Annotated in this window: 129 protein-coding genes and 2 tRNA genes (1 of these 131 cut by a window edge); 40 read left to right on the top strand and 91 right to left on the bottom strand. The window is 63.2% G+C overall.

Features of this window, described 5'->3' with window-relative positions; translation table 11 throughout:
• Positions 1-488: the 3' portion of a thymidine kinase gene (locus IEY49_RS00830; RefSeq protein ID WP_189003625.1), read on the top strand. Its footprint begins 121 nt before the window's first position; the window shows 488 of its 609 coding nt (coding positions 122-609); its start codon lies off the left edge, out of view; it ends in the stop codon at positions 486-488.
• On the opposite strand, the gene IEY49_RS00825 is transcribed toward IEY49_RS00830, so the two are convergent.
• From IEY49_RS00825 to ppgK, 3 genes are all read right to left on the bottom strand, one after another.
• Positions 465-1,673 (bottom strand): amidohydrolase family protein, encoded by a 1,209-nt coding sequence (locus IEY49_RS00825; RefSeq protein ID WP_229780561.1) that lies wholly within the window; start codon positions 1,671-1,673, stop codon positions 465-467. The genes IEY49_RS00830 and IEY49_RS00825 overlap by 24 nt on opposite strands.
• Before the next feature lie 62 nt (positions 1,674-1,735).
• Positions 1,736-2,470 carry a sporulation protein gene (locus tag IEY49_RS00820; RefSeq protein ID WP_189003621.1) on the bottom strand — a complete coding sequence of 245 codons (735 nt, stop codon included), beginning with the start codon at positions 2,468-2,470 and terminating at the stop codon, positions 1,736-1,738.
• A gap of 49 nt (positions 2,471-2,519) precedes the next feature.
• Positions 2,520-3,377, bottom strand: a complete 858-nt coding sequence (gene ppgK / locus IEY49_RS00815; protein ID WP_189003620.1) for a polyphosphate--glucose phosphotransferase — start codon at positions 3,375-3,377, stop codon at positions 2,520-2,522.
• Between the two features lie 85 nt (positions 3,378-3,462).
• On the opposite strand from ppgK, the gene IEY49_RS00810 reads away from it, so the two are divergent.
• Positions 3,463-4,080, top strand: a complete 618-nt coding sequence (locus IEY49_RS00810; protein WP_189003618.1) for a TetR/AcrR family transcriptional regulator — start codon at positions 3,463-3,465, stop codon at positions 4,078-4,080.
• Positions 4,081-4,210: 130 nt separating this feature from the next.
• Positions 4,211-5,716, top strand: a complete 1,506-nt coding sequence (locus IEY49_RS00805) for a 2-phosphoglycerate kinase (RefSeq protein WP_189004191.1) — start codon at positions 4,211-4,213, stop codon at positions 5,714-5,716.
• Between the two features lie 133 nt (positions 5,717-5,849).
• On the opposite strand, the gene pdxH is transcribed toward IEY49_RS00805, so the two are convergent.
• Positions 5,850-6,494: a pyridoxamine 5'-phosphate oxidase gene (gene pdxH, locus IEY49_RS00800; RefSeq protein ID WP_189003616.1), complete on the bottom strand. Its 645-nt coding sequence runs from the start codon at positions 6,492-6,494 to the stop codon at positions 5,850-5,852.
• A 1,950-nt stretch (positions 6,495-8,444) separates the two neighbouring features.
• On the opposite strand from pdxH, the gene IEY49_RS00795 reads away from it, so the two are divergent.
• The 3 genes from IEY49_RS00795 (at position 8,445) to IEY49_RS00785 (ending at position 9,498) form a co-directional block, all read left to right on the top strand.
• Positions 8,445-8,714 (top strand): hypothetical protein, encoded by a 270-nt coding sequence (locus IEY49_RS00795; protein WP_189003614.1) that lies wholly within the window; start codon positions 8,445-8,447, stop codon positions 8,712-8,714.
• A gap of 23 nt (positions 8,715-8,737) precedes the next feature.
• Entirely contained in the window at positions 8,738-8,944 is a 207-nt protein-coding gene (locus tag IEY49_RS00790) for a hypothetical protein (RefSeq protein ID WP_229780560.1), read from the top strand.
• Positions 8,945-9,237: 293 nt separating this feature from the next.
• Positions 9,238-9,498 carry a hypothetical protein gene (locus IEY49_RS00785; protein WP_189003611.1) on the top strand — a complete coding sequence of 87 codons (261 nt, stop codon included), beginning with the start codon at positions 9,238-9,240 and terminating at the stop codon, positions 9,496-9,498.
• Positions 9,499-9,704: 206 nt separating this feature from the next.
• Here the strand turns inward: IEY49_RS00785 and IEY49_RS00780 are convergent, their stop codons facing one another.
• Positions 9,705-9,956 (bottom strand): hypothetical protein, encoded by a 252-nt coding sequence (locus tag IEY49_RS00780; protein ID WP_189003609.1) that lies wholly within the window; start codon positions 9,954-9,956, stop codon positions 9,705-9,707.
• A 176-nt stretch (positions 9,957-10,132) separates the two neighbouring features.
• Between IEY49_RS00780 and IEY49_RS00775 the strand changes: the two genes are divergently transcribed.
• Positions 10,133-10,573 carry a hypothetical protein gene (locus IEY49_RS00775; RefSeq protein WP_189003607.1) on the top strand — a complete coding sequence of 147 codons (441 nt, stop codon included), beginning with the start codon at positions 10,133-10,135 and terminating at the stop codon, positions 10,571-10,573.
• Between the two features lie 100 nt (positions 10,574-10,673).
• Here IEY49_RS00775 and IEY49_RS00770 read toward each other — a convergent pair whose 3' ends face one another.
• The 5 genes from IEY49_RS00770 to IEY49_RS00750 form a co-directional block, all read right to left on the bottom strand.
• Positions 10,674-11,078, bottom strand: coding sequence for a hypothetical protein (locus IEY49_RS00770; protein ID WP_189003606.1), 405 nt, complete (start codon positions 11,076-11,078; stop codon positions 10,674-10,676).
• 237 nt (positions 11,079-11,315) lie between these two features.
• Positions 11,316-12,032: a PulJ/GspJ family protein gene (locus tag IEY49_RS00765; protein WP_189003604.1), complete on the bottom strand. Its 717-nt coding sequence runs from the start codon at positions 12,030-12,032 to the stop codon at positions 11,316-11,318.
• Complete coding sequence (locus IEY49_RS00760) at positions 12,029-12,400, bottom strand: PulJ/GspJ family protein (protein ID WP_189003602.1); 372 nt, start codon at positions 12,398-12,400, stop codon at positions 12,029-12,031. Before IEY49_RS00760 ends, IEY49_RS00765 begins: the two co-directional genes overlap by 4 nt.
• Entirely contained in the window at positions 12,397-12,843 is a 447-nt protein-coding gene (locus IEY49_RS00755; RefSeq protein WP_189003600.1) for a type IV pilin protein, read from the bottom strand. The genes IEY49_RS00760 and IEY49_RS00755 overlap by 4 nt, the downstream gene beginning before the upstream one ends.
• Positions 12,840-14,603, bottom strand: coding sequence for a hypothetical protein (locus tag IEY49_RS00750; protein WP_189003599.1), 1,764 nt, complete (start codon positions 14,601-14,603; stop codon positions 12,840-12,842). Before IEY49_RS00750 ends, IEY49_RS00755 begins: the two co-directional genes overlap by 4 nt.
• A 378-nt stretch (positions 14,604-14,981) precedes the next feature.
• Here IEY49_RS00750 and IEY49_RS00745 point away from each other — a divergent pair, with 378 nt between their 5' ends.
• Positions 14,982-15,182: a hypothetical protein gene (locus IEY49_RS00745; RefSeq protein WP_189003597.1), complete on the top strand. Its 201-nt coding sequence runs from the start codon at positions 14,982-14,984 to the stop codon at positions 15,180-15,182.
• A gap of 43 nt (positions 15,183-15,225) precedes the next feature.
• Here IEY49_RS00745 and IEY49_RS21315 read toward each other — a convergent pair whose 3' ends face one another.
• The 6 genes from IEY49_RS21315 to IEY49_RS00715 all read right to left on the bottom strand — a co-directional run bounded on the left by IEY49_RS21315 (position 15,226) and on the right by IEY49_RS00715 (position 18,854).
• A complete protein-coding gene (locus IEY49_RS21315) occupies positions 15,226-15,624 on the bottom strand; it encodes a prepilin-type N-terminal cleavage/methylation domain-containing protein (RefSeq protein ID WP_229780559.1) in 399 nt (132 codons plus the stop codon).
• Positions 15,625-15,911: 287 nt separating this feature from the next.
• A complete protein-coding gene (locus IEY49_RS21310; RefSeq protein WP_229780558.1) occupies positions 15,912-16,310 on the bottom strand; it encodes a prepilin-type N-terminal cleavage/methylation domain-containing protein in 399 nt (132 codons plus the stop codon).
• A 641-nt stretch (positions 16,311-16,951) separates the two neighbouring features.
• The gene (locus tag IEY49_RS00730; RefSeq protein ID WP_189003595.1) at positions 16,952-17,656 is read right to left on the bottom strand and encodes a M23 family metallopeptidase; all 705 of its coding nucleotides are present in this window, start codon (positions 17,654-17,656) and stop codon (positions 16,952-16,954) included.
• A gap of 18 nt (positions 17,657-17,674) precedes the next feature.
• A complete protein-coding gene (locus IEY49_RS00725; protein WP_189003593.1) occupies positions 17,675-18,016 on the bottom strand; it encodes a hypothetical protein in 342 nt (113 codons plus the stop codon).
• The gene (locus IEY49_RS00720) at positions 18,013-18,435 is read right to left on the bottom strand and encodes a hypothetical protein (protein WP_189003592.1); all 423 of its coding nucleotides are present in this window, start codon (positions 18,433-18,435) and stop codon (positions 18,013-18,015) included. Before IEY49_RS00720 ends, IEY49_RS00725 begins: the two co-directional genes overlap by 4 nt.
• Positions 18,432-18,854, bottom strand: a complete 423-nt coding sequence (locus tag IEY49_RS00715; RefSeq protein ID WP_189003590.1) for a hypothetical protein — start codon at positions 18,852-18,854, stop codon at positions 18,432-18,434. The genes IEY49_RS00720 and IEY49_RS00715 overlap by 4 nt, the downstream gene beginning before the upstream one ends.
• A gap of 146 nt (positions 18,855-19,000) precedes the next feature.
• Here IEY49_RS00715 and IEY49_RS00710 point away from each other — a divergent pair, with 146 nt between their 5' ends.
• Positions 19,001-19,186 (top strand): hypothetical protein, encoded by a 186-nt coding sequence (locus IEY49_RS00710; protein WP_189003588.1) that lies wholly within the window; start codon positions 19,001-19,003, stop codon positions 19,184-19,186.
• Positions 19,187-19,311: 125 nt separating this feature from the next.
• On the opposite strand, the gene IEY49_RS00705 is transcribed toward IEY49_RS00710, so the two are convergent.
• Positions 19,312-20,709: a hypothetical protein gene (locus tag IEY49_RS00705; RefSeq protein ID WP_189003586.1), complete on the bottom strand. Its 1,398-nt coding sequence runs from the start codon at positions 20,707-20,709 to the stop codon at positions 19,312-19,314.
• Positions 20,710-20,876: 167 nt separating this feature from the next.
• Here IEY49_RS00705 and IEY49_RS00700 point away from each other — a divergent pair, with 167 nt between their 5' ends.
• The gene (locus IEY49_RS00700) at positions 20,877-21,869 is read left to right on the top strand and encodes an IS630 family transposase (protein WP_189004189.1); all 993 of its coding nucleotides are present in this window, start codon (positions 20,877-20,879) and stop codon (positions 21,867-21,869) included.
• A gap of 581 nt (positions 21,870-22,450) precedes the next feature.
• Here the strand turns inward: IEY49_RS00700 and IEY49_RS00695 are convergent.
• The 22 genes from IEY49_RS00695 to IEY49_RS00590 form a co-directional block, all read right to left on the bottom strand.
• Positions 22,451-22,723 (bottom strand): hypothetical protein, encoded by a 273-nt coding sequence (locus IEY49_RS00695; protein WP_189003584.1) that lies wholly within the window; start codon positions 22,721-22,723, stop codon positions 22,451-22,453.
• Between the two features lie 2 nt (positions 22,724-22,725).
• Positions 22,726-23,763 (bottom strand): hypothetical protein, encoded by a 1,038-nt coding sequence (locus tag IEY49_RS00690; protein ID WP_189003582.1) that lies wholly within the window; start codon positions 23,761-23,763, stop codon positions 22,726-22,728.
• The gene (locus tag IEY49_RS00685) at positions 23,750-24,850 is read right to left on the bottom strand and encodes a hypothetical protein (protein ID WP_189003580.1); all 1,101 of its coding nucleotides are present in this window, start codon (positions 24,848-24,850) and stop codon (positions 23,750-23,752) included. Before IEY49_RS00685 ends, IEY49_RS00690 begins: the two co-directional genes overlap by 14 nt.
• 2 nt (positions 24,851-24,852) lie before the next feature.
• The gene (locus tag IEY49_RS00680) at positions 24,853-26,496 is read right to left on the bottom strand and encodes a hypothetical protein (RefSeq protein ID WP_189003579.1); all 1,644 of its coding nucleotides are present in this window, start codon (positions 26,494-26,496) and stop codon (positions 24,853-24,855) included.
• A gap of 8 nt (positions 26,497-26,504) precedes the next feature.
• Positions 26,505-26,768: a hypothetical protein gene (locus IEY49_RS00675; RefSeq protein WP_189003577.1), complete on the bottom strand. Its 264-nt coding sequence runs from the start codon at positions 26,766-26,768 to the stop codon at positions 26,505-26,507.
• Positions 26,765-27,517, bottom strand: a complete 753-nt coding sequence (locus IEY49_RS00670) for a hypothetical protein (protein ID WP_189003575.1) — start codon at positions 27,515-27,517, stop codon at positions 26,765-26,767. Before IEY49_RS00670 ends, IEY49_RS00675 begins: the two co-directional genes overlap by 4 nt.
• Before the next feature lie 8 nt (positions 27,518-27,525).
• Complete coding sequence (locus IEY49_RS00665) at positions 27,526-29,160, bottom strand: hypothetical protein (RefSeq protein WP_189003574.1); 1,635 nt, start codon at positions 29,158-29,160, stop codon at positions 27,526-27,528.
• 8 nt (positions 29,161-29,168) lie between these two features.
• Entirely contained in the window at positions 29,169-35,975 is a 6,807-nt protein-coding gene (locus IEY49_RS00660) for a phage tail tape measure protein (RefSeq protein ID WP_189003572.1), read from the bottom strand.
• Positions 35,976-36,268: 293 nt separating this feature from the next.
• The gene (locus tag IEY49_RS00655; RefSeq protein ID WP_189003570.1) at positions 36,269-36,661 is read right to left on the bottom strand and encodes a DUF2511 domain-containing protein; all 393 of its coding nucleotides are present in this window, start codon (positions 36,659-36,661) and stop codon (positions 36,269-36,271) included.
• Between the two features lie 133 nt (positions 36,662-36,794).
• The gene (locus tag IEY49_RS00650) at positions 36,795-37,217 is read right to left on the bottom strand and encodes an META domain-containing protein (protein WP_189003569.1); all 423 of its coding nucleotides are present in this window, start codon (positions 37,215-37,217) and stop codon (positions 36,795-36,797) included.
• A gap of 66 nt (positions 37,218-37,283) precedes the next feature.
• A complete protein-coding gene (locus IEY49_RS00645; RefSeq protein WP_189003567.1) occupies positions 37,284-37,724 on the bottom strand; it encodes a hypothetical protein in 441 nt (146 codons plus the stop codon).
• 71 nt (positions 37,725-37,795) lie between these two features.
• Positions 37,796-38,113, bottom strand: coding sequence for a hypothetical protein (locus IEY49_RS00640; protein WP_189003565.1), 318 nt, complete (start codon positions 38,111-38,113; stop codon positions 37,796-37,798).
• Entirely contained in the window at positions 38,110-38,340 is a 231-nt protein-coding gene (locus IEY49_RS00635) for a hypothetical protein (RefSeq protein WP_189003563.1), read from the bottom strand. The genes IEY49_RS00640 and IEY49_RS00635 overlap by 4 nt, the downstream gene beginning before the upstream one ends.
• A gap of 2 nt (positions 38,341-38,342) precedes the next feature.
• Positions 38,343-38,876: a hypothetical protein gene (locus tag IEY49_RS00630; protein ID WP_189003561.1), complete on the bottom strand. Its 534-nt coding sequence runs from the start codon at positions 38,874-38,876 to the stop codon at positions 38,343-38,345.
• 81 nt (positions 38,877-38,957) lie between these two features.
• Positions 38,958-39,215 carry a hypothetical protein gene (locus IEY49_RS00625; protein WP_189003559.1) on the bottom strand — a complete coding sequence of 86 codons (258 nt, stop codon included), beginning with the start codon at positions 39,213-39,215 and terminating at the stop codon, positions 38,958-38,960.
• Between the two features lie 25 nt (positions 39,216-39,240).
• Positions 39,241-39,645, bottom strand: coding sequence for a hypothetical protein (locus IEY49_RS00620; protein ID WP_189003557.1), 405 nt, complete (start codon positions 39,643-39,645; stop codon positions 39,241-39,243).
• Positions 39,642-40,070, bottom strand: coding sequence for a hypothetical protein (locus tag IEY49_RS00615; protein WP_189003555.1), 429 nt, complete (start codon positions 40,068-40,070; stop codon positions 39,642-39,644). The genes IEY49_RS00620 and IEY49_RS00615 overlap by 4 nt, the downstream gene beginning before the upstream one ends.
• Positions 40,036-40,467: a hypothetical protein gene (locus IEY49_RS00610; protein WP_189003553.1), complete on the bottom strand. Its 432-nt coding sequence runs from the start codon at positions 40,465-40,467 to the stop codon at positions 40,036-40,038. Before IEY49_RS00610 ends, IEY49_RS00615 begins: the two co-directional genes overlap by 35 nt.
• Positions 40,464-40,883, bottom strand: a complete 420-nt coding sequence (locus tag IEY49_RS00605) for a hypothetical protein (protein WP_189003551.1) — start codon at positions 40,881-40,883, stop codon at positions 40,464-40,466. The genes IEY49_RS00610 and IEY49_RS00605 overlap by 4 nt, the downstream gene beginning before the upstream one ends.
• Positions 40,884-40,886: 3 nt before the next feature.
• Entirely contained in the window at positions 40,887-41,264 is a 378-nt protein-coding gene (locus IEY49_RS00600; RefSeq protein ID WP_189003549.1) for a hypothetical protein, read from the bottom strand.
• 70 nt (positions 41,265-41,334) lie between these two features.
• The gene (locus IEY49_RS00595) at positions 41,335-42,426 is read right to left on the bottom strand and encodes a phage major capsid protein (RefSeq protein WP_189003547.1); all 1,092 of its coding nucleotides are present in this window, start codon (positions 42,424-42,426) and stop codon (positions 41,335-41,337) included.
• A 68-nt stretch (positions 42,427-42,494) separates the two neighbouring features.
• On the bottom strand, positions 42,495-42,848 hold the full coding sequence (locus tag IEY49_RS00590) for a hypothetical protein (RefSeq protein WP_189003545.1): 354 nt from the start codon (positions 42,846-42,848) through the stop codon (positions 42,495-42,497).
• Positions 42,849-43,042: 194 nt separating this feature from the next.
• Here IEY49_RS00590 and IEY49_RS00585 point away from each other — a divergent pair, with 194 nt between their 5' ends.
• Positions 43,043-43,654 carry an SMI1/KNR4 family protein gene (locus IEY49_RS00585; protein WP_229780557.1) on the top strand — a complete coding sequence of 204 codons (612 nt, stop codon included), beginning with the start codon at positions 43,043-43,045 and terminating at the stop codon, positions 43,652-43,654.
• Positions 43,655-43,679: 25 nt separating this feature from the next.
• Here IEY49_RS00585 and IEY49_RS00580 read toward each other — a convergent pair whose 3' ends face one another.
• Genes IEY49_RS00580 through IEY49_RS00565 form a run of 4 tightly spaced genes read right to left on the bottom strand, consistent with a single transcriptional unit; the run spans position 43,680 to position 48,154 of the window.
• Entirely contained in the window at positions 43,680-45,011 is a 1,332-nt protein-coding gene (locus tag IEY49_RS00580) for a hypothetical protein (RefSeq protein WP_189003542.1), read from the bottom strand.
• Positions 45,008-46,411, bottom strand: coding sequence for a hypothetical protein (locus tag IEY49_RS00575; protein WP_189003540.1), 1,404 nt, complete (start codon positions 46,409-46,411; stop codon positions 45,008-45,010). The genes IEY49_RS00580 and IEY49_RS00575 overlap by 4 nt, the downstream gene beginning before the upstream one ends.
• Positions 46,408-47,778: a terminase large subunit domain-containing protein gene (locus tag IEY49_RS00570; protein ID WP_189004188.1), complete on the bottom strand. Its 1,371-nt coding sequence runs from the start codon at positions 47,776-47,778 to the stop codon at positions 46,408-46,410. Before IEY49_RS00570 ends, IEY49_RS00575 begins: the two co-directional genes overlap by 4 nt.
• The gene (locus tag IEY49_RS00565) at positions 47,762-48,154 is read right to left on the bottom strand and encodes a hypothetical protein (protein ID WP_189003538.1); all 393 of its coding nucleotides are present in this window, start codon (positions 48,152-48,154) and stop codon (positions 47,762-47,764) included. Before IEY49_RS00565 ends, IEY49_RS00570 begins: the two co-directional genes overlap by 17 nt.
• A gap of 27 nt (positions 48,155-48,181) precedes the next feature.
• Here IEY49_RS00565 and IEY49_RS00560 point away from each other — a divergent pair, with 27 nt between their 5' ends.
• The 4 genes from IEY49_RS00560 to IEY49_RS00545 all read left to right on the top strand — a co-directional run bounded on the left by IEY49_RS00560 (position 48,182) and on the right by IEY49_RS00545 (position 51,446).
• Complete coding sequence (locus tag IEY49_RS00560; RefSeq protein WP_189003536.1) at positions 48,182-48,655, top strand: hypothetical protein; 474 nt, start codon at positions 48,182-48,184, stop codon at positions 48,653-48,655.
• 160 nt (positions 48,656-48,815) lie between these two features.
• Positions 48,816-49,931: a WD40 repeat domain-containing protein gene (locus IEY49_RS00555; RefSeq protein WP_189003534.1), complete on the top strand. Its 1,116-nt coding sequence runs from the start codon at positions 48,816-48,818 to the stop codon at positions 49,929-49,931.
• Positions 49,932-50,115: 184 nt separating this feature from the next.
• A complete protein-coding gene (locus IEY49_RS00550) occupies positions 50,116-50,457 on the top strand; it encodes a hypothetical protein (protein ID WP_189003533.1) in 342 nt (113 codons plus the stop codon).
• Between the two features lie 743 nt (positions 50,458-51,200).
• Entirely contained in the window at positions 51,201-51,446 is a 246-nt protein-coding gene (locus IEY49_RS00545; RefSeq protein WP_189003531.1) for a hypothetical protein, read from the top strand.
• Positions 51,447-51,757: 311 nt separating this feature from the next.
• Here the strand turns inward: IEY49_RS00545 and IEY49_RS00540 are convergent, their stop codons facing one another.
• The 5 genes from IEY49_RS00540 to IEY49_RS00520 all read right to left on the bottom strand — a co-directional run bounded on the left by IEY49_RS00540 (position 51,758) and on the right by IEY49_RS00520 (position 55,015).
• Positions 51,758-52,027 carry a hypothetical protein gene (locus IEY49_RS00540; protein ID WP_189003529.1) on the bottom strand — a complete coding sequence of 90 codons (270 nt, stop codon included), beginning with the start codon at positions 52,025-52,027 and terminating at the stop codon, positions 51,758-51,760.
• 274 nt (positions 52,028-52,301) lie between these two features.
• Positions 52,302-52,874 (bottom strand): DUF3592 domain-containing protein, encoded by a 573-nt coding sequence (locus IEY49_RS00535; RefSeq protein ID WP_189003527.1) that lies wholly within the window; start codon positions 52,872-52,874, stop codon positions 52,302-52,304.
• Positions 52,875-53,178: 304 nt separating this feature from the next.
• Positions 53,179-53,922, bottom strand: a complete 744-nt coding sequence (locus IEY49_RS00530) for a hypothetical protein (protein ID WP_189003526.1) — start codon at positions 53,920-53,922, stop codon at positions 53,179-53,181.
• 77 nt (positions 53,923-53,999) lie between these two features.
• A complete protein-coding gene (locus tag IEY49_RS00525; RefSeq protein ID WP_189003524.1) occupies positions 54,000-54,413 on the bottom strand; it encodes a hypothetical protein in 414 nt (137 codons plus the stop codon).
• Between the two features lie 356 nt (positions 54,414-54,769).
• Positions 54,770-55,015, bottom strand: coding sequence for a RusA family crossover junction endodeoxyribonuclease (locus IEY49_RS00520; RefSeq protein WP_189003522.1), 246 nt, complete (start codon positions 55,013-55,015; stop codon positions 54,770-54,772).
• Between the two features lie 199 nt (positions 55,016-55,214).
• On the opposite strand from IEY49_RS00520, the gene IEY49_RS00515 reads away from it, so the two are divergent.
• The 3 genes from IEY49_RS00515 (at position 55,215) to IEY49_RS00505 (ending at position 56,110) form a co-directional block, all read left to right on the top strand.
• Positions 55,215-55,556 (top strand): hypothetical protein, encoded by a 342-nt coding sequence (locus tag IEY49_RS00515; RefSeq protein ID WP_189003520.1) that lies wholly within the window; start codon positions 55,215-55,217, stop codon positions 55,554-55,556.
• Between the two features lie 155 nt (positions 55,557-55,711).
• Entirely contained in the window at positions 55,712-55,882 is a 171-nt protein-coding gene (locus tag IEY49_RS00510) for a hypothetical protein (RefSeq protein ID WP_189003518.1), read from the top strand.
• Positions 55,883-55,939: 57 nt separating this feature from the next.
• Positions 55,940-56,110 carry a hypothetical protein gene (locus IEY49_RS00505; RefSeq protein WP_189003517.1) on the top strand — a complete coding sequence of 57 codons (171 nt, stop codon included), beginning with the start codon at positions 55,940-55,942 and terminating at the stop codon, positions 56,108-56,110.
• Positions 56,111-56,231: 121 nt separating this feature from the next.
• Here the strand turns inward: IEY49_RS00505 and IEY49_RS21650 are convergent, their stop codons facing one another.
• Positions 56,232-56,363, bottom strand: a complete 132-nt coding sequence (locus IEY49_RS21650) for a hypothetical protein (protein WP_268239000.1) — start codon at positions 56,361-56,363, stop codon at positions 56,232-56,234.
• Between the two features lie 95 nt (positions 56,364-56,458).
• Here IEY49_RS21650 and IEY49_RS00500 point away from each other — a divergent pair, with 95 nt between their 5' ends.
• The 5 genes from IEY49_RS00500 (at position 56,459) to IEY49_RS00480 (ending at position 60,113) form a co-directional block, all read left to right on the top strand.
• A complete protein-coding gene (locus tag IEY49_RS00500; protein ID WP_189003515.1) occupies positions 56,459-56,701 on the top strand; it encodes a hypothetical protein in 243 nt (80 codons plus the stop codon).
• A gap of 375 nt (positions 56,702-57,076) precedes the next feature.
• The gene (locus tag IEY49_RS00495; protein ID WP_189003513.1) at positions 57,077-57,298 is read left to right on the top strand and encodes a hypothetical protein; all 222 of its coding nucleotides are present in this window, start codon (positions 57,077-57,079) and stop codon (positions 57,296-57,298) included.
• A gap of 672 nt (positions 57,299-57,970) precedes the next feature.
• Entirely contained in the window at positions 57,971-58,489 is a 519-nt protein-coding gene (locus tag IEY49_RS00490; protein WP_189003511.1) for an ankyrin repeat domain-containing protein, read from the top strand.
• An 869-nt stretch (positions 58,490-59,358) separates the two neighbouring features.
• Positions 59,359-59,685 (top strand): hypothetical protein, encoded by a 327-nt coding sequence (locus IEY49_RS00485; protein ID WP_189003510.1) that lies wholly within the window; start codon positions 59,359-59,361, stop codon positions 59,683-59,685.
• A 77-nt stretch (positions 59,686-59,762) separates the two neighbouring features.
• On the top strand, positions 59,763-60,113 hold the full coding sequence (locus IEY49_RS00480) for a hypothetical protein (RefSeq protein ID WP_189003508.1): 351 nt from the start codon (positions 59,763-59,765) through the stop codon (positions 60,111-60,113).
• A 497-nt stretch (positions 60,114-60,610) separates the two neighbouring features.
• Here IEY49_RS00480 and IEY49_RS00475 read toward each other — a convergent pair whose 3' ends face one another.
• Positions 60,611-61,180: a hypothetical protein gene (locus IEY49_RS00475; RefSeq protein ID WP_189003506.1), complete on the bottom strand. Its 570-nt coding sequence runs from the start codon at positions 61,178-61,180 to the stop codon at positions 60,611-60,613.
• A gap of 230 nt (positions 61,181-61,410) precedes the next feature.
• Between IEY49_RS00475 and IEY49_RS00470 the strand changes: the two genes are divergently transcribed.
• Positions 61,411-62,427, top strand: coding sequence for a GGDEF domain-containing protein (locus tag IEY49_RS00470; protein WP_189003504.1), 1,017 nt, complete (start codon positions 61,411-61,413; stop codon positions 62,425-62,427).
• Between the two features lie 47 nt (positions 62,428-62,474).
• Here IEY49_RS00470 and IEY49_RS00465 read toward each other — a convergent pair whose 3' ends face one another.
• From IEY49_RS00465 to IEY49_RS00455, 3 genes are read right to left on the bottom strand one after another with little or no spacing between them, the layout of a single operon-like run.
• Entirely contained in the window at positions 62,475-62,780 is a 306-nt protein-coding gene (locus tag IEY49_RS00465) for a hypothetical protein (protein WP_189003502.1), read from the bottom strand.
• Positions 62,777-63,394: a RusA family crossover junction endodeoxyribonuclease gene (locus tag IEY49_RS00460; protein WP_189003500.1), complete on the bottom strand. Its 618-nt coding sequence runs from the start codon at positions 63,392-63,394 to the stop codon at positions 62,777-62,779. Before IEY49_RS00460 ends, IEY49_RS00465 begins: the two co-directional genes overlap by 4 nt.
• Positions 63,391-63,657, bottom strand: coding sequence for a hypothetical protein (locus IEY49_RS00455; RefSeq protein ID WP_189003498.1), 267 nt, complete (start codon positions 63,655-63,657; stop codon positions 63,391-63,393). The genes IEY49_RS00460 and IEY49_RS00455 overlap by 4 nt, the downstream gene beginning before the upstream one ends.
• 77 nt (positions 63,658-63,734) lie before the next feature.
• On the opposite strand from IEY49_RS00455, the gene IEY49_RS00450 reads away from it, so the two are divergent.
• The 3 genes from IEY49_RS00450 to IEY49_RS00440 all read left to right on the top strand — a co-directional run bounded on the left by IEY49_RS00450 (position 63,735) and on the right by IEY49_RS00440 (position 65,354).
• The gene (locus IEY49_RS00450; protein ID WP_189003497.1) at positions 63,735-63,992 is read left to right on the top strand and encodes a hypothetical protein; all 258 of its coding nucleotides are present in this window, start codon (positions 63,735-63,737) and stop codon (positions 63,990-63,992) included.
• A gap of 206 nt (positions 63,993-64,198) precedes the next feature.
• Entirely contained in the window at positions 64,199-64,453 is a 255-nt protein-coding gene (locus IEY49_RS00445) for a hypothetical protein (RefSeq protein WP_189003495.1), read from the top strand.
• Positions 64,454-64,895: 442 nt separating this feature from the next.
• The gene (locus tag IEY49_RS00440; protein WP_189003493.1) at positions 64,896-65,354 is read left to right on the top strand and encodes a GNAT family N-acetyltransferase; all 459 of its coding nucleotides are present in this window, start codon (positions 64,896-64,898) and stop codon (positions 65,352-65,354) included.
• Positions 65,355-65,362: 8 nt separating this feature from the next.
• On the opposite strand, the gene IEY49_RS00435 is transcribed toward IEY49_RS00440, so the two are convergent.
• Together IEY49_RS00435 and IEY49_RS00430 are read right to left on the bottom strand one after the other, a co-directional pair.
• Entirely contained in the window at positions 65,363-66,193 is an 831-nt protein-coding gene (locus tag IEY49_RS00435) for a hypothetical protein (RefSeq protein ID WP_189003491.1), read from the bottom strand.
• On the bottom strand, positions 66,190-66,651 hold the full coding sequence (locus IEY49_RS00430; RefSeq protein ID WP_189003490.1) for an HNH endonuclease: 462 nt from the start codon (positions 66,649-66,651) through the stop codon (positions 66,190-66,192). The genes IEY49_RS00435 and IEY49_RS00430 overlap by 4 nt, the downstream gene beginning before the upstream one ends.
• Positions 66,652-66,741: 90 nt before the next feature.
• Here IEY49_RS00430 and IEY49_RS00425 point away from each other — a divergent pair, with 90 nt between their 5' ends.
• Complete coding sequence (locus tag IEY49_RS00425) at positions 66,742-67,371, top strand: hypothetical protein (protein ID WP_189003483.1); 630 nt, start codon at positions 66,742-66,744, stop codon at positions 67,369-67,371.
• Positions 67,372-67,417: 46 nt separating this feature from the next.
• Here IEY49_RS00425 and IEY49_RS00420 read toward each other — a convergent pair whose 3' ends face one another.
• The 12 genes from IEY49_RS00420 to IEY49_RS00370 all read right to left on the bottom strand — a co-directional run bounded on the left by IEY49_RS00420 (position 67,418) and on the right by IEY49_RS00370 (position 74,243).
• The gene (locus IEY49_RS00420) at positions 67,418-67,972 is read right to left on the bottom strand and encodes a nucleoside triphosphate pyrophosphohydrolase family protein (protein ID WP_189003481.1); all 555 of its coding nucleotides are present in this window, start codon (positions 67,970-67,972) and stop codon (positions 67,418-67,420) included.
• Positions 67,972-68,601 (bottom strand): hypothetical protein, encoded by a 630-nt coding sequence (locus IEY49_RS00415; protein WP_189003479.1) that lies wholly within the window; start codon positions 68,599-68,601, stop codon positions 67,972-67,974. The genes IEY49_RS00420 and IEY49_RS00415 overlap by 1 nt, the downstream gene beginning before the upstream one ends.
• 10 nt (positions 68,602-68,611) lie before the next feature.
• A complete protein-coding gene (locus tag IEY49_RS00410; RefSeq protein ID WP_189003477.1) occupies positions 68,612-69,943 on the bottom strand; it encodes a replicative DNA helicase in 1,332 nt (443 codons plus the stop codon).
• Complete coding sequence (locus IEY49_RS00405; protein WP_189003471.1) at positions 69,940-70,995, bottom strand: helix-turn-helix domain-containing protein; 1,056 nt, start codon at positions 70,993-70,995, stop codon at positions 69,940-69,942. The genes IEY49_RS00410 and IEY49_RS00405 overlap by 4 nt, the downstream gene beginning before the upstream one ends.
• Entirely contained in the window at positions 70,992-71,354 is a 363-nt protein-coding gene (locus tag IEY49_RS00400) for a hypothetical protein (RefSeq protein ID WP_189003469.1), read from the bottom strand. The genes IEY49_RS00405 and IEY49_RS00400 overlap by 4 nt, the downstream gene beginning before the upstream one ends.
• Positions 71,355-72,515 (bottom strand): hypothetical protein, encoded by a 1,161-nt coding sequence (locus IEY49_RS00395; RefSeq protein ID WP_189003468.1) that lies wholly within the window; start codon positions 72,513-72,515, stop codon positions 71,355-71,357. It lies immediately after the preceding gene.
• 160 nt (positions 72,516-72,675) lie between these two features.
• Positions 72,676-72,918, bottom strand: a complete 243-nt coding sequence (locus tag IEY49_RS00390) for a hypothetical protein (protein WP_189003466.1) — start codon at positions 72,916-72,918, stop codon at positions 72,676-72,678.
• Positions 72,915-73,046 carry a hypothetical protein gene (locus IEY49_RS21645; RefSeq protein ID WP_268238999.1) on the bottom strand — a complete coding sequence of 44 codons (132 nt, stop codon included), beginning with the start codon at positions 73,044-73,046 and terminating at the stop codon, positions 72,915-72,917. The genes IEY49_RS00390 and IEY49_RS21645 overlap by 4 nt, the downstream gene beginning before the upstream one ends.
• A complete protein-coding gene (locus IEY49_RS00385) occupies positions 73,043-73,282 on the bottom strand; it encodes a hypothetical protein (protein ID WP_189003464.1) in 240 nt (79 codons plus the stop codon). Before IEY49_RS00385 ends, IEY49_RS21645 begins: the two co-directional genes overlap by 4 nt.
• A complete protein-coding gene (locus IEY49_RS00380) occupies positions 73,279-73,707 on the bottom strand; it encodes a hypothetical protein (RefSeq protein WP_189003462.1) in 429 nt (142 codons plus the stop codon). Before IEY49_RS00380 ends, IEY49_RS00385 begins: the two co-directional genes overlap by 4 nt.
• Before the next feature lie 63 nt (positions 73,708-73,770).
• Positions 73,771-74,013, bottom strand: a complete 243-nt coding sequence (locus IEY49_RS00375) for a helix-turn-helix domain-containing protein (RefSeq protein WP_189003460.1) — start codon at positions 74,011-74,013, stop codon at positions 73,771-73,773.
• Complete coding sequence (locus IEY49_RS00370) at positions 74,010-74,243, bottom strand: helix-turn-helix transcriptional regulator (RefSeq protein ID WP_189003458.1); 234 nt, start codon at positions 74,241-74,243, stop codon at positions 74,010-74,012. Before IEY49_RS00370 ends, IEY49_RS00375 begins: the two co-directional genes overlap by 4 nt.
• Positions 74,244-74,615: 372 nt before the next feature.
• On the opposite strand from IEY49_RS00370, the gene IEY49_RS00365 reads away from it, so the two are divergent.
• The 4 genes from IEY49_RS00365 (at position 74,616) to IEY49_RS00350 (ending at position 77,350) form a co-directional block, all read left to right on the top strand.
• Complete coding sequence (locus IEY49_RS00365; RefSeq protein ID WP_189003456.1) at positions 74,616-75,056, top strand: S24 family peptidase; 441 nt, start codon at positions 74,616-74,618, stop codon at positions 75,054-75,056.
• Between the two features lie 15 nt (positions 75,057-75,071).
• The gene (locus IEY49_RS00360; protein ID WP_229780586.1) at positions 75,072-75,533 is read left to right on the top strand and encodes a S24 family peptidase; all 462 of its coding nucleotides are present in this window, start codon (positions 75,072-75,074) and stop codon (positions 75,531-75,533) included.
• Between the two features lie 17 nt (positions 75,534-75,550).
• Positions 75,551-76,765: a tyrosine-type recombinase/integrase gene (locus IEY49_RS00355; RefSeq protein WP_189003452.1), complete on the top strand. Its 1,215-nt coding sequence runs from the start codon at positions 75,551-75,553 to the stop codon at positions 76,763-76,765.
• 432 nt (positions 76,766-77,197) lie between these two features.
• Positions 77,198-77,350 (top strand): hypothetical protein, encoded by a 153-nt coding sequence (locus IEY49_RS00350; RefSeq protein WP_189004241.1) that lies wholly within the window; start codon positions 77,198-77,200, stop codon positions 77,348-77,350.
• Positions 77,351-77,440: 90 nt separating this feature from the next.
• Here IEY49_RS00350 and IEY49_RS00345 read toward each other — a convergent pair whose 3' ends face one another.
• From IEY49_RS00345 to IEY49_RS00260, 17 genes are all read right to left on the bottom strand, one after another.
• The gene (locus tag IEY49_RS00345; RefSeq protein ID WP_189003451.1) at positions 77,441-78,052 is read right to left on the bottom strand and encodes a toast rack family protein; all 612 of its coding nucleotides are present in this window, start codon (positions 78,050-78,052) and stop codon (positions 77,441-77,443) included.
• Between the two features lie 686 nt (positions 78,053-78,738).
• Positions 78,739-79,917, bottom strand: coding sequence for a pyridoxal phosphate-dependent aminotransferase (locus tag IEY49_RS00335; protein WP_189003447.1), 1,179 nt, complete (start codon positions 79,915-79,917; stop codon positions 78,739-78,741).
• A 281-nt stretch (positions 79,918-80,198) separates the two neighbouring features.
• The gene (locus tag IEY49_RS00330) at positions 80,199-81,179 is read right to left on the bottom strand and encodes a succinylglutamate desuccinylase/aspartoacylase family protein (protein WP_189003445.1); all 981 of its coding nucleotides are present in this window, start codon (positions 81,177-81,179) and stop codon (positions 80,199-80,201) included.
• A gap of 4 nt (positions 81,180-81,183) precedes the next feature.
• Entirely contained in the window at positions 81,184-82,581 is a 1,398-nt protein-coding gene (locus tag IEY49_RS00325; protein WP_229780556.1) for a dipeptidase, read from the bottom strand.
• Complete coding sequence (locus tag IEY49_RS00320; protein WP_189003442.1) at positions 82,581-83,345, bottom strand: SDR family NAD(P)-dependent oxidoreductase; 765 nt, start codon at positions 83,343-83,345, stop codon at positions 82,581-82,583. Before IEY49_RS00320 ends, IEY49_RS00325 begins: the two co-directional genes overlap by 1 nt.
• 52 nt (positions 83,346-83,397) lie before the next feature.
• Positions 83,398-84,774 carry an amidase gene (locus IEY49_RS00315; protein WP_189003441.1) on the bottom strand — a complete coding sequence of 459 codons (1,377 nt, stop codon included), beginning with the start codon at positions 84,772-84,774 and terminating at the stop codon, positions 83,398-83,400.
• A 210-nt stretch (positions 84,775-84,984) separates the two neighbouring features.
• Complete coding sequence (locus IEY49_RS00310; protein WP_189003440.1) at positions 84,985-85,740, bottom strand: SDR family oxidoreductase; 756 nt, start codon at positions 85,738-85,740, stop codon at positions 84,985-84,987.
• Positions 85,737-87,263, bottom strand: coding sequence for a carboxypeptidase M32 (locus IEY49_RS00305; protein ID WP_189003439.1), 1,527 nt, complete (start codon positions 87,261-87,263; stop codon positions 85,737-85,739). The genes IEY49_RS00310 and IEY49_RS00305 overlap by 4 nt, the downstream gene beginning before the upstream one ends.
• A gap of 1 nt (position 87,264) precedes the next feature.
• Complete coding sequence (locus tag IEY49_RS00300) at positions 87,265-87,894, bottom strand: RraA family protein (RefSeq protein ID WP_189003438.1); 630 nt, start codon at positions 87,892-87,894, stop codon at positions 87,265-87,267.
• Entirely contained in the window at positions 87,891-88,922 is a 1,032-nt protein-coding gene (locus IEY49_RS00295; RefSeq protein WP_189003437.1) for a ketopantoate reductase family protein, read from the bottom strand. The genes IEY49_RS00300 and IEY49_RS00295 overlap by 4 nt, the downstream gene beginning before the upstream one ends.
• Entirely contained in the window at positions 88,919-89,653 is a 735-nt protein-coding gene (locus IEY49_RS00290; protein ID WP_189003436.1) for a creatininase family protein, read from the bottom strand. The genes IEY49_RS00295 and IEY49_RS00290 overlap by 4 nt, the downstream gene beginning before the upstream one ends.
• A complete protein-coding gene (locus IEY49_RS00285) occupies positions 89,619-90,653 on the bottom strand; it encodes a GntR family transcriptional regulator (RefSeq protein ID WP_229780555.1) in 1,035 nt (344 codons plus the stop codon). Before IEY49_RS00285 ends, IEY49_RS00290 begins: the two co-directional genes overlap by 35 nt.
• On the bottom strand, positions 90,653-91,690 hold the full coding sequence (locus tag IEY49_RS00280) for an ABC transporter ATP-binding protein (RefSeq protein ID WP_189003435.1): 1,038 nt from the start codon (positions 91,688-91,690) through the stop codon (positions 90,653-90,655). The genes IEY49_RS00285 and IEY49_RS00280 overlap by 1 nt, the downstream gene beginning before the upstream one ends.
• Positions 91,687-92,688, bottom strand: coding sequence for an ABC transporter ATP-binding protein (locus IEY49_RS00275; protein ID WP_189003434.1), 1,002 nt, complete (start codon positions 92,686-92,688; stop codon positions 91,687-91,689). Before IEY49_RS00275 ends, IEY49_RS00280 begins: the two co-directional genes overlap by 4 nt.
• Entirely contained in the window at positions 92,685-93,530 is an 846-nt protein-coding gene (locus IEY49_RS00270; protein WP_189004184.1) for an ABC transporter permease, read from the bottom strand. The genes IEY49_RS00275 and IEY49_RS00270 overlap by 4 nt, the downstream gene beginning before the upstream one ends.
• Before the next feature lie 43 nt (positions 93,531-93,573).
• The gene (locus tag IEY49_RS00265) at positions 93,574-94,512 is read right to left on the bottom strand and encodes an ABC transporter permease (protein WP_189003433.1); all 939 of its coding nucleotides are present in this window, start codon (positions 94,510-94,512) and stop codon (positions 93,574-93,576) included.
• Between the two features lie 66 nt (positions 94,513-94,578).
• Positions 94,579-96,021 (bottom strand): ABC transporter substrate-binding protein, encoded by a 1,443-nt coding sequence (locus IEY49_RS00260; protein WP_229780554.1) that lies wholly within the window; start codon positions 96,019-96,021, stop codon positions 94,579-94,581.
• Positions 96,022-96,298: 277 nt separating this feature from the next.
• On the opposite strand from IEY49_RS00260, the gene IEY49_RS00255 reads away from it, so the two are divergent.
• The 4 genes from IEY49_RS00255 to IEY49_RS00240 all read left to right on the top strand — a co-directional run bounded on the left by IEY49_RS00255 (position 96,299) and on the right by IEY49_RS00240 (position 99,364).
• Positions 96,299-97,120 (top strand): SDR family NAD(P)-dependent oxidoreductase, encoded by an 822-nt coding sequence (locus IEY49_RS00255; RefSeq protein ID WP_189003431.1) that lies wholly within the window; start codon positions 96,299-96,301, stop codon positions 97,118-97,120.
• A 642-nt stretch (positions 97,121-97,762) separates the two neighbouring features.
• A complete protein-coding gene (locus tag IEY49_RS00250; RefSeq protein WP_229780553.1) occupies positions 97,763-97,975 on the top strand; it encodes an AbrB/MazE/SpoVT family DNA-binding domain-containing protein in 213 nt (70 codons plus the stop codon).
• Positions 97,972-98,367 (top strand): type II toxin-antitoxin system VapC family toxin, encoded by a 396-nt coding sequence (locus tag IEY49_RS00245; RefSeq protein ID WP_189003429.1) that lies wholly within the window; start codon positions 97,972-97,974, stop codon positions 98,365-98,367. Before IEY49_RS00250 ends, IEY49_RS00245 begins: the two co-directional genes overlap by 4 nt.
• A gap of 4 nt (positions 98,368-98,371) precedes the next feature.
• Positions 98,372-99,364, top strand: coding sequence for a tyrosine-type recombinase/integrase (locus tag IEY49_RS00240; RefSeq protein WP_189003428.1), 993 nt, complete (start codon positions 98,372-98,374; stop codon positions 99,362-99,364).
• Positions 99,365-99,553: 189 nt separating this feature from the next.
• On the opposite strand, the gene IEY49_RS00235 is transcribed toward IEY49_RS00240, so the two are convergent.
• Positions 99,554-100,582, bottom strand: coding sequence for a phosphotransferase enzyme family protein (locus IEY49_RS00235; RefSeq protein WP_189003427.1), 1,029 nt, complete (start codon positions 100,580-100,582; stop codon positions 99,554-99,556).
• 220 nt (positions 100,583-100,802) lie between these two features.
• On the opposite strand from IEY49_RS00235, the gene IEY49_RS00230 reads away from it, so the two are divergent.
• Positions 100,803-101,198 carry a cupin domain-containing protein gene (locus IEY49_RS00230; RefSeq protein WP_189003426.1) on the top strand — a complete coding sequence of 132 codons (396 nt, stop codon included), beginning with the start codon at positions 100,803-100,805 and terminating at the stop codon, positions 101,196-101,198.
• Between the two features lie 45 nt (positions 101,199-101,243).
• Here IEY49_RS00230 and IEY49_RS00225 read toward each other — a convergent pair whose 3' ends face one another.
• The 3 genes from IEY49_RS00225 to IEY49_RS00215 form a co-directional block, all read right to left on the bottom strand.
• Entirely contained in the window at positions 101,244-102,185 is a 942-nt protein-coding gene (locus IEY49_RS00225) for a hypothetical protein (RefSeq protein ID WP_189003425.1), read from the bottom strand.
• 432 nt (positions 102,186-102,617) lie between these two features.
• A tRNA-Val gene (locus IEY49_RS00220) sits at positions 102,618-102,692 on the bottom strand.
• A 14-nt stretch (positions 102,693-102,706) separates the two neighbouring features.
• Positions 102,707-102,780, bottom strand: a tRNA-Cys gene (locus IEY49_RS00215).
• A gap of 135 nt (positions 102,781-102,915) precedes the next feature.
• On the opposite strand from IEY49_RS00215, the gene IEY49_RS00210 reads away from it, so the two are divergent.
• Positions 102,916-103,782 (top strand): glycerophosphodiester phosphodiesterase family protein, encoded by an 867-nt coding sequence (locus IEY49_RS00210; RefSeq protein ID WP_189003424.1) that lies wholly within the window; start codon positions 102,916-102,918, stop codon positions 103,780-103,782.
• Positions 103,783-103,806: 24 nt separating this feature from the next.
• Here the strand turns inward: IEY49_RS00210 and IEY49_RS00205 are convergent, their stop codons facing one another.
• Positions 103,807-104,523: an esterase/lipase family protein gene (locus tag IEY49_RS00205; RefSeq protein WP_189003423.1), complete on the bottom strand. Its 717-nt coding sequence runs from the start codon at positions 104,521-104,523 to the stop codon at positions 103,807-103,809.
• Between the two features lie 277 nt (positions 104,524-104,800).
• On the opposite strand from IEY49_RS00205, the gene IEY49_RS00200 reads away from it, so the two are divergent.
• Positions 104,801-105,658 carry a DsbA family protein gene (locus tag IEY49_RS00200; RefSeq protein WP_189003422.1) on the top strand — a complete coding sequence of 286 codons (858 nt, stop codon included), beginning with the start codon at positions 104,801-104,803 and terminating at the stop codon, positions 105,656-105,658.
• A 158-nt stretch (positions 105,659-105,816) separates the two neighbouring features.
• Here the strand turns inward: IEY49_RS00200 and thrS are convergent, their stop codons facing one another.
• Both thrS and IEY49_RS00190 read right to left on the bottom strand, forming a co-directional pair.
• Positions 105,817-107,766 (bottom strand): threonine--tRNA ligase, encoded by a 1,950-nt coding sequence (gene thrS, locus IEY49_RS00195; protein ID WP_189003421.1) that lies wholly within the window; start codon positions 107,764-107,766, stop codon positions 105,817-105,819.
• Between the two features lie 312 nt (positions 107,767-108,078).
• Positions 108,079-108,480 (bottom strand): DUF805 domain-containing protein, encoded by a 402-nt coding sequence (locus IEY49_RS00190; protein WP_189003420.1) that lies wholly within the window; start codon positions 108,478-108,480, stop codon positions 108,079-108,081.
• 99 nt (positions 108,481-108,579) lie between these two features.
• Here IEY49_RS00190 and IEY49_RS00185 point away from each other — a divergent pair.
• Positions 108,580-109,552 (top strand): metallophosphoesterase (locus tag IEY49_RS00185; RefSeq protein ID WP_189003418.1); only part of this gene is annotated, 973 nt, incomplete at its 3' end.

Genomic DNA, 109,552 nt, shown 5'->3' with positions numbered 1-109,552 from the left:
AGGTGTTCAAACCTGCCGTGGACGACCGCTACCACGAGTCAGCGGTGGCCAGCCACACCGGGCGCACCGTCGGGGCCCTGGCGGTCGGCGATGTGGCCGACATTCGGGCTCACCTGAGCGGTGAAGGCCCGCTGCTGCAGGCATCCGCAGAGATGCCGGACGTGATCGGAATTGACGAGATTCAGTTTTTCGGGTCGGAACTGGTGCCTCTGGCCTTGGAGCTGGCCGACGCCGGTGTACGGGTTATTCTGGCCGGACTGGATCTGGACTTCCGCGCCGAGCCATTTGGCTGCATGCCCGATCTGCTGGCCCGCGCCGAGAGTGTCGAGAAGCTCACCGCCATCTGTACCCAATGTGGGGCCCCGGCCACCCGGTCGCAGCGCCTGATCAGTGGGAGGCCGGCCCGCTTCGACGATCCGGTCGTGCTGGTCGGCGCGCAGGAAAGTTATGAGGCCCGCTGCCGGCTACACCACGTTGTGATTCACTGACGCTAAGACCTGACCGGCGGCCCAGCGATACTCCTCGCGCCAGACCTCACCCCGCCGGATAAAAGGCATGGTTGTGCCCAGGACGCGGTGTCCGCCCTTGACCGCTGCCCGCACCAGGACGCGGGGGTCCAGGCCCGGATACAACGTGCGGGCAAAGGCCACGTCGTCGCGCACGTCCAGGGTCTCCCCGCTGGCGACCGAGTCGGTGCCCAGGGCAATTTCGACCCCCGCAGCCGCGAACGCCGCCCATGGGAACACGCCGCATTCCAGATGATGGTTGCTGCGCGGGCAGGTCACGACTGCGCAGCCGGCGCGGGCCACCCGGGCGATATCGTCCGCGGTCACGTTGGCCATGTGAATCAGGGTGGGCCGGGCACCAAGTACTCCCAGTTCATCGAGGTAGCGCACCGGGGTCAGGTCCGGTTCGGGGTCACGGCCGATAATGTCCGCGAAGGTGGCAGGGTACAGGCTGGGCATGCGGTTTTCCCACAGGGGACCGCCCCCGGTGCGGAACAGTTCCGGTTCACTGGGATGTTCCGCCACATGGATCTGCAGCGGCAGGCCCTCACCAGCCGCGTACTCGGCCAGGAGCCTCATCAGACGGTGGCTGACGGTATAGGGCGTGTGCGGCGAGACGCCGACCCGGGGGCCCCCGGGACGTTCCTTGGCCCGCCAGGCCTCGATCTGGGTACGGGCAGCGCGGAAGACCTCGTCGGCCCGCTCGGACTGGGGGCTCAGCACCTCGAAATACAGCACCCCTGGCAGGTCCTCACGCGCCAGCAGGGTGTCCATCACCTCGGGCGACCAGACGATGTCGCCCACCGCACCGGTACCCAGCCGCGAGAGGGTGTCTGCGCCAGCCACAGCGGCACCAAGCCCCCTATGCTGGCGCCCGGCAATCACCACCTCTGGAATCCACTGGAAATAGGGCAGCGCCTGGAACGCATAGGCGCTCATATCCAGGTGGGTGTGGGCATTGACCGGGGGCGGGGCAATGACGCCCCCGACCAGTTCCTCGCGGGCGTGCGGATAGGCGTGGCGCAGCGCTCCCGGGTCTCCGGTGGCTGCCACGGTGTCGCCGACCACCACCACGCCACCCGGACTCTGCGCGCCGCCCATCCCGGTGTACAGCACGTTGCACACCAGCAGCCGGGGGATATGGGGGTCACTCAGGTCAGCAGTCATGCACAGCATGCTAAAGCGCGGGCTCCTGCCCACGGTCAGGGCAGGGGCCAGCGCCGATATCTTCAGCTCAGCTGACGGATACGGCCAGCCAGTTCCGGCGCAATGACGTCCGGGCCGCGCTCCAGCAGCTCACGAGGCAGGAACCAGCGGGCCCGGGTTTCAAACTCGCTGGTGAAGAAGCTGGCCATGCCCGTCGCCCGCCGGTCCACTTCCAGAATGACATCCAGGCCGCCATTGGCCGGCAGCATCACGAGTTCCAGTTCCGTGAGCTTGTACTGGCCGTGCGGGGGACGGAAGCTGAGCTCCTGCACCAGACGGCCATGGGCGTACTCGGTCTCGGCCGTCTTGAGCGTAAAGCCCAGGCGCTGGGCAGCGCCGATCACCGCTTCCATCCCGGCACTGGGCAGCACTCGCAGCGGGTCCTGGTCACCAGGATCAATCCCACCGGCGACATCGGCGTCCGTAAAAACCCACACGTCCGATCCGGGCAGAGAGAGCGGCGTGCCAGGCTCGACACGCAGCGTGAAAGGGAACTCGCGTGTCTCGCCAGGGCGGATGGTGAACGCAGGCACGACCATCTCGGACTGCAGGGTGTGGTTCAGGTAGCTGTCCTCGTGCTTGTATCGGGTGGCCAGACCAACATTGATGCGCTGCACCTGCTGTTCGACCTGCCCGCCCTGAACATGGATGGTGCCGCGCAGTTCCTCACCCACACGCACCTCGGCCCTGCTCAGCCGGGTGTCCACCCGGGCCGCACCAACCCCCACCGCTGCCATCATCTTCTTCAGAAATCCCATACGCCTCCCCCTACGTGCCCGGTCCTGGTCGGGTTCCCGGCCCCCGGGCTCAGCCGGACTTGCGACGCGACTTTTCTTTGGAAGGTTTAACTGTTACGGGTACTGCTTCTATCCGTCCTGCAGGGCGCGCAGGCCGCAGCGCCGGCGACACCAGCGGGACAGAAGGCGCCGGCTGCGCGGCCAGCAGCGCCGCCCCGACGATCCCCGCCTCATTCTGGAGCGCCGCTGGAACGAAACGGCTGCGCTCGAGGCGGATATGCTCCTGCCATTTCTCGGCCTTCTTGCTCACGCCGCCACCGATAATGAACAGGTCCGGGCTGAACAGCAGTTCCAGATGCTGCAGGTAGCCACTGACGCGTTTGCTCCACTGTTTCCAGTTCAGGTCATCGCGCTCACGGGCCCGGTCGGAGGCCCAGGTCTCGGCATGATGCTCGCGCAGCCACAGATGACCCAGTTCGGTGTTGGGCACCAGCACGCCGTTGTGAACCAGTGCGCTGCCGATGCCCGTGCCGAAGGTCAGCACCAGAACGGTGCCGTCCACGCCACGGCCGGCCCCAAATTTGGCCTCGGCCAGTCCGGCAGCGTCGGCGTCGTTGAGCAGACGGACGTCCCGGCCCGTGGCCTGCGTGAACAGGGCGTCGGCGTCCAGCCCGATCCAGCCCTTATCCACGTTGGCAGCGCTCAGGGTGCGGCCCTGCTGCACGATTCCCGGGAAGGTCACCCCGACGGGTCCATCGAGACCAAAATGCTCCACGAGCTGCGCGACCACCCGCTGAACATCCTCAGGGCGGGCCCCCTCCGGGGTGGGAATGCGGTGGCGCTCGCCGGCCAGCTGCCCGGTACTCACGTTGACAGGCGCACCCTTGATCCCGCTGCCCCCGATATCGATGCCCAGAATCACGCTCATGGGCTCTAGCGTAGCGGATCAGGCAGGGCTCACACTTGGACGGGGTGCAATTTTGGACTCCAGGCGCTATACCATAGGTCAGCCTATGGATTTGTCTTCGTTGCGGGAGCGCCAGAAAGAGCGCCGCCGCGCCCGTATTTACAGTGTTGCCATTGAACTGTTCAAGCGGAGCGGCTTTCAGACCACCACCGCGACCGACATTGCGCGGGCCAGCAACGTGTCTCGCGGCACGTTTTTTAATTATTACCCCTACAAGGAGGCTGTGCTGCTGGATTATGGCAGCGAGGTCATGGACCGCCTGCGCGACCATGCCGAGCAGCGCCTGCTGGACGGCGTGCCGCCCCTGAGCGTGCTGTACGAGGTCTGGGACCTGCTGGCCGAGGAGAACTCCCGGGAGCGTGACCTGTTTCCGCCACTGGCCTACGAGGTCATGAATCCCAATCCTGAGCGGGCCCGCACGGCGTACCAGGCGCTGCCGCTGAGCAAGGTCATCGAACTGATCCTGCGTCCGCTGCACCAGAGCGGGCAGATGCGCCCGGATCTCAGCCTGCAGCGCATCAGCAACCTGATTGCGGATACCTACCTGATGGTCGCGCTGCGCTGGAGCGCTTACGGAACGGAGCGCACCCTGCAGGAGGAAATGCGGCTGGCCCTGAACCTGCTGCTTGAGGGCGCGCTGAAGCGCGACCCGCCCCGGTCCTGAGGCACTGAACAATCCGCGGGGCCTGGGGAACGTCCTCCCCTTCCAGAGGGTCCGAGCACTAGACTGCCTGGAAGGTTTGGCGCAAAGGCTGTTTCTGGCCTGCGGGCCTGACGGCGCAGGGGGTGAGATGATGCCACAAGCTGAATTCCGGATCGGGTCCGGGCGCCAGTCGTGGCCCTTCAGCCGCGGTCTGGTCGTAGAAACGGCGGTGAATGCCGGGGCCAGTGCGCCTCTGGCCGCCGCGATCGGCCGGCGGGTCGAGCAGCAGTTGCGCCTCGCGCGCCGGCGCCTGATCACGGCGGACGAGCTTCAGGCGTTGACCGCTGAAATCGCAGAGGACGTGGCCGGCCCGGAGGTGGCCGCCCAGGTGGCCCGCCAGACGCCAGCCTTCGTGGACATCCTGGTACGTTCGAAGAAAGGCAATCTGCCCTTCAGCCGCGGCGTGCTGGCCCGGACACTGGAGGACGTGGGCCTGACACCGCGTGAGGCCTATGCCACGGCCAGCGGAGTGGACGTCGAGATGCGCCAGCAGGGCGTCCAGACCCTGACCGCCGAGGACATCGACCAGCGCACCGAGCGCTTTCTGGCCGAGCGCTACGGAGAGCACTTCCGGCTGACCTACCAGTACCTGCGTCAGAACCAGGGGCGGCTGGGCGTGATGGCTGATGAGCTGGGCCTGCCCACTCCCTTCAGCAAGGGCGTGCTGGTGCAGTCCATGCTGGCGGCCGGGGTGGCGCCGGACGTGGCCCGGAAAGTCGCGCGCATCACCCAGCGCGATCTGCGCGGCAGCGAGGACCGTGTGGTGCGCCGCACCCGCATCCGCGAAAAGGTCGAAGCCCTGCTGCGCGAGGAAGTCGGCCCGGACGTCAGCGCCCGCTACCGGCTGCTGCGGGTGATCCGCCGGCCTCCGCGCCCACTGGTGGTGCTGCTGGGTGGGGTCAGCGGTACTGGCAAGAGCGTTCTGGCGGCCGAAATCGCCTACCGACTGGGCATCACGCGGGTGGTCAGCACCGACTCGATCCGCGAAGTGATGCGCGCCATGGTCTCCCCCGCCCTGGTGCCCACGCTGCATGCCAGCACCTTCAACGCCTGGGAAGCCCTGGTCCCGCCCGGGCAGTCGATCCCCGACCACCCCACCGAGGCGGAACTGCTGGCCGGCTTCCGCGAGCAGGTGCAGCAGGTGAGTGTGGGCCTGCGCGCGGTGGTGCGCCGCAGCATCGAGGAAGGCACCAGTGTGGTGCTGGAAGGCGTTCATCTGGTACCGGGCTACCTCCGGGCAGATGCCTTTGCCGGCGCCCTGGTGGTCCCTCTGCTGGTAACCCTGCCCAATGAGACCGAGCACCGCCGCCACTTCGAGAGCCGCGATCAGGAAACGGCAGCCAGCCGGCCGATGCACCGCTACATGCGTTACTTCGATGAAATCCGCACCATGCAGAACGAACTCGAAGCCGTGGCCCGGCGCCTGGATGTTCCGCTGCTGGACGGGCTGACACTGGATGAAAGTACCGATCAGGCGGTGGAGGTGGTCCTGCGGCGCGTCATGGTGGCCCTGACTCCGGAAGAACGCCGGGCCCTGCTGGGAGACGATCTCTCTATGGAGACGGGCGAGAGTCTGCTGAACCCCGAGGGCAGTTGAAGATCCAGCGCCTGACCAATATTCCGGTTGATGGGCTTGACTGGCTACCAGGAAATCAAAGGCGGGCTTGTCAGCGCCGAATAAAGGTGAAAGCAGCTTTACGCAAAGAGGCCAGGGGCAAGAAGCGCCTGCCTCAAGGCATCAGCCGTTCGATCTCCCACCCGGCCTCACCCCTGGTGTACCGGAACCGGTCATGCATGCGGTTGGGCCGGCCCTGCCAGAACTCCCACTCCTGCACCTGGATCCGGTAGCCACCCCAGAACCCCGGACAGGGGATGTCCTGATCTGCCGGAAAGCGTTCCTGAAGTGCTGCCAGCCGCGTTTCGAGTTCCAACCTGCTGCTCACTGGGGCACTCTGGGGATCGCTGGCATGGGCCGCCAGCTGGCTTTCACGAGGCCGGGAGTGGAAATAGGCAGCGCTGTCCTCTGCGGAGAGCCGCTCCACCGATCCATATGCCCGGACCTGCCGTTCGTGCTCGGCCCAGTAAAACAACACCTCCGCCTGGGGATTGTCCGCCAGGTCGTGGCCCTTGTGCGACTCGTAATTGGTGAAGAAAGTCAGGCCCCTGCCATGCGCGCCACGCAACAGAACGGTACGGACGCTCGGACGGCCTTCCTGGTCAGCGGTCGCCAGGCTCATGGCATAAGGCTCGCGCAGGCCCGCCTCCAGGGAAGTGTCCAGCCAGCTCTGAAACTGCTGCAAGGGATCTGCCTTCAGGTCGGCCCGGCGCAGTTCACCGTGGATATAGGAGAGGCGTAAGGTACTCAGGTCGGTCATGAACTCAGCATGCCAGAGCTGATCAATCAGGTTGTGTTCATCGCCGTGCGAAGTGTCTCGACGAGATACTCACCGCAAGCATAAGTGACGCGGGAACAATCAATGATTGCGCAGCCACAGGAGAGGTAGAGCGGCCAGCGAGGAACTGTTCAAGAAGCCATGAAAAATGAACCCGCGCAGAAGGCGGGTTCACTGAGTGGCGGGCTTCCTTACGGACGTTGCTGCGCACCTTCATTCTGGGGTTGCTGGTGTTTGCTGCTGGCTTCGCCATGGTCAGCCTCTGGGATGCCTGGCAGGTAGAACTGCTCCGGCTGGCGCCTGGTTCCTGAAAGGCAGCTATATTTCTCTACTTCCATAGCGGTGGCTGGGTGCGCTGTCCACTGGACCCGCCAAATCGCTTGTCCTCGGCGTGCTGAATAGAGTTCCCCTGGTTGCAGGGCTGGCATGGAGATGGTCTTTCAGGCACTGTCTTCCAGCGATCTGAGCAGGCTGAAAAAGCGACCCCACGGTTCTGCTTTGTGCAGACCATCCGATACCGCCGCTTGCAGATCAGAGAGCGAGTGCAGACGAGACATAAGGAAAAGCGCCCACTAAGTGGGCGTTCGCTGGCACATTTGAGAGGATTTGAACCCCTAACCCCTACCGTGTCAATCTCATAGAACCGCCCCCGCCCACCCCAAGCACGAGCAAATACCACCCAACAAGAGCGTGCCAGACGCGTTCGCTTTCGCCCGAGGATCAACCACCCACAACCCGAGCCAAGTGGGGTTGCTACCAGCATCGCCGCCTTTGCTCCCCTCTCCCCGGTCACACGCCCAAGGTCTACGTCACCGTGATTCATACGCAAACGGGTGAGGTCGTGCGGTACCTAGATCCGTACCCATCGACAGCTGCAGCCCAAACCGCATGTAGGACCGCGGCAGGCCAGTTGCTGGTCTGGACCTGAAGTGCGTCTGAAAAACGTGCCGACGCAGGTTTTTGTGGCTGATGGAGCGGAGAGATGATGAGGCGGAGGTGGTGCGCGCATGACTGGACGTCCGTACCCAAACGACCTCACCGATGACCACCACGAGAATACTGAGCAAACCTTCCATTCACGGAGTGTAAGGTGGGAAATGAGGACATAGCAGGTGGGTTCCACACGCGAAAGTCCCCACCTTCAGTTATGGCAGAGGGGTGGGCCTATTATTCCGAACGAAACGTTGTAATCGTGCGTAACAACGGTTACGCATTACTTCACATAATGTCCCGGATCTATGCTTCCTTATGCTCCGGATTTTCTTCCTGTTGGCCGGTCTGGTCAGTATGACCGGATGCTCGGACTCTACTCCAGCGGCGCCCGGCGTCCTCAGCTGCTTTAACGAGACACTTTCTGAGCGTCCCACGGCTGTGACGCCACCGGGAGGATGGGAACCCCACATGGCATGGAATGAGTGCCTCAACAAAAACGTCGAAGACAACAAGTGAACCGGAGACCCTTCAGGGCCAGTAGGGTTGATCTTGGGGAAGTCCAGTTTTCAGTACAGAATCAAGCCCATAACTACACCCCTTGAGGCGTATCACGTTGAGAAAGGCACTCTGAGCGCAGGCGTTCTTCAGCCTGGAGTGTATGGAAGTGTCATAAAGTACGGCGTATGCCCTGTCATATGCCCAAGCTTTACGCGTCCGTGGTTCATACCCAGACGGGCGAGGTTATGCGGCGCCTGGGCCCTTACAGCTCGGCAACTGCCGCTCGAGCAGCTTGCGGCACTGCGGCAGGCCAGTTGCTGGTCTGAACCCGCCGTGAGCAGGACTGGATCGCGGAGAAGTACCCGTGGGAATACCGGATACCGGTGGATGGCTCTCCTGCCCTGGTCTGAGAGATCACCCTCGGTTTTCATTCGGCGAATGATGCCCACCCCCCATTTGATAAACATTGCAGCCCTGCCCCGGCGCCACTAGCCTCGCATTGTGTCCAGACCTCCCCCTTCCCTGCTGGTCATCGTGCCAGGGGACTGGACCACGGTCCCGGAAGGCGTGAAAGAACTCGAGCGGTACCTGTCAGATAAATGCGGTGGCACCCTGGTGATACAGAGCACTCCCGCAGCGTTGCGCTGCCCCCTGGTGTTGCCGGTAGGGGTGTGGGCACCAGGCACCTGGCTCATGGTACGCAAGACGATCGAGCTGATGCTGATCCCCAGGGCGTTCTTCAGTCTGGGGTGGATGGAGGAAGTCACGTAAAGGCAGATCAGGAGTCATGCGAAGTGCAGCTGCCCGACGGCGCCCGCTTCCCCCGGTCCGTGCTGTGCCGTGGCCGGCAGCATCACGTCAGTCGGCAGGTCGACTGGTACCGGGCAGGCGGACGCTGGTGGCTGGGGGAGCTGAACCGCGATGTCTGGGGGCTGGAGTGTGGCCACGTCCTGACGGAGGTCTGCCGCCGGGACGAAGGCGGTCACCGGGACGGCCTTTAGGGCTGGTGGGTCATGCGGGTGCAAGACTGACGGCACAACACAAAAAGGCCCCGCCCGCCAGCCACAGGGGCCGGGAGGTGGGGCTTCGCGCAAGGTCATTCCTCTCGGAAGACTGACTTGAATCTTACGCGGGACAAAATGTGTTCTTTGCCCTCCCAGCCGGGATTCCTTAGGAAGCACTTCATGAGGCGGAAAAGGCCTTCCCTGGCCTCCGCTCGGGTCGGGTATTCCGTTCGATAGGGAGCCATTACACGAACCCCTGCGGGGGCGCCCGCTAGCCTGCCGGGGTGTACATGCCTCGGCCTCAGCTGCTGGTGATCGTGCCAGGGACTTGGAACGCGGTCGCTGAGGGCGTGACGGAACTGAAGCGGTATCTGGCCGACGAATATGGCGGCACCGTCATCATCCGGACGACGGCCGCGCCGCTGTCCTCTCCCCTGATCCTGCCGACCGGTGTGTGGGCCCCCGGCACCTGGCGCCTCGCGCGGCGGGACATGGAACTGGTACTGCTGCCTCAGGCGTTCTTCAGCCTGGACTGGATGGAAGTGTCATGACAGGAAAAAAGCCGCCACACAAGTAAGCCCCGTTATCCAGGCGTTCGCTCGCAATATTCACCCATTCCCCCGGTGCCGCTCGCTGGCCGTGCAGCCACGTCCGGTACCGTCAGGCTGCCTGGATGCCGGTCGGTCCAGCACTCACCTGATCGGGAGTGAGCTCAGCCTTGAGCAGGACGACGTGTGCCCCACGTGCTCCGTCAAGTTCAGGCTCCGGTCTTCAACTCGAACTGCCAGCACGGCCGCACCACGAGGACCTGCCCGGATTCAATGCCGCGCACCATCGCGCTGCGGTCCGTGAACCCCGGGGAAGGCATGGTGGCGTCCTGTGGGCCTTTGGCGAACATGACTTTGGCCAGGCCCAGGTGAATCAGCTCCGAACGGAGGGTCGGGACCGTGAAGGTTTGAACTTCCCCGGTGGGAAGGTAGGTCAGGGCAAAGGAATAGGGGTCGGTCATCAGTTCACGCTCCACAGCCGGACATCGTGTCAGCAACAGACCACCACGGCGTTCAGGAGGAGTATGCCTGGAGTTTTCTGGGTCGTTTGAGAGACCCGGCCCGTCGCGCCGTCTGGTGACCTTCACCCTCACTTCCGCCAGCCAGATTCGCTGCTCTGGGAGACTTACGATGAAGCATGCCGTTGAACCTTCCAAAATGGCTGGTGCGGACCGACCGGGGTGCCCAGGCACGCACCCAGCGGACCCGGGTCAGCGACCAGTTCGAACAGGATTTACGCGAGGCGCTCGGGAACCTGCCGTACGAGGTTCACAGTTCCCTGCTGCTGGAGAACTTCATGGCCCTGACCGTTCAGCCGGGCGAAACCCAGGGCACCCTGGCCCGTGAAGCCCGGCGGCGTGTGGACTTCGCGATTGTCGCTTCCCGCTCAAGGACACCAGCTGTGGCCATCATGCTGACCACCCGGGCGTACGGCCGGGACCGGCGCCAGCCGCCAGCGAACCCGACGGAAACGGAAGCGGGCGTGAAGAACAACTCGATAGTTCCGGTGGTGCACCTCAACCCACGCGAGCTGAAAGGAGCGCCGGCCATTGCCGAGGCCCTGAAGCCCTACCTCTGAGTGTTGAGAGCAACAACCGGAAAGAAACAGATTCCTAAGGAACGAAAATGTCGTGAGTGGTCAGTTCGTTCCTTCAGTGGGACCCAGGAAGGGCCAGACGTCAACCTGAAAGCTGAAAGCGCGGCAGATCATCGTTGAGGTCTCCAGCAACCCGGACCCTCAGCGGGCCAGGAGGCACCTCGACGGTCACCACGGGCTCAAAGGACACCACATCACCGACTCCGACCACTCCTGACGCCGCCAGGAACGTCGTCTTAGCCATGACAGACCAAGTTCCGTGTGGCGTTCCCGGCTCAGTCGTGTGAGCGCGAAGCGTGACGTTCACTTCACCGTCATCAGGCAGACCGACCGAGAGCAGCGTACGCCGGACGCTCAACAGATTCCCAGTCTCGCCAGGGAATGCCCAGAGCGCGGCTTCGTCCGGGCAAGGGCTGGCCTCCGGATCGAATACCACTAATTGCGCGTGGCTGGGCCAGAACACCACAACAACTTCTGGTCTGTTCATGTCATGGATTTAATCCTCTGGAAGGGTCAGAGATCCACGCAGATGGCGGTGGAAGCTGGAGTCTCGAAGCAGGTGGTCGCGCAGGACCTGCGGCGATTCTGGGGCCTCCAGGATTTTAAGAACCTGTCGGTCAGCGGTAAAGTGCAGGTCAGGGACCTCTTGTCCAGCAGTGTAAGCAGCATGCAGGAAACTGGGCACTGGCGGTGACTCCCAGTGCCCAGTCTCCTGCAGCGGTCTTCAGTTCACATTCCGGGCAAAGACGGACATGACGTACGGCGCGCTTTGAGGGGTGTACTGGGTGGTGCCACTGCTCATCTGAGACACGCTCCGCAGCCGGAGGGTCACCACGCGGGTGGCGGCGGTGTACTCGAACGCGGCGGTTCCGGTTGCTGGCAGGATCAGGTTGTCGGCCAGCAGGCCGGTCGAGACCGTCCCGGAGTAGGTGGTCGGGGGTGTATCCACGCGGTCCCAGCACCCGTCCGCGTTCGAGTCCAGTAGTACGGCACCGGACGCGACCCGGATCTCCTGCAGGCCGTACGCGGTGCTGTCCAGGCCAGGTAGCGGGGTGCGGTCGGTGGCGGCAATACTGGCGCGTGGGATGTAGCGGTACGCGTGGAGGCGCCAGTCGATCACGGTGCCCGGCAGGCGGGTGCAGCCGGTGGGAGCGCTGGTTTCCACGACTGGCAGAATGACCGCGAGGCAGGGCACAGTGCCTGCACGAGAGCAGGTGCTGCCGTTGATGGTGAGACCGTCCGGGACGTTCTGTGCCGCGCGGACCTGCGCGCCCACGTACCCCGCCACATCATTGATCGCCTGCAGGCGTTGCGCATTGCTGGTCTGCTGCGTGGAGTACTGGATGGTGGTGCTCTGCAGGTTCAGGATCAGCGCCATCAGAATGCCGAGGATGGCCATCCCGACCAGCAGTTCCACCAGGGTGAAGCCGTCGCGGTTCATGACGTCCTCGCGATGTCGAGGGAGAAGTTGTGGGTCTTGCCATTGATCGTGCAGCTGAGTTTGACGCGTTTCAGGGCGGACTGACCATTCAGCGTTTCCAGGTCCACTGGAGTCGTGGTGGTGCAGCTCAGTCCGCTTCCCACGCCGGGCACCGTGACGGTGGAGAGGGTGCTGTCGAAGTTGTTGCGCAGTTCCCCACGCACCTGCTCGAAATACCCCTGGGCGGCGAGCAGGACCCGCTGATCATCCCGGGTGCGGCTGTTGGTGGTGGCCAGGCCGGGCAGCATGGTGATGATGGCGGCCACCACGATGCTGAAGATGGCCAGCGCGACGAGAATCTCGATGAGGGTGAAGCCCTGCTCTTTCATTGCACGACCACCTTGCCGAGCAGGCTGATCACGCGAACGGTCCGGGTTTTGGTGGCGTTGCGGGAGGAGGAGACGGTGATGGTGAGGGGCAAGGACGTCCCGGTGGGCAGCACCAGGGTCCCGTAAGGCGCTTCGAAGGTCAGGGTTCGCGCGGTCTGAATGCGGGCGTTGCTCAGGGACACGGTGCGTCCGGCAGCGGTGAAGGACGTGCTGTTCGCGGTGGTGGTGAGGCTGGCCTGCGGCTGGGCGCCAGTGGTGGACAGCGTGGCGCGTTTGACGTCCGTGCGCACCCGCTGGATCTCCTGGGCGAGGGTCGTGGCGGCCTGTTGCGCTTCACTGGCGGCCAGCCACCCGAGGTAGGTGGGCATGGCCAGACCCATCAGCACACCGATGATGCCGATCACGATCAGCACTTCCACGAGGGTGAAACCCTGGGTCCTCACCGCTGCCTCCATCCCGCTGGAACGCGCGTGAAGGTGTAGGCACCAGCCGCCGCGACAGCGTCGAAGATGGCTTCCGGGTCGTACGACACCTTGCGGCCGTTCCCCCCGAAGTCCGAGTCGTCATCGTCCACGCCGGTCACGGTGAGGCCGTCGCTGCTCAGAATGCTGCCTTCCACGACGATCGCGCCGCACAGCTGCAGGTTTCCGCGGATGTCCACGTTGCCGCGCACGTAGATGATGCCTTTGAATCCGCACGAATTAACTTCGGCGGTGGTCTGGTTGATGGTCAGGTCGCCGTCCACGATCAGGATGCCGGTCCCCTGGACCTTCTCGTTGTTCATGTTGATGTCTCGGTCGCCCGCGGTCCCGGTGACCCAGGTGAGGCCGCTGACATCCCCATCGAACTGCGCTTCGGTGAAGACCGAGGCAAGGGGTTTCATCTGCGAGGGCGTCATGCCGAACGTTTTGATGAAAAGAGCGTCGCTCAGGGGGCTCGGCACCAGCGCCGCACCGGCCGTGCCCTGCTTCACGTCACCGGTCGCGGTGGCCTGTCCACCCGTCGTGAAGGACCCTGCGGTGACCACCGCATTGGTGGATTTCTGGACGGGCCGGCCTTCCAAGTCGAGCGCAGTGTAGGAGGTGAAGGCGGGGGCAGAAGGGGTAGCGGGGACAGTTGTTGGTGTCGTAGCAGTCCAAGTGCCCACGGTGACGCTCTGGGTACCGTCGGGGTTCGTGACCGTGCTGCTGACAGCGGAGGTGTAGGTGTACACACCAACCTTGACCGCGACCTGGTCTCCCACCACGAACGATTCCTTGCTGTTCATGGTCAGGACGTTCGAGTTGTACGACACGATGCCGTTCATCACGTAATCCAGGCCGAGGTCGCCGCTGGGCAGGGCCGCCCCACCCGTGATGGTGGGCATCCTGACTGGTGTGACAGCCAGGGTGGTCCCGGTGTTCCCGGTAACCTTGAACGTACCAGTCTGGGTGGAGGACAGGGTGCCTGCGAGGTCACTCAACGGCAGTTGGATGTACGACCCGACCGCCACCTGGCTCGCGCGGGCCTGGGAGGTCGTGTTCACGTTCAGGGTGACGGAACCGGTGCCCAGTGCGCTGGCGCTCCCGGCACGGGAGACGGTGAGCAGGTCATCGTACAGACCGGTGTTGTCCGCTGAAGTCGCGGTGGTCCCCGCGATGGTGGAGGTCGGTCCGCCCTGAATCTGCACCGAAGGGTAGGATGTCACGGCACCCGGCACGTTCGGAAACCCCAGGTCCGCTTTGACGGCGGTGTAGCGCTGCAGGACGCGGGCCTGCCCGGCGGTGGTGGTGCCACGGGCTTCAATGTCCACGCTGGTGAGCTTGTTGGTGGTGGGGTCGAGATCAACGTCGACCGCGACGAGTGAAACGGTGCCGCCGGTGGCGACGCCGGCGCTCTCGACGGTGAAGCTTCCAGGCGCCTGGGTGCCCGTGACGGTGGTCAGCCAGGCGTTCACACCGCACAGCGCTTTGACCTTGGTGCTGCCGGTGCAGGTGGCGGGGATTCCGCCCCCGTACTGCGCGACGCTGCGGGACCGGACGGTAAACGCGTTCTGCCCGGATTCACTGGCCAGGGCCGCCTGGTAGGCCCGGGTTTCGCTGGCCGCGCCGCGGCGGCTGCCGAGCGTCATGGCCGAGGTAATGGAGACCACCACGATCAGAATAATGGCGGTGAACAGCACCATAACCAGAACTGCGACGCCCGCTTCTCTCTGTTTGTGCATAGGCTCCACCTCTTCAAGGTTCATTCTGAACCCTTGACGCTCATGGCGGTACACCAAAGTAGGGGCGCGATCGATGACCGGAGGCGGGATGCTTTGACAAACCACCTCAACCTGGCAATGGGTGATGTTTGCGGCATTCACGACCCGTGGCCACCTGAAGGGACCGGAGTGCACAGCCACTTTGACTTCATTGGACGGGCAGGATGCCTTCCAGTGACACCCGCGGCCAGGCAACGTCCGGCAGTCTGGGGGCAGAGCCGAGGTTAAACTCAGCCCACCACTGGATCCGCTGCCTCCCGCCAGCTTCTGATGATTTACACGCCTCGCCCTTCCCTACTGGTGGTTGTGCCTGGTGCTTGGGATGTGGACTCTAAGGGCGTGAAGGAACTGAGGCGATATCTGGCGGACGAGTGGAGCGGCACCGTAAGGGTTCAGAGCACGCCCGCACCACTCAGCTCTCCCCTGATCCTGCCGGCTGGCGTGTGGTCCCCCGGCACCTGGCGCCTCGCGCGCCGGGACATAGAGCTGATACTCCTCCCCCAGGCGTTCTTCAACCTGGAGTGTATGGAAGTGTCGTAAACGAAAAACCGCCCCGAAGGGCGGTTTTCAGATCATGTGTAGCTTACTGCTCTTTTCCGTTGATGAAGGTCTTGGAGTTGCCAGCGGCGGTCATGACAGTGGTCACGGTGAAGTCATCCGTACCGTTTGCAGCAATGGTGCAGGTGTTCGTACCAGTGGGAGCATCGTCAATGGGGTACTTCACAGTAGCGGAGGCGGCAACGGCGGTCATGCAACTTCCGTTGTACAGGGCAGCAATGTCGGCAACGCTCATGTTCACGTCATCAGACTGAGCAGCAACAACAGCCTTGTACACGTTCGCGTTGTGGCCCTGGCCAGCGCGGGCGGTGGCGCTCTTACGGGCACCCAGCAGGTTGGGGATCAGGACAGCGGCGAGGATGCCGATGATAGCGATCACGATCAGCAGTTCGATCAGGGTGAAGCCTTGGGTCGTGTTCTTCATGGTGGTCTCCTGGGTGGCCGTCGGGATAGAAATAGGTATATGGTCCTTCCGGCCAGGTATGGCATCGCGGTTAGGTAACCTGTCCGCCCCTAGAGAGTAAGAGGTCAGTGAGGTTTTTAAAAGTATCTAAATACTGAATTCTATCGTCCAGCACGTGAATATCTGATACTCACCCCGATCTAGCAACTTGATAATTTCATCAAAAATGCACAGTTCCTAAAGGCCAGATTCAGCCCCGCGACAACGAAAAAACCGCCCCGAAGGGCGGTTTTCAGATCATGTGTAGCTTACTGCTCTTTTCCGTTGATAAAGGTCTTGGAGTTGCCAGCGGCGGTCATGACAGTGGTCACGGTGAAGTCATCCGTACCGTTTGCAGCAATGGTGCAGGTGTTCGTACCAGTGGGAGCATCCTCAATGGGGTACTTCACAGTAGCGGAGGCGGCAACGGCGGTCATGCAACTTCCGTTGTACAGGGCAGCAATGTCGGCAACGCTCATGTTCACGTCATCAGACTGAGCAGCAACAACAGCCTTGTACACGTTCGCGTTGTGGCCCTGGCCAGCGCGGGCGGTGGCGCTCTTACGGGCACCCAGCAGGTTGGGGATCAGGACAGCGGCGAGGATGCCGATGATAGCGATCACGATCAGCAGTTCGATCAGGGTGAAGCCTTGGGTCGTGTTCTTCATGGTGGTCTCCTGGGTGGCCGTCAGGAAAAAAGGATGGGAGAGGTGTCCTTCAGGCCGGGGATTGCAGGTGGAGTAGGGTGTCTCCCTCGCTCACATCCAGAGCGTACCCAGTGATCTCTCACAAAGTTATTACTGTGACAGCGCTTAACATTCAGCCGATTTAATTCGATGTAGAAGCAAATTCTGGCGCGATCTGATACAGACCTTGCCTCACCCGAATAAGCTAGCCCTTATTCAACCGGACGTCCAGCCAGTTGCTGGCGCGGTGCTCCAAACCTGGGAAGAGCACTTCGGCAATCTCAGCCTTCGTGGCCGACCACCGGATCCTGCTAACGTCCTGCTGGAACCGCAGCCTCAATTCCTGAGCGGCCTCGGCCAACTGGAAGTACCGGCCCGCCCCAAATTCACTGAACGCGAACTCCTGCATCATCTGCTCTCGCGTGGTGCCCTACTCAATCCGTTCGTAGATGGCCTGATGATCCTTGGGCGTCTTCTGTTCCACGAGGACAATCCCGAGTACCCGACGCAACTCCTCGGCAGTCAGGACGATGGTCACCGCTCGCTCAGGATCTCGGGCTCGTCGAACACGTAGCGACGGTCATCCGGTACCGGGGGTTCGTGGCCCAGCCAATCAGGAGCGGTCATGGTGCCTTCTGCGGCGTGGCGGGAATACTGCCTACGTCCGGATCGTTGGTATAGATCCTGACCGGGTTGGTGCGGGCGTCGATGGTGAACCCGTTGCCGTGCACCTGCACCAGCTGGCCAGTGATCTCCTGCTCATTCATCAGCACCCGGGTCGGCTCGCCGCGCTGGGCCTGCAGGTCATCGATGCGCTTTTTCGCGTTTCTCGCTTCCAGCCAGGCCAGCGGCTCGTGGTAATGCTCCCGGATGAACGCGGCGCACTTCACCGGATCTTTGATGTGTGTGCTGGGCCAGTGATCGGCGGCGAGCTGGCCAGCCTTCTTGCGAACACCGAAGTGCAGGTGCGCGTACCACTGACCGCGCCCGCCCTTGCCGACCTGGCCGATCAGGTCGCCCGCGTTCAAATAGCTGCCCTTGCGCACGTGGATGTCCCGCAGGTGCCAGTAATGCGCCTCACTGCCGTCGGGGTGCTCGATCAGGACGATGCCGCCGATCCCCTTATGCCAGAAGGCGGCCCTGACGGTCCCGCCCTCGACGACGTACACCGGATCACCCAGGTCAGTGTCGCCACCGGTAATCGCATTGAAGTCGACCGACTCGTGCTGCGAGCCAGTGGCCTTCAGATACCCCTCGTCCAGGAAGCCGGTCCCGGGCTGTACGGAATAGCGAGTGGTGGGCGTGTCGAGCATCGGATAGAACGTCATCTGATCTCCTTCATGGGTTTAGTCATGGCTCTCCTCAAGAGGATCAGGTGCCCACACCGTGCGCGGATCCTCGCCGTGCTTCTGTTCCAGGAATTCCACCCGCACTCGTGCTTGGTCCCGCTGGTAACGCATGGTGAACACCTGGTGCGTCAGCCTCGTGATCTGACCCTCGGCCGTCCCGAGGCGGGCTTCCACGTCGGTGATGCGTTTTTGCAGGTCCTCTTCGTTCTTCTCGGACACGGTGCCGCCCCGCCATTCCCGAATGACGTGCGACAGGCCGTAGAGCAACGCCAGGACGATGGTGGCCGCGCCGCTCTTGGCGATGATGGGCAGGAAGGCACCCGCGTCAATGCCGTTCACCTTTCACTCTTCCAGCCACTCGGTGGGTTGGCAACCAGGCGCTTGACCCACCTCAAGTCAGCGAACCAGACCCGGAAGTCTGCTGCCCACAAGGCCAGGGAAGCGAAGGCCAGCAGGGTGTTGGTCGGCACGTTCGGAATGAAGCCCACCCCTTGGCCCACCGCTGCCGCCACGGCGAAAAAAAAGATGCTACTCAGGAAGTTGGCGAGTTGTGCGCCGAGACTGCCCGGTCGGGTGAAGTACATCAGGAAGGCAATCCCCAGAGCGGCCCAGCCCCACAAGTGCCAGGGGGCCATATCGTCGAACCGGCTGTAGGAGGCCAGCAGGAGCGGCGCGTTGGGCTTGTGGTACACGGCAGCGGCCCAACCGAGGTGCACCAGGATCAGTAGGACACGGACGCCCGGGTGATGGTGTTTCACAGGACCTCTGCAGGACGCCAGTGCGTACCGTCCCAGTACTCCCAGCGCCAACTCCAGGTGGTCCAGAGGTCGCGGTTGGGAATGGTGGTTCCTGAAGCGGTCACGGTCCAGGCGCCCTTCTCAGGACGGATGGGCTGGTATGGGGCGCCGTTGCGTCGGGTGTTCAGCGTGCTGCTTTTCCGGACTCGGGCCTGAGCACGTCGGGAGCAGCTGGGGTGCAGGCGGATGACGGGTTTGTAGGCGAAGATCAGGGCGTTGTCCCGGATGATCTGGACGGCGCAGTACTTGACCAGGGGAGTCTGAGGGGCCAGCGGGAGGGTGGGTACCTCTTGAACAGATATGCCGGCCAGCGCGAGGGGACTGAGGCTGAGGCCCAAACCGATGACGGCGAGACAGAAGGTATGAAGTATTCGGCGCATGGGCCTCCTTGGGAACCGCCATGGAATGAGGACGGCCAACCGAGGCGGGACGGTCGGCCAGGAAAAGGGCGTGAAACAGGGGCTCACCCCAATTGATCAACATCGCCTAAATTGCGAAATGTCGAACTTCTTACATAAGGTGGAGCATGACCTCCAGCATCCAGAAAAACCGTCACGAACGCTTTCTCGAATGGGATGAAGTAGAGCTTCCAGCTGAGGACTCGCCTCAGGATGACCTGCATCACGGGAACGCCCACGAGAACCAGCCATCAGGGCTGTTTTACCGCCTCACCCAGTCTCTGCTGGGCAAGCGGCAGCTCAGCGAGGTCTAAGCAGAAGACGGCGCCAGCAGGCGGGCGCTGGAGCAGAAGTGGGTCAGAAAAGTTGTGTAGGATCTGGCCTCGACACCCCGACCACCAGGCCCGGGGTGTCCTCTATTGACGTGGGCAGCAGCTGCTCAGCCATAGATGATGGCCGGCGCCGGGAACTTCGGTCCGAGGTGGATGCCCCGTGCGTGGCACCAGGTCAGGAACTCAAGGTGAGCGGCCTTTTCCTCCGCCTGGGTCGCGTGCCGATTGATCAGCGTGTTGCCCGTGGTCAGGGCCGGATCGGTGTGGGCCGTGCCGAACCCTTGCGGGTATTGCGCGGCGTCCATGGGCCGGACAGTGACGCAGTCCTTGATGCCGTTCCCGGCCCACAGCTGCTGCCCTTGCACGACCAGCGAGCCGTCGTAGTTCTGCATGTACACACCCACGCGTGGATCCCCCGTGAAGTCCGTCACGCCGTCCCGTGTCCGGCTGGTGAACACGACCTTGGCCCGCTCGATGCGGTGGTCATGACTGTGCTGCGCACCCAGCAGAGTTCCGGGCCCTAGCAGCCACGCGTCCTGCACGATGGTAAACGCGCCGTTGCCCTGGTAGCTGGCCGAGTCCTGACCGTCCTGCTGCAGCCCGCCCGTCATGCTCTGGTAACCAAAGGAATAATCGCCGGTTGGCTGTGGCGCCCCGGCGATGTACGACCCACTCGGCTGACGTTGCCCGCCCGTCGGCCATCGCTGGCCCGGCTGCCACAGCTGCCCCTGAGCGTTGATGCCGTTGCCGTAGTTGCCCAACACGAACCAGCCGCGCACGGCAAGCGGTGCATCCCAGGATTCGCCCCCGGCAAGGTAGAAGTTGAACAGGTCTTCTGCCAGACCGCGCCCCGGCTCCTGGATCGCCATGTTTCCCACGAATTCCAGGCCACCAAAGAAGGCTGCGGGCAGGTTGTCCTGTTTGTTGCCAGCGCAGTTGACCACGAGGGCCTGAGCGAACTCCCAGCCAATCGGGAGCGTAAACCCTGCCGTCTGGTTCGGGTCGCTGCGGCCTCTCGTCGAGCCTTCCTTGTGGTTCGACACGATGGTGGTGGTCGCCAAGGTGCCACCGGCGCCGTCGCTGCGCTTGCGGTGCAGGTTGTAGAAGACGTTGCCGCTGATGTCGGTGGGCATACCGCCTTCCGCCTTCTTCTTGCCTCGCCACTGCCCCAGCAACAGCCCGCCGAGCTCGCGCACAATGTTCCGTCTGGCGGCAAATCCCTTGAGGTAGTCACCCCGGAAGGCCAGACCAGCGGAATAGTCCTTGGTGGCTGGGATCCTGCCCCGGATGTAATTGTCTTCCAGCGTGACTTGCGCTCCGCCAACGGCTCTGCAGAAATCGCCAGAGGTCAGCGCCGTACAGGTGCGGATCAGGACCGGGTTGATCGTGTTCACCTGCACGCAGTGCTCGCGCTCGCCGGTGCGGAAATGCTTGTTCTCGAAGATCGTGACCTGGCCGGGCGTGGTGTTACTGCCGTCGATGACCAGCTGCGCGGTCTGGTACACGTCCGCGAACGCCGACTGGGTACCCGACAGCAGGGCCCGCAGCTTCAGGGTGTTATCAGCCAGGACGGTGTAGATCCGGTAGGAGACACTCTCGCCTTCCCAGGCCCACAGATCCCTATTGATACCTGCGTAATTTGGGAACAGCTTACCCTGCGGCTATGCCACAGATTTGGCGACCTGAAAGGCTGACCCGTCCCCAACTGGAGGAACGGCGTCTGTTCGCGGAACCCTACATCCGAGAGGACAAGCTCAGTTCCGCACAGCTCAGCGAACTGTGCGGCGTGGGTTCCAGCACTGTCCGAAAATGGCGTCAACGACTGCGTTACCAAGGTTCGCTGGAAGCGACCTTTGCCTCAGGCCCGCCTCGACGCCTCCCAGATGAGCAGATCGCGGATGTGATGGCCCTGCTTGCAGCAGGGCCTGATCCACACCTTTACCCCGACCAACGCTGGACCTGTCCCCGAGTGCGGGATGTCATCGGCATGAAATTTGACGTCTGGTACCACGTGGATCACCTGGGTCGCTTGCTCCATGCATGGGGGTTCTCACGGCAAAAACCGACGAAGCGGGCAGCAGAACAAGCTCAAGAAGCGGTCATCGCCTGGATCGAAACCGTGGTGCCTGAGCTCGAAAAAAAGATGGAAGACGGAGAAACGCTTGCGTTTCTCGACGAAGTGGGTTTCAGCTTGAAACCCACGGTATCGCGAACCTGGGCGCCGTGTGGGCAGAGCCCAGTACTCGACGCCAAAACCAATTGGGACAAGGTGTCAACGATTGGGGCGATCACGACGACAGGCCAGTTCTTGCAGCAGACTCATCAGGCCGCCATCAAGGGCACCCAGGTCATCCAGTTCCTGACCCATCTGCTCCGACATGTGCCTGAAAAGATCACGGTGATCCTCGACAATGCCAGCATTCACAAAACGAAGGCGCTGAGCGCCTTCGTCGCCGATGAGGTTCGTCTGTCTCTCAAGTATTTGCCGCCGTACTCACCAGAGTTGAATCCCATTGAACTGGTCTGGGCCTACGTCAAGCAACACATGTTGGCGAATTTCTGTCCAAAAGATTTGCTCACTCTGAAGTCACGACTGGTGCAGGGGTGGCAGCGTGTTCGGTACATCCAACTCCCGACCCGATTGCTCTACGGCAGCCGAGCGTGACCAATTTAAGCAGGTATCAATATAAGTAACGCCCGTCTGTGGGACGGGCGTCAGGCGCAGGTAACTCCAGTCTGGAAAGCCTGGTTCGTGACTGCGCTCGATGTGGTACCCCTTGATGCCTGTTTCGGTCGCACGTGCCCACTGGAGCGCTGCGCCACGGGGGCCGAAGGTGATGCGGTTGCTGATCACGTCAGATTCTCCTGGCAGGGGTTCTGAGGGTGTTGGATCGGGCGGCGGTGGAGGCGGTGGGGGCGGGGGTGATTCGATGGGAGTTGTCGGGGGAGGCGTTGCTGATGCGGTCCCGCCTGCTGGTTGGGATTTGGTGTTGCGAGTGTCTTCCATCCCATGTAGACCTTTGAACTTCTTCCGAGCGTTCAATTGAATCACCTTCCATGCACGAATCTGGGCTGAATACCAGGAGAACGCGAGCAGATCGTTATACGTCAGGTCGTCATCCACCACGATCCCAGCGATGTGACGCCCTGACGCGCTGGCTGGGGGTTTCACCTTCGCCGTTAACGTGATGATCGGTACCGGCCTGACGGCCAGCACAGGATTCTCCGAGTCAACGAGCTTGGGGATCATGCGCCTGGCCGCTCACCTTGCACGATAATCTTGGCGGTGATTCCCTTAAAAGAGACAGTGTGGTCAAAGCCGACCACAAAGACGTGCGCGCCGTACACGGCAAACCCTGGGCGCGTCATGTCCAGACGATCCAGCGCGGCCAAGGTAGCCTGCTCGTCAGTGACCGCGCCGTACGTGTCGGTTTCAATGTCGAACGTGCCGACTTCCTTTATCTGATCGTCCGACATAATCACGCTCACGCCAACGGTTGAGAAATACTTTTGCACCATGATTACGCTCTCCCCCAGGTGACTTTGCCGCCTGTTACATATATCCGGTGCAGGTTGTCTTTGACGAACTCTTGCCCGGCGTCGAATTCGGTGCGGATGACTGCGCGGTATGAGTCCGACGCGCTCCACTGGGCGCCGTGAGCAAAGCCGTAAATAGTTGCACCAACCAAGTCGGCAGTGTCAAACATTAATTCAGGAAAGTTGCGCTCATAGCTGCCAGAAACATACGCCGATGGAAAGGCACGTTTCCAAGCATTAACAATGCCTGCGTTGCCGTCTGCCATGGTAAATGACAGGTTGCCTGCAGCCGGCGCTTGCGTAATGGCGCCAAGTGTGACATACAACCCTGAAGCCATATTGCTGAAGCCGTCAAGGTCGCTTTTTGAAGAAGCGCCATGAATTGAAACGCTGGTATTGCGCACCATCACATATTTACCGCTTCGGTTGGTCACGTCGCCCGTGAAGGGTATGACCACAGCGGTGACCGTCTTTGCTGCTGCACTGGCCGTAACAATCAGCGTGTGCGTCAACCTCAGCTTTTGTTGGTCGGTCTTCGTCACCGTAATGTCATTCCCGTTGGCGTCTTTGAATAAGCCACGAATGACCACAGCGCCAGGGCCGGCACCATTGCTGAAGCCCCACTCACGCAGGTTGCCGTTGCCGACACTTTCAGGAATTTCAAACTGAATGGGTACTCGCCATTCACCCGGCGTGGGTGAAGTCGGCGTCATGGTGTCAGGTCCGGCCGTGGCGCTTCTGCCTGTCTCGGCGGCCAGCGTCGTGTCAGTGATGGCAGGTGGTGTTGTGCCCGTGCCAACGCACGCGTAAATCCTGAAGCCGGACCTGAGATAGCCAGTGTTGCCGCTTGTGTTGTAACCATGCACAATGCCGTTGGTGCCAATGGCGTCAAGCCCGTAGTTGGTTATCAAGTTGTCCTGGTGCCCTTCCATGACCACTTGTTCGGTTGCCGAATCGATGAGTTGCCAATCCACCTCGCCCCTGAGTCCCATGTTGACGTTGAATCCCTCATGCTGTGACATATCGCCCTCCAGTGATCGGACCTATTCCAGTCGTCATGCTTTCATCTGCCGTCGCCGCCGTCACGACGCTCAGCGGATAACGCCCGGCTGTAGCAGGACCGATGCCACTTTCAACGTGCTCATACCCAGACGCCGACCCTGGCGCCTGAATCGGAATGGCATGAACGATTACGACCAGCAGGTATTGACCGGCAGTAGCCGGACTGATGCCCGTCGTGAGCGCTTCATCCCCAGGCGGCAGTGCGTGAATGATGACCAGACCCACGTACCGCCCGGCCGTCATCGTCTGAACCCCTGTGCTGAGCGTGTCAGCCACAGGCTCGACGATAATCACAACCGGCTGCAGGAAGCCAGCCGTGAACGTTTCCACGCCAGTGCGCATGTAATCCCGCACCGGTATGGCGTACCGATCTGACGAGTACGCCCACGGCACCCCCGCCAGGGTCGCGCCGTATATCTGGTACCTGTACTGGCCGACAACCACCTGATCCAGCACGCCCGGCTCAGGCAGGGTCAGCATCGTATGTTCAACCTCGTAGTTCTCCCGCTGCACGCGGGCGCACACGCGCAGCCGATCCGCCGACAGGTAGAACAGCAACACGTCCGACGCGGGAATATCGTACGTCAACGGAATATCGTTGAGCAGCACAGGATCCACACCCGGGAACGGACCCCGGAAGATGTACTCCTGCGTCTGCAGCGACCATTGACGGACGCGCACCTGACCGTCATCCTCCCAGCCGAACATGTGCCGCGCCGATTGATCGAACGCCAGGGCGACGTGACGCGCTGAACTCGGCATGTTCGGGAACGGAGCGCCAGGTTGCACCTCGACCCAAGCGCCCGACACCTGCTGAAACAGCTTAAGCCCTGCCGTCATCGTCCAGGCCAATGCCCAGTTCCAGCTGAACAGTGCCGCTTCATCACCCTCAGCCGGATCGGTCATGTTCCGCGGGCCGCGTGCCAGCGCGATCTCAGGACGGAACGTGTCACGCGTGCGTTTGGTGACCACGACGCGGCCCAGACTGATCCCGGCTGAAGCGTCGGCACTGTCGGACCATTTCACGCCATAGGTCAGGCCGTACACGGTCAGGCCACCGTGCCCGTTGCGTCACGCCACGACCCTGCAAAGAACCACACCGGTTTACCCAGGGTGGTGTCTGCGTGTTGGTCACCCGGCTGCGGGTTGGATGGCCTTTGTGCTGTGGTGCCCACCGTGAAGGCCGGGCCAACGGTGCCTTTGATAAGCGAATGCATAAATTCAAAGGTCATGTCATACCAACTGCCTGCTGTGTAACTACCGTTCCATATACCGCCAAGGTGTGTGACCTTTTCAGCCGGCTGTGGCATGGCAAGGGTGTTTGACAAATTTTGCCCAGGTGAACTCGTGGCCGTCGTGCAGACGAAGTGCAGATGGTAGTAGCTCCCAACAGTCGGCTTGTGCACCGTGGGCAAGACCCAATCTTGCAGCTTTGAAGTGCCGTCTTGTCCTATTTGGTCGGTCTGCGCAATAACGGCGCCAAGTGTGCCCCCTGGGTCACTGGCGCGATATTCCATGCGCATTGTTGTGCCTGCACCACCCTTTGCCACCATGCGCACCGTGTCAAAAGTGAAGGCCCTGTCAGCCCTGAAATGCACTGAATAGGTAGCAGTGTTGCCGGCACTGCCGGTGTGATGCGTTTGGCCACGTCCCGCAGTCCTGCTGCGCGTGTCGGCCATAGGCACAGCCAGCGCGTTGGAATAGTCGGCCACCGTGGTCAGCAGTTCAAGGGTCTGCTGATACCAACCTTGACTGCTGGCCAGCAGGTAAGCCATGCCATTGAAACGACCACCAAGCCACGTCAGATTCGTGCCGGCCTGCGGCGTGCTGATTATTGTTGTGCCTGCACCGCGTACTGAGCTGCTGTCAGACGACGCGTAAACGAACAGGTAGTGCTTTCCTGCAACAGCATTGACTGTGGTTGGCAGTGCGAAGTCACGCACTTTAAACGGTGCGTCCATGGTCACAGCTGCGCTTGTGGCCAGTACCGTGCCGGTGTCCATTGCAGAAGAGTCAGACAGGCGCACGGTCACGGTCATGGTTGACCCGGCTGTTGCCCTGAACGAATGACGCACGGTGTCAAAGGTGAAGTTGCGGTCGGCACGCACAAGCAGTGCCAGTGTGCCCGGCGACCCCTGGCCACCGTTGTTAGTGAAAAAGTGGTCACTTGCGGTCATAGCCGTTTGCATCAACGTGGCTGCGGCCGTGGCCGTGCCACCTGAAGCCGTTGACCCAATGGTGAACGTGCCGGCCGTGTCGTCGTAGGTGTAGGTGACGTTGACGCCTGCGCGGCCCATAGCTCCGACAATGTCCTGCACCTGTTCTTCGGTCATGCCTGCCGGCAGCGTGTACGTACCGGCCGTGTCGTTATAGGTACCCTGCGCGCCAAACATGGCCGCCACCATGTCTTCAACCTGTTCCTGCGTCAGTCCACCCGGCAGCACATAGGTGCCGGCCGCGTCGTCATAGGTGCCGCTAACCAACATAGCGGCCACCAGGTCCTGTAATGATTCGGCGCTCCAGGTGGGCCGCCCCTCCAACACAGCAAGCGCGGCGTCAATTTCATCCAGCAGATCGACGTCAAACGCGGTATTAAATGGTCTGGGAGCGACCCCGGCGATTTCATCCAGCTTTGCCGGCGTGAGTCGCTTGTCGAACGGAGCGCCAGGGTCGGGTCGTCTGATTGGTGGCATGGTGTTCCTTAAGTGGTAGCGAGAATCTGGAACCAGGCTGGGCCGTCTTCGGAAGGCAGCACCTCGATCCGGTCAACGTTTGACGGGAATAGCCAGCGCACCCCTGAGGGAATGGTCATCGGCTGTCGCGTGTCGGCCCCGAGCGTCATTCGGATCCGGAAACTCGCCTCGCCTGGATTGGCAATCTGACTCCCGGCCTTGGCGGGCTTGCCGAGGTCAGCCGTGAAATTGACCATGGTGGCAGTCGTGACCGTCACCTCGTACGTTTTCACTGCACCACCACCTGATACGCGTATTGCTCGCCGTTGATCGGTTGCATTTCCACACCCGTCACCGAGAACGTCAGATCAAGGCTGGTGCGCGGTTGAACCGTGATCGGATCACGCCGCGTGTTACCTTCGATCAACACGACCCGGAAGTCCACATCACCCAGGTTGGCGACGTGCCCACTAGCGATGGCACGTTTCGGCGGGATCACCAGGAAGTCCAGTAGCAGCACGACAGCAGACGTGCCCTCATACGGGTAGGGAAGCGCCCCAGCTGCGAATACATCGCCACCCAGCCCACCGCCCAGATCAGCCGCGGTGAGTGTGCGCCCGGTATTCAGGATCAGCACGTGCCGGACGTGGTTCACGATGCCGCTCAGGTATTCCGGCAGGTACGATCCCGGCCAGTACTGGTTCAGGTCGGCCAGCTTGGTGCCGCGCCACCACAGCTCGCGGGCGTTCTTGATCGCCGTTGCTATCTGCGCTTGTGCGGTGAGGGATTCATCGACGCTCTGGTACATCCATTCCCCGGCCAAGGTTATGCGCGGGCGTTCCGGCTGCACGCCGTCCCCGAGGGGGAACCAGTTGGTGCTCTGCGGGCTGTGCGTCCAGGTGTACGGATCGACCTCGCCTGTCGCACCCTGGATGCTCAGGGTGGGGCTGAGCTTCACCAGCTGAACGCCGAGGGCATCATGCAGCGCGAATGTCTGAACAGTGTTGAGATCGAAGAACACAGGTTCTGGTGCCAGCGTCATGAAACCTCCTATTGCTGAGCGGTGAGGGCCTGGAATGTGGCGCGGTTGTCGGCCTGCTTGATCAGGCTGCTCATGGCAATGGCGCGCGGATCGTCCGCCTGGCCGGTGAGCACGACCAGTTCAAAGCCGCCGTTGGCGGCACCACTGGACACCCGGTACTCGTAGGCCTCGACCGCTCGCTCATACGCGTACGAGGTGGCCTGGATCCGGCCAGTCAGGGCACCAGGCCGGATCATGCGGTGCAGCACGATCTCAGCCGGTTCCTGGGCTGGGACGCTGTAGTGCGCTTCGGCCAACGAATCCAGCAGCGCGGTATTGATGCCCTCCGCGCGGAACTCGGCCAGCTGTAGAGCATTGTTGGCGTACGCCACCACCGACAGCAGCGGCGGCATGAACGGCGCGCCCCCCTGCGCTTCAGGCTGGGACCGCGTGTAGGCGCTCCAGCCAGTGCCATGCCCAGGCAGGAACGATCCAGGCAGGAAGGGGTGATAGATCGTCAACAGACTGGCTGCGGTCGGGACCGCGTCACCTGGGTGCCACAGCAACCCCACGTTGCCAGACGGGCTGGCCGGGGTTGCTGTGGCATCCGCACCTGCTACCGTCACCCGGTCAATTTGGAGCCCGTTCGACTTGAACCACACGTAAGCTCCCGCCGCACTGGCCGTGACTGACAGCTTGGGATCGGTGCGGGCGATCAACCCGTCTGTCAGCCCAGCCACCGCTTCAGGGCTGGGCTGAACTGCGTCCGGCGTGAAGGTGTAATCCTCGCTGCCCCCGGCCAGCTGCCCCACCTGGAATGTGCCCGGCACCTTCCTCCACACGTCCAGGGTGGCGTCCACGCTGAGCGGTTTGACGCGCTTGCGGTAGGTGGCCGCGTGCGGGCTGACACTCAGGTGCTTGACCCAGGAGCCATCGGCCCGCTTGGCGATGAACCACAGCACCGCCGTGCAGGGGGTCTCGGCCACTGGCGACTTCCACTCCAGCAGGGCGATATCCTCTGCCGTCAGGACCACGGTGTCGGTCTTGCGTACCTGACAGAAGTACTTGCGGTCTGGGTTCACGCCGTAGACGGCATGCACCGGGGTAGGCACGTCGTTGACCTGCAAGGCTGCGCCTGCCGCCACCACCGCTTCGATGAGCGCGAGTGCGGTCTGCTGGTTGCCGTTCCTGATGGCCCCGAAGGTAAACCCGAGGTCAGCGACCAGCAGGGCGTCATACTCGACGATTCCGGCCAGGTCAGGCAGTACGGCCTCAACGATGGCGCGGATGGTCAGGTGAGCCGCCTGGTCCGGCGTGCTGAATCCTTCCGGCACGACCACCTCACCCAGTGAGCGTGACAGGCTGCGCAGCACGTAGTTCTCGCCCTTCACGTCCCGGGCGTTGCCGCCCTGCTTGACCTCGCCGTAGTACAGCGACGTCCAGACGTCAGGCGCCGTTTCGATCTGAAACTGCACCGCCGAAAGCGTCGGCAGCTGGATCCCGCTGCCTTTGGCCGGAAAGCGGCCCTCCCGGGCATCACCTTCTGGCGTGAGAGGTAAAGCAAAACCAGCCGGGAGCACCCAGCTGGTATCGCGTTCGATGATGCGGGGCTGTGCTGCGCCCGCCGCCGGCCACACGCGCAGCCGCCAGTTCAGTATGTTCATGGGTTACCTCACAGCAGCGGCGCAAGGCCGGTAGAAGCGGGGGTGGATTGGCGCTGCGTGCCCGTGAGCATGCGATCCATGCGGTCAGCGACAGCGTCCCACTTGTGTCCGGCCTGCAGCCAGATCGGAGCTGCAGCGGCGTAGATGCTCATGGCGTTCACGTATGCGTCGGGCAGCCGGAGTTCGAACTTCGGCACGCCCATCTGGGCCGCGGGGGGCGCCCCAATGTAGGTGTCGGGCCGGCTGTTTCCCGTGCCCTCACTGGCCCCAGACCCGTACCCGGGCAGGCTGGGCGCAACAGCCACAATCGGAGCCAGTGCCGTCTTGGCGTTGGCCCGGATCGAGGTGAGGATGTCCGGGACCGCGCTGTAGTTCTGCTTCTGAATGGCCTCCGTGAGCCGGGCGAGGTCATTGGCAACAGCCCCCTGCTGGATGGCTGCGTTCACCATCGTTTTGAGGATCGTCTTGCCGACAAGCTGGTCGAACGTCTTGTCGAAGTTCTCAGCCCAGGCGGTCATGTCGCCCTCGTCGAAGGCGGCGTCCAGGGTGCTGGTCCAGATGTTGCTCAGGCCGGAGCCCAGATCAGCGAAGATCGTCTGCAACTCGGCCATGAGCTTGGCCGATTCCGACTTCATGACGCTGGGTGCGCTGCCCGTCAGGCCCCACCAGATGCGCTGCCAGAAATTGGCGTTGGCAAGCTTCTCGCGCTTGGCGGCATCTTCCTCCAATGCCTTCTGCCACGGGCTGATGAAGCCGCCTGTGGTCATGCCCAGGGCGCGTTTCTGCGTCTCGGCCACTTCCAGCAGATCTTTCTTCCAGGCCTGGAACGCGGGGCTCAGGTTCAGCACTGCCTCGCCCACCTGGCCAATGATGTTAATGGCCGCGCCGGCAATGCCCAGCACCCCGCCCAGGCTGCCCAGCAGCCCAGCGAACGTGCCAGTAGTCGGCTCGGACTTGAAGGCCTTGAACGCGTTGCCGGCTTCCCTGAGGGCCCCGGGCAGCTTCACGGCCTGTTCAACGAGCCCCATGACACCGTCGCTGATGACAGCCAGGTTATCGATGCCCAGGCCCCGGAACACGCTGCTCAGCCCGTCGCTGAACTTCCGGAAGTCGGCCAACTGCTGACGCAGGCGTTCCAGCTCGGGGTTCAGATCCCGGACCTCTGCGGCCAGCGCGCGGAACATCGCGGCCAGCCTCGGATTGTTCGCCGCGTCAGCCTCAGCGGCCAGTCGCGCCAGCTCGTCCGAGGCATCGGCCAGGAACGTCGTGAACTCCAGCGAGTTCATGCGGCCCGCGTCGAAGTCACCAGTGACGGCCTCGACCTGCTGGCGCCAGGCGGCCAGCACGCTCACCTGCTCATCGACCGCGGCTTCATCAGCCTTGGTGCGGTCAGCAATGCCGCCGATGGTGATGTCGGTCAGACGGTTCTGGTGCTCCTGGTAGGACAGCTGGTACCGGGTGTCGCCTGCCTTGAATCCAGCTACCTCCAGGCCCTTTTTCTCGCGTGCCCAGCGTGCCGTCTCCTGATCGGTCATCAGGCTGGCACGCTGCTGGCGGTAGTCCGGCTCGCTGAACTGATCCCGTGCCCGGCGCAGGTCCAGGTCCTTGAGCTTGCCTTCGGTCTGGGCGTCGAGCAACTTCCCGGCATCGTCGGCGATCATGCCGATAGCCGCCAGGATGCGGACCTTGACGCCAGCCCACTGGGCATCGTCGCCCATCTTGTCGGCAAAGCTTTGCAGCAGCGTGGCAGGCAGCCTTGCGAAGTCCTCAGCATCGAATGATCCCAAAGCATCCATGAACCCGGCTCGGCCTTCCTCTCCCAGCCTGGTCCAGAATTTCTCGCCGAACACAGTGTTGCCCGCCCCACCCAGGTAAGTGAGCATGGCACCGGCGCCCAGCTTCCGGAGGCGGGCGACCTCCTGCGAGTCGTCATAGTTCTTGTCGTCCACGAACTGATCGGAGGATTCGACCAAGGCGTCGGCGGTCGCTTCGAACTCGTTGCGCAGACGCTTGAGCAGGCTGCTGGCTTTCAGCGTGCCCTCGGCCAGCGTGTACACGCCCTTGGCTCCCAGCTGGGCCGCCTGCAGGAACTTGTTGCCGCTGACCCCGGCCTCCTCACTAGCCTGACCAATCTCGACGATCCGCTTCCAGTACGTGGTCAGATCATCCGCGGTGACAGTGCCCGCCGTGACCCTCTCGCGCATCCCTTCGGCCAGATCGCTGTACCGCTCGCGCAACTGGCGCACCGCACCCTGCTCTTTCTCCAGTGCAGCCTTGACCACATCGGCCTGAGCCTGAACGGCCGTGTCGACCGTGCTTGTTCGGTCACCCCGGAGGGCGGTCACCGTGTCGGTGTAGAGATCATTGGTCTGCTGGCGGGCGGTGAGATAGTTCGGGTCCTTGAGCCGCCCCGCGTACTGGTTCTCCAGCTCGCGCAGACGAACATTCCGGCGCACGCGTGCCAGCAGCTCGGCCGCATCGAACTCCGCCTGGGACTGCCGGCGGATCAGGGCGATTCGGGCATCCCCGGTGAGTTTGGTGCTCTTGAGTTCCTGAGCGTTGAGCTCCTGGATCCGGCGAAGAGCCTGCTCAGCTCCTGATACCCGCAGTGCCCTGGTCTCAGCCGCCGCCTGCCGGATGAGCTGTCTGCGTTGGTTGTTGTGCTGTTGTTCGGCACTCAGGGCTTCACGGTTGGCACCCTGTTCAGCTGTCCTCTGGGTGGCACGGGCAGCTGCCCGGTCACGTGTGGCCTGGGTATAGGCCTGACGCACAGCCTCACGCCGGGTGCGCTCCAGGGCACTCAGATCAGCCCCGGGGAGGACCTTATCCCGGTCATAGTCAGCCTGGACGGCCTTTACAGCACGGTCACGCTTCAGGTTCGCCAGCCGGTTCTCCGCCGCGATGATGGCTGGACCGGTCTGGGCGACAATCTCAGCGCGACGCCTGGCGCTGTCCTGAGCCAGAGCCAGTTCAGCAGCCTGCTGGGTTTTGAGTTGAGCCAGGGAAGCCTGGGCATCCTTCTCGCGGCCTTCCTGCAGGGCACGAGCCAGATCGGCCTGCGTCTTGGCGCGATTGGTGACCATCACTGCCCCTTCACGGGCGATGTCAGCATTCAGCTTGACGCCTGCAGCAATGGCAGCATCACGAGCTCTTTTTGCGTCGGCCTCGAGCTTTTTCGTGAGTTCGCCGCGCCGTTTCAATTCGGCGGTGGCGGCATCCAGGCGGGCCAGCCCAGCCTGGGTACGGGGGCTGCCCTGAACAATGTCCTTGAGATCGTCGGTGGGTCGGGCGCGGAGTGCCTTCACCATGGCTTCTTGAGCCCGCCGCTCGCGCAGTGTGCGGGCAACCCTGTCTGCCTCGCTCTCGTTCCTCGGGCGGTCACCCTCGCGGGCAATCCTTTCCCGTTCGCTGCGGGCCTTGCTGGCCGCATCGCCAGCCACATCGAGCAGGGCGCGGTACTTCTCGGTCTCACCGTTTTTCCGCTTCTCAGCGGCAGCCGCACTATTTGCTGATTTCGTAATGCCGTCCAGGCTCTTGATGTAGGCCTGGGCATTGTCATTGATCCGGAACAGGCTGCCCGACTGAGACAGTTGCGCCTTGAGGCGGTCGTACACCTGGCCGAACTTGCTGACCTCGCCACTGGTCTCTTTGACCTTGCTGCGCACGAAGTCCACGGCTGCTACGGCACGTGGCCCACTGTCCGTGAATGTTTTCAGCATGCCCTGGGCAATCACCTTATTGGTCAGGTCGCCCTTCTTCTCGTAGTTCTCGATCTTGGCGAGAATACGCCGCGCTTCAGCGATCAGGGCCTCATCCGACTTCGCGACGATCCGGCGTGCCGTCGCTGTGGTGTTCGTCTGGGCTGGGCGCGGCACGCTGATGCCTGCGGTACCTCCGACAAACGAAATGGTGCGTGGATCGACCTTGCCGCCACCCACGGGAAGGCCTTCCAGGTGCAGGTGCGGGTAGGAACCTGCAGTGTAGCCGGTGTTTCCGACGGTGCCGATCTTGGTATTACGTGCCACCAGGGCTTTTCCGCCGCCCTTGCGGATGGCCTCCTGCACCTCTTTGCTGAACTGATCCATGTGAATGCCGACGATCTTGTTCCCGGCAGCATCCACCAGTTCGAACACCTTGCCGTTTGCCGCGTCCTCACGATAGGAAATCAGGCCCGGGAAGGGTGCAAAGATCGGCGTGCCACGCGCAGCGGCGATGTCGATACCCCCATGAACCGCGTCAGCACGCACCTTGCCGTCACGCTTGTAACTGGCTCCCGACACGCCGAACTCGTTGAGAATCTTTTTCCCGGCCAGCCCGAGCGCGGCGGTGAGGTCGCCTAACGCCGCGTCCAGGGCACGTTGCTGCCCTGGAGACAGGGGGCCCTCACCCACCAAGGGCTGAATACGATTGAGCACCACGTCAGGGCCGGCAGGCTGTTGCCCCGGCGTACCAATCAGCCGTGCCAGGCCAATCGCCCGGGTTCTGGGGTCAACAGGATTGACGAGCTGACCCAGAGGGGACCCTGAAGCCGCGCCCGCCAGACCGGAGGCCTGAAACAATAGTTTCAACGTCGCAGACGTGAAATCATCCTCCGCTGTGATCTTCAGTATGGCCTTCAATTCGCCAGGGCTCTTGACGTCGTTCATGGCGGTCTTGAGGTCGCCCAGCTTGATCAGAAGCGGATTGATGCCCTTATCCAGGAAGCCTGTAAAAGCGTCCAGCAGCCCTCCACTGAACAGGATCTGCGTGCGTTCCCAGGCCGCGTTGAACTTCCCGACGCTGTCTTCAGCAGTTCCCTTAAGTTTGGCCACCTGCTTGTCGAGCTCGCCAGCGCTGTTCGTGACCTGGTCGAGAATGCCACCGGTGTCGTCCAGACCGCCATTCAACAGCCCGATCACAGCGTTCAGGCCTCCGACATCCCCGATCAGGGCCGACAGGGCCTCCGAGTTGTCCCCGACTCCCCGGCCCAGCTGGTCCAGGAACTTCACGAGTCCCATGCTCTTGAGCGCGGCAGCACTGAACTGGATGCCCAGTTCCTTCGCGGTCCCCGCAGCTTCCTTGCTGGGTTTCTGCACGTTGGTGAGTGCACTGCGGATGTATTCCAGGGCGGTGCTGGCCGGGATGCCCCGGGTGGTCAGCAGGGCCATGGCCCCCAGCAGTTCCTCCATCGGGACATCCAGCGACTTCGCCTGTCCTGCCACGGATCCGAGACTTCCGGCGATCTCGCTGAGGCGGACCTTACCTGCTGCGATTGAAGCCCAGAGCATATCGCTGACCTGGGCCGCGCTGCTGGCGTCCATTTCATAGGCATTCAGGATGCTGGTCAGGGCATCCGCCGCCACTTTCGTTTCAGTGCGGGTGACCTTGGCCAGAGCGGCGCTGCGCTCCAGGAACTTCAGGGCAGCCGGCTCAGTAGTGGCGCCGCGGACGGAAGCACCCAAGATCTCTTCGTACCCAGCCTTCAGGTCGGCAAACGACCGGCCCACGTCGGTGCTCATCTTGAGAATGCTGGTCCCAACCTGCCCCAGTTCACTGGGCAGCTTGTTCGTGAGGGTGCTGATCTCAGCCAGACCCTGCTCATACGCGGCAGCCTTCTGTGCGCCATTGACCAGGCCTGCACTGACCGCACCCAGGACGATCGCTGTGCCACCCAGTGCGGCAGTCGCGACTGCCGCCTGGGTTGCCACGCCTCGAAGGTTCTGCTGGGCGGAAGGCAGCACAGCCACAGCAGGCAGGGCGACACCCCCAATCGCGCCGCCACTCACGGGCGAGATCGTCGGTGTCGCATTCGTCTCGACAGTGTTGGCCAGACTCTTGGCCGCAGCCGCCACCTCTGCACGCTTGCTCAGCAGACCATCAGCCAGACCCTCACCGGCAAACTGACCCACACGGTGCATGACGCGGCTGGGACTGCGGATGTCGAGGGCGTCTTCCGAGCCTTCCTGTACGTTCTTCGCGAGGTCGCCGGCGCTCTTCCGGATCCCGGCGCCCTGGGCGATCAGGCCAGTTCGGAGACCAGTACCAGCCTCCACCGCAACGTCCTGTGCCCCGTCGCGGGCTGCCTGTTCCGCAGCCTGCATGGCCGCCCCAATGGACTGCTCGAGCAGCTGCCCGAACGGCCCCAGGTTCCCAATGGCCTGCAGGATGCCCTGCGTGATGCCCGCACCGAACCCACCCGGGGTGTTGAAGCCTTGCGCCTGGTCGACGGTTCTCTGGGCGGCTGCAGCCACCTGGGTGAGACGGCGGTACGCGTCGGTGGTCTTGTCTACCGTCTGCGCCTGCAGGAGGGCCTGCTGCTGGATGCGGCGCTGCGCGGCAATGGTTTCATCATCACTGACCTGACGGGCCTGCCACATGTTCCGGTACGCCCGCTGCTCATTGTCGAGCGCATTGACGCTCGCCTGGGCCCGTGCTTTCTCGTCACGGGCTGCCTGGGCCGCCATGCGGGCAGACAGGGTGTAAGCCGCAGCGGATTCGCGCAGCTTGGCAGCATTCGCCGCAGAGTCAGCAGCTGCAGCACGTGACGCGGCCACCTGGGCGGCACCCGTGGCCCGGTACTGGGCTTCCAGGCTCCGGGACGCTGCCACCTGCTCACGGCTGATCTTCGTAGACTGGCCGCTCATCTTGTCGAGTTCAGCACGCATCTGCTGCAGGGTGACGTTCACGCTGCCGACATTCATGCCGACGTCGATCTGCACCTTGTTGCCAAGACGTGACTGCGTGTTGCGCAGGATGCGGTCAATTTCCTGCTCTGGAACGTTGAGGCCCACGATCAGGCCGAGTTCACCAAGATTGAGAGCGTCACCGCTTGTCATAGGTCGCCTCCTGAGAGGGAATGAAAAACCGCCCCGGAGGGCGGCAGGGCTTTGAAATCGTTGTTACTGCTGAAAAAAGGAGTCTGGTTTCACTCTAGAGCGGCCACGCGGTGGTCAGGATGGGGTGCATATGGCTCCAATGGAAAGCCCCCGACGATGCGGGGGCGTACTGTTTTCCAGATTAAGCAGAGTGTGCCATCAGGGGACAACGAAGCACAAGAAACGCAGATTCCTGTGAATGAAGGCAGATCGTCGAAACCCCACACAAGGCAGGACGTGGGGAATGAGGGGCGTTAGTTACATAAGGCGAGGCCCTGCGCAGTGACTTCAGCAATGCTGACCTTCGGTCCACTGGACGGGTCGGGCGCGTCCTTCCAGACAGAACGGGCATCCTGCCAGCCTTCCTCCGCTGCTCGAACATCCGCTGTGCCGTTCAGGGAATACGTCTTACCCGACGCTGTGTCTTGAATGACCACCGCACCCGGGGGCTCGCACCGCAGACGTCCTTCCGAGAACGTGAAGGGCCAGTTTGCGCCCATCGTCGCAGCGGACACCATACCTTCGGACGCTTCTGCTTGAGGCTTCCGAGTGGAAAATGCAGCCACAGCAATCAAAGCAAGCAGGAACAGGGCAGCGGCGAGCGCGAGCCATGGAACTGGAGACTTCTTTGGTTTGAGGGTAGGCACTCCCTGATATTAAGCAGAACCCTGCCGAAGCGGAGCCTACAGTCCAATGGGTGGCAAGTGGGGGTCGGGATGGGGTGCATAAAGCCTCCAATGAAAAACCCCCAACGATGCGGGGGCCATAGCGGGTTGGCGCTTATTTCTTTGCCGGCGTCACATACCCGATCCGCTCAAACGTCAGGCGCGTCTTCCCAGAGAGCAGCACGAGGCGCTGGGTGTCGAAGCTGATCGCGTACCGGTTCACACTGTTCATGGCCGTGTGAAACGCGCCGGGCAAGGCGTAGAGACAACGTTCGGTTGGCTTGGGAGGAAGCGGCTTCACAGCAATCCTGGTGCGCGAACCTTGCGCTTGCATGGTGCCCGAGAAGGTGCCGCACCCCAGCTTCCCACTCACCTTTCCGTTTACGATGAACACTTCCGTCAATGGCAGGTCCGGCGTGGCCTGCCCTGAAGTAGTGAGGCTGGTCAACTTCCAGATGCCGTTCACTCGCGCCGGATTGCTGGCTTGGGCGCTGGCGATGGTGGTAACGGCCAGCAGGGCCAGAAGAAAACGGTGCATGGCTTAGCATCCTCCGCCTCTGTGATGAGCGCCTGAAGCCCAGAGCTAGAGAAGGCAGTCGTCAGCTCATGAGGCCTGCGCCGCTGTGGCCAGCAGGTTGGGTTCAATCGGCTTGAGATCATTCCGGTAAATGTCCATAGGAATCAGGCCACTGCGTGCTGCGTCGAGAATGGCTTGTGCAGTGACCGGTGGCAGTCCCGCAATCGCTTCTGCTCCTGCGGCTGCACTGGCCTCTAGTGGCGGCAAATACCAGGAGAACAAAGCGCGGTAGGCCGCATCCCAGCGCTGTTGCTTGAACGACTGCGGCACTTTGCCGTGAGCCTTGAGTGCCGCCTGACGTTCCGAATGCTCGCGCAGCACCCGGTCGATGTCACTCTCCTCGCCTTTCGGACCCGGCTCGTCGGAGTACTTGCTGAACTGCTCGTCAAGTTGGGGCTTCAGGCGCGGGTACAGGATCTGCCCCTGGCCCGCCAGCAGCCGCGTGAGCTGCGGGTAGGTGAGCGCCATGATCTGCGGGAGGGACCAGCCGGTGACGCCGATGAGGGCCAGAATCTGCGCCTCCAGCTCGGCGTCGGTGGCTATTTTCCCTTCCCACCGTCCTCGGGTTTCTTCCCGGTCAGCAGCAGGGTTTCCAGGTAACCGAGGCGTGGGAGGCCCAGGTGCTCCATCAGCCATTCAGTGGTGATGGTGGCGGGATCGGTGGTGGTGCCGCGAATGCGCCGGCGCAACCGGGAGGCCATGAAATCAGCGCGTTCACCGACGTGCCGCCCATCACTGGGCAACTGCTGGTACTCCACAAACTCCTGCAGAGTGAACGGCGCGGCCATGAACTCCACGCCTTGAACGGAGAAGTACGCCTCGCTGCGCCCGGCAAAGTCGGAGAAGAGTTCGCTCATTCAATGTCCTCAGGGAGAAGGATGGGTGCCGTGAGCAGGAAAAGCCCGCGCCTGAGCACGGGTGGCACGCCATACCTTCGATTGGTCGTCTCGTCTTTAAAGATCAGAATTTCGGGGATCGGGTCGCTGGTCATCATGGCGTGGGCCCGGAGTTCCGCCGGACCCCGCACGGGCGCGAACAGCATGACGGTCATGCCGTCGCGCCCCGTGAGGGTCAGGGTGTCCACGATCAGGCGATCAGGTTGCCCAGGGCGTCCACGTAGTCAGCCGTCATGGTCTGAACACTGAACCCCCACTGCGGGATGGCTGACTGGTCGCCGATCATGCCGCGGTCCTTGATGGTGGCCTGGCCCTGAATGACCAGTTCCATCGACACGTAGTGCGCCTTGTACGTGGCGGGGTACTTCAGCTTGCTGGCCTGCAGCAGCTTCTTGAACAGGGCATTGTTCGCGTGGGCCGCGGTGGCCACATCGATGTTGCCACCGTTCTCCAGGCTGGACTTCAGGGTGACACTCTTGTTCGCGTTGTTCACGAACAGCTTCAGTTCGGTGTCCTGCGTGTTGGGCGCGAAGGCACCGAACTCACTCAGCATGTCCAGGCGCTCGTAGATCGGGCTGGTGCTGCCGGGGGTCTTGATGGCCACTTCGATCCAGTCGGCTTCACCACGGGTCAGCACGTTGTTGATTGTGGGGAACTCGGGATCGACGGCCAGCGCCGCGAGACCCATGGCCATCGTGAACAGCTTCATGTTCGGGTTCAGCATAGTTCGCTCCTAAAGCGATGATCCCCGCCAGAGTGCGGGGATCGGTAGGGGGTGTCAGGCCCGGACGAAGAAACGAGGCGTTCAGTCTTCTTTCAGGTACGCTTCCAGCGCTGCCTTGGCCTTCGCAGCGGTGGTGTCGGCGGTGTTGATCTGACGGCCTTCCTTGCTGATGCCGTACACGCGCACCCGGTCGCCTTCCTTCTTCTCCGCCCAGCGGGTGCCGTTGTCATCAGGAGCACTGAACGTCAGTTCGGGCTCTTTCACGGCAGGCAGCTTCACCACTTCGGGGGTGACGGTGGCTTCGGTGTTCGTGTCGTCGGTCTGGGTGGTTTTCGCCATGATGGTGTCCTCCTGGGACGTGGATTTACTGGATGTACTTGCAGATCAGCCGCACGGACGCCAGTGGGCGCCGCGTGTCGCTGTCAGAGGTGGGCGGGATGACCAGGCCCCGGTTGACCCCACGCAAGGGTGGGTAACCAGGGTGTTCGGTCACGAGGTCAGCCAGCCGTGAGCGAAGCGGTACAAACCAGGGTTTCAGGTCGGCCAGTTTCCAGCCTTCCCGTCCGAACAGCGTCACCAGCACGATCAGCTCGCGCTGCTGTGCCTTGTGGCCGTCTGCACGCGGGTAGAACCGGCCGGTCTCCCCATCGCTGAGGTTGCTGATGACGAAAAACGCGTCCTGGGGCATCGGCTTGGGCCGCTCCTCATGGATGTACCGCACCGGATCCAGGGTCGGAAAGAGAGCCTGCAATGCCTGAGCCGTGTTCACGTGCGCCGCCTGAGGGTGACACGACCGAACATCCGCTGCGCTTCCGCTTCAACCCCTTCCACGATGCCCTTGTGGACATCGCGGTCATGCCGGGCATCATCGAGCAGTGGCCGGCCGCCCATGTCAGGAGGCTTACCCAACAGGGCAGGCAGGTACTCGGGCGGGTCACTGATCGGCCCGAAGAGTGCCTGACCTGGACCGGCGGCCCGGGCATCAATGCTTCCCAGCAGGTCCCCGGTCTGCTCGGCCGGGTACTCCCCTTGCGAGCTCGAGCGGTTGGGCAGGCCCGGGTACTTCCGGCCGCTGCCTTCCCCACTCAGCTTGTCGCGCAGCACTTCAGCGCCACCCTCAGCCCCGGCCAGGGCCACACCCGTGAGGCGGCGACACAGCTCAGTCAGTCCAGCCCGGTTCACTCGGGTTGCCACGTTCGGTCACCTCCCCTGGTGCGGCCAGGTCCAGCACCCACACCACGCCCTGGCCGCCTTCATCCCGCGCGTCCCGGGTCGGGTAGTAGTTCTGCCCCTGGTGCTGGATGTGCCAGCCGGGCGTGCTGAGGTCGGCGCTGACATCCGCTCCGGCGAGGTACGCCACGTAGGACGGTACGGGAAGTTCAGATGCCGCCGTGACCTGCAGGCGCCTGAGCGGGGTGGGCATCAGCAGGCCTCTCAGTTCGTGCGTGATGCCCAGCGCGCTGGCGGGCGTGTTCCAGCTCGCCGAGCCGTTGCCCACCACCAGCGTGAGGTCATGCCCGAAGTCTGCCAGCAGCTGCCGGACGTCCGGCGTGAGATCCGCGCGCAGATCCAGCGTCCCAGGCCCCGTCACCGGCTGGTCCCCACGACCCGGACGGGCACCGGCAGCCCAGCATCACGCAAGCCCTGCCACGCCCGGGAGAGGTACTCCCCAGCACTGCTCAGATATCCAGTGGCGGTGTCCTGGCCATCGGCGTACTTGCGTTCGGTTTCCAGGTCACCGAGCTTCTTGCGTTCCTGAATGACCGAAGTGGTCCCCGCCTTCGTGCGCAGGCTGCTTGCGTTGCGGCCCACCACCAGGTGCAGCGCGTAGTTCATGACCGCACGCTTCGCGGCACGCTCCTCCCGGCTGCCGGCCTCGAGCACCGCCCCGGCCCGTTCCAGCTTGGATTCGGCCCAGTCGCGGGCTTCCAGGATCTGGCCTTCCGTGACCGCTGGCGCGTCCGGGGCGTAAGCGGCCACCTCCTGCACCGTCACGGGAAGCTCCACGCCTTATTCCTCGACCAGTTCGTCGCTGCGCAGCTTCTCGCGCACGAAGGCAGTGAAGGGCACGCTCACGGCTTCCTTGCCGATGACCTGACCGTTGTCGGGATCCGTGAACTCACCCCCGTAGGCCGCGATGGTGTCGTTCACGCGCACGCTGACTTTCTTCCCGGCCGGAGCCTTGGGTTCCGTGGTCGTGGTGTTGGTGTTGCTGGGCCGGGTGCTGCCTTTCAGGCTGGCCGCCTGGGTATCGAACTCGGTGCGCCTGGCGTCACCATCCTGCGCGAGGGCCAGAAGGGTATCGAGCTCCTTCTGGGTGTATTCGTCGGGGTTGAGTTCGGCGCCGTTTGCGGCCTTGATGTCGTTTACGGTGTCCTGCTTCGCCATGATGGTCTCCTCCCCGCCCGGGTAGACAACGGGCGGGACTCAGGGTGTTGCTCGAGTTGAAAGGCTGAGCTCAGGCGTGCGCTTTGGTCCTGAAGGCCTGCGTGTCGGGTTTGGCGTACCCGAGCACTTCGCTGATGGCGATGTTCTCGAACTGGCTGGTGATGAGCTTCTCGCTCTCCACGATCTCGCTGCCGTTCTCGTAGAACTCCTCCAGACCGTTGGCCTGGTCGATCGCGAGCAGTTTCCTGCTGCCCTGCAGCACACTGTCGGCCATGGCGAGCCTGGGGCGCATGCCGAGCAGGTTCGGCCACGCGCCGGTGTCGCGGAAGTCCGCTCCAGCTGCGGTGGCACCCGCCGAGGTGAAGATGTCGAGGGTGAGCAGCGCGGCCAGGTCGGCCGTGTCGGCGGTGATCACGCCGAACTGCACACCCTGCACCAAGCCGTCCATCTGCAGGGCGATGATGTCCTGCAGGGTGAAGGTGGCGCCCGCAGCCGCCGCACTGGCGGGCGCAGGGTTGTTGTTGCCGTCCCCGTTCAGGGCGACGTTCAGGGCCTGCTTGACCTTCCGGCGGGCCTGCGCGCGGCTCATCTTGGCGATATACCGGCTCAGGATGGGCAGGCGCGTGCGGCGCACGGCCTCATAGCTCATGCGCAGGACGCCACCGTACTTCAGGGCGTTCACGGCCTTGTCCGCCAGCGTGATGGTGTAGACGGGCATCTCCCCCAGTTCAGCCACGCGGCCGAACTCCAGGTCCTTCTCCTGGCCACTGGCGACCACGCCGGTGCGGTAGGCCGTGCCGTCGATCCCGACGCGGGTGCTGACCAGGTCGGTGGTCTGCAGGACGTTCACCGCGTCACGCTCCGCATCGCGGTACTCGCGGGCCACGTACTCAGGGAACAGCAGGCGGTTGCTGGGGTCACTCACGAAGGCGTCCCCGGTCTGGGCGAACTCGCCTTTCGCGCGGATGCCGGCCTGGGCGAGCAGCTGCTTGAACGCGTCCACGGGTTCACCGGCACTGTTGCGGGCGTCGGGGCGCACGAGGCTCTCGTCGATGTCACCCTTGCGGGCCATCTCGTTGAGCATCTGGCTGAGCGTCATGCCCTTGCGTGCGGCGTCCTGGTACAGGCCGGCTTCGAGCTGGTTGAGTTTCTTGATGGTCATGCGGGTCTCCTGGGGGCATGAAAAGCGGCCTGCACGTGGGCAGGCCGGATCTGAGACGGGTAGACGAATCAGCCGAGGTCGATGGCGGCAAGACCAGCAGTGGCGTCCACAGCCAGCACCTGGACTTCCTTACCACCGACACTGACCTTGGCTTTCCCGGTGCTGTCCACACCGACCTTCTGCAGTCCGAACACGGCCGCGCCGGTCCAGGGAACGACGATCACGCCACGGGTGAAGACGGTGCCCTTGCCGTCGGTCTCACTGGTCACCAGCTTGCCCAGAAGGGGGGCGTCTGCGGCCCCGCGGCCGGCAGCGCCAGCAGCGGTCTGGGTGACCGCGTCGCCTTTCACGGCGCCGGCGTCGAAGGTGAAGGTGAGGCCCGTGTTGTGCTGGCCGGCGTACTCAACGTTGTTCACTTTCATGATGACTCCTGAGGGGAGAAAGAAACGGGTGGGGGCGCGTAGGGCGTGTCGGCCAAGGCCCCCTTGAGTCCTGGGCCTGCGGACTTGCCGTACTGAAAAGCAGCATGACAACGGACAATAGACCTTACATGTCGCCTGAACTGACCCCTTTTCATACCGTCTTGTCCTGGCTCCAAACCTGTCAGCCAGAACCTGTGCCACCTGCACCTGAAAACCTCGAGCCGCTCTTCCGGAACCTTGGACGCGAGCTGGGCATTGACGTGCCTGATGACCTCAAGCTCTACTTTCAGCTGCTGAATCCCTCCCTCGACCGGCAGGATCAGGCCCTGTTCTACGGGCTGACCGCTATCCCCCTGCAGATCGGGCTCTGCGAACGGGATGGGTTGAGCAGCACTGACAGCGTGTTCATGGATCCTGACTTCCAGACGGTGGAGACGGTGGATCCGCCTGGCACCGTCAGGCCTGAGGCGTTCAATGCGGGTTGGCTGCCGATAGCACACGACCACAGCGGCGCGTATCTCGCCGTGGATCTTCGTCCGGACGAGCGCGGTCAGGTGGGACAGATCATCAATTTTGGCGCACGGGAACGGAAGCGCTTTGTGCTGGCGTCCTCCATCACTGAATTTTTTGAGGACCTGCTCCAGAACATCGCGGATGGTCGCGTTGAACACGGGTGCGACGCGGGGGCCGTGGAATTACGCTTCACCGACCCGGAGGTCGGTCACCCGCTGGATCTGTGCGAACAGTTTGGTGCCTCAGCCCTCCGACCTCGGCCTTCAGGTACGCAGCCCCCAACCCAGCCCTGACCTGGCCTACACGCCCGATTGAGGCTCAGACCGCGTCGAGGTCGGCACGACCTTTGCGGGCGGGAGGTGCGGGAGGATCCTGGTCCTCGCTCAGACGGGCGTTCGGGAGGCCCGCGTCGCGCAGGGCGGTGAGACGCACGACCTCGTCCCGGATGTCAGTGAGTTCCAGCGTGCCGAAGGCCTTCTTCGCCCGGTCAGCGGTAGCGCGGGCCTGTTCGTCGTTCCCGTTCACGGCCAGCTGCAGGGCGTGCAGGTCGTTCAGCAGGTCCGTGCGGTACTGACGACCATCACTGGCCTGCTGGGCCAGCTGCTGGAGGCGCGCGTCGGTGACGTCCTTGGGTTCGAGGCCCAGGGCGGTCGCGTGCGCTTCCAGGCGGGCCTGCTCACCCCGGGTGACGGCGGCGGTCACTTCGCCGTCAATAGCGGCCTGAAGGGCGTGAACTTCGGTGAGGCTCGTGTCAAATTCCTTGACCGAGCCGTCGGGCAGCTTGAGGCGAAGTTTCAAGGTCTCCTCTCCTTTGGTGTCCGCCGTGCTCGGCGGGGCGGGGGGCGTGCTCTCACCGGCGGTGGGAGCCTTCTCAAACACGGCCTGCAGGTCCTTGCTGGCCGCGAGCTGGAAGCGGGATTCATGGGGTTGAACAATGACTGGCGTGCCTGCGCTGGCGGCTACGGCACCACCATCTACAGCTCCGCCACCGACCTTCGTGCCTGGATACGCACCGCGGTACACCAGGCTGCCCTCGGCGAACTCGACGTTGCCGGTCGTCCAGATGAAGCACAACTTCTGGGTGACCGCGCCGGTGTCCGGGTCGGTGATGTCGTAGGTGCGGCCCGCGTAGTACGGGCTGTTCCAGTACGAGGCGTTGGTGATGCTGCAGATGGCCTGATCGTAGAAGTACCCGATGCTGGCTTCGTTGATGATGCCGCTGTCGATCAGTCGGGCCAGGTGCTGGCCTTCCTCGTCGTTCAGCCAGTACGCCCAGGTGTCCAGGTACTGCACCTGCGTGGGCTGGCCCAGGCCTTGAGCGCTCGTGCCGTTGGTGGGACCTTCCGTCACACCAGCCATGTAGAACGTCCCGATCGGCGTGTCGTCAGTGACGTGCGCGCTGAGCATCGGGCCGGCTGCAGCGTTGATCTGCTCGGCGAGCGTGCGCAGGTCGCTGTCCGGGATGCGGGTGAAGTAACTGGTGAGTTCATTGCCGAACAGGCGGATGGGCGTGGCCAGGACCTGATCGGCCGCGAGGGCGGGTTTGCCGCGCTGGGCCTGCAGGGCGTTGATGCGCTCCAGGTGACCGCCGGGCAAAGAGGACGCCCGCGCGAGGCGGGCGGTCTGGGAGAAGGTCGCTTGATGCTTCATGGGGTCCCTCCAGGGTCAGTCGGGAGCGTGGGGCCGGTGCTCGGGTTCCACCAGTCCGGGGCGCGGCCCGCGTCGCCGTCCTCAACGTCGAACTCGCGCATGGCCTGCGCGGCCCAGGCCGGGCCGAACAGGGCCGCGAGCTTCTCGTGCGCCTCGGCTTTGCGCAGCAGGGCCGTGGCCTCATCAAGCTGGAAGGGACTGGCCGGCGGCGTGAAGCGCACCCAGGCCTGAGCGGGAATGCCGCGCAGACTCAGGTGCAGGTTCATGCCGAACTCCAGCTGCCGGGCGATGGTGTGGTTCACGCTGATCGCCTGCGCGTGCAGGATCGGCACGGTCACCTGGGCCAGCGCCTGGGTGGTGCTGTCCATCTCCCCACGCATGAACGGCAGGCTTTTCAGGGCGTTCCACACGCGCTTCTGGTTGCCCTTCGTGATCTCCGGGGCACCACTCGCCGTCTGGTTGATGGGCACGACGCTGATCTCGGTGCCATGCGGGCCGATGTACACCCCGTTCTCACTGCCGGAGACGATGGTGTCGGCCAGCGCGTTGAAGTACTCGGCGACCGCGTCGGTGTAGCCCGGGTCGTCCTCGCTGCTGCAGCCGAGCTGGTCCGGGGTGGGGATCGGTGCGGTGGCTTTCACCAGGGCGCTGCGGGCCATCAGGTTGATGACGCGCTGCTCGGCGAGCAGCAGTTGCCGTTTGCGGTCGAGGGCGAACAGGGCGGCGATGTAGAGCGGCACGCCGTACGGACTGCGGCTGGTGGTGCGGGGGGCCGCGTACAGGTAGGTCCGGGGATGGAGTGGAATGGCGTTCCCCGGGGCGATCTGCTCGTGGATGAGCTGCTGGGTCTCCCGGTCCCGGCGGATCCGGACCTCTTCCGGGGGCACCATGGCCACACCAGCCACCCCACGCCGGCTGCGTTCCGGGTACCACTCGCAGGAGGCCGCTCCAGCGAGGGCGATCTCCCCCACCAGGTTGCTGATCAGCCCCTGCAGGCCCCCACCTTCCGGGAACATGGTCAGCTGCCAGGCATCGAGTTCTGCCTTGGCCTGCGCCATGGCCCGGGTGCCGCCCGTGAAGTCGATCGTGAAGCCCGCCCCGCACAGGGCCTGCAGGTCACTCAGGCTGCCGCTGACGTCGTCGTCGTTCTCCGCCAGGGCGCGCAACACCAGGATGATCCGCCGGCGGGTGTCCTGCGGGTACCCGGCCAGGCTGTCCTCGAAGGAGCTCAGCAGGCCGCTCAGGTCGTTCGGCTCCCGACTCACCCGGTCGTTCGGTGTCCTCAGCAGGCGGGCGTTGAGGTTGCGCACGGCCGCCTGCATGACGTTGCCGTGGGTGGGGCGGGGTGCGGGTGGGGGTTGTCCTGCGAAGAAGGCGCGGGCGGCGTTCAGGATGTTCACGTGGGTTTCCTCCTCGCGCCGCCCCGGAAGGCCGCGGCGACCGCGGCCGCACTGGGTGACGGTTCCTCCTGGCCCAGCAGCAGTTCCGTCAGGGCCCACACCAGGGCGTCCATGCGGTCCGGGCTGACCTTGTCCCCGGGAACCCACGTCACCATCTGCCCTTCCAGGTCCGGAAACATCCTGGCGTGCTGGATGTTCCCCTTCTCGTAGAGCGCACTGACTGGTTCGGCGCGGGTGTGCTTCCCACGGCTGGCCCAGACGGTCCTGACGTTCACCCTGGGATCCACCGCCCGGACGGTGTTCTCCACCATGTCCCCGCCGTTGTTCCGCTCAGCCACGATGCAGTCCGCCTTCCAGTACTTGTAGGCCTCGATGGCTGTCTGGGCCCATTCGGTCGGGCTGTAATCGCCGCTGAGGTCATCGAGCACGTAGCCCTTTCCGGCCGCGTCTTTGCCCGCCACCACAATGCCGGTCTCGGCGTTGTCACTGCCCTGGCTGGCCTGCGGGTCGATGGAGACCACGATGCGGATCATAAGCGGCAGGTCGTCGATCCTGACGCGGAAGCCCTCGCGGTTGAACATCGCGTACTTCCACAGGGCGCCCGGCGTGTCTTCAAGTAACTCCCCTTCCAGTTCCTGGCGACCGAGACGCGTGCCTTCGTACTTGCTGATGACGTTGCGCTTGAAGGTCTCGGAGAGATTGCCGATGTTCTCAATAGTGGTGCCGCCGGTCAGGACGGTACCGGCGTCCTTCTTCAGTTCCCGGATCAGACGCACGGGTCTGGGCGTGCCGGTGAGGACCACGCGGGGATCCTTGCCGAGGCGCAGGCCGAACAGCATGTTCGTCCAGGTGGTGTCCTCAGCCGTGCCCTGGTCCGCGTCATTCCAGGTGGCGGGTTCGTCACCCCAGGCCCCGTGATGCTGTGGTCCGCGCAGGGATCTCGGTTTCTCACTACTGAAGCACTTGAACTTCGCTCCGTTCTTCAGGTACAGCTCGCCGAGGGAACGGTTCCAGGCGGTGTCCACTGAGCCGCCTCGCAGTTCACTTTCATCCAGGACGCTGAGCAGGCCGGATTCCCCTTCGACCATGGTGTCGCGGGCGTCCGCACTGGTCTGCGCCACCAGGGCGAAGCGGCCCCTTGGGGTTTCTCTGGCCCACTGGGCGATGGTCTCAGCCCCAACTCTTGTTTTCCCGAACCCTCTCCCAGCGAGGATCAACCAGACGAACCAGTCCCCTGCAGGAGGAAGCTGATTCAGGCGAGCTGTCAGGAGCCAGCGTTGCCGGGCAGTCTGACCGTCACGCTTTTTGGGCGCCCTGGGGGCGATGCGGGCAGCGCGCTTCTGGGCGCTCTTAATCCGCGTTACCATCTCCAGCATCGTCCACCTCCCCGGCACCCAGAACTTCTCGGGTGATGGCGATCTCACTCAGGACCTTCACCGCTCCGGTCACGGCGCTGATGTTCTCAGCGGTGCTGCCGGGCAGGTCCCGGGTCATGCCGCCGAGTTTCCGGACCAGGGTGACGAGGGTGAGGTTGAGTTCGGAGGCCCAGTTCTGGGTGGTCACGGCGCGCGACAACTGGGCGTAAAAGGCCGACAGCTCTTGATCGGTTTCTAAAGCAGCGCGGTACCTTTGCAGTGTTCTGGACGTGATTTCGTGTGTGGCGCAAGCTGTCGCGTCACCGAGGAGGGCGGCGTCCACCAGGGCGCGGGCGGCGCGGGCATTGTCTCTTCTGGGTGAGGCCATGATTCACCTCCTTGGTAGGGTGAGCGCATGAGCGACTTCAGCAAGCTGGAAGCCTTATTCAATGAGCAGGACCTTGAACGGAGAAAAGCAGCTGAAGGAGAGCAGCAGCGCCTGAGCCACGAGAGGGCCGAACGGGGCCGCGATTTTGACAACCTGACGGCAGCGGTCATTGCCCCCATGCAGGAGCTGGAAGGGTACCTGAGGTCGAAGGGAGTCCTCCCGCGTCTGGTCATGCCTGCCCGTGAGAGTCCTCAACCTCTTGAAGTGACGTTCGAACTTCCTCTGTCCGCGGCTGGAGTTCAGGCGAAACTGCTGGTGCGCAAGGTCGGGGATGCCTGGGAGTTCGTCCGTCATTACAGCGTCAGTGAGAACGGCCTGCCCACCAGACGGCATGAACATCTTGGGGAGATGAACCCGTTGCCTCAGCCAGGGTGGGTGAAGGAGAAACTGGAGGAACTGGTGGCCAATGAGTTGAACCTGGGCACCCTCAAGCGCGTATAGGTATTCCTGGTGATCTGTCCATTGCCCTGGTTCCTTACGGGGTGGTGGGTTGTACAGCCCATCCGGAAATTCGGGGCAGCAGTGCAAGGCCATCGCTCAGTCCCGTTCCACTTGCTCATTTTCATAGGGCTGCTCAGGCCCCAGAAGCTATCTTCACCACATGGCACCGCGACGTCCCCTCAGTAAGAAGTCGCTCGCTTTCCTCTGTGTTTTCGGCGCGTTCTTGGGATGGTCGAACTACTCCGCTGTCCTGACCAGGATTCTTCACCCCGGTGAGCGGTATCCGGCCTCTAATTCGCTGCTTGGAAAACAGAAGTACGAAGGCTTCGATGCCGCGTCTGCCTCGAGAGATGGTTTGGCCCTGGCGGCCGGGTCTCAGATCTCTCAGCGCGGGAAGTCGTTCACTGCGACCGTCAGTGTCATCGACAGGCCCAGCGGAAAGCGTCGATGGCAAACGAAGCTGAACACGCCTCCACACTTCCGCAGCGTCAATGTGCTGCTGTGGACCCCGGACGATCAGCAGGTGGTGGCCAACGACACCGACGGATATGTGACGGTGCTGGACGCCCGCAGCGGCCAGATCCTCAAGCAGTTGCAGGTCCATACCTATCGTCCGTGCGTGTTCGGTTTCGCCAATGGCGGGTTGCTCCTGACCGAAAAGGATATCCAGACCGGTCCGACCTTTCTGGCGCTGCGCTCCTGGCCAGATCTGACGCCCGTGTGGCGGGTGCCACTGGACTGCTGGGATGCCGCGACCGGTAATACCGATGCGTCTGGAACGCTGGCACCGGTCGCACTGGAGGATGGTCGCAGCGTAGGCGTGGTCGATCTCCGGACGCGTGCCCTTCGCGGAGGGATCATCACGGTGCCCGGTAATACAGATGATCAGACAGGGCGGTACAGCCTGTACAGCCTGAGCATCCGCCCTGATGGCCGGCAGGTGGCGGGCGGTCTGGGCAACGGCACGGTGATGGTGTGGGACGTCCTCACTGGGAAGGTCAGGTGGAAGTTTCGCCCGCATGGCGGCCTGGTCCGGGCGCTGAGCTGGAACGACTCGGGAGACGCTCTGGCCTCCTCGGCCTTCGGAGGGTGTGGCCTCCTGAGGAGCGAGTGCGTGGTCGTCACACGCCTGAGTGGTGCGTCGCCCAAGTCGCGCGTGGTGTGGCATCACCGCTTCAACGCTGTCAGCGACCCCATATGGCTGAAGCGTTCAGCCCTGATGCTCACTGAAACCAGCGCAGTCTTCACGGTCCCCACTGGTCTGTCTGACCCATAACCCAGGGCATACGAGCACCGTTGGGGCTGGCCTAGCGCTGGTTTAACCCTCAGCCATAGCTCGGTTTTCTCTTGCAGGCATACCCACGCTCCTGGTCTTCAGTCAACGCGACTGAATCCGTCACTACTCAATTTCCGGATGATCTGTAATATCCGCGTGATTCATATGTGGGTAAAGTAAAGGAATGACAAAGGCATGGGGCAGCGCGTACAGCCATGAAGTAGATCTGGGCCATGACCAGAGGGGCAACCCTCTCAAGGGGTACCGGCAGGCGGGACTCGACGTGAACGGACTCGGTCTGTACTTCAAGACTGCACTCCAGGTTGCCGCGCAGCATGGCACCAACGATGTGGGGCTCTACCTCGTGTACGTTGAGCGGCAGCCGAAACTGGTGCTGGCCGGGCGGCTTGGTGATCAGGTGGTGAAGTCCGAGCCCGCAGCAGAGCCGTTCACCGAGATGGCCCACCAGTTCGTTCAGGCCATCCGTAACGTTCAGACCCGGCAGCGTCACCTTCACGCCTCCTGAGCCCAGACTCCCCCTGACGCCTGGTCAGCTCACCCTGCCCGCACGGCGCGTTCAGAGCACGCCCACCCCGCCATCAAGTCGGATCTTGAGAGCAGGGTGGGCGTGGCCGTGTTTGTGTCTGAAAGAGTGCCATTACGCGAAGATTCTTCTCGTTTGCGGGGCGTTGGGGGGGCAGGGCGAACTACCTCCAGGAGGGTGGATTTGAGGCAGGTTTTCTTAGGGGCTGGCACCCTCCCAAGATGAGATGGCGACATGCAGGGACCCCTCGGCTCAGAGAGCTGTCCTGCTCGAAATGAACATACTGAGGAATACAAAAGTGACTCACAACCCGTCCATGCGAAAGAAGCCACCTCTTATTTCACGCACAACCTATCTGTTTCTTCTATTATCCGGAGTCACATTCGCTGCGTTAAACAGCCAGGTGGCCGCAGAACGGATTGAGCATCAAGATAATCAGGATGCAATTTTTGCAACCTGTATTACGAAGGAACAGAGTAAGGCTCTACAGATGCGAAGAAATGTTGAGCATCAAAATATGATTACGGTCATTTGCAGGAATGAAGTTGAAGCGGTCACTGGTCTGGAATACTACAAATCGAAAGAGGATCTAGGCTCCAGATAGTCGTTAGTATTACCCGAAGGAAAGGAAACGCTTATCGTAACGGCTGCATCTGGCTCCTAAGCTGTTCCAGAGCATTGGGGGGGGTCATTGCGGGTCACCTCCATGTGAGTACAGTGAGGGCGTGAAGGAAATTCAGATCGAGGACGCGGCCAGCGAATTCATCGGCAGTGAACTGCACCTGTACTACCCGGAAGGCAGCAAAGTGAGTCACCACGAGATCAGGGCCCTCCTCGCCGCCAGTTACGGCAAGTTGTCGGTCATGGTGCGCAATGCCCGTGGCACCGTGCGCGGATGCGTGATCCTGGAGACGATGGGGAGCCGTTCTGGCTTCCACTTTCGCGTGATGCCGAACGTCGGGGCCTGCTAACTCCTGCTCCACATCCTGCTGAGCACGTCAGCCACAGAGGCTGGCGTGTTGGGCTGGGTCATGCGGGTCACCGCCAGAGGTGGACGATGCCCCCCCGGAGCGGGGTCGGAACTATGAAACGGGGTGACTTAGGCGCAGGTAAAACGGTTCTCGCACCGCCTGGCGCTGCAGTTCGGTGGGCGTGGTCCGGTACCGGCCGCGTCTCTCCTGGAACACCGGCCAGTTCCGCGCTCCATCTGGTGGGGGCTGGACCGCCAGGTGGGTGAAGATCCGCTTTCGACGAGCGGCGCGCTTCTGCGCCTTCTTCGACATCACACCCTTCCAATGCGGGCTTCGTCATCGCCTGGGTTCACCGGATAATCCTCAGCCGTGACAGGCACCAGCGTGAAACGGACTTCCTGCTGCAGCCAGCGCCGCACCGCCGTCTCGCGTGCGTCTGGGTCACCCGTCCGGCTCTGTACCAGCGCATCCTTGCCGCGGGCTTCGTACGTGATCGTGTTGCAGTAAGTGCAGTAGTACCCGACCGCGTGACGGGTGCCAGCTTTGAGGTGCCCGGCGAGAACTTTGGGGTGTTTGCACATGGGTACCTCGCACGGGACGGCATGAAAAAGCCCCACGGCTGAGGTGGGGCGGCCCTGCCACCTTCACTCGGGCGGCTTTGTGTTGTTGGGTACTGAGAGCGTACAGGGCACCTTGTGACAAAAGCACCACACGATGGTTGGCGGGTTCCCCCAGTGTCGACCTGGGCGGGCGTGGTTTTGACAGGCTCAGCGCTGTTCCAGTGCAGAACCTAAGGACATCAGTCCATCCACTTGTGTCATTGCGTGAGCCAGTCCTTGGGGCGCAACGCGGCGGTTAGCGGTACTTGAGAAACTGGAACATCGGTGAAGCCACCATGACCAAGGTCAGGGTTCCAAAAAGGAGGAGAAACAAGGACAGGCGGATGGCCTGTTGCTTGCTGATATGAGCGTGGGCCGAGTGCACCACCTCACGGCCCACCTGCTTCAGCGAGGCTGGCTTGTACCGAACCTGCACCGTACTGCCTTCGGGTACCAGAAGCCCTGCCTGTTGCATGGCCTGCTTTTCCAGGCGCTGCTGGGAGAGCTTGACCGTGCCAAAGGATGAGTTTGGCCTGATCACACTTATTTTCATCAAGGGTTCGGGCACCACTTCCGCCGTGACCTCGCGGCCTTCGGCTGTGAAGCGGACCAGAGTGCCCACCTGGGCAAAATATGTCAGGAAGTTGTGGTCACGGCTGTTGATCCACTTCCGAAACTTGTGCCCTATAACAACGGCGTCAGCGGTCGGCCACAAGTTGCTTCCACCGGGCTGTCCGAGCGTTGAACGATACAGCATCACCGTACCGACAACCAGGCAGGCGAAGCCCGCGAGTGCAAATGGCAGCAGCATCAGTGCCAGTAAGGTCATCGGCGGTACTGTAGCGTCCATCCTGGCGGTCAGCGCCCTACCTCCAAAAATGAATTTGCACTGCTGCTGGCCTGGGGTCAGGGGAGTAAGGAGCGTGCGCCCACACCCTCAGTGGCCGTCATCAACGGCGCCCAGGCAGCTGGATTCCAAAAGAAAACCGCCCCGGTGGGGGCGGTGCTCGAATTGTTTTCGGCAGTTCTGTGAATCTAACAGAATCATACAGTCGACTCGCTCTTTTGACAATCCAGGCCCTCTAAGACAATGAGCAGCCTTCCGATAATCGGAGGCTGGGGCGCCAGGCGTGTCAATACGTAAACGTGAATGGTTTGGCTTTCATAGACCGGCCACCGTAGTCATGAGCAATCAGATCCACACGATAGGTGCCTCGCGGGACTTTGAAAAGGGTCAGGTCGATGCGGAGCGTATTCTTTTCCCTGAATCCTCCACCTGTTGCCACAATGCGATTCTGTTTGTCGTCCACGCGCCTCAGTTCCCAGTTGACGCTGGCCAGCTCCTCATCGTCCTGCGCCTCTATTGGAACGACCAGCATCTCACGGTCTGGCCCGACACCGAGTTCCTCTTCAAGCTCCCGGTAGGCGGGCCCCGTGATGCGTAACTCTGGCCGCCTCGGGTCAATGCCGTCCGGGGCCGGTTTGATCGTCACTGACCTGGCCACCTGGCTGTAACGCTGTCCTTTGCCGTCAACGACGGTGACTTTAATGTGGTGGATGCCAGGCGTCAGATCCTCGAAAATCGCGTTGTCCCAGACGCTCATGCCCTCCCTGGGAACCACCGTGGGCGGAGCTCCGTCCACCGACGTGTGAACTTCCTTGATGCCGTTCGGACTTGCCATGCTGTACGCAAAGTGCATCTTTCCGACGTTGGTCGCCGGAACGTACAACAGGGTCAGACCATTGTCGCCACCCTCGAATTCCCGTATCGCCTTAGATGAGTCGCGCAGGGCCAGGATACCCACCACCGCGGTAAGCAGTGCACAGCCAAGCAAGAAAGGGACGAGCCATCCTCTCTTCTTTGCGGGCCCGCCCATCACTCCGCCTGTTCTCTGACCAGCCATGAAGCACCATTATGGCCGGCGGGCCTGACAGAGTTCTTGATTCAGAGGGCCTAGTGAGAGACCAGCAGAAATCGTATGCCTCGTGCGCGCGCTTCCCCGAGATTCTCAGCGACGATCAGCACAGCCAGGCCGTACGCCTGCGCACGGTCGGTTGGGTGAACCCACGTGCCATTTTCACGCAGGAGCGTCTGGGGTCCATGGCCGTCACGCAGGCGCCCCAGCAGTGGGTCGACATTGCACAGGCGGGCCAACGTGGCTTCACTGACCCAGCCCGCCGGCGTGCTGATCTGGCGGGTGTACAGGGCGACCCCGCCATTCGACCAGTTCCCCACGACCGGCGTCATCTGGCGCGTGCTGCTGCGTTTGGGGGCGAGATCACGAGGTACGAGCTCACCCAGCATCGCTGCATTCCATTCCCGGAGCGCCTGGTACCACTCTTCCGCGTACGCTCGGGCGTCCCGCATCTGCTGCCGGCCACTCGTGAGCACCTGGGTGGTCTCTCTGGGCGTGAGCTTATGCGCGCGGCGCCGCTGGGCGGGTGGTACAACAGGATCATGTTCTACCTCCCGCCCAGTCTCTGGTACAAACGCGGGACCTACCTCCTTCTCGCACTGCTGCTCATCACGTTCAGTGTCAGCCTCCTGCGGCCCGAGCTGAAAGGGGCGATGAGGAGTGTCATGTTCGGGTTGTTGATCGCATGGGTGGGCATGATCATCTATGAGTTGTGGTCTCGAGGACACCGTACACGGGCCATTGTGGCCACTGTTCTGGTGACCCTGGCGCTGTTGCTCCCACCCCTCCTGGTGCGACTTATCGTGCATCACAGTGCCAGCACCTCCACTTCAATGCATCCACCTGCCCCCACCGCCCCGCGCTGAATCACGAGTCGGTCGATCTGGCTGTCATCCCTGTACACCCCGCCATGCGTGAGCAGGTCGAGCACATCTTTGGGCATGTTGTTGATGTCACGGCGTCGCCGATCCGGCGCGTAGACCGTGATGCTCACACTCAGGCGCCCGGCATAAGGCCAGCGCGTCTTCTCACCGGAACTGAGCGTGGCCAGCACCTTGTGGCCAGCACCTTCAGGCCATTCTCCCGGTAATCACGACCCACCTTACTAAGGATGTTGCGGCCATTCACGCTGCGCCAGTACCTGTTGATGCTTGGGGGAAAGGGCAGGGCGATCACGCTGCCCACCGGTGTCTCCCCAAAGCCGTGCGCAACATCGCCACCCGATCCCTCTGCCCTCCGTTACCGTGAGGGCAATGCCCGTCAAGACCCTTCCCCGCCTTGCTGACGTGTGGCAGCCCCTGCTTGTACTGCTGCTTGTGTTCGCACTGCCTGCGTACCGCCTGTATACCTGGGGTCAGAATTGGTACCAGAGCAACTATGGTTTTGTTCAGTACCACGATGGCTGGACCACCCCACAACTGGACTGTCTGCTGTATGAGGGCGTGGATTTCCGCCTGAATGGTGTCGTGTTCGAAAGTCACCCAGGAGTGAAAGAAGATACTGAACCGGACACGCGCGGGTTCGACTGGGTGTATGTTCGCAACCCTGAGAAGGAGCGTGCAGCGGTGTGCTTCAAGGACAACCAGCGCAAATGAGACCCAGGCAGCTTCCGAATGCTGCGTCATTGCCTGACGGATCGCTGTAGACCGGCTCCCTGGGCACCTGCCCGGAGGACTGGATCAGATAGGCGGCGCACCTGACGCGCAACTTCGGCAACCGACGTCGACTGACACCACGTACCCTGCAGGGTGTGAATCTTGAGTTCTGGATCCCTGCGCTGGTTGTCCTCGTGATTATCATTGTGTCTGATACCTGGCTGAAGACCCGTGACTTTAAACGGTGGGAGCGTCACTTGCTGGGATGGTTGATTGCATTTGGCACCTGGGGTGTTGTTTTCGCCGTGCAAAACACGTTGCTCTAGGGTCTGGTCAGTGGGATCACGCAAGTGGGCCAGGGCCTGATCCTCTACGCTGTGGGTGTGTCCCCTGACTTCTGGCCGCGCCTTCTCTTCGTCCTGCTGTTCTACGTCCCCTTCAGCCTCTGGATGAAAACCCGTGACTTTCAGGCCTGGGAGCGCTTCGTGCTGGGTGCGGCGGCGATCATCGGGTTGATCGAAGTCTTTGAGGCTTTGCGCGCCACCCTGTTCTGAAGCCTGACTGACTGGGGCACGCAAGAGCGTCAGCTCAGGGCAGTAATGCAACTGCTTTTGCTCTGGCATTTCCATCACCCCCGCCCGCCGTCGTAGAGCACGACCTCGTGGATCCTGAACGTCACACCCCTATTGAGGTCCCAGGCTCGCCACCAGCGCGGTTGTCCACCTGTGCGTCTTCCAGCGTCAGGTAGTACACCGTTGGGGAGGTCAGCCCCGAAATGCAGATATAGACCGTCTCAGGCAAGGTCATTTCGGTCCACTGCTCTCAATGAACAACAGTTGATACATCTTGCCCACCTGCGCCTGCTTGGCAAGGCCGCGCAAGTGTGGGAATACGATGAGTACATGACACTGCCCTGGTGGATTACCACTCCCCTGGTTACCAGCTGGCTGGCGGTCGGACTGATGATTCTGGGGCCCAGAACTGAAGTTCTGGTGTTGCCGGTCCTGGCCGGGGGCATCATCGCTGCCGCTATCGGCGGAGCAAAGTATTACTCGCGCGAAGGCGCCCGCATTGTTGTCGTCATCTGTATGCTGATTGCCCTGGCCTTCCTGGCGCTCACTGCGCAGACCACCTTCCGCATTTAACCCATTCTGCTCCCCGCACAGCTGCTCTACAACCGCCCGTAGCCACCCCACTTCCTCCACCTGGGCCAGCAGGGCATCCGCCGGCTCCTCCCGATCCGGCAGGAGATCGCACGACCGCAGCACACGCTGACGCCGCGCCTCATGCTCATCAGGGATACCCGGCAAATGCTCCCACCCGTCCACATTGTGATGGTCGCCGGCTCTGAAGTGCCCGGCGAGAACCTTGGTGTGATTGCACATGAGTACCTCGCACGGGACGGCAACGAACAGGCCCCACCGAAGTTGGGAACGGATACGGGCCCACCTGAACTGTGAATTGATCCTATGGGGACGACGGCACGATTCGGCCCACCTCATTGCTAGGGTTGCTGAACTATGGATGACTTCTACAGGGGGTACCGCGTCAGGGTGACGCGCACCACGCCGGACGAGTACGCGGTGACAGCCCAGTACTGTCAGACTCCTGAAGGCGACGGAGGCGGCCTCACCCATGAGTTCCTGTTTCCTGCCCTGGTGTATCCCGACGAGGCAAGCGTGATGGTGCATGTGCGCGCTTACGTGGACAACATGGCGCCTGGAGAGGCATCCTACGGCTGAGGGTGGTGAGCCCACTTCTGCTCCGTGCTCGACTTCCGCGCACCTCCTGAAAGAAAAAAGTATGTGAGGACTTCCTACCCTGAGTCTATGGAAGTAGGTATTGGACTCGGCACCTTTGTCATCGTCATGGCACTGTTCTTGACGCGTCCAAAAGGCATCAGCCTGAAACCCAGAGACCGGAGCCCGCGGATCTGCTGGGATGGCGCTGAAATGCCCAGCGTGTTCATCAAGTCGGGAATGCGGTAGTCCGTGCACGAGAGAGCATGAAAAAGCCCCACGGCTGAGGTGGGGCGCCCGCCGCCTTCACCCGGGCGGCTTTGTGTTGTGGGGTGACTTCACGGTACAGGTCCTGTATCAGGCAGGTGCCCCGTGGCTGGCACGTTCCCCCAGTATCGACCTGGGCGCGGAACGGTTTGGCGCCATTCGTGCTCACCGGAGCGGAACCTGAACAGGCCAGTCACCAACTGGCCTGTTCTGCTGCAGCTCAGTTCGCGGGGGTGAAGTCTACGTCATACGCCGTGCCTTCCTGGAGCTGCTTGGAAGCGGAAGCGCTGACTGTACCCAGGCTGATGCTGCCTGCGGGTGTGGCCTGGAAGAACCCTTCGTTCTCGGCGCCTGGGCGGGAGGTCAAAGCGACGTGCGTGATCGGATTCAGGAGAGCTAGGGTGAGTCATGGCGGATGATCTGGCCCAGATTGCCTTGAATCAAGAATGGCGACGGCTTGAAACACAGCTCCTGGCGCGACCTCATTCGGTCGAAGAGCTCACGGGTGCGCTGATTGGCGCGGTGTACTGCCAGAATCTCGAAATGACTCGCCAACTCCTTGAGGCGGGCGCTAACCCGAATCGCAGCTTCGACGGGTCTGAATGCCCAGCGATGACGACAGCCGTAGAGCAGACATGGCAATCCGGCCTGGAGCTGTTGATCGCCCATGGAGGGGATGTGAATGTGCGCAAGTATGGAGGATGGACGCCTCTGCTTCATGCGGTTGACACCGTGGCTGACAGGGCGCGGCAAGTGGGCACACCTGTCTCGCTTGACCTCTTGCGCTTCTTGCTGGCCCAGGGTGCAGATCCATCGGTGCGGGATGATCAGGGATTAAGCGCAGCGGATGTGGCGCGACTTTACCATTGGGAAGAAGCTGCTCAGCTTTTAGCGAAAGCTGAGCAGGGCCCCAGAATCAACCCCTAGGCAGACACGCCCTCGCAGCGTAGGCAGGTGCATGTACCCGCAGTGGCTTTGCGGTACACCCTGAACTTGGCTCGGACCATCAGGTACCTCCGGAAGTGAAGTCATGCACTGCTGCTGGCCGGGGGTCAGGGGAGTCAGGAGCGTGCGCCCACACCCTCAGTGGCCGTCGTCAACGGCTCCCCGGCAGCTGGGTCTTGAGCACTGCAGCAAGGGGTGCAGTGGAAAACGAGCCGGTGCTCGACTTCTGGCCTCACGGGGAGCGGCCTGGGCTCTCTGCGGCGTCCCGCTGCTGGCATGGGGTCAGGGTGGCAAGGAGCGAGACCGCCCGCGCCCTCGGTGGCCGTGTTCAACGCCTATCCGATTAAAGGGCGGTAGGGCACCGTTTGGTGCCCCGCCATCGGCGTAGTTTAGTTCATATCTTCAGGCAGACTCAGGAACTCTAGGAGGCTTTGATGCAGTGGACAGACAAGCACACCATTGGCGTTGTTTCCTTGCTTGTCGGCCTGTTCAGCACGCTGTTCGTCGTCCAACCAGAGTTCTCCAGATGGTTGGCCAGCCCTGCGCTGACCACGGCTTCCCCAGCACCTGCAGCCCGCGTCACTGTTAAACCGGCAGCACCTGACACTGGGGTACCGACCATGCCTGTCAGTCCCAGATCTGTGACCGTCAAGACGCCTCCCCCCACCACCGCAGTACCTCCGGCTCCTCTCCAACCGTCAGCCTCAAAGGCTTTGCCCACCTCGCGCCCCGCAGTAGTGACCAGCTCGGCAACCCCCATGCAGAGCCAACCTTCGACGACCCCACCCACGCTCCCCACTTCCACCCCTCACTCCCGGTCGACTCCTGACGCCTTGGCACGTGGACGACAGTTGGCCGACCTGCTCTTTACCGGGCAACTCGGGAAATTGTGGACCACCTTCTCTCCTCGGGTCCAGTCCGAATGGGGCAGCTTTTCTGCCTTTACAGCCTACCGAGAAGCTGGCGGCAGGGCCTACGGCGCAGAAATCACGGTGCGGGAAGAGAAGGTCGTTCGTGATGGAGGCCTGACCTACTACACCCGCACTGCCAGCTTCCAGCGCAGCCCGAACGCCGACTGGACGGTGATCTTCGGACTGGACGCCCAGGGCCGGGTTCAGGAGTTCGGGATCGTGGGCGCCGGAGTATTGCCGGGCAATGTCACGTCTCCTGCTCAGTAGCTTGTTCCGCCAAACTTGGTTAAGAAGGGGGGACTGCTCACCTCACAAGGGATAGGTTCCTATAAGATAGTTCACAAATGCAAAAACTTATGGTCCGCCGATGGTTCAGCATTTTTCAAGTTGGCCTGATGCTCGTCACGGGCACAGCGCTGGCCGATGGCGTCCCCGCCGCGGCCGCAAATGATCCGGTCGTGGCCCGGGTGACCTACCAATGCAAGGGTGGGGTGCGTGTTCAAGTCACGCAAAGGACGCAAACCGTCGGCATCAGTTTCGCTGGGAAGTCCCGGAAACTGAATCTCACCGGAAATTCCAGCGGAACCATCGCCCGCAATACGCAGGTGAGCTGGGTAACGCAGGGTAAGGCGGCGTCCATGAAGAACAACGGGAGCGGTCAGCTCGAGCTAAGTGGCTGCCGCCCGGTGGAGTAAGACGGGCAGGGTCGGGGAGACCCGTCATTCCTGTGCATTGTGGCCTGGATTGCCCGAAAACCGTCGTTAAGAACTGCACAACGTCCCCGTGCGGGGCAATCACCCTGCCGGGCGCTGGTTTTGCGGTGCACTCGGAATTTCGCTCGGACCATCGGGTACCTCCAGAGATGAAGTGATGCACGGCTGCTGGCCAGGGGTCAGGGGAGTGAGGAGCTGGGCCTACACCCTCAGTGGCCGTCTTCAACGGCTCCCCGGCAGCAAAAAACTATTGATGTACAGCAAACTCCCGATGACCATTTGGGGTCATGGGATTTCGGGTTAGTTCATGCGGGTCAACTTTTGATCCATACAGTGAGGAAATGGAATCGAGGCAAGACCCGGACGCCTGCCACCAGTGCGGCCAATACGGCGAGAGACGCGGCGCAGCAGGTGAGTTCCACGTAAAAACCGCCCCGGGGGGCGGCTGTTCTCGACTTGTTTTGGAACCTACCAAAACGTTAACAGTTTTGGACAGCATTCACAACCTTCGTTTGTGAAAGCTCCGTCGTCACCTGCTGCAGAGGGCGTTCGGCCTCCACATCGTCTAATCGCACAGCCAAAGTTAATACCGCGACGGCATATCGCAGCGCACGTTCCTTGTGCTGAGACCAGGCGGTGCCCCGCAGAAGGCTTTCCATGCTGCCGTTGTCCTGGTGGCGCAGTCTGTCCAGCATACGGCCCAGTTGGACAGTCCCCGGGATCCGGCTGAGCGTCATCTCCGTGATCGCCCGAGCAACCTGCGCTTCACTGAGCTCCCCAGAGGGAGTGCTGAGGTAGGTGGGGAGGAATGGACTCACCTCGCCTGAAGTGAGGGTCTCCACGGAGCCGGAGGCCCGGAAGGCGGCATAGCTGATCGATGGAGTGGTGACGGTCGGGTAGATGACCTGCCAGCCACGGAGGGCCTGGTACCAGGCTTCGGCGTACTGGCGCGTGTCACGTTGTTCCTGCCGCAGGCTGGTGAGTTTTTTGACCTGCTGGTGGGCGCGTGTAAGGCCGAGAGGACGCTTGGTTTTAGGGGTGTGGTTCATAGACACCTCAGGCCAGGGGGTAACAGCCATGCCCGCGTGTGCCAGAAAACAGGATCAGAAAACGCAGGGTGATAGGCATTATTCACCTTCAGATGCGCGGAATCCGGTTTCCGGGAATGGATCAGGGAGCGTCTCCACTCATGACCTTCAACCCCTGGACTGGTCGTATCTAAAGGCTCTTGCAGGATCTGACCGGTTAACTGTGAAAATTTCGACTTTAATGGAGGGCCATGCCGAGTGCTGCTGTCCACGCCCAGAAAACCGATCTCCAGCAACGGCAGCTGCTGGTGGTGCTGGCGTTGCTCAGTGTCCTGGTGCAGGGACTGACACTGGGTTACATGGTCATGGAGGCCCAACCGAGTCCCCGCTTTACACCAGTGGTTTTTGGGCTCCTGCTCAGCGTGCTGGTGAGTGTGCTGACGTCGACGCCCCGCCTGGCCGTGGCCGTGATTCAGCGAGGAGTGGTGGCGCTGCTGACTGGCTGGCTGCTGCTCAATCTGTTGAGCGTCATGGTGACCCACCGTCCCATCACGTCGGGACTTCTGCTGCATACGGTGGTGCTGAGTTTGCTGGCCTTCTCCTGGTTGCCGCTCCGTTGGGCGGCCATCGTCGCGTGTCCCACTTATCTTTTTTTGTGTCTTTGCGCCAGCGTGTCCACGTCGCCTGATTTCCCAGGAGTGCTGCTCACGGGGCTGATCATCCCCTTGATCTGGCAGGTGACTGCCGACGGCCACACGGTCCGCACCGAACGGGCACGAAACGCGTCCCTGCGGGAACTGGCCGCGACTGATGAGTTGACTGGGGTGCACAACCGGCGGTCGGGTCGCGCCCGACTTGCTGCACTCGCAGAACGGTGGGCTGAGACGCCCGACCAGCTGGCCGTCCTGATGCTTGATGTGGATCACTTCAAACGAATCAATGATGGCTTGGGACATGATCACGGCGACGAGGTTCTTATGGCCATCGCTCGGCTGTTGCGCGAGGTGGCCGGCACTGGAGACGTGGTGCGCTGGGGCGGTGAGGAGTTTCTGGTGGTGCTGGAAGGGCTGAAACCCCAGGAAGCACGCGCGGTGGGCCTGCGGATTCTTGAGGAGGTGCGAAGGACGCGTCTGCACGGGATTCCGTCGTTGTCGGTCAGTGGTGGTCTCGCGTCCCTCGATGAAGCGTTCGACGTCAGAGACCTGGTGAGAATTGCCGACCAGCGGCTCTACCAGGCTAAAGCGGGCGGCCGTGACCAGCTGATCTGAGGTGCCTTCGGCTCCGGTCGATCCTGGGCTCCCGAACGCAGCGGGGATCATCTGGCGACCTCAGGGTGAGGCTTCCGGTGCTTCGTGATCACGGGAGGATGATCGAGGTTGAACTGTTCACGACCGGCTGATCGGTTGATGTCCAGCAGGCCGAGGTGCCTCAAGTAGAAGCCGGCAGCATCCCGCATCGGGTACATGCAGCCAAACAAGCTGAAGGAGGTGACGTGGCTGTGGTGCCTGCGGGCGTGTTGTGCTGCCGCACGTTCCTGTTCGCAGATGTCCGGGCAGAGCCGGCGGTCACCAGCGCGCTGCTGCTGGCTGCGCTGCTGGGCTTCGCGTTTTCGCCGATTCATAGCGTCCCGAATAGCGTGCGAGTGAGGGGCGTGATGGTGACGTCCACCCGTCCACCTGGTGTGATGGGTCCCCGGATGACGCGCAGCTCGTCGATCAGCGAGTCATCGCCCCAGACGTTCGCGTGAGTGAGGGCGTCCTCCAGGGCTTTGGGCATGTTACTCAGGTCGCGAGCTCGCCGGTCTGGCGGGCAGGCGGTCAACGTGAGGGCGAGGCGGGCGCCCGTCGGCGTGGTGGGGTTGCCCAGGGACCGGATGACGTTGTGCACGGTGCGGCGGTACTGGCGACCCTCCCGGCTGAGCAGCACCCGGGCCGTAGGGCCCTTGTCGGTGGTGATGACGGTGGCCCGCCAGAGGCTGTTCAGGCTGGGTGGGAAGGGCAGCGTGAAGGTCAGGACTCCCGGTACCGGCGCTTGTATGGGCCGGGGTGGCGGGGGTGGCACGTCCCTGAGGGGCACAGCTGGTGCCTGAAGCGCAGTCCGGGTTTCGCTTATTGGAGGGTGAGGCGACTCCTCACGGACCAGGCCTAACCGGGCTCGGATGGCTTCACGCTGCGCAAGGTCCGGGATCCTGGCCAGGTAGGTCTCAGCCGCCTGCCGGGTCGGGAAGGGATTCACTGCTTGCCCCCAGCCAGGATGTCCTCGACCGTGTGGTGCTGGGCCACCGTGATCTCCGCCTTGGCCGCACCCCGGCGGGCTTTCCAGTCATCGTGCCGCCACAACGCGGCCTGCCATGCCGCCAGTTCAGCGATTACCAAGCGTACGACGCGAACCCGGTACCGCTGGTGATTCTCCTGCTCTCCCCTCCTGGACACGGGACTGGCCAGGCCCAGGGGCAGCATCACCCTCGCGTAACCCTTCATCGTTGCAGACCGGCTCACTGGGGACCTCCAGCATTCCCGCCCTGGTGTGCGAATTTGCGCAGCCGAGCGAGGGGGTGCGCGCTTACTCTGCAGGCATGAATCAACTGCGTTCCCCACTGGTGGGACTGGGCGTCATCGCGTTCCTCGGGTCGTTCATCCTGATGGCGCTGCCCCAGACGCAGCTGATCGCTGGACCGGTGTTGGGAATCGTCCTGGCCTTGTGCCTGCTGATATTGGGTGGGCAGTTGCAGAACGCCAAGAGTGAGACCGCGTCGAACCTGGTGGGGTTGTGTGGCCTGGTGAGTTTCGCAGTCTGCTTTTACCGGCTTGGTCAGATGCTGCACTGGTGGTAACCGAGTTCTCCCGCTGATCAAGTGGTGCTTCACGTCCTTGCCCCCATCGTGGCCTGGCTCTCGTGCCTGGTCAGGTCACTCAGGTGGGCGAGTTCACCCTCTGCCCTGGATGCCAGACGCGTGAGCATCTTGCCTTTGTCTTCATCGCTGACCTCCAGGGCCCCTGCACTTACCTGCCGTCCGACCTGAGTTCGTACGATGCCAGCATGCTCATTCGCCGCTCGTTGAAGGTTGCCTGGTGCATCGCGCTGACCTTTGCCGGCGCGTTGATGGTCCTGGTCCCCGATGCCTTGCATGTGGGCCAGGCCCTGCTCACCCTGGTGATCCTGAGCGCCCTGAGCGTGGTCACCCTGCATTCCTGGCGCACGGGCGCTTACGGTCTGGCCATTGCGATCGCGATCTGTGGACTCGGGGTGCTGGCCGGGCTCATGATGCGGCTCGCCATCACCTTTACCGCCTGATGGCGTGAGGCTGTTGTGCAGGGGGCGCACGTCCTCCCGGCTGAGCAGCACCCGGGCCGTGGGACCCTTGTCGGTGTTGATGACGGTGGCCCGCCAGATGGCGTTCATGCCGGGCGGGAAGGGCAGGCTGAAGGTCAGGATTCCGGGCACGTCAGTGACAGCCGGCGCAGACCGCACGGAACGTCGGGGTGGAAGTCGTGCGGACCTGGGAGGTTCGTCTCGTCCACTTGCCGGGTTTTCCCGCACTGGGACAAGACTCGCAGGTGGACTACCTTCAGCAGTTGGGTCATCCAGGCCCAACCTGACGCGGGTCGCCTGACGCACACCAGGGTCGGGAATGCGCGCGAGGCAGGCTTCGACCGCGTCAGGACTGCGCCACCGCTCACGCCAGAGGAGGGAGTGTGTCATCGCCGGATCACCCACCGCTCCATACACTCCAGAGGTGACGCCGACATTGACCCTCAGAGAAGCCACCCCTGACGACCTGCCGTTCATGCTCAGCCTGGCACCCCGCCTCACGGCCACCGCCCCCGCCTGGCGCAATCAGGCGGAGCTGACCGCGAGCTACCACGGGCTGTTCACGCAAGCCCTTCATGAGCCTGAGGAAGGTTCCGCCGTGTTGATCGCGCAGAACCCTCAGGGTCAGCCCGTGGGTTTTACGCTGCTGTACTGGCATCCGGAGGAGCGCGGCGCGTTCATCAAGGATCTGGCCGTGAGTGAGGACGCCGAGGGTCTGGGCGTGGGACGGTTCCTGTTGCACTCCATCGAGCAGTGGGCCAGGGCCAAAGGCGCGGTAGAGATCATGTTGAAGGCCTCCTGGTACAACACCCGGGCCCGACGCATTTACGAGCGCGCCGGATTCCAGGAAGACCACGTTGCGTTGGTCCGTCGCCTGGATTGACGGCACGGTCACCCGTTCACTTCCTCGACCAGGTTCATGACGGCCTTCTTGAGCCAGTCCGCCGTCTCACCGGAGGCCACGGCCTGATGGGTCTCGGTGTCCATCACCAGGGCCTGAGCCTTCGGGTTGCCGGAAGGGTCACGCTTGACCACGATGCGCAGTTCCTGCGTGTCGGTCAGGTGCTGCTGCGCGTAGGACAGGCACCAGTTCGTCCAGCCCCCACGCCCGCTGCTGTTCCGGGCCTGGATGCTGGCGTGGATGTGCTGCTCCTGCCGCTTGACCCGCTCGTAGGTCGCCGTGGTGACGTTCTCGCGCAGGATGGCATCCAGCCGTTCCGGTGCCAGGCTCTCCACCGACACGGCTTCTCCTGTGTCCGGGTCCTCGACCACGCCAGCCGCGTCGATCTGCTCAATCACCTCAGCCACACTGTTGATCTGCATGGTGTCCGGCCGCTGGGTAAGGGTGATCTTCTGAATGACGCGAGCAAAGGCCTGTTGTGCGGTGGGACTGGCCTTCTCAATGATCTGTGCAGCTTTCCTGACTTCACCCGCCTGCTTTGGGTTCTGGAGTTGTAAACCGAAATTTGACAGTGTCTCCGCGGTGCGGCCAGCATCAATCAGCTGGTAGGCCCACTGGCGGGTGCGTCCGAATTCAGCTTCGCAGAACGCATCAGCGTTCGGGTATTCCTGCCGGTAAAGCTTGCGAGTGATGATCTCGCGCAGTGAGAACGCCAGTTCCGTGAAGCCGTGCTGGGCGCTAGTCTTCAGGCGTTCGTAGTCCTGCTGCTCGACCACTGAGAGAGGCTCCACGGGGGGCAGGGTTTCGGTGAGGGTCGTCATTGTGAGTCACCTCCGCTTTGGGCAGCCACCTGGCGCTGAATTTTCTCTTTCGTGGACTCGGTGTCGGCGAGGGCTTTCAAAAAACTGACGATGTCTGAGTCGCCTTCGTGGACATGTAAGACTTCGTGCTCAATGTCGGCTCGGTTTTTGGGCTGCTTTCGGGTGCGCCTGAGGGCATGAACATAGGCGTGGCAGTTGGGACAGAGGGGGTACATGTAGCGCGGGTCGTCACCACCGTGCTCGTGCACGGGGTCTGCGTGATGGATCTCAAGGACAGTGGTGTGCAGCCTGCCGCACCCAGCGCAGTGACCATTCCAGACCTGAATCAGCGCCTTTCGGAGTTGCCGTGCAGCACGACGGCTGTCCTTTTTGCGCTTCTCAAGTTGTTTTACAAGCTCGTGGATTTTCCGAATCTGTTCATCTGTGAGGACTTCAAGCGGGTTGAAAGGTGCGCTCATATGCGGCCCCTGTGGTGCATCGGATCCCCACACGGACAGAACGAATGCACGGCACGACGTCGGCCAACAGCAAACGTGGTTTGATGATCCATGCTTGAACTGCTGGTGTTTTTCGTGAGCCTTGGGCTTCTCGCCTGGGGAATTCTCGGATTCCTGAAATTGAAGCGCGCTCGACTTAACACCCGTCCCGCCGTGATGCGGATATGGGGGGCAGTACTGGTTTTCGTGGTGGGAGCCGTGATCGCTAATGCGGTCCGCTCACCAGAAGACCAGGCCGCACTTGATCGCCCGGGCCAGGAGAGTACTGCTGCCAGACCACAGGCGGCCTCGACGACAAGCGCAGTACCAGAGACCCCAGCAGAGGAGGCTGGAGCGTCTGAACCTGTTGAGCCGACACCTGAGCCTCCCGCTCCTGTACCCGAGTCAACGCGATATACCGACGTCCAGAATCTGGCCATCGCGGCTGGGCGAGACCCAAACGATCCCGAAATTGCGGAGAAGTATGCCCGCCTGGACGCCCTGTGCCCCGACGAAAGTCCCAGTACAGCTGACCTCGTCGTGAACTTACAGCAACTCGTCAAAGAGGAGTCTGGGCGGGAACTGGAGATCATGACTGTGCTGGATGAATTCATCACCGGGCAAGAAGGGGTCGCGGAAGTAGGTATGACGTGCGTCGAAACAGGTAATGCGCTCGCAAGCCTATTGGGTAAGGGTCCGTAACCCACTGCTCTGGCATGGGTGTTCGGGCGGTTGAGGGTCCGCATGTTCACGTGCGCCGCCCGCCATGCCGGTACCCGCGCTCCCGGTTCTTCGTCAGGATCTCCTCAATGACGAGCGTGGGCGTGCGCAAAGGAGTGACCACGCGCATGCACGCCCACGCGTACGCGATCACATCGCACAGCCCAGCGAACACCGCACCCCGCATCTCATCCGGGTCCTTGACCTTGCGGTAGGACTCCAGGACTTCGCTGATCAGACTGTGCAGATGGAGCAAGGCCAGGGACTGCGGGATGTACCGGGGGTTTGTCCTCGCGGGGAAGCAGGTGGTTTCAAGCGTAGGCCCCTCGATGTACAGGGCGCCGATCACTCCAGGCTGGATCAGCTCACACAGATCCAGGGCCCGCACGATCACGTCCCCGAGTTCACAGGCGGTCTCGTCGTGCGGGGTGGCCTGGAATGCTTCGGTAACCTCGGAATGCAGTAGGGCGAGGTAGCCGGGCAGGTCAGCCATGGTGAAGGTGGTGCCCCAGCCATTGACGAGGTTGATAGCGCGGGTGTCGGTGGCAAGCTCCTGAACGGTCCTGACAGCAATGGCAGTCATCAATCCGCGGCCCCTTCGTCGTCAATCGGGAACGGCAGGTCCTCGCCAGGCTCTTTCGGGTCCAGCGCCATGGTTGCTGTCAGCTCGCCCGCTTCCTCAACCACTGGCTCCTCAGCACCAGATCCTTCATGGGCCTGTCCGGTCAGTGGATCTGCCCCCAGCTCAGTCATCAGCTGCGCGTGATCCTCCTGCAGCTGACGCTCTGCCTTCAGTTCCTCCCCGATGCTCTCTTCCAGGGTGGGCTGGTCCGACACGCGGCACTCCAGGCAGTTGCTGCTGCCTAAAATTGCGTTCACCCCTAAGCCCGCCGTTTCCAGCTCGTCAAAGGTCACGCGGGTGGTGCACTGCACCGCCCCCTCTGCATCGATGGTGATGTTCCCGCGCAGGTGAGCACCCAGAAGCACGGGGGGCAGGTGGTCCCCATCCAGACGCGGCGTGACTTCCAGTTTGATGCTGCCGCCCTCCCGCGCTGCACCCTTCAGGGTGGCCACGTGATCCAGGGTGAGCTTCCGCTCCGGGCGTGCCCCAGCGGTGAAGGCCCACTTGATGTCGGCCACCCAGCCGTTGTCCTTGTCGTCCTTGACGCTGATGGTGCGGGGCGTGACCGCGAAGATTCCGTAGGTCTGCATAGGCGTCTCCTTAGAGCAACGCGGGCTCGGCCCGGCTGAGGTTGGCGAAACGGACGAATTCGGAGTTGTAAGCCAGGCGCACGCTGCCGACAGGCCCGTTGCGCTGCTTGCCGACGATCACTTCCGCAATGCCCTGCTGGTCGGTGTTCGGGTGGTAGTACTCGTCCCGGTAGATGAACATCACCGTGTCCGCGTCCTGCTCGATGGCTCCGGACTCCCGGAGATCGGACAGCACGGGCCGTTTGTTGGGGCGGGCTTCCACCGCGCGGCTGAGCTGGCTCAGCACGATCACCGGGATCTGCAGCTCCATGGCCAGCTTCTTCAGCAGGCGGCTGATGTGGCTGACCTCCTGCACGCGGTTCTCACTGCCACTCCTGCCGGACTCGACGAGTTGCAGGTAGTCGATCAGCAGCAGGTCCAGCTGCCCGGCCGCACGCAGCTTGCGGGCGTCCCGCGCGATGCTCGCGCCAGTCTGATCGGTGGCTTCCAGGTAGGTGATGGGGAGGCCGCGGGTGCGGCTGGCATGCATGCGGAGGCGTTCACGGTCAGGGCCGTTCGTGGTGCGCTGCCGGATCCGGTTCAGGTCGACCGACGCAGCGGTGGCCAGGGCACGCAGGGCCAGGGCTTTGGCGGGCATCTCCAGGCTGGCCACGCCCACATGCCGGCCGGATTTGGCCGTGGTCAGCGCGAAGCTGTACCCCATCGCGGTCTTGCCCATCGCAGGCCTGGCCGCCAGCACGTACATGGCGCCGGGCTCGAAGCCCAGAATCTGATCATCCAGGTCGGCATACCCGGTGGTAATGGCATTCGGCAGCGGGCTCTCGATGTCGGCCAGCGCTGCATCGATGGCCTGGGCGTGCGTCGTGAACTGGTGCCGGGAGCGGACTTCCAGCGCACTGCCGAGCTGGCTGGCCAGGGTGGCGAGCTCCTCGGCATTCAGGTCACCCTCCACCGCGTGGTGGATCAGCTGGAAGGCGTTCCGGGTGACCTCCCGCCGTCCGTGAAGGAAGCGCAGCTGCTCGGCGTAGAAGGGGGCGTAGTACGCCGTCATGTCCGCCAGGGTCAGCAGGCCCTGCAGGTACGCGAGGTTCACCGTCTGGCCCTGCCCGGTCTCGGTCGCGCGCTGGGTGATGGTGCCCAGGTCGTCAAGTGGCAGGCCAGCCGCGTTCAGGCTGCGAAAGACGCCCCAAAGGGACCGGGCCGGAGCGGAAGTCCAGGCACCTTCGGACATCTCGGACAGGGAGGGCCAGACGGTCGGGTCAATCAACACACAGGCGAGCGCTTTATGCTCCAGTTCCGGGTTGGTGGGCAGGGGGCGGCTGAGGGTGGCGGTGCCGCTCACTTGAGCACCTCCAGGGTCCTGACCTGTCCGAGAGGGACGTCCGGATACTCGGGGTGGTCGGTGGCAATACCGCGGCTCAGGACCGCCAGGACCGTCGCTTCACTTCCGTCCGGGTACCGCACGCGCTGACCAGTCGTGAGGGAGGGACGCTCCGGGGTGGGGCGGTTGTGCGGACTCGGGCTGTTCGGCTCGAACGCCTGGATCATCATGCGCTTGCGGAGCGCCCCCCACGGGTGACTGAAGCTGCCGCTCTGAATCAGGTCCACCGCGTGCTGGCGCAGCAAGTCCGTCTGCCCACCGTTGATCCAGCCCGCCCACACCGGGGCCTGAGCTTCCTGGGTGACCTGGGCGAGCCGGTTGAGGCGCACCCAGTCGCGCCATACGGGCAGCAGTCCGGCCGCGCTGATCGTGTCCATCGCGGCGCGGTACGGGCCGGCGACCGGCGGAACCTGTTTCATGCCATCGGCGTTCACGTTGTCTCCGTTGCTGTGCGCGTTTTTTGGCTGATCCTGTGAGGGCGAAGCAACGTGAGCCTCGCCAGAGGTCGCGCCGTCAGGCGCCTGCCCTTCGGTCTCTTCCTGGTTCCCAACTTCAACACCCGGTGCAAGCCCGGCCTGGTCTGGCCCTGCTCCAAACGCACTCGCGTGGTTGTTGTTGGTAGGAAACGTAGTACCCAATAAGGAATAAGGATCTTGTTCTATGGGCGTCAAAATGTCGCCCGGGTTTTCCTGATAGGGCGTCAAAATGTCGCCCCCGGAAACACGACCTCTTCCAGACCGGAACGCGGGGCGCAAGCCGCACAACTGGATCTCGTCAAGCTCCTGCCGGCCATCGTCATCCCAGTGCTTGGTGCGGTAGATCAGGCCGGTATCTTCCAGGCTTTGCAGGTGACGCTGGACGGTCTTCACATGATCTTCGGTCATGGCCGCGAGGTGCGTCTGCGGCACCCGGCAGATCCCGTTGGCATCCGCGAAGTTGGCCAGGGCCACCAGGGTACTCTTGGCCTTCCCGGCTTTCTGGTTCCAGGCCCAGACCATGGCGTGGGAACTCATGCCACACCGGCCATCTGGACAGCCAGCGCCCACACGTCCCACAGCTCATCGGCATGCTTCAGGAAGGCCCGGCGCAGGGAGGCACTCACGCTTTCGAGTTGCTCATCACTCAGGGTCAGGACTGCGGCGCAGATGTCTGCGCGGCTGCCGGTCGGCTGGCCCCAGCTGGCGCGGAAGTCCGCCGGATGCTCGGGGTACACGATGAAGGCGCGGCCGGCCATGACCAGCTCGTACGCGGTGTCCTCGCCGTACCGCGCTTTCCACTGGTGGTAGATGACGCCCCGGCGGGCCGGGCTGGCTTTCGCGTACTCGCGGGCCAGCTCGTCCTGGGCGTGCGGGGTCATAGGCGTGACTGACATCTAGAACGGCAGCCCTTCCGTGTCGAAGGCTTCACGGGCTTCTTTGAGAGCGGTGACTGCCTGCTCGTTGTTCCAGCTGCCCAGAGTGTCGATCAGGACCTGGGCCTGCTGTTCAGTCAGGTCGCGTGTTCCGACGGGACGTCCAGCATTGAGCAGGTAGCCCCAGAGGGTGGCGCGGGCTCCGCTGGTGTCTGCTCCGCCTCGCTTGGCGTGGCCACACAGCCCCTGGCGCTGACCGTCACTCAGGAGCATTTCTGCCTGAGGGGCAGGTGCGGTTTCCACGGGCGCAGCAGGTGCTGGAGCCTCAGTGGTGGTGGGTTGAGGCGCATGTTCCTTCCCCAGGGCCTTGAGCTCGTCGTAACAGATCCGGGCGGCGTCAATGCTGTTGCGCCAGTCGTAGGTGTCGAGGATGTGCTGTACCCCATCAGCGGGGGCCACCCTGCGCACCCGGACGGCCATGTCCCCGATGCTGGTCGCCCACTTCTGCAGGGCCTCAGCAAGGTGGGGGTCCGGCAGGGTCTGTGCCGGTACGCCAGCGGCCTGAGCCACCTGAGCGGTGACATCAGCCCTCCGGTCCGGCTTGGCTTCCTGCACCGCCGTGACCGTCATCGCCCCGTCCTCATCCACCTGGATGTCAGCTCCCATTTCTTCTGGGGTGTACAAGCCGTCGATCACGTCCGGGAACACCACCCGCGCGCAGGCGGCAACAGCGCGCCACTGGTACATGACTGGTGCCTGCTTCTTGTAGTTGTCCTTGGTGTGCAGGCCCATCGCCTGCGCTTCACTTGGGCCAAACTTCGCGGTGAAGGGGGAACGACCCCGGCGCTTCATGGTCACGGTGGCGCCCTGTGTGCCGGTCTCCAGCTCCAGGTTTTCCAGCTGGCCGCTGCGGTTGATCAGGCTGAGCATCAGCTGGGGGCTGACGGTGGGTTTGCCCTGGATGACCGTGATGCCGTTCAGGGCGGCCATGGGGGGCAGGCCCAGCTCCATGCCTTTGACCATGATGGTGACGGCGGCTTCCGGGGTGCGGACGCTGCTGGGGAGCATGCCGCTGCTGGGGAGCATGCCGCTGCTGACGAGCATGCTGCCGAATTCCTTGAGCTGCATGGCCTGGCCATCGCTGGCCAGGGCGTTGGATTCGCGATGAACAATGGCGGTCATTTCGTTACCTCGTTGCGGCCGTAAAAGAGGCTCGTCAGGCACAGGGTCGGGACGATGCAGAGGAAGCCTGCGAGGGCTTTCCCGGACACGCTGGCGGTGGTCGGGTCGAACTGGAGGCCCCAGAGGACATGCAGGCAGAGAACGGAAATCACAAGGCGTCTCACCTTCGCGCCTCGCAAGAGGGGCACAACAGGTCCCCGTGATCCATGGGGTGGGTGCAGGCGCAGCGGGCCAGGTCGAAGTACCGGCGCTCGACAAAGAAACCGTGCTGACGGATGACGATCTCGCCCTGATCCCGGCGGTGCAGGTGCGCGAGGGCATACGCAGGGCGCTCGATGACGGACATGCGGATGCTGACCTTCGGAAAGGGCGTGGGCCGCTCGATCACCTGCAGGAGGATCACAGGCAGCCTCCCAGCAGGACCACGCTGGCCATCAGGAACAGGCCGACTTCAGGACGGGACAGCGCGGCCACGATGTGCGCGCCGTCCAGGTGGACGCTGACGTGTGTCCAGGCGGTGCGGAGGGTCATGCGGTCACGCCCTGCTCAGCCTTGTCCGCCATCTCATTCAGGTAGCGGGCCATCTCGCGGGCTTCTCCCGGGCTGTACCAGCCGTACACCACGGTGGCGGCCATCTCCCTGGTCTCGACGTCGATCCCCTCGGCCTGCAGGCGCACCTGGCCGGACTCACCAGCCTCCGCCATGGAGAAGTCCGGTTCGAGGGTGACTTCGAGGTCACCGCCACCAGCGAAGGTGACGCGCTTCATGCCGCCACGCCCCGTTCACTCAGGCGCTGAGCTGCTGCCGCGACCAGTGCGGCCACCATGTGGTTCCACTCTTTGAAGGGGCCGACGGGGGTGCTGTAGTGGACTTTGGCTTCACCGGTGGTCTTGTTGCGGCGCTGCCTGCGGAGGATCGGCCCGAAGGTCACGACCTCGCCAGTCGCGTGGCTGGTCACGGTCAGGCTGAATTTCGCGGTGGGGCCCAGGGTGTCGAAGCCGCCGATCTCCAGGCGCTCGATGGCGTACACGGTGCCGTCCAGCTCGAAGGTGTCTTCGGGTTGCAGGGGGCAGAACGGGTGGCGCTGCGTGCGGGCGTGCTCGTGGGCACGAGCCAGTTGGGAGATGAAGCTTTCCCAGGCGCGCTGGCGCTGGAACCTGTCAACCGTGGTGGTCGTATCTGCTACTGTCATAAGGATCTCCTTCCCCCTCTGTGAGCTGCGCGAACAGCGATGACCGGAGGGGGTTTGGTTTGCTCAGGCGTTGTTGTGCGCCGTAGTGCTGGGATGGAGGTGGCCGTGCTTCTGCCGTTCAGCGTCCTCACGCTTGGCGATGTACCGGTCGAGCTCGGCGTCGCTGATGCGCTTGCTTCTGGCGTCCACGTGGCTGGTGACGGTGAAGCACAGCAGCTCGCCGGCGTGGACGAGCTGCCGGATGGTTTCCCGGCTGACGCCCAAGTGCTCGGCGGCCTGATCGAAGGTGTGGGCTTTGCGGGTCATGCGGATTCCTCCTTGTATATGGACATATTTATATCAGCGTGAAAAAAAAGTGCCTGGACCGGAACGTCAAGAGCATTGGCAATAGCTTCTGCCGTCTTAGTCTCGGTACCTTTGACAGTGCCCAACTCGTGAGCACGGATCGTCAGCGAGGACACACCTGATTTGGCGGCGAGTTCATCGCGCGACAAACCGCGTTCCATACGCAAGCGTTTAACCTCACTCATTCGCATGCAGTCAGAATATAAGCCAATCCGTACATTGTCAATGTACGCTCACGGGTGAAACTCGCGTGCACGGATTTACCTTTGGACGATGCGCAACTGTATCCGTACATTGAGCGTAGTACAGGCAGCATGTACGCACCTATCATGGCAACTCCCAAGGCCAAACCCGCAAAGACGGCTCCGCCCAGCTGGGCGCTGAAGCTGAAGATGCGTCGGCTTGAGCTCGGAAAGGGTCAAGAGGATATCGTCGCTCAGACCGGTGACCTGATGACTCAGGCATGGGTCAGCGATCTAGAGCGAGGAAAAGTCGAACTGCCTAACGCAGGATTTGCAAAGGTCGTTGCACTAGCTCGTGCCCTGAATTGGTCTCTCGTCGAGATGCAACGCGCTACTGGCGTTGACCTGGGCGTCATGGATGCCACCCTCGTCGCAGAAGGCAGTGCGGACGTGTACCCACTCAGCGCCGCTCTGAACCCCGATGAGCCTGGCCCGGCGGTCGATCATGACGCCATCGCCCCTGGCATCAAGAAACCCCTGCTTCTCCGGGCCGACACCGACGAAATGCAGGGCACCAGTGCCGCCAGCATCAGACCCGGCAGCATCCTGCACATCGACCGCATGGAAACCACCCCGGTAGAAGGGCGTGTCTATGTCCTGACAGACCGGGATGGTCCGCACGTCCGTCTGTATGCCACCACCCGCCTCGGCCCTGTGTTCCGCGCTGAGAACCGCCAGTACGAAGATGTTCCTGCTGCTGAAGCCCACATCGTTGGCCGCGTTGTTTCCGTAGCCACCGACTACGACCCGAATCTGAATTGAGGTGTTTCAACCGTGATGCAGACGTATTTCTTGCCCCGACGTTACGCCCCCAGCAAAGCCACCCTCATCGGTTCCGTCAGTGCTGGAACTCCACTGGATCCGAATCCGTTCAACACCCGCAAACGCTTCAACATTCCCATGCCCCTAAGGCGGTTCGAGATGTTTGTCCTGCAGGTGGACGGTGACAGCATGACCCTCCCGGACGGCGGGGGCATCACGCACGGCAGCTACGTCCTGGTCGACGGCCGGGACATCCTCACGGACCGGGGGCACGTCTTCGCCTTCCAGCTGGCTGACGGTGCGTTCGTGGTGAAACGATTGCAGCTGCATCAGGGCCGGCCCGCGATGCTCAGCGACAATCCCCTCTACACCCCAGTGCACCTGACCAGCAGCGTCCGCAATCGCGGACGCGTTTACGCAACGAGTCAGGACGGGGTCACCTGGCAGACCGTGTCCTACCGCCAGTTCCATCACTGATCAGGGAGCGTCCGGGAATGGCTAAACGATCCAACGGCGAGGGCAGCATCTACCAATTGGCCGACGGCACCTGGCGCGCCTCGATCACCGTCCAGACCGACGGCCTCGGCCGCCCCAAACGCAAGAGCGTGCGCGGCAGAACCCAGAAGCAGGTCCGCGAGAAACTCCGCGTCCTCCAACGCCTCAAGGAAGAAAACGCCCTCGTCGACCCCAGCCGCATGACCGTCAAGGACTTCATGGACGTCTGGATGCGCGACACCACCCTCGACCTGAAAGCCAGCACCGTTCAGAAACGCGCGGACATCATCAAGCTGTACGTCAACCCCCACCTGGGCCTCAAGCACCTCCAGAAGCTCACCCCGCTCGACGTGCAGCAGTGGCAGACCACCCTCCTCGCCAGCCGCCGGCAGCCCAGCACCAGGAAACGCAAGGCCGGCGATCCACCCCCCGAGCCCGGTCCACCCCTCTCCCCCACCACCGTGGCCGGCGCGCTGACCCTGCTGGGTACCGCGATGAAGCACGCCATGCAGCTGGGCCTGATCTACCGCAACCCGGTCGAAGCCGTGAAGCGCGTGAAGGTCGCCCGGCGCGAATTCCAGGTGTGGGAGCCGTCCGAGGTGCAGGCCCTGATCGCGGCCGTCCTGGACGACCGGCTGTACGGCCTGGTGTACCTGGCCCTGACGACCGGCATGCGCCGCGGTGAGTTGTGCGGCCTGCGCTGGAGTGACATCCAGCGGGGCGTGATTCACGTTCAGCAGAGCTGCGTGCTGGTCGGGAACCAGGCCACGCTGACCACACCGAAGACCAAAGCCAGCCGGCGCCGCATTCCCCTGCCTCCGGATACGCTCGACGCCCTGCGCGTCCACCGGGACCGGCAAGCCCTGGAGCGTGACACGGCCGGGGACGAGTGGCAGGAGCACGGCCTGGTGTTCCCGACTTCCGTGGGGACGGTCTACCACCCGCGCAACCTGCTGCGGGACTGGTACGTGCTTTTGGACAGCGCGAAGGTGCGGCGCATCCGGATTCATGACATCCGGCACACGTACGCGTCGCTGGCCATTTACCAGGGGCTGGACCCGAAGGTGCTGGCGGACCGCATGGGCCACAGCCGGGCGAGTATCAGCCTGGATATCTACGGTCATGTGTTCGAGGAGCAGCGGGACCGGGCGGCGATCAGCCTGAAGGATCTGGTGACCCGGGCGGACCGGAACAGTGACCCGCTGGCGCCCTGAAAAAAGCTAGTCCGCTGGCCAGGGTGGCCCACCAGGATTCCGTGGTTGAGGCAGGAGGGGCTCCAGGACGGCCCATTGCTGGTCGGTCAATCGCATCAGTAACGTGTGTCGGCCGGACAGTCGACATACTGTCGCTGAATTTCCGGATCATCTGTAGTGTTTCAAGCTCCGACGGAGGACGAATTCACGCACGCCACGTCGTCTCAGCTACGCTGAAATGCTGACCTGCCGGCGTATCCTGAACCCCCACCATGCACCCCCCGCCAGCCCCAGTTCTCAACGCCTTCGGCCTTCAGGACTTATTCCCCCGCCTCCTCGCTGGTGGACGGGGAACCACCTGGCATGCCGGGACCTGCGTCCTCAAGCCGGTTGACTGTGGGTAGCCCAGTTTTGCGTAGGTGGAGATAAGGCCCGACGACAGGAGGCACCATCATGATCAACCGCAGAGTCGACACCGCCGGGTTCAACCGGGATGCCGTGCAACTGGCCCGAACCAGCGGCAACCTCGCGGGCATCGACCGTGACCTGGGTAGCCCCAGCACACCTGGCTGCCAGAACGAGGCCGCCAAGTGCAATCCAGCATGATCAGCACCCTGGCCAGTGATAGGCGGGGAACGACCACCCACTTGACCTCCCGCCCTTAATCCAAGACACGGGCTAAATACGGTCAGCGGTTTACCGTACGGTCACGGAACCGGTTTCCAGGGACGCGGTCAGGTTTATTCTGGTGCGGGCGGCCGCGTAATTCGACGTCTGGTACACTCCGGCGACATTCATCCCCTCATCTACAGGGCGGCCCTGGAATTTCACGTGACCCTGTCCGACGCGGGCGTTGAGCTTGAGACCCACGCCGGCCGGTAGCGCGAGAACAAGGTCGCCCTGTCCAAGCGCGAAGCTCCCTGACAGCGGCGCGGCGCTCAGGTGCACGTCCACATCACCTGCAGTCTGCTGGACGCTTAGACTGGGCACATTCAGGCCTCGCAGGTTCAGGGAAATGTCGCCTGCCTCGTGGCGGACGGTGAGGTTGACTGGAAGCTTCGGGCTGAGGCCAACCCTCCACGTGCCGGCTCCGTGCGCGGCGTTCACCAGAGCGCTCCCGTTTTGTACGCGTACATTCCGTGCACCCAGGGTGGGAGAGGCAGAATCCTGGCGGGAGACGTGCAGGTCCCCGGCGGCATGCGTCAGGGTGAGATTCACCGAGCGGTAGGTAACGGCGGCCACGACACCTCCCACCAGGGCGAGGGACAGGGGCGCAATAACGAAACGGGCGGATTGGTGGCTGCTCAAGGGCTGTCTCCTGGAGAGTGGATGCGGAAGTATAGGGGAGGCGCGGTCGAAACCGTGGGGTGCCGATCGCGCGTATCTGTTTATTGTGGGTGGCATGTCAGGGGCAGGCAAGCATGATTGCCGTGCGCCCCGTCTCGTACGGGTTCAAGTTTTCCTTCATTTCCGGGGCAGGAACGTTCCTCAGGTTTCCCAACCAACGATTCTCGAAGCCGTCCTGCAACTGGCCCGTACGTGGGGCGTCTCATGCGGTGCTGCTCCGGTCGGAGGTCCTTGCCGTTCAGTACGATGACGCCGATGCCTATGCCGACCTATGACGAACTTCTGGAGCTCACAGTCCACGCCCTCCAGGACCTCGGCGGAAAGGCAAGCAACAACGAAATAGAACAGCGAGTGATTGAGCATCCTAGCCTCAGCGCGGAGGTCGTGCGGGAGCCTCACGGCACCACGGAGCAGACCCCTCTCGCTTCCCGGCTTACGTGGGCGCGCACGTCGCAGTGGCGTGTGGCAGCTGACCCCGGACGGACTCCAAGATCTGAAGGATGGAGGCCCCGGCTTTTCCAGTCACATTGACGGTGAGCGCCTGCCAGTCGAGAGGTCCTGAGGAGTATTTCTTGAACACCTTGTTCAGGAAATCCAAGGAGAGAACTATGTTTTTGATGGCGATGGACCTTCTTGTCGAGGTATCCCTACGGCTGCTCACCTAGCAGTTGTGCGATACGCTGCAGCGCTTCCTCAATGGTCTCCAGACTCGTGGCAAAACTCAGCCGCACCTGACCGGGAGCCTGGAAATCCGTACCCGGGACGACCGCCACCCGTGCCTCGTCCAGGAGAAGGCGCGCAGCTTCTCCTTCGTCGGGGTGCAGCGGAGTCGTGTCGGCCAGAACATAAAAGGCCCCTTGCGGCGTGGGGGTGCGCAAGCCGAGTGCATTGAGACCGGCCACGAGGCGGTCACGCCGCTCCCGGTAGGCCGCACGGGCGGTGAGGATGAAGCCCGCGGTCTCCTCCCGCTGGGTCAGGGCCGCCATTGCGGCGTACTGGCTCACCGAGCTGGCACCCGAAGTGCTCTGTGATTGCAAGGCGTGCATCGCAGCGATAACGGGCAGGGGGCCTCCCGCGTACCCGATGCGCCACCCGGTCATCGCATACGCTTTGCTCGCGCCGGTGACCGTGAGGGTGTGTTCTGGGGCCCAGCGCCCGATGCTGACCTGTTCGGCGTCATAAACCAGGTGCTCGTACATCTCATCAGTGACGATCATGATCCCGTGGCGTTGGGCGAGATCCGCCACAGCCCGTAGCACCTCGGGCGGGAAGACTGCGCCCGTGGGGTTGCCCGGGCTGTTCAGCACGATCATCCGGGTGCGGGGCGTTATCCGTGCCTCCAGGTCGGCCGGGTTAAGCAGGAAGCCGGAGTGTGGCGGGGTGGGCACTGCCACGGGGAGGGCACCGGTGAGGGCGACCATTTCTGGGTAGCTGACCCAGTAAGGTGAGGGAATCAGCACTTCGTCGCCGGGGTTGAGCAGGGCGAAAAAAGCGTTGTACAGGGCCTGCTTTCCGCCATTCGTGACAGTGACCGCCTCGGGCGCGTACGTCAGGCCGTTCTCGTCACGAAATTTGGCACTGATCGCCTCGCGCAGCTCGGGAAGGCCATTCACAGGGGTGTACTTTGTCCTGCCGGATTCGATCGCAGCGATGGCGGCGGCCTTGATGTGCGGCGGTGTGTCGAAATCTGGCTCGCCCACACTCATGGTGATCACGTCTACGCCCTGCCGCTGAAGTTCCAGGGCCCGTGAGAGTACACCTACCGTGGAGGACGGCTTAAGAGTCCGCACGCGCGCAGAAAGCTGGAAGGGAGGGGAAGGATGCATAAGAACCTGCCTTGAGAGGAGAGACGACGGTGGGCCGTGTGGACCGTGAGATCAGGCCCTGCAGGTCGTGCGAGTGATGACGGACTCCTGCGGAGCGTACCGGACCCCGTTGGATGAGGCCAACGGTCCAGGTGGGTTTTCAACGGCGGCTGGACCGGCACTCCTGGGGTGAGTTCAAGCGCAGCCCCTGGCTCCGCCAACGCGTATTCCCATGACGGCCCCGGACTGCCGGCGGGTGCAGCACCAGGCTCCGCACTCCACGGCTGGACTCACATCCGCGTTCAGCTCTCGGCCTGAACTGCTCCAACAGCGGCAGGAAGTGATTCGGCAGGCCGGGAAGCGGGAACGCCGATCGCGAGCATCGGGTCCCCTACGTTCATGGCGAGACTCGTCACAAGGAACAGGACAACGCCGCTGTCCTGCGCGGAGAAGGTTTGCAGGTCCTGTCCATCCATGCCCCGCAGGGTTCCAAGCTCCTGCCCTTTCGACACCAGCGCCCCGGCGGTCACGCTCGGGTGCCATAAGCCTGCGGCCGGTGCGGCCAGCCAGGCAAACGCATCATGCTCGGTGACTTCGGCACGCGGCTCAGGGTCACCAGAGAGCATGCCAAGATGACGCATGCCATTGTGAACTCCCCGCACCAGCAGGGCCACGTCCGCCGCACCGCGCAGGCCCTGACCACCCGCCTCTGCGATAAGGGCGGGGATACCATGCGTGCGGCTCACCTCGTACGTCATGCCGCGGCTCTCGCTGGCAATCAGGTGCGGCAATCCCACCGCGAGTGCCAGTTGGCGAGACGGCTCATGACCCCGCACGTAGACCGAGAAAGGTTCCAGCGCTTCCACGAGGTCCCCACCGTGCAGGTCGATCAAGGCGTCTGCATGCGACAGAAACTCCTCGTGCAGCCATGAGGCCAGCTGTTCGGCATACGTTCCGCGCGCCCGCCCGGGAAACAGGCGGTTCAGATTGCGCCTGTCAATGGGGTTCACATAGATGCTGCGCTGCCAGAACGCACTGGGATTCACGATGGGCAGAACCACCAGCGTTCCGTGCAGGGTCCCCGGGTCGGTCTGGGCGAGCAGGTAGGCCGCGTCGATACTGGCGTACTCCGCACCATGCACGCCGGCCGTCACCAACAGGGTTGGCCCGTCCTCCAGCCCGCGCACCACGGTATAGGGCACGCGGGTTTCGGGTGCGAGGGGCGCGTCGAGCACTCCGCGCACGGTCGTGCCGAGAGGCGTGGACCGGATCAGGTCGTACATCCCATCACCCTCCAGCCGTGGCCACGGAATCACGCGAGCGGGCAAGCGCCCCGAAGTACGCCGACCAGGCCTGCGCGCCCTCCTGAAACCGGGTGAGGCGGAAGAACTCGTTGGGGGCATGAATGTTCTCGTCGCCCACCGCGAACGAGAAGAACACCGTGTCCATGCCGAGCGCTTCACGGAACGTGTCACAGATGGGAATCGAGCCGCCCATGCCCACCATCAGGGGTTCCTGACCGTACACGCTTCTGAGGGCCTCACGCGCGACCCGCAGTCCCACGTGCTCTGGCGGAATCCGGTAGGCAGGCGCTCCGTGCCCGCCGCCCTTGAACGTGACCGTGACCCCCGGGGGGGCATGCAGCCGCAGATGGTCCTGGATTCGCTCCCGGACCCGGTCCGGATCCTGACCTGGCACGAGCCGGCAGGTTATTTTCGCGTGCGCCTCGCTCGGCAGGACAGTTTTGACGCCCTGGCCGGTGTACCCGCCCCACAGTCCGTTGAGTTCGAGGGTTGGACGGTACCACTGGCGTTCCAGGGTGCTGTAGCCCGGTTCTCCAAAGGTGCCGGGCGCGTCGACTTCCCTCAAGTACGTCTCGTCACTGAAGGGCAGGGCCGCCGTGTCCGCCCGGATGTCAGGCGAAAGAGGCGAAACGTCGTTGTAGAAGCCGTCAACACTCACCCGGCCTTCCGGATCGTGCAGACTCGCAACCATCCTCGCGATGACGTGGAGGGGGTTGTGGAGCCCACCTCCATGACGCCCGGAGTGCAGGTCCCTCCCCGGGCCACGCACGGTGAACTCCAGCGCTGTCAACCCGCGCGCGCTCACGGTCAGGGTCGGGACGTCGGCGCGCCACATGCCCCCATCGGCGGACAGGACGAAGTCCGCCTGGAGCTGTGCGGCGTGACCACGCACGAATGCCCCGAGGTGCGGGCTGCCGATCTCTTCCTCGCCCTCGAACAGCAGCTTCACGTTGACCGGGAGTGCCCCGTGGACCTTCAGGAACGCCTCGATCACCCGGATGGGGATCAGCATGGGCGCCTTGTCATCCGACACGCCCCGCGCGAACAGCTTCCCGTCCCGCTCGGTGGCCTCGAACGGCGGGCTGTCCCACCGGTCGAGCGGGTCGGGCGGTTGCACATCGTAATGACCGTAAATGAGGATGGTCGGTGCACCGGGAAGGTTGGTCCATGACGCGGTCACGACCGGGTGTCCTGGCGTCTCATGCACCAGGACGTCAGTGAGACCGGCAGAGCCGAGTCGCGCGGCCACCCATTCGGCTGCTCGGCGCACGTCAGGCGCGCGCTGCTCTTCAGTGCTGACACTCGGTATGCCTACGAACGCCCGCAGGTCTTCCAGGTGGCGCTCGTAGTGCTCGTGCAGGTAGGTCAAGACGTCATCCATCATTTGCCTCCATCCACGCTGAGGATCTGCCCGGTCACCCAGCCGGCGTACTCTGACGCGAAGAACAGGACGGCGTGCGCGATGTCATCGGGACTGCCGAGGCGTTTCATGGCGATGTTGTCGATCAGGCGGCGTTGCCCCTCCTCACCGTAACTTTCCCACTGCCGCTCGGTGGTGGGATTGCTCCGCACGAAGCCGGGCGCGACGTTGTTCACGGTGATGCCCCACGCGCCGAGTTCGTGCGCCAGCTGCCGGGTCAGGCCGATCTGCGCGGCCTTCGCACTCGCGTAAGCCTGGATGCCCGTGAGACTCACGCCCAGCCCGGCGCCACTGCTGATGTTGACAATACGCCCGGCACCCCGGGCTTTCATCAGCGGCGCGACCGCCTGACTGAAATAGAACGCGCCGTCCAGGTTCACCCGGAAGATCGCGTGCCAGTCGTCCTGGCCGATCTGCTCCAGGGGCCGCCCGACCTGACCGAGCACGCCCCCCGCGTTGTTCACGAGAACGTCCACCCGCTCTCCCCCCGAAGCTTCCTTCACCAGGGCCTGCACGGCCTCCCGGTTCGAGACATCGACCGTGCGAACCTGCAAAGGAGCCTCCCGTTCAGCTGAGAGGGCCTCCGTTTCCCGGAGCCCGGCATCGTTCACGTCACAGGCCCAGACGTTGGCCCCGCGTGCAGCGAACGCCAGGCTGATTGCCCGGCCGAAACCATGCGCCGCACCCGTCACGATGACGGTCTGGCCGTCGAAGCGGACGTTCATGGCCGGACCGTCACACAAGAGATCGATGGTCGGGCGAAACTGCAAAGTGAAGTCATGGGGCCGTCCTTTTGAATGGTGGGGAGCTCCCGAGTGGCGGGATCCGGTTCGCGTTCAGGAGCGCTTCGACGCTCGCGCCGAGTGAGAGTGCACGGGCATCCTCACCAGGCCTGGTCGTGATCTGTAAACCAACCGGCAGGCCCTGCGAGAACCCTGCGTTCAGGCTCAGGGCCGGGAATCCTGTGAGGTTGGCGGGTGCCGTGCGGCGCGCTTCGGCAAAACCTTCGTCCCCCGACACGACCGGGTCTTCGTGGGGCGCGACCCAGGCGACCGTTGGCGTGAGGACCGCCTCGACGTCAGTGAGAGCCGCGAGGAAGTCACGCACGAGGTTGCGGCGGAACTGTTGCGCGCGCACATGATTCACCGCGCTGACTTCGAAACCCTGTTCGAGCTGCGTCCGGGTGTCCGGAGCGTACTTCTCAGGGGACTGCTGCAGCCACGCCGTATGGACGGCGCTCGCTTCGGGCTGCAGCACGTGCATCATCGCGGCCTCCACCAGGTCGAGTCCCGGGACGCGAACCTGAACCAGGACTGCCCCGGCTGCGCGCAGGGCGTCACAGGCACGTTCGAAGACCTCCGCGACTCCAGGCTGCATTTCCGGGCCCCGGGTGTGCTCAACCAGAACGCCAAGGCGGACGCCGTGCAGGTCGCGTGGCGCAGCGTTGTGTGGTCGTCCGGTGAGGGCGGCGAGCATCAGGGCGGCGTCACCGCTGCTGCGCGCGACCGGACCGCCGTGGTCCAGCGACCAGGACAAGGGAAACACACCGTCAAGTCGCACCAGGCCGTAGGTGGGTTTGAATCCAGTCACGCCGCAGTACGCCGCAGGAATGCGGATGGAACCGCCCGTGTCTGTGCCGAATGCCGCGAAACACAGGCCGGCCGCGACCGCCGCCGCGGATCCGCCACTGCTGCCTCCGGACGTGCGCGTCACATCCCACGGATTGTTCGTCTGCCCGTAATCCGGGTGCACGATGCCGTACGCGAACTCCAGCAGGTTCGTTTTGCCGAGCAGGACCGCGCCTGCCTCACGGAGCCGCACCGTGACGTCCGCGTCCTTGTCCGGGATATGGTCCGCCAGAACGCGGGAGCCGCAGGTGGTGCGCACCCCTGCAGTGTCCGTGAGGTCCTTGAGCGCGACGGGAATCCCGTGCAGCGGTCCCCGGTCCAGTCCGCTGCGCAGTTCTGTTTCAGCGTGTACCGCCTGAGCAAGGGCCAGATCCGCCGTGACAGTAATGAAGGCATTCAGTGCCGGGTTCAGTTCCTCGATGCGTGAGAGAGACGCGCGGGTGACGTCGACAGGCGAAAGGGTGCCGGCACGGTAGCGCGCCGCCACCTGCGGAATGGACGCGAACAGGACGCCAAAGTCAGGCATCCGGTAGGCCCGGCCACGACCGGGCAGGCATGGTGAAAGGTTCAGCCGGGCCGGGGCTCACGGTATTCTTCGGGGGACTCACCACTATGCCGCCTTGAGCGACAGTGCGCCTTGGAGCCGGCCGCCATGGGCGCATCAGGTACCACCGTCGAGGCAACTGCTGCGCCCATACCCGCGCAGATCTTCTTGTGCAAACATCGGCGTGCCGCATCATCCCTGGTCGAGTGGCCGGATCAGGATCTCGTTGACGTTGACCCGCTCCGGTTGAGTCACGGCATACACGACGGCCGCGGCGATGTCCTCGGACTCCAGAGGAATCATGGTCTGGATGCGGCCCTCGTAGGCGACCTTGGTGTCCTGGTGGGTGATGTGATCGGTCAGTTCGGTGGCCACGACGCCCGGCTCGATCACCGTCACGCGGATGCGGTCCAGCCGGACTTCCTGCCGCAGGCCCTCGCTGAAGCCGCCGACGCCCCACTTGGACGCACTGTACCCCGCAGAGGTCGGGCTCGCGCCGCGTCCGGAGACGGAGGAGATATTGACGATATGCCCACCGCCCTGCGTGCGCATGTGAGGAATCGCCGCGTGGGTGGTGTACATCAGCCCCAGCAGGTTCACGTCGATCATGCGGCGCCAGTCGGTCGTGTCGGCGCCGGTAACCGGGCCGAGCAGCATCAACCCCGCGTTGTTTACCAGGATGTCCACCCGCCCGAACACGCTCACGGCGCGCTCTACCGTGAGACGTGCCTGGGCTTCATCCGCGATATCCGCAACGGCCACCTCCGCGTGACCCCCGGTGCTCTGGACCTGACGCGCGAGGTCCTGCAGGCGGTCCTCGCGCCGCGCGACCAGCACCACACTCGCTCCATGCGCCGCCAGCGCGAGGGCGGTGGCCGCACCGATGCCGCTGCTCGCGCCCGTGACGACCGCGACCTTCCCTGCCAGACCATCAGACCGTCGTGTCATGCTGTCTCCTCTACCGTGAGGCCGTAAAGGTCACGGTATTTGCTGCTCAAGTACGTCAGGTAGGGTGTCGCGTCCAGGCCGCGTCCAGTCGTGCGTTCCAGGAGTTCGTGAGGGGTGAAGGTCCGGCCGTGCTGGTACACCTGCTCGGTCAGCCAGGTGAGGAGCGGGCGGTACTCTCCCTGGGCCAGGGACGCATCGAGGTCGGGGAGCGCAGCGTGCGCCGCTTCGAAAAACTGCGCGGCCATGATGTTGCCGACCGTGTACGTCGGGAAGGAACCAAACAGGCCCGCTGACCAGTGGATGTCCTGCAGCACGCCCCGTGCGTCGTCAGGCACCTGCAGGCCCAGGTCAGACTCGATGCGGGCATTCCACATCTCCGGGAGGTCCTGCACCTGGAGGTCGCCGGCGATGAGGGCCGACTCGATATCAACGCGCAGCATGATGTGCAGGTCATAGGTGAGTTCGTCGGCGTTCACGCGGATCAGGCTGGGCTGCACCCGGTTCACGGCGCGGTGAAACTCGTCAACCGTCACGTCCGCGAGTTGTGAGGGAAAAAGGGCCTGCGCCCGCGGGTAATGTTGGTCCCAGAACGCGCGGGAGCGGCCGACCCGGTTTTCCCATAATCGCGACTGGCTCTCGTGCGTACCGTAGCTTGCACCGCCCACGGCGTACAGTCCCAGCAGGTCAGACGTGAGGACACTGCGGCTCAGTTTGGGAGAAACGCCCTGTTCGTACATGGCATGTCCCGCCTCGTGCAGCACCCCGAACAACGCGCCGGGCAGGAAGTCTGGACGGTAGCGGGTGGTGATGCGCACGTCCGCGCGGGTGAAGCTGATCTCGAAAGGATGCGCGGACGCGTCGAGTCGGCCCCGCGGGAGGTCGTACCCGATGGCCTGCGCAAGCTCCAGGGCGAGGACCTGTTGTGCGCTGATGTCGTAGTCGCGCGCCAGGAAGTCCAGACGCGGCTGGGGCTGCGCCTGGACTTCGCGCAGCAGGGACAGGTGGTGCGTGCGCAGTGGCGAGAATAACTCCCAGAGTGTCTCCGTCGTGAGGCCAGGCTCGTACAGGTTAAGCAGCGCGTCGTAAGGATGGGCACCGTACCCGAGCGCGTCTGCCAGGCGGCGCTGGAGGTCCACCATGCGTGTGAGGTGCGGCGCGAACCGCTGGAAGTCGCTGTGGGCCCGCGCGTCCGCCCAGGCGTCCTGAGCAGCGCTTTTGGTCAGGGCCAGGTCGCGGGTCAGTTCGACTGGCACCCGTTTCAGGGCACTGACCGCATGGATGGCCTGCTGAGCCGCACGGGCCGAGACGCTGCCGGACTCTGCGGCGCTCAGCGCGGCCTGCGCCGCACGCTCGAACGCCGGATCGAGGAGGCGCTGCTGAGTGAGGCCGCTCAGGGTAGCGGTCTGCTGCGCCCGGGTGTGGCTGCCGCCCGGGGGCATCTGGGTGCGTGTGTCCCAGGTCAGCAGATTGAGGACACAGAGCAGATCGTTGATTTCGGCCGACCGTTGCTGAAATTCATTCACGTTAAACCATTTCTCCTTCCGTGCCATCCGGTGGCGCCGCCGCGCCCCGGTCAGCCTGAGCAAACGCCTGCTGCTCCGCAGCAAGCAGGACCCGCACGCGTTCGAGGGTGCTGGCTGCAAGGTGGCCCGGCACGATCACGACCCCGTTCTCGTCCGCCACCACGACGTCCCCCGGTGACACGGGAATGCCCCCCGCCTGAATGGGGACGTTGACGGCGCCGCGTCCTCCCGCCAACCCCGCGTTGGGCGTGATGGCTGTGCAGAACACTGGGAAGCCCAGCCGACGTACAGCCGTCACGTCCCGGCAACCTCCGTCGATCACGACTCCCGCGAGGCGGCGTGCCAGGGCGGCGCGCGTGGTCCGTTCCCCCCAGAACGCGGTTCCCGTGATCCCGTGCGAGTCGATCACCAGGACGCTGCCCGGCGCAGCCTCCGCAATCGCGTCGAACACGGCGCTGAGATCCGTCCCGAACGTGCGTACCGTGACCGCCTCCCCGGCGCAGCTCGCACCAGACCAGACAGGACGGAAGGCGCCGCTGAGCGCCCCGCCACGGTCGAGCGCGTCGCTCACGACACACGTCAGGTCGCCGGCTGGCAACAGGGCGCGCAGACCGGCTGCCGCGGTGGTCATGACGCCGGAGTGACGGCCGGGATCACCGCGTGGAGTTCCGCGAGGTTCGCACGGCTTAGTTCACGCTGACCGCTCTCCAATTCGTGAATCAGGTCCACGAGGCGAGCGGTGATGGGGGTTGGCACACCGTGCTCCCGGCCGAAGTGCACCACCCAGCCAAGCTGAGCGTCCACCTCTGTGCGGCGTTTGCGGACGGCGAGGTCACGCCAGATCCCGCTGTGCGTCTTGGCACTCCGGCGGTTGAAGGCGACCATTTCATCCATGCTGGCGTGCGCCACGTCGTCGCTGGCGCCAGGCAGGAAAGCGGCAGGCTCAAAGCCATTAAAGGCTTCCGGGTTGACCTGATGAGCCAGGGCAACCCGCATCACCTCGCGTCCCAGGGCGATGTACAGCGTCCGGTCCTCCGGACGCGCCAGCGCGTCCGCGATGCCGTCGTTGGTCACGGCTGTGGCGAACAGCAGCGCACCATACCCAAGCTTGCTCCACAGGTACCCGTACATGTTCTCACTGAGCACGGCGTTCTCGTCGAAGTCCCGCAGGACGGCGTGCAGGGCACGCGCACGGTCCGTGAGGCGACCGTCCTGCTCGCCGACCACGACCACGCCCCGCCCCGCGTAGTGCACCACGCCAGGTCGCAGGTAATCTGCCCCAAAGTTGACGAAGCTCCCGAGCACCCGGTCCGCCCCGAAGGTGGCGTTGAGGACAAGGGGATTCAACCCGTTCTGTACCGACACGACACAGCCGTCCGGGGTGACGTGGAGGGCAAGCTGTACCGCAGCGCCCGCGGTGTCCTGCGCTTTTGTGCACAGCAGCACATGGTCCCACCGGCCCACGACCTCTTCGGGCGTGAAGGCCGGGGCCTGTACCGTGAACGTGTCGATAGGTCCCTCAATGTGCAGGCCGCTCTCGCGGACGCTACGCACATGATCTGCAGCGCAGTCCACGAAGGTGACATCATGCCCGGCCCGGACGAGGTAGGCACCGATCGTCCCGCCGATGGCCCCTGTTCCCCACACCAGCAGCTTCACGTCAGCGGCTCCGACCGGTCCTGGACGGCTGGGGCCCACCCGTGCTGCAGCAGGCCTGCCGTTTCCTGGACAGCCACGGCCCATAACGCCAGCATGTCCTCGTCACTCCGCTGGTACAGGCCCCCATAATTGCCGTCGCCAAGCGTCTGTCGCAGTTGCGCCGGCGACAGGAGCCTTAACCGGTCCAGATCGGCCATGGGTTTTTGCGTGTCTGGAAGGGTCACGCCGGGCAGGCGGGTCCAGGGGAAGTTTTCCATCCAGGAGGCGTGCGAGGCAACCGGGTCGATCCGCTGCACTTCCTGCCAGGTCCTGGGCGCGTTCCACCAGTTGTGGAACAGCACCTGTGCGCCGGGATGGTCCGCAGACCATTCGCCTGCGAAGCCCTGAGCGGGCGAGTTCCCTCCGTGGCCGTTCACAATCAGGATGCGCCGGAACCCCTGCTCATACAGGCTGTCGAGGACATCCCGGACGACACTCAGGTACGTCTGGACGCGCAGGGTCACGCTGCCCGGGTAGGCACGGAAGTAGGGCGTGATGCCGTAGTTGAGGGTGGGGAATACCGGCACGCCGAGCGGCCCGGCGACCTCATCCGCCAGCCGCTCTGGCAGGATGTTGTCTACGGCCAGACTCATGAACCCGTGTTGTTCGGTGCTGCCCAGGGGGACGACGCAACGGTCATCCTGCTGGAGGTACGCTTCAACCTGCATCCAGTTCATTGCTTCTATTTTCATGGCGTTTCCTTTCGCGCAGCAGGGCGCGGTGCTGCGCAATGACGGGCAGAAGGGTCCGCTCCACGTCAGGCCTGTCAACCGCGTGACGGTACTCAAAGGCGAACGTGCCCGGGTTGAGGGCCGTGACGATTCCGTCCGCGCCGCTGGCATACACCGCCGCGTCACACCACGCGAGCAGCTGAGGGAGGTTGTGTTCCGCGAGGTGGGCCGCGCGGACATCCCGAACCTGCGGCGCGAACCGGTGCGCGCCGGTCAGGAACGTCGGGAGGAAGTCGTCGAACGTGGCGATGAGGGCCAGACGCGTGTCTGGTGGGAGGGCGGCGAGCTGCCCCCGGGTCTCAAACGAGACGGTGACGCGAACCGGCAGGATGTCCAGACCTGGCAGCAGTGCGCGGGCTTCGGCCAGCCGGTGGCCCAGGGTAAGAACGATGTCCGCGCTCCGCACCTCCTGGACCAGGCCAGGTTGGGCGAGCTGCGTGAACGTGCAGGCCTTCACGCGGTCTTCCGGCCGAAGGAGAGCCTGCAGTTCCTGAGCATAGGCCCGGGTGGCGATATCCAGCACACCGACGAGCACAACCTGCACACCCGTATCGCGCGCCGTGTGCCCGCGTGCGATCATTGCCTGTAACAGTGCGACGACCCGCTCAGGTTCAATACCTTCCCTGGCCGCCTGCATCAGTGCGTCATTCAGCGGACCGCGCAGCGCCGCGACGTCCTGCACTGCCCCCTGAGAGCTGGGGTCGGCCACGAAGGTGCCTCGGCCGGCAAGAGTGACGATCAGGCCACGTGCCGCCAGATCCTTGTACACATGGGCGACCGTGACGTGCGCGACGCCCGTCTGTGCCACGAGATCCCGGACACTGGGCAGCCGTGCCCCTGGAGGCAGCTCCCCACAGGCGATGCCGTACTCGATCTGGCCCCGCAACTGCACGTTGAGGGGCACGCTCAGCGTCCGGTCGACCGTGAAAGGTGAGGTGTCCGCCTCTACGTCCTGCGGCATCAGCTGGCTCCAGCCGGCTGGCGGGCTTCCCGGTCAACGGGATCGTACAGATGACACGCCACCTGCTGCAGAGGGCGGATCTCCGCGAGCTCGGGACGCTCGGTGACGCAGCGGTCGAACGCGTGGGGGCAGCGCGTGCGGAACGGGCAGCCACTGGGGACGTTGAGCGGGCTGGGCAGCTCGCCCGTCAGGGCGGAAACCTCTGACCGGTGTCCCGGCTCAAGGAGGGGAGCGGCGGCCAGCAGGGCCTGGGTGTACGGATGAGCGGGCTGCTCGAACAGGTCCTGCGTCGTGGCGACTTCCACGACCCGCCCAAGGTACATCACGGCCACCCGGTGAGAGAGGTGCCGGACGAGGCGCAGGTCGTGCGCGACAAACAACACCGTCAGGTGCAGCTTCTCCTGCAGTTCCAGTAACAGGTTCACCACCTGAGCCTGCACGCTCACGTCCAGGGCGCTCACCAGTTCGTCGGCGACGATGCATTCAGGTTCAAGCGCCAGCGCGCGGGCAATTCCGATACGCTGCCGTTGTCCCCCACTGAATTCATGCGGCAGTCGGCCAGCCGCCTCGGCCGGTAGTCCCACCAGACTCAGCAGTTCATCAATCCGCTCGTTCTGCTGCGCTTTCGGTCGCAACCGGTGGACGGTAAGCACTTCCTGCAGGGTCTGTCCGACCGTCATGCGGGGATTAAGTGAGGAGAAGGGATCCTGAAAGATCATCTGCACGCGGCGGTGATACTGCCGCAGCGCGTCTCCTTGCAACACCAGCACCTCCTGGCCGTCGTACCGCACGCTGCCCGTGTCCGCCTGATGAAGCCGCACCAGACAGCGGGCTAACGTGGATTTGCCACAGCCGCTCTCGCCCACCAGGCCGAGGGTCTCGCCACGCTGCACGCTCAGGTTCACGTCCGTCAGGGCGCGCACCACCTTGGCGGGTTTGCCCTGCCAGCGCTCCAGCAGGCCCTGCCGGACAGGGAAGGTTTTGGTGAGGTTCTGAACGTTCAGCAGGGGTTCCGGGGGATGCTGTTCGCCTGTCATGAGGTCACCTCAACCACACCGGGCAGCTCGGCGTGATGAACGCAGGCACTGGCCCGCCCGTCACGAATGGGGATAAGCGGAGGTTCTGCGCCAAAGCAGGCTTGGCTGCTGAAACTGCAGCGCGGGCTGAAGGCGCACGCCTGGGGAATGTCCCGCAGGTCGGGGGGCGAACCCGGAATAGGCTGCAGCGGTCGGCGATGCGCGCCAATATCGGGCAGGCTGCGCATCAGTCCGAGGGTGTAGGCATGCCTGGGCTGCCGGAACAGGTCAGTCACACCTGCGGTCTCCACCAGGCGACCGGCGTACATCACGGCCACCCGGTCACAGGTCTGTGCGACCACCCCAAGGTCGTGGGTCACCAGGATGACACTCATGCCGAGCTGCTCCCGGAGTCGCAGGATCAGCCGGAGAATCTGGTCCTGGATGGTCACGTCCAGCGCGGTGGTCGGTTCGTCGGCCAGCAGCACGCGCGGCTCCGACGCGAGGGCGATGGCGATCATGGCGCGCTGACGCATGCCTCCGGAGAACTGGTGCGGGTAGTCCTTCAGACGGGTGCGGGCGCTCGGGATGCCGACCAGATCAAGGAGTTCTGCGGCGCGGTCCTCGGCTGGACGGCCCCGGAGCGCGCGGTGCTCCTGCAGGTTCTCGCGGATCTGCTCTCCAATGGTCAGCACCGGGTTCAGGGCGGTCATCGGCTCCTGGAAGATCATGCCGATCTGTGCGCCGCGCACGGCGCGCAACCGGCCTTCAGACAGCCCCATCAGGTTCTGCCCGTCGTAATGCACCGCACCCGTGACCCGGATGGGCTTGCGGTGCAGTTGCAGCAGGGCCCGGAGCGTCACGCTTTTACCGCTGCCACTCTCGCCAACCAGGCCCAGCACCTCGCCTCGCTGCAGATCGAAATCGACGCCGCGCACCGCGTGCAGTTCGCCCCGCGGGGTCGGAATGTGAACGTTTAGGTTCTGGACGCTCAGGATGGTGGACGCTGATTCGGTCATGAGCGGGGCCTCAGGGCGTCGGCCAGACCGTCGCCGATCAGACTGAAGGTGACGCCCGCCAGGGTGAGGGCCAGACCTGGGAATCCCGAGATCCACCACGCGGTGACCATAAAGTTCTTGCCGTCGGCGACCATCACGCCCCACTCGGGTGTGGGGGGTTGCGCGCCCAGTCCGAGGTACCCGAGTGAGGCGCCCAGCAGAATGCCGAGGCTCATGTCGGTCATGAGGTACACGATGGCGGGCGTGACCGCATTCGGGAGAATGTGTCTCAGCAGGACCCGCGTGGGGCTGAATCCCAGGACGCGCGCGGCTTGCGCGTACTCCGTCTCCTTCTGGGCCAGCACCTCTCCCCTCACGAGACGCCAATACGCGACCCAGCCGACTGCACTCACCGCGATGTACATGTTGGTGAGGCCCGGCCCGAGGACCGCGACGATCGCGATGACCAGCACCAGGAACGGGAAGACCACCACCAGGTCCGCGACGCGGCCGACCAGGGTGTCCGGCCAGCGGCCGACAAAGCCTGTGAACGCGCCCAGCAGAGTCCCGAATACGAAGGGGAAGAGCGTGGTCAGGAGCGCAATCTGCATATCGATGCGGGTGCCGTACACGACCCGGCTGAACACATCCCGTCCGAAATTGTCTGTCCCGAACGGGTGACTCGCGCTGGGACCTTTCAGGATGGCCGAGTAGTCGAAATCGGTGGGGCTGTAGGGGGCGATGAGGCCCGGGGCGAACGTCGCGGCCAGAATAGGCAGCAGCAGCAGCACACCCATCACCAGGGTAGGTTTCGGCCGCCTGCGCGTCCGGCGCGGTGCGGCGGCGGCTGTTGTGGGGTTCATGGTAGTCACGGCGTTCTCCGTCCAGGGTGAGAGGGGAGGTGCCTCATGCGTGCTGCACGCGTGGGTCAAGGCGGGCGTGAATCAGGTCCGTCATCAGAAACACCAGCGACACCAGCACCGCGAACACCAGGGTGAGGCCCTGAATGACCGGGTAGTCCCGTCCGAAAATGGCGTCGATCATCAGGCGGCCCACGCCTGGAATGGCAAAGACCGACTCGGTGATCACGGCTCCACCAATCAGGGCACCGATGTTCAGTCCGAGCAGGGTCACGGTGGAGATCAGGGCGTTGCGCAGCACGTGCCGCAGCATCACCACCCGGGACTGCAGGCCCTTGGAGCGGGCGAATTCCACATACTCCGCGGTCAGAACTTCCAGAATGGAGTTGCGCAGTGTGCGCACGAGGATGGCCGCGAGGTTGAATCCAAGCGTGAGGGCCGGCAGAAAGAGGTGATACAGATGGTCCCTGAAGGTCTCACCGTATCCCCCGATGGGAAACCAACCCAGTTTCGCCCCGAGCAGGGTGAGCAGCTGCAGCGCGACGTAGAACACCGGCAGGGAGAGGGCCACCTGGAAAACGCCGCGGATCAGGCTGTCCACCCAGGTATTGCGGCGCACGGCGGCGAGCACCGCCAGAGGCACAGCGAGCAGCACGGCGATGATGGCGGCATACACAGACAGGAACAGCGTGATCGGCAGGCGCTCCACAATCAACCGGAGCACCGGGACCTTCAGGCTGCTGCTCTCCCCGAGATCACCGCGCAGCAGGTGTTGCACGAAAATGCCGAACTGAACGGGCAGCGGTTTGTCGAGCCCCAGTTCACGCCTGGTGCGTTCCACAATTTCAGGTGTGGCACGGTCGCCGAGGATGGCGCTTGCTGGGTCGCCGGGCAGCAGCCGCACCAGCAGGAACACCAGGATCAGCACAGCGATGAAGGTGGGAATGATCTGCAGGAGCCGCTTCAGGACGTACGTGGCGCGCATGACGTTCCTCCAAAGAGCTACGGGGCCACGTCCACCTGTTGAGGTGGAGGGGCCCCGTCAGGTGCCTTACTTCTCGAGGGACGTCGCAGCGAAGATATTGTTGCCCAGGGGAATCTGCACGAAGCCACTGACTTTCTTGGACAGGGCGACGGGATACGGCGTCTCATACAGGAACACGATGGGCGCCGCCTTGATGTAGATGCCCTGTATCTGGTTGTACTGACTGGCACGCCGCGCGGGATTGGTTTCCTGCTGGCTCTGTGCAAAGAGGCGGTCGATCTCAGGGCTCTTGTAGCCGGTGTACAGCGACTGAATATTGTCGTAGATGGCGAAGTAACTGGTGATCTGACTGGGATCGTTGATGTCATTCGTCCAGGCGGCAGCGCGCATCTGGAAGTCACCTGCACGGTAGCGGGCGGTCCTGGTGGCGGAATCGAGCTGCTCGATCTTCAGTCGCACCCCTGCCGCCGCCCACATCTGTTGCAGCGCGGTGAGCTGCGCGAGTTCGTCCGCGCTCCCGCTCAAAGCCAGGACGGTGACCTCAAAACCGTTTGCATAACCGGCAGCGGTCAGCAACTGCTTGGCCTTGGCCAGGTTGTACGCGTACATGGTCTGCGGCGCGAACAGTGGGGTAGTCGCGGACATGAAGGACCGCATCGGCTTGCCGTTGCCGAAGGTGACCAGCTGGATCAGCGCTTCCTTGTTGGTGGCGTGGTTGATGGCCTGCCGGACGCGTACGTCACTGAGGGGGTTGACCGTGCCGTCTTTGAGTTTCGGCCGGTTGTTCATCAGGACGGTGTTCACCTTGGTGGACGGGAACAGCTGCACGTTGAGGTTGGGGTTCGCCTTGAGTTCAGCGACCCGGCTGAACGGGATGAATTCCGCCCCGTGGAGTTCCCCCGCCTGGAGCTTGAGGATGCGGGTGTTGTCGTCGGGAATGATCTCGAAACGGATCGAGTTCAGATACGGCAGAGCCTTCCCGTCCGAGCCCTTCTTCCAGTAGTAGGGGTTGCGCTTGAGGACCATCGACGAGCCCTTCTTCCAGGAGCTCAGCACGAAGGGTCCGGAACCGATGGGTTTCTCGGCAAAGGCTTTGGCTTTGGCCGCCTCGGTGGTGCCACGCGCGGCGTTGAACAGCTTCTGCGGCATGATGGCGGCATTGAAGGTGGCAAGGGCGGCGGGCAGCGTCGGGTCGGGCTGCTTGAGATTCAGCGTGACCGTGTTGCCACTGGCGACAATGGTGCTGATGGAGGCCAGGGAGCCGCTCCAGGCACCGTTGTCGGGTTTACGGGCACGGTCGAGTGACCATTTGACGTCCTGCGCGGTGAGGGCGCTGCCGTCGGCGAAACGCAGGCCGGGGCGCAGGGTGAGGCGCATGCTCCTTCCACCGGGGGCCACGGTGTAGGCAGACGCGAGACCAGGCTGCACACCCTTGCCGTCGGCGGTGGGTTGCAGCAGCGTGTCGTACAGGTTGGTGAGAATCCAGATGTCGAGGTTGGCGTCGTTCAAGACTGGATCGAGGAAAAGTGAATCAGCATAACGGCCGTAGACAAGTTCGCCACCTCGCGTAACCGCTAAAGCGTGAGTGCAGGCGAGCATGGTACTGACGGCGAGCGTGGTTCGGATGAATCTTTTCATTCGGGCACCTCCATGGATGCGGACCGTGACTCTCGTGTTATGGGTGTTATGGTGTTATGGATGAACATAACACCTAAGCCCGTGAAAGTCCACCTCCCCCACGACGGTTGGTCGAGCTGCTCAACGGCTGGGCTGTACAGTGGGCTGCATGACCAAAAATGAGCACGGCCATGCGGCGGCCGGACGCCTGACTGACCTCGTTGTGCTCGTCACGGGCGGAGCCAGTGGGATCGGCCGTGCCATTGCGCTGGCGGCCTCAGCCGAAGGCGCCAGGGTGGTCATCGCCGATATCCATTCCGAGGGTGCGGAGCGCACCTTGTCTGCTCTCACTGCCGCACACGGGGAAGCCATTTTCCTCCCCTGTGACGTGGCCGATGATGATCAGGTTCGTGAACTTATCGGGACCACGGTCCGTCATTTCGGGCAGCTCGACGTGCTGGTCAACAACGCCGGAATCGGAGGGGATAACGCTCCCGCTCACGAGCTGGACCTCGAGACCTGGGACCGCGTGATGGCCGTGAATTTGCGTGGTCCCTTCGTCTGCGCACGTCATGCCCTGCCGCACCTCATGCGGAGTGGCTCGGGCGTGATCGTCAACGTCGCGTCGACCTACGGCCTGATCGGCGCTCCCAACGCACCGGCCTACTGCGCCTCCAAAGGCGGAGTCGTGAACCTGACCCGGCAGTTGGCCGTGGATTACGGCCAGCACGGTGTGCGCGTCAATGCCGTTTGCCCGGGATATGTAGACACCGACATGGGTGGACGCCGCGCCAGCCTCCCGCCAGCGGAAGCCCAGGCAGCGCACGACCGTCGCGAAGCGAACGCGGCACGTCAACCCCTCGGACGGCAGGCGCACGCGGATGAAATCTCGCGGGCTGTCATCTTCCTCGCATCGAGCGAGAGTTCCTTCATGACCGGCTCGATCGTCACGGTGGACGGAGGGTGCACAGCAACCTTCAATCACGGCTAGCCTGACGACTGAACAACCCGTCTCGCCCCTATCCCTTGATCGGATATCTCGTGGTATCCATCTACCGGAAGACCGGTCAGGGTGTCCACGGCCTGGGCGGGTTGCTCAGGACCGCCCAGCGTGTTTGCCCCATCGGTGGTGGCGGAGAGTTTTTTATGGTCGCTTGGGCCTCCCCGAACGTGATGTCGCCATGAGGCGCGAACTGGCGAGCATGACCGGTCACAGGTAAAGGCGAGGCGTGAGGTCTCATCACTCACCTGCACTCTGGCTCACGCACGGTGGCATAACCACCATGCGAGCGAGAGCGCCCGGACTCCTTCCCCTGGGGAAAAGATGCTTTCTGTGCCAGAAGCGGATTAGCTGGGTTGGAACTCAGTGGTCCGATACTCGGTGGGACGCCCACCGGCCCTGAGCGCGGCTCTCTGGGAAGCTTGGCGGCGGCGTCACGGGCTTGCACGGCGAGTTCGTCGGCGCGTTCATTTTCCGGGTGCCCGGCTGCTACTGGATCAGGTTGTCCGCGTGGCTCAAGCGGGGGTGCAGCCGCGCTGGAAGCATCAAGCACACAAGGCACGCAAGCACCATGACACCAGCGAACAACGAGGACGAGTGACTCAGCAGCACGAAGTGAAAGCAGGCGGACGCGTGCCACTCCCCGCCGAACTCCGCCAACACCTCCAACTGACAACCGGCAGCCGTCTGATCATCCGCGTGCAAGATGCCGGGCACGCAGAACTCGTCACCTCCGCCGCTCTCGCCGCCGAACTCCGTGGTCTCCTAAAAGACGACGGCCCCTCACTCTCCGACGAACTCACCACCGAGAGGCACGAGGAAGCCCGCCGGGAGAACCTGGAGTGACCGTCCTGGATGCCAGCGCCCTGCTCGCATACCTCGCCGACGAACCCGGTGCCGAACACGTCGAGGCGGCCCTCGGCCACGGGTGCACCATCCACCACGTCAACTGGGTGGAAGTCCTCAGCAAACGCGCGGAGCGAGGCGATGACCCCAAACAGGTCCAGGAGCGCCTCACGCACCGCGGCCTGATCGGTCAACTCCTGCAGATTGACCCTGGCCAGCCGGACGACGCTGTTCACGTGGCTGAGCTCCGCGTGAACACCCGGCACGCCGGCCTCTCGTTGGGCGACCGGTACTGTCTCGCGCTCGGACGGCGCCTGATCGCTCCTGTCCTCACGACCGACCGTGCCTGGAGTGACCTGGACGTGGGCGTTCAGGTCAGGCTGATCAGGTGAGCGCGTGACACTGGCGGTTTACCACGGCGATCTCCTCGCTCAGACGCGGGAGTGGACCAACCTCCACGATGACGAGCTCCGGAGACGGGCGGTGAAAGCCGCAGGAGACAAAGACATCCCTGCGCTGGTGTCCTTAACCACCGCCTACCTCGCCCACCACGGTGGGAGTGGGGTGCTCACCAGCCCGCGTACCGTCGAAGCGTATGCGCTCGGCACCCGTCAGTTCATCGAGTACGCCACCACCCAGGCCATCAACCTCCTCCGGCCCAACCGGCATGACGCCCAGGGGTACATCAACGCCATGCTCGCCCAGGGACGCAAACCCGCTGGCGTTCAGTTGAAAGTTGCCGCAGCGGGCTGCCTGTACCGCGCCTTACGCTGGGCCGGCGCCACCGAAGCGGACCCCTTCCGTGACGCCCGCGTCCCCAAAGACCGCACGCCAGGCATCATCAAACGACCCCCGTACAGTGAGGACGAGCTCGCGGACGTGTTGGAGAAAGCAGATATACACGCTAAGTTCTTGCTCTTCCTCACGGCGCACGCGGGCTTGCGCATCAGTGAAGCGCTGGCACTGGAATGGGAAGACCTGGATGAAGCCGCAAAGCGGATTCACGTGCGCTCCGGGAAAGGCCGCAAAGCCCGCATCGTGGCCATGAGCACGAGTCTGGCGCGGGCGACGCGGCACTACCGGGGACTCTTCGGCCCAGGCGGCCCGGACCATACGGACGGAAAACGCACGACGACCGCCACGCACGTCTTCCGGTATGCGAGCGTGATGACCGCGCGGTACCACATCCAGAAAGCGTTCACGGTCGCGAGCGTAAAATTTAGGGGCTTCCATCCAGGACGGAAATACGCGGGCACTCGCCTCCTCCAGCAGGTCAAGGATTTCGGTCGGGTGGCCGCACACCTCGGGCACGAGTCGGTAGACACCACGCGCAAAGGGTACGCACAATTGGCCGCTGACGACCTTAAAGATGATCTGAGCGGATGGTGATCCTCTTCTGACAGGTGTGGTCACACATTCCCTGGCCTCCACGGCGATACTCCAGTCCTCACCCCTAGTCCGCTGTCCAGCTCACTTTGGCGGATAGGTGCCGTGAGGTCTCCTGTGGGCCTTTTTGGCATGTCGCGGCAACTGATGACTGATTTATAGCCCTGCTGGAACAGGATCAGGCAAAGGGCCTCAATGAGGAGGTACGACCTGACCCACTGATCGGCAATCCTGTTCAGCCTGATCAAGGGCAGGGAGGACGAACCGCGAGAGAATGTCCAGGGTTTCAGCGTCGTCCTCGTCGCGCGTGTGCTCATGCATGATGGCGTTCACGTCGACCGCCAGGTCCTCCAGAACGCGGCGCAGGACATAAAAACTCAGTACGTCGGGACTCAACGGTTGAGTGCGCCCGACAGCGCTGTGGTACGCGGGGAGGACCTCAGGTCGGCGGACGAGCAGCATCCACAGGTCATGCTCAGGGGGTGCGAGCCGCGCCATCTCCCAGTCGACGAGCCACAACTGCTCGTTCGCGTCACGCATCACGTTGCCACCATGGGCATCGGTATGGCACAGGACGAAGGACTGGGGACGCGAGAGTGCCTGAACGCGGAGCGCCCGGGCGTGCTTCAGATGGTGGCGGACAGTCGCCTCGTGCTCCAGCAGGAGATCACGCAGGAGGAGCATCCCTGGCCGCGCTGTTCGCGACAAGTGCGCGAGGTTTGAAAGATCCTTGAGAAGCGCCACTTCAAAGGGCAGAGCGAAGTCCTCTGGTGGGCAAGGAAAATGTTGAAGGCGGGCCGTCACATCAGAGGTATGGGCATGAAGGTGGCCAAGCAGGTCAGCAAGCTCTGGGAGTGCATCCTCCCAGGTCGAACCGAGGTTTACCGCTTCAATCCACGTGAACACCGCAACACGGAAGGTGCCGCACGTCGAAAGGTCCGCTCCGTCCCGTGTGGGCAGGAGGCGCGGCACGCGGAGCGGGTCTCCAATCTGGTTTAACTCGTGCAGGAGAACCGCTTCGCTCGCGAGACGCTGGGCAGCCTGGACACCTGAGCGCGTCCCGGGGACAATCTTGATGAAGAAGCGTCCACCTGGGCCATCGGCTCGGTAGGCTGGCAGGGTGCCCGCTGAGAGGAAGGAAAGCGTCTCCACCTGCATGCCGTAGGCGGCATGCAGGTGAAGTTTAAGCGCGGCGCGATCGAGGGCGGGTTCAGCGCTCATTGTTTTGAGTGTAAAGCGGCGTGTTGCCTTGGGCCGAGATGGCCAGCTTCGAAAATCAGAGGCGGAAGTGGCAGTCTCGACGCCCAGATGCGCGAGATAACTTCACCCACCTCTATCCGACCAAGTGAGCTGGACAGCGCACTAGTCCGCTGTCCAGCTCACTTTGATGAAAAGGGGTATTGCAGATGACTTCCGGCAGCTGTGGGTGGGAGCGACAACCATGCTTGAAGACACCTACAGTGGAAAGGTGGCCCCAACCGAACACGACCAGCAGCCCTGGCAGCATCATCCCTACTGGCAGGTTGCCCGCCGAGACCTTATTGGCGCTTTGGCCGGAGCTCAGCACTGCGAACTCTCGGAACAGCAGGCTGAACCAGGCGGATACGTTCCGATCCATCACCATGACGTGGAAGAAATCATCACCGTCCTCAGTGGAACCCTAAGCGTCATGATGGACGGCCAGTACTTCGAGATGCATGCCCCCAGCAGTGTGTTGATCCGCCCTGGAGTCGAGCATGGCTGGCGGAACAAAAGCATGTCATCCGCAACATTCCTCGTGTATTTCCCGGCGCAGGACCCCGTGTCACACTGGCGCGAGCCCAAAAGCAAGATTTGAGGCGACAAGTCCTCAAAGTGAGCTGGACAGCGGACTAGTGGCTTGTCAACTTGAATTTGTCAGGTTGGAACGCAGCCTCGCAGGGTAACGGTGGCCTGTCATCGCATGAAAAGAAAACCTGGGATGGGCAGGCGTGCCTATCCCCTCACAGGCTTGTTGATACTGCTCAGGGAATTCCAGGTAGTCCTGGCATAAGTCAGCAATCGCCGTACTGACCCCTTCCGAATCTGGAAGGGCCTGCGGCAGCGCAGAGTGAATGCGACGCACCAGATTCTGACGTGACTCCAGAGGTGGGGCACGAAGGGACGCAAAGTCCTCCAGCGGGTACTTTTCTTCTGTGAAGTACAGCTCCTCCCAGCGAGCGGGATATGTGGCGATGCCGTCTTCCGTATAGCCCTCTGGAGTGCGGTGCGCCCACATCTGAGCGCGTTGCATGTCCACCTCGTAGGGCAGGCGGAAGGTCCAGGTGAGGCTGCGCTCCAGCTTCTCCAGACTGGAGTGCAAGGTACGTGCGGGGGAAAACAGCCTCGCTCCATTCAGCGCATTCGCCACTTCACCTGTCAGGGCTTCGGCCCTCAACCGGACGTTCCGGCAGCTGGTGTATTTGACCCACAAGCGCACCTCCGATGGACCCGGAAGGTTGAAGTACGCCCGCACGAACGTGCGTTCGCCTTCCGGAAGCTCGTCTGCGACCCCCTGAGCCAGCGAACGCACCTCCGGCATCCAGTCCAGATTCATGATGCCAACCAGGGCCAAGCGGTGGTCGGGCTCCTGAGCCCAGCAATGCTGAATCCACCCTGCGATCTCCCGGATGGTCTGGACGGGGAGGTGCCCCAGATTAAAAAAAACCTGCTCGCGCCCGTTGGTGCGTTTCACGTGATCCGGCTGGACAGCCAAGGGGAAACGGGCCAGGAGACGAATAGCGTCAGCGGTCGCGACGACATGATGCTGATGGGCCTCGAGCAGGTGTCGGACATCGGAAGCCACTTGTTCAGGAGAGATTGAGGGGCCTTCCGGGCGGCCCAATCTTTCAGGCGAGCTGAGATATCCGGGGGGCGTATAGGGTGAGTTCATAACATCTTCCGCATTAAGCATCACAAACGTTCTGAGGCGTTCAGCCGGTCCACAGGCTGCGCAGCAGAGGGCAGCGCCTGGTCTGTGACACCGGACCTTGGTATCCGTGGTCCGCGACTGGCGGGAAGGGACGGCTGGTACGTGCCCTGGAAAACGTGGACGCCCATTCGGGTCCAAGCTGTATTACTGCACATGACTTTACGCTGGCATTTCGAAGGTTGAAAGTCCACGAGGTTTCATCTGACAGACCATTGCTGACGAGCCACTGGTTGCTGCCACCGTTGCTACCTAAGGGGAAGTCACGACAAATAGGAATGGAAAAACGCCCACTGGGTGGGCGTTCGCTGGTAGACTCGAGGGGATTTGAACCCCTGACCCCTACCGTGTCAAGGTAGTGCTCTACCCCTGAGCTACGAGTCTATAAGGGTATAGATTGGAGGCGCTGACCGGACTCGAACCGGTGGTGGAGGTTTTGCAGACCTCTGCCTTACCACTTGGCTACAGCGCCGCTTGCAGGGGCGGTTCGTGCTGTCCCGTGCGTGGGGCTGGTGGGTCTCTCCTCTCCAGCGGAAGGAATGTTAGCACGGCACTGGCAGGCTGTAAACCGGTGTGGCCTCTGACCAGGCCCGGTAAAGTAAACGGAATGAAGTACATGGTCTGGGCACTGGGACTTCTGGGGTTGCTGGTAGGCTGCGCCAGCGCCCCGCCTGACAACCCCTTCATCACTCAGCGGCCCTGGATCATCGCGCACCAGGGCGGCGAAAAACTGTGGCCTAGCAACACCACGTTGGCTTACCGCAACGCCGTGGCCCTGGGTGCCGACATGCTGGAAATGGATATGCACGCCACCCGGGACGGCGCCCTGGTCATGTCGCACGACGAGACCCTGGGCAGGCTCACCGATGCCCAGGGCCGCATTGCCGACCTGACGCTGGCTCAGGTGCTGGCTGCCGACGCTGGTGACGCGCTGTCGTTCGACGGGGGCAAAACCTTTCCCTTCCGGGGGCAGGGAATTCGGGTAGCTCAGCTGTCGGCAGTGCTGAAGGAGTTCCCGGACACGCCGATGATCATTGAGCTCAAGCAGGAACGGCCTAGCATGGCCAGACCTTTCTGTCAGGCTCTGCGCGCTGCCAGGGCGACCCACCGTGTCATTGCCGCCAGTTTCAGTGATGTGGCCCTGAGGGAATTCCGGACGGCCTGTCCGGAAGTGATGACCAGCATGACCGCTCGGGAACTGCGTCCCCTGGTCCTGCTCAGCAAGGTCGGGCTCGCCCGTCTTGGACGGCTTCCCGGACGCAGCGCTCAGGTTCCGGTGCGGGCTGGGGGCATCACGGTGGTCACACCGGCCTTTGTCCGCGCCATGCATACGCGGGGAGTCGCGGTGCAGGTATGGACCATCAATGATGAGGCTGAAATGCGGCGTCTGGTCCGCATGGGTGTCGACGGAATCATCACGGACCGCCCTGATCTGCTGAAAAAGGTCCTGATCGAAGAACAGAAGGGCCGTTGATCCAGACCAGTCTGCCGCCAGAACTCAGCGGTGGATCAAGTCGCGCACCTGGGCATACACTGCCGAACTCTGGTACAGCTGGCTGTGGCTCAGGCAGGTGGTCTGGGTATTGACTGCCCCTGTCAGCAGCACACTCCGGTCAGGGTTGATGATCTCATCACACGCAGACCACCAGGTGGCGTAACGCACGGAACCCGGCGTCTCATCCACGCTGTTCAGCGTATTCAGGAAGGACGAGCCTTCACGCATTTCGTAGCAGGAAATGTACCAGCAGGCATTTGCGGTATTGGTCCCATGGTTGGGTCCACCCAACGACACCCAGGCGTCGACCCGGCTGTCTCCCCCAAGATTTTTCAGAAAATAGCGCGACGACAGCCCGCCCATCGAATGGGAGATGATATCCACGCGCGTGGCGCCCGTCTGGGCCAGAATCGCATCGACCTTCTGACGGATCAGGTCGGCAGTCACAGAATTGGAGCGGGTGGAGTCGTAGGACCAGTTGAAGAGGTGAGCATCGGTCCAGCCGTCCTTCTTGAAATTGGCGATCATGGTGGTCCAGACCGAGCCGCTGGAACTGTACCCATGCACAAACAGTACCGGGTGCCGGGTGATGGCCAGTGCCTGGATCCTGGGCTCCGGCGCAGAGCCGGAGTCGGGAAGCTCAGGCAGCGTAGTGCCACAGGCAGAGAGTAGGGCGACTGTCAGGGTGGTGGTAACCAGGGCCTTGAAGGGGGTGTGCATGACATCTCCTCGGGTGGAACGTTGTGGATTTTTTGGATCTGGTTCAAACTAACATCTTAAAGACGTCCCAATCAAAAAAAATCTTCAGTGTGACTTAACACTCAGTGTGAGAAACGTTACACTCGTGAGAACGGCGATTCAGGGGTTGATTTGGGGAGTGGCGCTGGCCTCGACGGCAGGGGCACAGTTATGGCAGACACCACAGGCCACGGTTCGCTAGGAGGTTCTGAAAAATTTCCGTGCCAGCGGCAACGTATTGAAAAGCGGAGACGCTACCGTGACGCTGGATGTCAGCGGCGGACGTGTAGTGGGCGTGCTGGTGGAAGCCCCTTCAGGTGCTGCCCTGGCTCCGGGAGTCGCCGCCGCCTGGGGAACCCCGGCAGCCGGGGTACCGCAGCTTGTCAAGCAGCTGAGCCACCCTGAACTGCTGGCCTCAGCGCGCCGTAGTTTCACCGAGTTCACAGACGAGTACAGGCAGGACGTGATTGCCATAAAAATCACCGGGCAGGGCAGGCAGACCCAGTGGCACGCCTACCTGGCCCTGAAACTCTGGCCGGATTCTGCCTTTCCGGCCACACGCAATGTGTCGGGCCACGCCGCCGCGCCGAACATCATCCGGATCTACAGTGATTTCCAGTTCCCATACTGCCGGGATCTGTGGGACAAGGCACTCCCGGCCTGGGAAAAAGAGGCGGCCCTGTACCGCGTGGCGCATTATCACTTTCCACTGGACTTTCATAAGAATGCGTTTGCCGCCGCAGAAGCCAGTAAATGCGCCGCCGCGCAGGGCGCCTTCTGGAAGATGGCCGACCGGATCTTCGGAGAATTCGGTTCCTGGAGCCGTCTTCCGGTCCGCGACGCGGACACACAGTTCCGCAATTATGCCCGCAGCACGGACCTGAATGCAGCGACCTTTGACGACTGCCTGACCCAGCGTTCGTTCAGGGGAGTGGTCGACGCACAGGTCAAGTCTGGACTTGCTCTGGGGGTCAGCAGCACGCCGACTGTATTTCTGAATGGAATGAAACTGCAGGATTACACTGACGCCACCGAGTGGGCACAGGTCATGGCAGTCACCACCGCAAAGCCCAGCGCTGCAGGGCTGATCGAAAAGCGGCTTTCGAGCTTCCGGTAAAACAGGCCGCACCTCTGGAGTGCGGTAGGAGGGCAGTATCTGGACGTCCTGCGCACTGCACCCGCTTGACCCGTTGCATTTGTCAGAAGAGGCCGACTCCCCTCTGTCTCACCAGCAGAAAGGCCGCCCTGTAGCCTGGGCGGCCTTTCTGCCAGGGATCAGATGCGGGTGCGGTAACGCTCCAGCAGTTCGGCCCGGAGGTCATTGAAGGCCACGCCCTTGCGCTCTTTATGACCCCCGACACTGCGCTCGCGCACGCTGACCTGCCGCGCCTCCTGCTCCTTGTCGCCCACGATCAGCATCACCGGAATCTTGCTCAGCTCGGCGGTGCGGACCTTGGCCTGCATGCGGTTGGAACTGTCGTCCACCTCGGCGCGCAGGCCGGCGGTATGCAGTTCGCTCCGTAGCTGCTCGGCGTACTCGTTGTGGCGGTCGGCAATTGGAATGATCATGACCTGCCGAGGTGCCAGCCACAGCGGGAAGTCGCCGGCGTAGTGCTCGATCAGGATGCCCACGAAGCGCTCCAGGCTGCCAAAGGGCGCACGGTGAATCATGATCGGGCGGTGGTCCTGGCCGTCTTCACCCACGTAGGAGATGTCGAAGCGCTCAGGCAGGTTGTAGTCCACCTGGATGGTGCCCAGCTGCCACTCGCGACCCAGCACATCCTTGACCACGAAGTCCAGTTTGGGACCGTAGAAGGCCGCGTCCCCGGGCTCGATGGTGTAGGGCAGCCCAACCTCGTCCACCGCCTCGATAATCTGACGCTCGGCCAGTTCCCAGTTCGCCTCGTCGCCGACGTACTTGTCGCTTTCCGGGTCGCGGGTGCCCACCCGGAAGCGCACGTCGTTCATGCCGAAGGTCTTCAGGACCAGCACCGTCAGGTCCAGCACGTCCAGGAATTCCTTCTTCAGCTGGTCGGGGCGGCAGAACAGATGCGCGTCGTCCTGCGTAAAACCGCGCACGCGGGTCAGGCCGTTGAGTTCGCCGCTCTGCTCGTAACGGTACACTGTTCCGAACTCCGCGAGCCTCACCGGGAGGTCGCGGTAGCTGCGCGGCTTGCTGGCGTAGATCCGCACATGGTGCGGGCAGTTCATGGGCTTGAGCATGTACTGCTCTTCGTCCACCTCGATGGGGTTGAACTGACCGTCGGCGTAGTACGGGTAGTGACCGCTGGTCTTGTACAGTTCCAGGTTCCCGATGTTCGGCGTAATCACGCCCTGGTAGCCGCGCCGGAACTGATGCTCCTTGAGGAACCCGGCCAGTTCCTCGCGCAGCACCGTACCGTTGGGCAGCCACAGGGGCAGACCCTTGCCGACCAGCGGATCGATGGTGAACAGTTCCAGTTCCCGGCCCAGCTTGCGGTGATCGCGCCGCTTGGCTTCCTCCAGCTGGTGCAGGTACTCGTCGAGTTCCTTCTGGCTGGCGAAGGCCACGCCATATACGCGCTGCAGGATGGGGTTTTTCTCGTTGCCACGCCAGTAGGCGCCAGAGGTGCTCATCAGCTTGAATGCACCCGGCAGGCGGCCCGTGGAAGGAAAGTGCGGGCCACGGCACAGGTCCACGTAGTCACCCTGCTGGTAGAAGGTGATCGGCTCATCGTCCGGCAGCCCCTGGATCAGCTCCTGCTTGTAGGGATCGTGCGGAAACTGCGCCAGGCTGTCGGCCTTGCTGACCTCGCGGCGCGTGAAGGCGAGGTTGCGGGACAGGATCTCGCGCATGATCTTCTCGATCTCGGGCAGGTCCTCCTCGCGCAGGGGCTCGGGCAGATCGAAATCCTGGTACCAGCCGTTCTCGATGCTGGGGCCCACGCCGCGCTTGATGCGGTCGTCGGTGTACCCCTTGGCGCGGTAGTACTCGCCAACGGCCTGGCTCATTACGTGACCCAGCGAATGCCGGAACAGTGGCGCAGCGTCCCCCGGGTTTTTCTTGGTGATCAGCGTGATGCTGGCGCCATCGGGCAGCGGCGTCATCAGATCCACCAGTTCGCCGTTGGCGGTGGCGGCCAGCGCATCCTGGGCCAGACGGGGGCCAATGGCACTGGCCGCGTCCAGAGCGGTGGCACCCATGGGCAGTTCAAGTTGTTTTCCGTCAGGAAGAACGACGTGCATATGTTTTCTCCTTACATATTCAAGACAAGACAGACCCGGTCTGGCCGCGACCCAGCAAAACGCCTGAAAACCGCTTGGGGGTTCTCAGGCGCTCAGAGTTCGGGTAGCCAGACCGGGAAGGTGGGGCATTCGTCGCTGCCACACGCCACGCATCACCAGACCGGAGTGATGGGCGAGAGGCTTCATGGGCTCAGGATAGCGGGTTGCAGCCAGCCTGGGCAAGCCTGGAAATCTGCTATGTCGCCCGGCACCCTGGATGGGAACACGAAGAAGGCCCCCGGATCACTGGGTCCAGGGGCCAGAGAACAACAGTTACCAGCTGGGAGCAGCGGCGACCCCGCCGTGTTCCTTGGGATTGGGACCCCACTTGTTGCTGCCCGGCTGACTCTCGAACACATAGAACACCAGCAGCACTATGGCCCCAACAATAGGCACCAGGGCAAGCAGCACCCACCAGCCCGAACGACCGGTATCGTGCAGCCGACGGACCGACAGTGCCAGACCTGGGATCAACACAGCCAGTGCATACACGGCACTGAGGATACCCACCGTCTGCGGGCCTTCTCCCAGCCGCAGGCCGGCAAGACTGTCCACCGTCGTCAGGACAACCGTAATGATGAAGTTCACCAGCACGAACATCCAGTATTCGCGGCGGCGCGCCCGTCCTTTGAAGTCGGCATAGTGGTGTTTCAGGACGTTCATGTACTCGTTCATGACCCCTCCAGCTGATATTGAGATAGCTCAGGCTACACCACTCTGTCCGTTTATGTGGAAGAAATGAGCGGCCTTTTGAAGCCGCTTTATGCTGTACGCATGCGCCTCCTGTTGTTTGCGGCCTTTGGACTGTTCTCTGCATGTGCACCTGCACCGCTGCAAAGCCAGACCCCTTTTCCGGACGTGGTGGCACAGGTTGCTGCTCCGAACGATCCGGGTCGCCTGCGCGTGGTGGTGATGGGTGATCAAGGTACTGGAACCGAAGTGCAGCGCCGCGTAGCCGCAGCGATGGCCGAGATCTGCGCCAGTGAAGGCTGTGACCTGGGCGTGGGCCTGGGAGACAACTTCTATCCCTCAGGCCCCAGGGACCCTGCCTCTCCCCTGTTCCGCGAGCGATTTGCGGAGATCTATGGACCGCTGAAAGTGCCCTTCCTGATGATTCCAGGAAACCACGACGAGTCCTGGGTGCGCGGCGGCGACGGCGCCGACCCGCGCGGCGCGGAGGCCCAGGTCGCCTATTCGCGCATCAATCCTCAATGGGTCATGCCAGCCAGGACCTACCGGGCGCCCCAGGGCCCTCTGCTTGAATTTTTTGCGGTAGATACGGCGCCGCTCGCTGCCTACCTGCCCGGGGTGCGGGTCAATGAACGGCCCGGCGGCCCCTGGGACCGCGCGCAGCGGGCCTGGCTATCAGAAGCGCTGGCCGGCAGCAGATCGCGCTGGAAGCTGGTTCTGGGGCATCACCCCCTGTTCAGCAATGGCCGGCATGGGGACGCCGGGGCCTACGACAATCTGCCCCTGACCTTTCAGCGCGGCGGCGCGGTGCGCGAGTTGTATGGCGTGGCCTGCCGTAAGGCCGACCTGCTGCTCTCCGGACATGATCACGCGCTGCAACTTTTTGCCCCACAGCCCGAGTGTCCGGGCACCTGGACGGTCGTCAGTGGAGCGGCCGGGAAAGCGGACCGAGACCGGGCCGGGTCCAGGACAGCCGCCTTCGAGGCTTACCGGGCCCCAGGATTTGTCTGGCTGGACGTCAGACCCGACATCCTGACCCTGCGCTTCTACACTGTGG

Source organism: Deinococcus malanensis (assembly GCF_014647655.1).
Lineage (GTDB): Bacteria > Deinococcota > Deinococci > Deinococcales > Deinococcaceae > Deinococcus > Deinococcus malanensis.
This window is presented reverse-complemented; position numbering and strand designations above follow the sequence as displayed.

Coding starts and splice junctions, on each gene's coding strand:
- IEY49_RS00650 (WP_189003569.1), bottom strand. CDS start 37,217: ATGCACCGTTTTCTTCTGGCCCTGCTGGCCGTTACCACCATCGCCAGC.
- IEY49_RS00470 (WP_189003504.1), top strand. CDS start 61,411: ATGCCGAGTGCTGCTGTCCACGCCCAGAAAACCGATCTCCAGCAACGG.
- IEY49_RS00750 (WP_189003599.1), bottom strand. CDS start 14,603: ATGCACAAACAGAGAGAAGCGGGCGTCGCAGTTCTGGTTATGGTGCTG.
- IEY49_RS00315 (WP_189003441.1), bottom strand. CDS start 84,774: ATGCCTGACTTTGGCGTCCTGTTCGCGTCCATTCCGCAGGTGGCGGCG.
- IEY49_RS21310 (WP_229780558.1), bottom strand. CDS start 16,310: ATGAAGAACACGACCCAAGGCTTCACCCTGATCGAACTGCTGATCGTG.
- IEY49_RS00660 (WP_189003572.1), bottom strand. CDS start 35,975: ATGACAAGCGGTGACGCTCTCAATCTTGGTGAACTCGGCCTGATCGTG.
- IEY49_RS21645 (WP_268238999.1), bottom strand. CDS start 73,046: ATGACCCTCCGCACCGCCTGGACACACGTCAGCGTCCACCTGGACGGC.
- IEY49_RS00535 (WP_189003527.1), bottom strand. CDS start 52,874: ATGACCTTACTGGCACTGATGCTGCTGCCATTTGCACTCGCGGGCTTC.
- IEY49_RS00395 (WP_189003468.1), bottom strand. CDS start 72,515: ATGACCGCCATTGTTCATCGCGAATCCAACGCCCTGGCCAGCGATGGC.
- IEY49_RS00275 (WP_189003434.1), bottom strand. CDS start 92,688: ATGACCGAATCAGCGTCCACCATCCTGAGCGTCCAGAACCTAAACGTT.
- IEY49_RS00385 (WP_189003464.1), bottom strand. CDS start 73,282: ATGAAGCGCGTCACCTTCGCTGGTGGCGGTGACCTCGAAGTCACCCTC.
- IEY49_RS00550 (WP_189003533.1), top strand. CDS start 50,116: ATGACAAAGGCATGGGGCAGCGCGTACAGCCATGAAGTAGATCTGGGC.
- IEY49_RS00320 (WP_189003442.1), bottom strand. CDS start 83,345: ATGAACGTCCGCTTCGACGGCCAGACCGTCATCGTGACGGGTGCGGCG.
- IEY49_RS00280 (WP_189003435.1), bottom strand. CDS start 91,690: ATGACAGGCGAACAGCATCCCCCGGAACCCCTGCTGAACGTTCAGAAC.
- IEY49_RS00290 (WP_189003436.1), bottom strand. CDS start 89,653: ATGAAAATAGAAGCAATGAACTGGATGCAGGTTGAAGCGTACCTCCAG.
- IEY49_RS00695 (WP_189003584.1), bottom strand. CDS start 22,723: ATGGTGCAAAAGTATTTCTCAACCGTTGGCGTGAGCGTGATTATGTCG.
- IEY49_RS00600 (WP_189003549.1), bottom strand. CDS start 41,264: ATGGCGAAGCAGGACACCGTAAACGACATCAAGGCCGCAAACGGCGCC.
- IEY49_RS00415 (WP_189003479.1), bottom strand. CDS start 68,601: ATGCAGACCTACGGAATCTTCGCGGTCACGCCCCGCACCATCAGCGTC.
- IEY49_RS00480 (WP_189003508.1), top strand. CDS start 59,763: ATGCAAAAACTTATGGTCCGCCGATGGTTCAGCATTTTTCAAGTTGGC.
- IEY49_RS00465 (WP_189003502.1), bottom strand. CDS start 62,780: ATGAATCGGCGAAAACGCGAAGCCCAGCAGCGCAGCCAGCAGCAGCGC.
- IEY49_RS00420 (WP_189003481.1), bottom strand. CDS start 67,972: ATGACTGCCATTGCTGTCAGGACCGTTCAGGAGCTTGCCACCGACACC.
- IEY49_RS00425 (WP_189003483.1), top strand. CDS start 66,742: ATGCTTGAACTGCTGGTGTTTTTCGTGAGCCTTGGGCTTCTCGCCTGG.
- IEY49_RS00310 (WP_189003440.1), bottom strand. CDS start 85,740: ATGACACGACGGTCTGATGGTCTGGCAGGGAAGGTCGCGGTCGTCACG.
- IEY49_RS00645 (WP_189003567.1), bottom strand. CDS start 37,724: ATGGCGCTCACCTACCCGCAGCTCACGCGGCTGCTGGCGGGCCAGGGG.
- IEY49_RS00300 (WP_189003438.1), bottom strand. CDS start 87,894: ATGACCACCGCGGCAGCCGGTCTGCGCGCCCTGTTGCCAGCCGGCGAC.
- IEY49_RS00765 (WP_189003604.1), bottom strand. CDS start 12,032: ATGAACCGCGACGGCTTCACCCTGGTGGAACTGCTGGTCGGGATGGCC.
- IEY49_RS00590 (WP_189003545.1), bottom strand. CDS start 42,848: ATGAAAGTGAACAACGTTGAGTACGCCGGCCAGCACAACACGGGCCTC.
- IEY49_RS00325 (WP_229780556.1), bottom strand. CDS start 82,581: ATGGATGACGTCTTGACCTACCTGCACGAGCACTACGAGCGCCACCTG.
- pdxH (WP_189003616.1), bottom strand. CDS start 6,494: ATGACCGACCTGAGTACCTTACGCCTCTCCTATATCCACGGTGAACTG.
- IEY49_RS00360 (WP_229780586.1), top strand. CDS start 75,072: ATGCAGACGTATTTCTTGCCCCGACGTTACGCCCCCAGCAAAGCCACC.
- IEY49_RS00450 (WP_189003497.1), top strand. CDS start 63,735: ATGAATCAACTGCGTTCCCCACTGGTGGGACTGGGCGTCATCGCGTTC.
- IEY49_RS00770 (WP_189003606.1), bottom strand. CDS start 11,078: ATGAACAGACCAGAAGTTGTTGTGGTGTTCTGGCCCAGCCACGCGCAA.
- IEY49_RS00375 (WP_189003460.1), bottom strand. CDS start 74,013: ATGACCCGCAAAGCCCACACCTTCGATCAGGCCGCCGAGCACTTGGGC.
- IEY49_RS00255 (WP_189003431.1), top strand. CDS start 96,299: ATGACCAAAAATGAGCACGGCCATGCGGCGGCCGGACGCCTGACTGAC.
- IEY49_RS00715 (WP_189003590.1), bottom strand. CDS start 18,854: ATGCGCCGAATACTTCATACCTTCTGTCTCGCCGTCATCGGTTTGGGC.
- IEY49_RS21315 (WP_229780559.1), bottom strand. CDS start 15,624: ATGAAGAACACGACCCAAGGCTTCACCCTGATCGAACTGCTGATCGTG.
- IEY49_RS00595 (WP_189003547.1), bottom strand. CDS start 42,426: ATGACCATCAAGAAACTCAACCAGCTCGAAGCCGGCCTGTACCAGGAC.
- IEY49_RS00235 (WP_189003427.1), bottom strand. CDS start 100,582: ATGAGCGCTGAACCCGCCCTCGATCGCGCCGCGCTTAAACTTCACCTG.
- IEY49_RS00330 (WP_189003445.1), bottom strand. CDS start 81,179: ATGTACGACCTGATCCGGTCCACGCCTCTCGGCACGACCGTGCGCGGA.
- IEY49_RS00270 (WP_189004184.1), bottom strand. CDS start 93,530: ATGAACCCCACAACAGCCGCCGCCGCACCGCGCCGGACGCGCAGGCGG.
- IEY49_RS00435 (WP_189003491.1), bottom strand. CDS start 66,193: ATGACGACCCTCACCGAAACCCTGCCCCCCGTGGAGCCTCTCTCAGTG.
- IEY49_RS00670 (WP_189003575.1), bottom strand. CDS start 27,517: ATGACGCTGGCACCAGAACCTGTGTTCTTCGATCTCAACACTGTTCAG.
- IEY49_RS00335 (WP_189003447.1), bottom strand. CDS start 79,917: ATGCATCCTTCCCCTCCCTTCCAGCTTTCTGCGCGCGTGCGGACTCTT.
- IEY49_RS00350 (WP_189004241.1), top strand. CDS start 77,198: ATGATCAACCGCAGAGTCGACACCGCCGGGTTCAACCGGGATGCCGTG.
- IEY49_RS00205 (WP_189003423.1), bottom strand. CDS start 104,523: ATGCACACCCCCTTCAAGGCCCTGGTTACCACCACCCTGACAGTCGCC.
- IEY49_RS00730 (WP_189003595.1), bottom strand. CDS start 17,656: ATGACGTTCTATCCGATGCTCGACACGCCCACCACTCGCTATTCCGTA.
- IEY49_RS00820 (WP_189003621.1), bottom strand. CDS start 2,470: ATGGGATTTCTGAAGAAGATGATGGCAGCGGTGGGGGTTGGTGCGGCC.
- IEY49_RS00500 (WP_189003515.1), top strand. CDS start 56,459: ATGACACTGCCCTGGTGGATTACCACTCCCCTGGTTACCAGCTGGCTG.
- IEY49_RS00760 (WP_189003602.1), bottom strand. CDS start 12,400: ATGAAAGAGCAGGGCTTCACCCTCATCGAGATTCTCGTCGCGCTGGCC.
- IEY49_RS00405 (WP_189003471.1), bottom strand. CDS start 70,995: ATGAGTTCCCACGCCATGGTCTGGGCCTGGAACCAGAAAGCCGGGAAG.
- IEY49_RS00400 (WP_189003469.1), bottom strand. CDS start 71,354: ATGTCAGTCACGCCTATGACCCCGCACGCCCAGGACGAGCTGGCCCGC.
- IEY49_RS00560 (WP_189003536.1), top strand. CDS start 48,182: ATGAGCGACTTCAGCAAGCTGGAAGCCTTATTCAATGAGCAGGACCTT.
- IEY49_RS00515 (WP_189003520.1), top strand. CDS start 55,215: ATGCCCGTCAAGACCCTTCCCCGCCTTGCTGACGTGTGGCAGCCCCTG.
- thrS (WP_189003421.1), bottom strand. CDS start 107,766: ATGCACGTCGTTCTTCCTGACGGAAAACAACTTGAACTGCCCATGGGT.
- IEY49_RS00785 (WP_189003611.1), top strand. CDS start 9,238: ATGCCTCGGCCTCAGCTGCTGGTGATCGTGCCAGGGACTTGGAACGCG.
- IEY49_RS00370 (WP_189003458.1), bottom strand. CDS start 74,243: ATGCGAATGAGTGAGGTTAAACGCTTGCGTATGGAACGCGGTTTGTCG.
- IEY49_RS00380 (WP_189003462.1), bottom strand. CDS start 73,707: ATGACAGTAGCAGATACGACCACCACGGTTGACAGGTTCCAGCGCCAG.
- IEY49_RS00265 (WP_189003433.1), bottom strand. CDS start 94,512: ATGCGCGCCACGTACGTCCTGAAGCGGCTCCTGCAGATCATTCCCACC.
- IEY49_RS00445 (WP_189003495.1), top strand. CDS start 64,199: ATGCTCATTCGCCGCTCGTTGAAGGTTGCCTGGTGCATCGCGCTGACC.
- IEY49_RS00565 (WP_189003538.1), bottom strand. CDS start 48,154: ATGGCCTCACCCAGAAGAGACAATGCCCGCGCCGCCCGCGCCCTGGTG.
- IEY49_RS00430 (WP_189003490.1), bottom strand. CDS start 66,651: ATGAGCGCACCTTTCAACCCGCTTGAAGTCCTCACAGATGAACAGATT.
- IEY49_RS00190 (WP_189003420.1), bottom strand. CDS start 108,480: ATGAACGAGTACATGAACGTCCTGAAACACCACTATGCCGACTTCAAA.
- IEY49_RS00625 (WP_189003559.1), bottom strand. CDS start 39,215: ATGGCGAAAACCACCCAGACCGACGACACGAACACCGAAGCCACCGTC.
- IEY49_RS00780 (WP_189003609.1), bottom strand. CDS start 9,956: ATGACCGACCCCTATTCCTTTGCCCTGACCTACCTTCCCACCGGGGAA.
- IEY49_RS00680 (WP_189003579.1), bottom strand. CDS start 26,496: ATGCCACCAATCAGACGACCCGACCCTGGCGCTCCGTTCGACAAGCGA.
- IEY49_RS00540 (WP_189003529.1), bottom strand. CDS start 52,027: ATGTGCAAACACCCCAAAGTTCTCGCCGGGCACCTCAAAGCTGGCACC.
- IEY49_RS00230 (WP_189003426.1), top strand. CDS start 100,803: ATGCTTGAAGACACCTACAGTGGAAAGGTGGCCCCAACCGAACACGAC.
- IEY49_RS00525 (WP_189003524.1), bottom strand. CDS start 54,413: ATGCGGGACGCCCGAGCGTACGCGGAAGAGTGGTACCAGGCGCTCCGG.
- IEY49_RS00285 (WP_229780555.1), bottom strand. CDS start 90,653: ATGCCGCAGGACGTAGAGGCGGACACCTCACCTTTCACGGTCGACCGG.
- IEY49_RS00530 (WP_189003526.1), bottom strand. CDS start 53,922: ATGGGCGGGCCCGCAAAGAAGAGAGGATGGCTCGTCCCTTTCTTGCTT.
- IEY49_RS00555 (WP_189003534.1), top strand. CDS start 48,816: ATGGCACCGCGACGTCCCCTCAGTAAGAAGTCGCTCGCTTTCCTCTGT.
- IEY49_RS00805 (WP_189004191.1), top strand. CDS start 4,211: ATGCCACAAGCTGAATTCCGGATCGGGTCCGGGCGCCAGTCGTGGCCC.
- IEY49_RS00665 (WP_189003574.1), bottom strand. CDS start 29,160: ATGAACATACTGAACTGGCGGCTGCGCGTGTGGCCGGCGGCGGGCGCA.
- IEY49_RS00210 (WP_189003424.1), top strand. CDS start 102,916: ATGAAGTACATGGTCTGGGCACTGGGACTTCTGGGGTTGCTGGTAGGC.
- IEY49_RS00475 (WP_189003506.1), bottom strand. CDS start 61,180: ATGAACCACACCCCTAAAACCAAGCGTCCTCTCGGCCTTACACGCGCC.
- IEY49_RS00690 (WP_189003582.1), bottom strand. CDS start 23,763: ATGTCACAGCATGAGGGATTCAACGTCAACATGGGACTCAGGGGCGAG.
- IEY49_RS00365 (WP_189003456.1), top strand. CDS start 74,616: ATGCAACGCGCTACTGGCGTTGACCTGGGCGTCATGGATGCCACCCTC.
- IEY49_RS00640 (WP_189003565.1), bottom strand. CDS start 38,113: ATGAGCGAACTCTTCTCCGACTTTGCCGGGCGCAGCGAGGCGTACTTC.
- IEY49_RS00490 (WP_189003511.1), top strand. CDS start 57,971: ATGGCGGATGATCTGGCCCAGATTGCCTTGAATCAAGAATGGCGACGG.
- IEY49_RS00710 (WP_189003588.1), top strand. CDS start 19,001: ATGACCTCCAGCATCCAGAAAAACCGTCACGAACGCTTTCTCGAATGG.
- IEY49_RS00495 (WP_189003513.1), top strand. CDS start 57,077: ATGGATGACTTCTACAGGGGGTACCGCGTCAGGGTGACGCGCACCACG.
- IEY49_RS00630 (WP_189003561.1), bottom strand. CDS start 38,876: ATGCTGAACCCGAACATGAAGCTGTTCACGATGGCCATGGGTCTCGCG.
- ppgK (WP_189003620.1), bottom strand. CDS start 3,377: ATGAGCGTGATTCTGGGCATCGATATCGGGGGCAGCGGGATCAAGGGT.
- IEY49_RS00570 (WP_189004188.1), bottom strand. CDS start 47,778: ATGGTAACGCGGATTAAGAGCGCCCAGAAGCGCGCTGCCCGCATCGCC.
- IEY49_RS00580 (WP_189003542.1), bottom strand. CDS start 45,011: ATGAAGCATCAAGCGACCTTCTCCCAGACCGCCCGCCTCGCGCGGGCG.
- IEY49_RS00825 (WP_229780561.1), bottom strand. CDS start 1,673: ATGACTGCTGACCTGAGTGACCCCCATATCCCCCGGCTGCTGGTGTGC.
- IEY49_RS21650 (WP_268239000.1), bottom strand. CDS start 56,363: ATGACCTTGCCTGAGACGGTCTATATCTGCATTTCGGGGCTGACCTCC.
- IEY49_RS00810 (WP_189003618.1), top strand. CDS start 3,463: ATGGATTTGTCTTCGTTGCGGGAGCGCCAGAAAGAGCGCCGCCGCGCC.
- IEY49_RS00775 (WP_189003607.1), top strand. CDS start 10,133: ATGCCGTTGAACCTTCCAAAATGGCTGGTGCGGACCGACCGGGGTGCC.
- IEY49_RS00355 (WP_189003452.1), top strand. CDS start 75,551: ATGGCTAAACGATCCAACGGCGAGGGCAGCATCTACCAATTGGCCGAC.